Source organism: Streptomyces sp. NPDC088910 (assembly GCF_044749865.1).
GTDB lineage: Bacteria > Actinomycetota > Actinomycetes > Streptomycetales > Streptomycetaceae > Actinacidiphila.
In genome coordinates, this window is sequence record NZ_JBIVIV010000010.1 from 1 (window position 1) to 113348 (window position 113348).

Annotated in this window: 100 protein-coding genes (1 of these 100 running past the window's edge); 55 read left to right on the forward strand and 45 right to left on the reverse strand. The window is 72.5% G+C overall.

Annotated features, from left to right (window positions below; translation table 11 throughout):
• Nucleotides 1-183, forward strand: a 183-nt coding sequence (locus tag ACIP4Z_RS22475) for a substrate-binding domain-containing protein (protein ID WP_401310738.1), incomplete at its 5' end; no start/stop codon positions are given.
• Nucleotides 184-536: 353 nt separating this feature from the next.
• The gene (locus ACIP4Z_RS22480) at nucleotides 537-2021 is read left to right on the forward strand and encodes a GH1 family beta-glucosidase (RefSeq protein WP_401310741.1); all 1485 of its coding nucleotides are present in this window, start codon (nucleotides 537-539) and stop codon (nucleotides 2019-2021) included.
• A 25-nt stretch (nucleotides 2022-2046) separates the two neighbouring features.
• Here the strand turns inward: ACIP4Z_RS22480 and ACIP4Z_RS22485 are convergent, their stop codons facing one another.
• A complete protein-coding gene (locus ACIP4Z_RS22485; protein WP_401310744.1) occupies nucleotides 2047-2520 on the reverse strand; it encodes an Lrp/AsnC family transcriptional regulator in 474 nt (157 codons plus the stop codon).
• A 100-nt stretch (nucleotides 2521-2620) separates the two neighbouring features.
• Between ACIP4Z_RS22485 and ACIP4Z_RS22490 the strand changes: the two genes are divergently transcribed.
• Both ACIP4Z_RS22490 and ACIP4Z_RS22495 read left to right on the forward strand, forming a co-directional pair.
• Entirely contained in the window at nucleotides 2621-3061 is a 441-nt protein-coding gene (locus ACIP4Z_RS22490; RefSeq protein WP_355345927.1) for a DUF2000 domain-containing protein, read from the forward strand.
• Nucleotides 3062-3247: 186 nt separating this feature from the next.
• Complete coding sequence (locus ACIP4Z_RS22495; RefSeq protein WP_401310747.1) at nucleotides 3248-5332, forward strand: SpoIIE family protein phosphatase; 2085 nt, start codon at nucleotides 3248-3250, stop codon at nucleotides 5330-5332.
• A 39-nt stretch (nucleotides 5333-5371) separates the two neighbouring features.
• Here ACIP4Z_RS22495 and ACIP4Z_RS22500 read toward each other — a convergent pair whose 3' ends face one another.
• Nucleotides 5372-5983 carry a LysE/ArgO family amino acid transporter gene (locus ACIP4Z_RS22500; RefSeq protein WP_401310750.1) on the reverse strand — a complete coding sequence of 204 codons (612 nt, stop codon included), beginning with the start codon at nucleotides 5981-5983 and terminating at the stop codon, nucleotides 5372-5374.
• Between the two features lie 69 nt (nucleotides 5984-6052).
• On the opposite strand from ACIP4Z_RS22500, the gene ACIP4Z_RS22505 reads away from it, so the two are divergent.
• A complete protein-coding gene (locus ACIP4Z_RS22505; protein WP_401311276.1) occupies nucleotides 6053-7018 on the forward strand; it encodes a LysR family transcriptional regulator ArgP in 966 nt (321 codons plus the stop codon).
• An 82-nt stretch (nucleotides 7019-7100) separates the two neighbouring features.
• On the opposite strand, the gene ACIP4Z_RS22510 is transcribed toward ACIP4Z_RS22505, so the two are convergent.
• From ACIP4Z_RS22510 to ACIP4Z_RS22520, 3 genes are all read right to left on the reverse strand, one after another.
• Complete coding sequence (locus ACIP4Z_RS22510; protein ID WP_401310753.1) at nucleotides 7101-9947, reverse strand: glycoside hydrolase family 3 C-terminal domain-containing protein; 2847 nt, start codon at nucleotides 9945-9947, stop codon at nucleotides 7101-7103.
• A 335-nt stretch (nucleotides 9948-10282) separates the two neighbouring features.
• Complete coding sequence (locus ACIP4Z_RS22515) at nucleotides 10283-10978, reverse strand: excalibur calcium-binding domain-containing protein (protein ID WP_401310756.1); 696 nt, start codon at nucleotides 10976-10978, stop codon at nucleotides 10283-10285.
• Nucleotides 10979-11066: 88 nt separating this feature from the next.
• Entirely contained in the window at nucleotides 11067-11405 is a 339-nt protein-coding gene (locus ACIP4Z_RS22520; RefSeq protein WP_401310759.1) for a hypothetical protein, read from the reverse strand.
• A 118-nt stretch (nucleotides 11406-11523) separates the two neighbouring features.
• Between ACIP4Z_RS22520 and ykgO the strand changes: the two genes are divergently transcribed.
• Together ykgO and ACIP4Z_RS22530 are read left to right on the forward strand one after the other, a co-directional pair.
• Nucleotides 11524-11646, forward strand: coding sequence for a type B 50S ribosomal protein L36 (gene ykgO, locus ACIP4Z_RS22525; protein WP_188285404.1), 123 nt, complete (start codon nucleotides 11524-11526; stop codon nucleotides 11644-11646).
• A gap of 267 nt (nucleotides 11647-11913) precedes the next feature.
• Nucleotides 11914-12573, forward strand: a complete 660-nt coding sequence (locus ACIP4Z_RS22530) for a zinc ribbon domain-containing protein (RefSeq protein ID WP_355345949.1) — start codon at nucleotides 11914-11916, stop codon at nucleotides 12571-12573.
• An 81-nt stretch (nucleotides 12574-12654) separates the two neighbouring features.
• Here ACIP4Z_RS22530 and ACIP4Z_RS22535 read toward each other — a convergent pair whose 3' ends face one another.
• Together ACIP4Z_RS22535 and ACIP4Z_RS22540 are read right to left on the reverse strand one after the other, a co-directional pair.
• The gene (locus ACIP4Z_RS22535) at nucleotides 12655-13305 is read right to left on the reverse strand and encodes a TetR family transcriptional regulator (protein WP_391045581.1); all 651 of its coding nucleotides are present in this window, start codon (nucleotides 13303-13305) and stop codon (nucleotides 12655-12657) included.
• A 40-nt stretch (nucleotides 13306-13345) separates the two neighbouring features.
• On the reverse strand, nucleotides 13346-14818 hold the full coding sequence (locus tag ACIP4Z_RS22540) for an MFS transporter (protein WP_391045579.1): 1473 nt from the start codon (nucleotides 14816-14818) through the stop codon (nucleotides 13346-13348).
• A 258-nt stretch (nucleotides 14819-15076) separates the two neighbouring features.
• On the opposite strand from ACIP4Z_RS22540, the gene ACIP4Z_RS22545 reads away from it, so the two are divergent.
• On the forward strand, nucleotides 15077-15811 hold the full coding sequence (locus tag ACIP4Z_RS22545) for a class I SAM-dependent methyltransferase (RefSeq protein WP_401310764.1): 735 nt from the start codon (nucleotides 15077-15079) through the stop codon (nucleotides 15809-15811).
• Nucleotides 15812-15863: 52 nt separating this feature from the next.
• On the opposite strand, the gene ACIP4Z_RS22550 is transcribed toward ACIP4Z_RS22545, so the two are convergent.
• Nucleotides 15864-17369, reverse strand: coding sequence for a PHB depolymerase family esterase (locus ACIP4Z_RS22550; protein ID WP_401310767.1), 1506 nt, complete (start codon nucleotides 17367-17369; stop codon nucleotides 15864-15866).
• A gap of 368 nt (nucleotides 17370-17737) precedes the next feature.
• Here ACIP4Z_RS22550 and ACIP4Z_RS22555 point away from each other — a divergent pair, with 368 nt between their 5' ends.
• Complete coding sequence (locus ACIP4Z_RS22555) at nucleotides 17738-18565, forward strand: 3-hydroxybutyrate dehydrogenase (RefSeq protein WP_401310770.1); 828 nt, start codon at nucleotides 17738-17740, stop codon at nucleotides 18563-18565.
• Nucleotides 18566-18960: 395 nt separating this feature from the next.
• The gene (locus ACIP4Z_RS22560; protein ID WP_391045659.1) at nucleotides 18961-20874 is read left to right on the forward strand and encodes a GAF domain-containing protein; all 1914 of its coding nucleotides are present in this window, start codon (nucleotides 18961-18963) and stop codon (nucleotides 20872-20874) included.
• Between the two features lie 64 nt (nucleotides 20875-20938).
• Here ACIP4Z_RS22560 and ACIP4Z_RS22565 read toward each other — a convergent pair whose 3' ends face one another.
• From ACIP4Z_RS22565 to ACIP4Z_RS22585, 5 genes are read right to left on the reverse strand one after another with little or no spacing between them, the layout of a single operon-like run.
• A complete protein-coding gene (locus tag ACIP4Z_RS22565) occupies nucleotides 20939-22036 on the reverse strand; it encodes a branched-chain amino acid ABC transporter permease (RefSeq protein ID WP_401310773.1) in 1098 nt (365 codons plus the stop codon).
• Nucleotides 22033-22920 carry a branched-chain amino acid ABC transporter permease gene (locus ACIP4Z_RS22570; protein WP_355345971.1) on the reverse strand — a complete coding sequence of 296 codons (888 nt, stop codon included), beginning with the start codon at nucleotides 22918-22920 and terminating at the stop codon, nucleotides 22033-22035. Before ACIP4Z_RS22570 ends, ACIP4Z_RS22565 begins: the two co-directional genes overlap by 4 nt.
• A complete protein-coding gene (locus ACIP4Z_RS22575; RefSeq protein WP_401310777.1) occupies nucleotides 22920-23771 on the reverse strand; it encodes an ABC transporter ATP-binding protein in 852 nt (283 codons plus the stop codon). Before ACIP4Z_RS22575 ends, ACIP4Z_RS22570 begins: the two co-directional genes overlap by 1 nt.
• The gene (locus ACIP4Z_RS22580; RefSeq protein ID WP_391162146.1) at nucleotides 23768-24520 is read right to left on the reverse strand and encodes an ATP-binding cassette domain-containing protein; all 753 of its coding nucleotides are present in this window, start codon (nucleotides 24518-24520) and stop codon (nucleotides 23768-23770) included. Before ACIP4Z_RS22580 ends, ACIP4Z_RS22575 begins: the two co-directional genes overlap by 4 nt.
• Before the next feature lie 3 nt (nucleotides 24521-24523).
• Nucleotides 24524-25834 (reverse strand): substrate-binding domain-containing protein, encoded by a 1311-nt coding sequence (locus tag ACIP4Z_RS22585; RefSeq protein WP_401310780.1) that lies wholly within the window; start codon nucleotides 25832-25834, stop codon nucleotides 24524-24526.
• 248 nt (nucleotides 25835-26082) lie between these two features.
• Between ACIP4Z_RS22585 and ACIP4Z_RS22590 the strand changes: the two genes are divergently transcribed.
• Both ACIP4Z_RS22590 and ACIP4Z_RS22595 read left to right on the forward strand, forming a co-directional pair.
• A complete protein-coding gene (locus ACIP4Z_RS22590) occupies nucleotides 26083-26856 on the forward strand; it encodes a CoA transferase subunit A (RefSeq protein ID WP_401310783.1) in 774 nt (257 codons plus the stop codon).
• A gap of 2 nt (nucleotides 26857-26858) precedes the next feature.
• Nucleotides 26859-27509, forward strand: coding sequence for a 3-oxoacid CoA-transferase subunit B (locus ACIP4Z_RS22595; RefSeq protein WP_355345986.1), 651 nt, complete (start codon nucleotides 26859-26861; stop codon nucleotides 27507-27509).
• A 34-nt stretch (nucleotides 27510-27543) separates the two neighbouring features.
• On the opposite strand, the gene ACIP4Z_RS22600 is transcribed toward ACIP4Z_RS22595, so the two are convergent.
• The 4 genes from ACIP4Z_RS22600 to ACIP4Z_RS22615 form a co-directional block, all read right to left on the reverse strand.
• Nucleotides 27544-28446, reverse strand: a complete 903-nt coding sequence (locus ACIP4Z_RS22600; protein WP_401310786.1) for an alpha/beta fold hydrolase — start codon at nucleotides 28444-28446, stop codon at nucleotides 27544-27546.
• A 98-nt stretch (nucleotides 28447-28544) separates the two neighbouring features.
• Nucleotides 28545-29270 (reverse strand): FAD:protein FMN transferase, encoded by a 726-nt coding sequence (locus ACIP4Z_RS22605; RefSeq protein ID WP_391045656.1) that lies wholly within the window; start codon nucleotides 29268-29270, stop codon nucleotides 28545-28547.
• A gap of 44 nt (nucleotides 29271-29314) precedes the next feature.
• Nucleotides 29315-29863: an FMN-binding protein gene (locus tag ACIP4Z_RS22610; RefSeq protein WP_401310789.1), complete on the reverse strand. Its 549-nt coding sequence runs from the start codon at nucleotides 29861-29863 to the stop codon at nucleotides 29315-29317.
• Nucleotides 29864-29942: 79 nt separating this feature from the next.
• A complete protein-coding gene (locus ACIP4Z_RS22615) occupies nucleotides 29943-31310 on the reverse strand; it encodes a ferredoxin reductase family protein (RefSeq protein WP_355345995.1) in 1368 nt (455 codons plus the stop codon).
• A gap of 280 nt (nucleotides 31311-31590) precedes the next feature.
• Between ACIP4Z_RS22615 and ACIP4Z_RS22620 the strand changes: the two genes are divergently transcribed.
• Both ACIP4Z_RS22620 and ACIP4Z_RS22625 read left to right on the forward strand, forming a co-directional pair.
• The gene (locus ACIP4Z_RS22620) at nucleotides 31591-32334 is read left to right on the forward strand and encodes a response regulator (protein ID WP_391045547.1); all 744 of its coding nucleotides are present in this window, start codon (nucleotides 31591-31593) and stop codon (nucleotides 32332-32334) included.
• Between the two features lie 74 nt (nucleotides 32335-32408).
• The gene (locus tag ACIP4Z_RS22625) at nucleotides 32409-33875 is read left to right on the forward strand and encodes a sensor histidine kinase (protein ID WP_401311280.1); all 1467 of its coding nucleotides are present in this window, start codon (nucleotides 32409-32411) and stop codon (nucleotides 33873-33875) included.
• Nucleotides 33876-33944: 69 nt separating this feature from the next.
• On the opposite strand, the gene ACIP4Z_RS22630 is transcribed toward ACIP4Z_RS22625, so the two are convergent.
• Together ACIP4Z_RS22630 and ACIP4Z_RS22635 are read right to left on the reverse strand one after the other, a co-directional pair.
• Nucleotides 33945-35678: a glycoside hydrolase family 9 protein gene (locus ACIP4Z_RS22630; RefSeq protein ID WP_401310794.1), complete on the reverse strand. Its 1734-nt coding sequence runs from the start codon at nucleotides 35676-35678 to the stop codon at nucleotides 33945-33947.
• Between the two features lie 118 nt (nucleotides 35679-35796).
• Nucleotides 35797-37422: a purple acid phosphatase family protein gene (locus ACIP4Z_RS22635; protein WP_401310797.1), complete on the reverse strand. Its 1626-nt coding sequence runs from the start codon at nucleotides 37420-37422 to the stop codon at nucleotides 35797-35799.
• 294 nt (nucleotides 37423-37716) lie between these two features.
• Between ACIP4Z_RS22635 and ACIP4Z_RS22640 the strand changes: the two genes are divergently transcribed.
• Both ACIP4Z_RS22640 and ACIP4Z_RS22645 read left to right on the forward strand, forming a co-directional pair.
• Complete coding sequence (locus ACIP4Z_RS22640; protein WP_355346007.1) at nucleotides 37717-39774, forward strand: phosphocholine-specific phospholipase C; 2058 nt, start codon at nucleotides 37717-37719, stop codon at nucleotides 39772-39774.
• A 63-nt stretch (nucleotides 39775-39837) separates the two neighbouring features.
• Nucleotides 39838-40050 (forward strand): cupin domain-containing protein, encoded by a 213-nt coding sequence (locus tag ACIP4Z_RS22645; protein WP_401311283.1) that lies wholly within the window; start codon nucleotides 39838-39840, stop codon nucleotides 40048-40050.
• 16 nt (nucleotides 40051-40066) lie between these two features.
• Here ACIP4Z_RS22645 and ACIP4Z_RS22650 read toward each other — a convergent pair whose 3' ends face one another.
• Nucleotides 40067-40957, reverse strand: a complete 891-nt coding sequence (locus ACIP4Z_RS22650) for a LysR substrate-binding domain-containing protein (RefSeq protein WP_355346010.1) — start codon at nucleotides 40955-40957, stop codon at nucleotides 40067-40069.
• 96 nt (nucleotides 40958-41053) lie between these two features.
• Between ACIP4Z_RS22650 and ACIP4Z_RS22655 the strand changes: the two genes are divergently transcribed.
• The 3 genes from ACIP4Z_RS22655 to ACIP4Z_RS22665 are packed head-to-tail and all read left to right on the forward strand — an operon-like array spanning nucleotide 41054 to nucleotide 44549.
• Entirely contained in the window at nucleotides 41054-41758 is a 705-nt protein-coding gene (locus ACIP4Z_RS22655) for a succinate dehydrogenase cytochrome b subunit (protein ID WP_355346013.1), read from the forward strand.
• 5 nt (nucleotides 41759-41763) lie between these two features.
• Complete coding sequence (locus tag ACIP4Z_RS22660; RefSeq protein WP_401310802.1) at nucleotides 41764-43803, forward strand: fumarate reductase/succinate dehydrogenase flavoprotein subunit; 2040 nt, start codon at nucleotides 41764-41766, stop codon at nucleotides 43801-43803.
• Nucleotides 43800-44549 (forward strand): succinate dehydrogenase/fumarate reductase iron-sulfur subunit, encoded by a 750-nt coding sequence (locus ACIP4Z_RS22665; protein ID WP_355346019.1) that lies wholly within the window; start codon nucleotides 43800-43802, stop codon nucleotides 44547-44549. The genes ACIP4Z_RS22660 and ACIP4Z_RS22665 overlap by 4 nt, the downstream gene beginning before the upstream one ends.
• A gap of 31 nt (nucleotides 44550-44580) precedes the next feature.
• Here ACIP4Z_RS22665 and ACIP4Z_RS22670 read toward each other — a convergent pair whose 3' ends face one another.
• Complete coding sequence (locus ACIP4Z_RS22670; protein WP_188282053.1) at nucleotides 44581-44802, reverse strand: hypothetical protein; 222 nt, start codon at nucleotides 44800-44802, stop codon at nucleotides 44581-44583.
• Nucleotides 44803-44994: 192 nt separating this feature from the next.
• On the opposite strand from ACIP4Z_RS22670, the gene ACIP4Z_RS22675 reads away from it, so the two are divergent.
• Nucleotides 44995-45363: a DUF427 domain-containing protein gene (locus tag ACIP4Z_RS22675; RefSeq protein ID WP_401310805.1), complete on the forward strand. Its 369-nt coding sequence runs from the start codon at nucleotides 44995-44997 to the stop codon at nucleotides 45361-45363.
• Nucleotides 45364-45453: 90 nt separating this feature from the next.
• Here ACIP4Z_RS22675 and ACIP4Z_RS22680 read toward each other — a convergent pair whose 3' ends face one another.
• Nucleotides 45454-46305: a hypothetical protein gene (locus ACIP4Z_RS22680; protein WP_401310808.1), complete on the reverse strand. Its 852-nt coding sequence runs from the start codon at nucleotides 46303-46305 to the stop codon at nucleotides 45454-45456.
• The gene (locus ACIP4Z_RS22685) at nucleotides 46305-47585 is read right to left on the reverse strand and encodes a VWA domain-containing protein (RefSeq protein ID WP_401310811.1); all 1281 of its coding nucleotides are present in this window, start codon (nucleotides 47583-47585) and stop codon (nucleotides 46305-46307) included. The genes ACIP4Z_RS22680 and ACIP4Z_RS22685 overlap by 1 nt, the downstream gene beginning before the upstream one ends.
• A gap of 204 nt (nucleotides 47586-47789) precedes the next feature.
• Between ACIP4Z_RS22685 and ACIP4Z_RS22690 the strand changes: the two genes are divergently transcribed.
• Nucleotides 47790-48650 carry an SCO6745 family protein gene (locus ACIP4Z_RS22690; RefSeq protein ID WP_391045532.1) on the forward strand — a complete coding sequence of 287 codons (861 nt, stop codon included), beginning with the start codon at nucleotides 47790-47792 and terminating at the stop codon, nucleotides 48648-48650.
• Between the two features lie 57 nt (nucleotides 48651-48707).
• On the opposite strand, the gene ACIP4Z_RS22695 is transcribed toward ACIP4Z_RS22690, so the two are convergent.
• Nucleotides 48708-49730, reverse strand: coding sequence for a substrate-binding domain-containing protein (locus tag ACIP4Z_RS22695; protein WP_391045528.1), 1023 nt, complete (start codon nucleotides 49728-49730; stop codon nucleotides 48708-48710).
• A 173-nt stretch (nucleotides 49731-49903) separates the two neighbouring features.
• Between ACIP4Z_RS22695 and ACIP4Z_RS22700 the strand changes: the two genes are divergently transcribed.
• Complete coding sequence (locus ACIP4Z_RS22700) at nucleotides 49904-51874, forward strand: discoidin domain-containing protein (protein ID WP_401310814.1); 1971 nt, start codon at nucleotides 49904-49906, stop codon at nucleotides 51872-51874.
• Nucleotides 51875-51948: 74 nt separating this feature from the next.
• On the opposite strand, the gene ACIP4Z_RS22705 is transcribed toward ACIP4Z_RS22700, so the two are convergent.
• From ACIP4Z_RS22705 to ACIP4Z_RS22720, 4 genes are all read right to left on the reverse strand, one after another.
• A complete protein-coding gene (locus tag ACIP4Z_RS22705) occupies nucleotides 51949-53238 on the reverse strand; it encodes a benzoate/H(+) symporter BenE family transporter (RefSeq protein ID WP_401310817.1) in 1290 nt (429 codons plus the stop codon).
• The gene (locus ACIP4Z_RS22710; RefSeq protein WP_401310820.1) at nucleotides 53238-54842 is read right to left on the reverse strand and encodes an amino acid adenylation domain-containing protein; all 1605 of its coding nucleotides are present in this window, start codon (nucleotides 54840-54842) and stop codon (nucleotides 53238-53240) included. The genes ACIP4Z_RS22705 and ACIP4Z_RS22710 overlap by 1 nt, the downstream gene beginning before the upstream one ends.
• 236 nt (nucleotides 54843-55078) lie before the next feature.
• A complete protein-coding gene (locus ACIP4Z_RS22715) occupies nucleotides 55079-55582 on the reverse strand; it encodes a hypothetical protein (protein WP_401310823.1) in 504 nt (167 codons plus the stop codon).
• Entirely contained in the window at nucleotides 55579-57582 is a 2004-nt protein-coding gene (locus ACIP4Z_RS22720) for a DNRLRE domain-containing protein (RefSeq protein ID WP_391162123.1), read from the reverse strand. The genes ACIP4Z_RS22715 and ACIP4Z_RS22720 overlap by 4 nt, the downstream gene beginning before the upstream one ends.
• Nucleotides 57583-58032: 450 nt before the next feature.
• Here ACIP4Z_RS22720 and ACIP4Z_RS22725 point away from each other — a divergent pair, with 450 nt between their 5' ends.
• From ACIP4Z_RS22725 to ACIP4Z_RS22735, 3 genes are all read left to right on the forward strand, one after another.
• The gene (locus ACIP4Z_RS22725) at nucleotides 58033-58944 is read left to right on the forward strand and encodes an oxidoreductase (RefSeq protein ID WP_401310826.1); all 912 of its coding nucleotides are present in this window, start codon (nucleotides 58033-58035) and stop codon (nucleotides 58942-58944) included.
• A gap of 148 nt (nucleotides 58945-59092) precedes the next feature.
• Entirely contained in the window at nucleotides 59093-59617 is a 525-nt protein-coding gene (locus tag ACIP4Z_RS22730; protein WP_401310828.1) for a hypothetical protein, read from the forward strand.
• 92 nt (nucleotides 59618-59709) lie between these two features.
• Nucleotides 59710-62205 (forward strand): tetratricopeptide repeat protein, encoded by a 2496-nt coding sequence (locus ACIP4Z_RS22735; RefSeq protein WP_401310831.1) that lies wholly within the window; start codon nucleotides 59710-59712, stop codon nucleotides 62203-62205.
• Nucleotides 62206-62318: 113 nt separating this feature from the next.
• On the opposite strand, the gene ACIP4Z_RS22740 is transcribed toward ACIP4Z_RS22735, so the two are convergent.
• The gene (locus ACIP4Z_RS22740; protein WP_355346062.1) at nucleotides 62319-63077 is read right to left on the reverse strand and encodes a DeoR/GlpR family DNA-binding transcription regulator; all 759 of its coding nucleotides are present in this window, start codon (nucleotides 63075-63077) and stop codon (nucleotides 62319-62321) included.
• Nucleotides 63078-63311: 234 nt separating this feature from the next.
• Between ACIP4Z_RS22740 and ACIP4Z_RS22745 the strand changes: the two genes are divergently transcribed.
• From ACIP4Z_RS22745 to ACIP4Z_RS22770, 6 genes are all read left to right on the forward strand, one after another.
• Entirely contained in the window at nucleotides 63312-64133 is an 822-nt protein-coding gene (locus ACIP4Z_RS22745) for an endo alpha-1,4 polygalactosaminidase (protein ID WP_355346065.1), read from the forward strand.
• Between the two features lie 198 nt (nucleotides 64134-64331).
• Complete coding sequence (locus ACIP4Z_RS22750) at nucleotides 64332-65714, forward strand: ABC transporter substrate-binding protein (protein WP_401310835.1); 1383 nt, start codon at nucleotides 64332-64334, stop codon at nucleotides 65712-65714.
• A gap of 8 nt (nucleotides 65715-65722) precedes the next feature.
• Nucleotides 65723-66739: a sugar ABC transporter permease gene (locus ACIP4Z_RS22755; protein WP_355345765.1), complete on the forward strand. Its 1017-nt coding sequence runs from the start codon at nucleotides 65723-65725 to the stop codon at nucleotides 66737-66739.
• Complete coding sequence (locus ACIP4Z_RS22760; protein WP_355345762.1) at nucleotides 66736-67641, forward strand: carbohydrate ABC transporter permease; 906 nt, start codon at nucleotides 66736-66738, stop codon at nucleotides 67639-67641. The genes ACIP4Z_RS22755 and ACIP4Z_RS22760 overlap by 4 nt, the downstream gene beginning before the upstream one ends.
• Before the next feature lie 120 nt (nucleotides 67642-67761).
• A complete protein-coding gene (locus tag ACIP4Z_RS22765) occupies nucleotides 67762-68787 on the forward strand; it encodes a carbohydrate kinase family protein (RefSeq protein WP_401310839.1) in 1026 nt (341 codons plus the stop codon).
• The gene (locus ACIP4Z_RS22770; protein WP_401310842.1) at nucleotides 68784-70139 is read left to right on the forward strand and encodes an alpha-glucosidase/alpha-galactosidase; all 1356 of its coding nucleotides are present in this window, start codon (nucleotides 68784-68786) and stop codon (nucleotides 70137-70139) included. Before ACIP4Z_RS22765 ends, ACIP4Z_RS22770 begins: the two co-directional genes overlap by 4 nt.
• A gap of 116 nt (nucleotides 70140-70255) precedes the next feature.
• Here the strand turns inward: ACIP4Z_RS22770 and ACIP4Z_RS22775 are convergent, their stop codons facing one another.
• The gene (locus ACIP4Z_RS22775) at nucleotides 70256-71167 is read right to left on the reverse strand and encodes a hypothetical protein (RefSeq protein WP_401310845.1); all 912 of its coding nucleotides are present in this window, start codon (nucleotides 71165-71167) and stop codon (nucleotides 70256-70258) included.
• A 177-nt stretch (nucleotides 71168-71344) separates the two neighbouring features.
• Nucleotides 71345-71548 (reverse strand): hypothetical protein, encoded by a 204-nt coding sequence (locus ACIP4Z_RS22780; protein ID WP_401310848.1) that lies wholly within the window; start codon nucleotides 71546-71548, stop codon nucleotides 71345-71347.
• A gap of 471 nt (nucleotides 71549-72019) precedes the next feature.
• Between ACIP4Z_RS22780 and ACIP4Z_RS22785 the strand changes: the two genes are divergently transcribed.
• The 4 genes from ACIP4Z_RS22785 to ACIP4Z_RS22800 are packed head-to-tail and all read left to right on the forward strand — an operon-like array spanning nucleotide 72020 to nucleotide 78163.
• Nucleotides 72020-73222: an acetyl-CoA carboxylase biotin carboxylase subunit family protein gene (locus ACIP4Z_RS22785; protein ID WP_401310851.1), complete on the forward strand. Its 1203-nt coding sequence runs from the start codon at nucleotides 72020-72022 to the stop codon at nucleotides 73220-73222.
• A gap of 2 nt (nucleotides 73223-73224) precedes the next feature.
• Nucleotides 73225-75069 carry an IucA/IucC family protein gene (locus tag ACIP4Z_RS22790; protein ID WP_401311285.1) on the forward strand — a complete coding sequence of 615 codons (1845 nt, stop codon included), beginning with the start codon at nucleotides 73225-73227 and terminating at the stop codon, nucleotides 75067-75069.
• Nucleotides 75069-76892, forward strand: coding sequence for an IucA/IucC family protein (locus tag ACIP4Z_RS22795; protein ID WP_401310854.1), 1824 nt, complete (start codon nucleotides 75069-75071; stop codon nucleotides 76890-76892). The genes ACIP4Z_RS22790 and ACIP4Z_RS22795 overlap by 1 nt, the downstream gene beginning before the upstream one ends.
• On the forward strand, nucleotides 76889-78163 hold the full coding sequence (locus ACIP4Z_RS22800) for a type III PLP-dependent enzyme (protein ID WP_401310857.1): 1275 nt from the start codon (nucleotides 76889-76891) through the stop codon (nucleotides 78161-78163). The genes ACIP4Z_RS22795 and ACIP4Z_RS22800 overlap by 4 nt, the downstream gene beginning before the upstream one ends.
• A gap of 89 nt (nucleotides 78164-78252) precedes the next feature.
• Here the strand turns inward: ACIP4Z_RS22800 and ACIP4Z_RS22805 are convergent, their stop codons facing one another.
• Nucleotides 78253-80844 carry an alpha-L-rhamnosidase C-terminal domain-containing protein gene (locus tag ACIP4Z_RS22805; RefSeq protein ID WP_401310860.1) on the reverse strand — a complete coding sequence of 864 codons (2592 nt, stop codon included), beginning with the start codon at nucleotides 80842-80844 and terminating at the stop codon, nucleotides 78253-78255.
• 409 nt (nucleotides 80845-81253) lie between these two features.
• On the opposite strand from ACIP4Z_RS22805, the gene ACIP4Z_RS22810 reads away from it, so the two are divergent.
• The 9 genes from ACIP4Z_RS22810 (at nucleotide 81254) to ACIP4Z_RS22850 (ending at nucleotide 91048) form a co-directional block, all read left to right on the forward strand.
• Complete coding sequence (locus tag ACIP4Z_RS22810; RefSeq protein WP_355345733.1) at nucleotides 81254-82573, forward strand: extracellular solute-binding protein; 1320 nt, start codon at nucleotides 81254-81256, stop codon at nucleotides 82571-82573.
• Between the two features lie 19 nt (nucleotides 82574-82592).
• Nucleotides 82593-83534 carry a carbohydrate ABC transporter permease gene (locus tag ACIP4Z_RS22815; protein ID WP_401311287.1) on the forward strand — a complete coding sequence of 314 codons (942 nt, stop codon included), beginning with the start codon at nucleotides 82593-82595 and terminating at the stop codon, nucleotides 83532-83534.
• Nucleotides 83534-84367 carry an ABC transporter permease subunit gene (locus ACIP4Z_RS22820; RefSeq protein ID WP_391045476.1) on the forward strand — a complete coding sequence of 278 codons (834 nt, stop codon included), beginning with the start codon at nucleotides 83534-83536 and terminating at the stop codon, nucleotides 84365-84367. Before ACIP4Z_RS22815 ends, ACIP4Z_RS22820 begins: the two co-directional genes overlap by 1 nt.
• Nucleotides 84364-86823 (forward strand): beta-glucosidase, encoded by a 2460-nt coding sequence (locus ACIP4Z_RS22825; RefSeq protein ID WP_401310863.1) that lies wholly within the window; start codon nucleotides 84364-84366, stop codon nucleotides 86821-86823. Before ACIP4Z_RS22820 ends, ACIP4Z_RS22825 begins: the two co-directional genes overlap by 4 nt.
• 217 nt (nucleotides 86824-87040) lie before the next feature.
• Nucleotides 87041-87187, forward strand: coding sequence for a hypothetical protein (locus ACIP4Z_RS22830; RefSeq protein WP_401310866.1), 147 nt, complete (start codon nucleotides 87041-87043; stop codon nucleotides 87185-87187).
• Nucleotides 87188-87267: 80 nt separating this feature from the next.
• Nucleotides 87268-87570 carry a hypothetical protein gene (locus ACIP4Z_RS22835; protein WP_401310868.1) on the forward strand — a complete coding sequence of 101 codons (303 nt, stop codon included), beginning with the start codon at nucleotides 87268-87270 and terminating at the stop codon, nucleotides 87568-87570.
• Nucleotides 87571-87921: 351 nt separating this feature from the next.
• Nucleotides 87922-88362 carry a hypothetical protein gene (locus ACIP4Z_RS22840; RefSeq protein WP_188279498.1) on the forward strand — a complete coding sequence of 147 codons (441 nt, stop codon included), beginning with the start codon at nucleotides 87922-87924 and terminating at the stop codon, nucleotides 88360-88362.
• Between the two features lie 252 nt (nucleotides 88363-88614).
• Nucleotides 88615-89295 carry a class F sortase gene (locus ACIP4Z_RS22845; protein WP_401310872.1) on the forward strand — a complete coding sequence of 227 codons (681 nt, stop codon included), beginning with the start codon at nucleotides 88615-88617 and terminating at the stop codon, nucleotides 89293-89295.
• A gap of 181 nt (nucleotides 89296-89476) precedes the next feature.
• Nucleotides 89477-91048, forward strand: a complete 1572-nt coding sequence (locus ACIP4Z_RS22850) for an oleate hydratase (protein WP_401310874.1) — start codon at nucleotides 89477-89479, stop codon at nucleotides 91046-91048.
• Between the two features lie 224 nt (nucleotides 91049-91272).
• Here the strand turns inward: ACIP4Z_RS22850 and ACIP4Z_RS22855 are convergent, their stop codons facing one another.
• Nucleotides 91273-91725, reverse strand: coding sequence for an anthrone oxygenase family protein (locus ACIP4Z_RS22855; RefSeq protein ID WP_401310877.1), 453 nt, complete (start codon nucleotides 91723-91725; stop codon nucleotides 91273-91275).
• Between the two features lie 80 nt (nucleotides 91726-91805).
• Here ACIP4Z_RS22855 and ACIP4Z_RS22860 point away from each other — a divergent pair, with 80 nt between their 5' ends.
• The 6 genes from ACIP4Z_RS22860 to ACIP4Z_RS22885 all read left to right on the forward strand — a co-directional run bounded on the left by ACIP4Z_RS22860 (nucleotide 91806) and on the right by ACIP4Z_RS22885 (nucleotide 96556).
• Complete coding sequence (locus tag ACIP4Z_RS22860) at nucleotides 91806-92525, forward strand: TetR family transcriptional regulator (protein ID WP_355345715.1); 720 nt, start codon at nucleotides 91806-91808, stop codon at nucleotides 92523-92525.
• A 143-nt stretch (nucleotides 92526-92668) separates the two neighbouring features.
• Entirely contained in the window at nucleotides 92669-92800 is a 132-nt protein-coding gene (locus ACIP4Z_RS22865) for a putative leader peptide (protein ID WP_355345712.1), read from the forward strand.
• A gap of 227 nt (nucleotides 92801-93027) precedes the next feature.
• Nucleotides 93028-94071 (forward strand): amino acid ABC transporter permease, encoded by a 1044-nt coding sequence (locus tag ACIP4Z_RS22870; protein WP_355345709.1) that lies wholly within the window; start codon nucleotides 93028-93030, stop codon nucleotides 94069-94071.
• Nucleotides 94072-94088: 17 nt separating this feature from the next.
• Entirely contained in the window at nucleotides 94089-94841 is a 753-nt protein-coding gene (locus ACIP4Z_RS22875) for an amino acid ABC transporter ATP-binding protein (RefSeq protein ID WP_355345777.1), read from the forward strand.
• Between the two features lie 118 nt (nucleotides 94842-94959).
• Nucleotides 94960-95961: an ABC transporter substrate-binding protein gene (locus ACIP4Z_RS22880; protein WP_401310882.1), complete on the forward strand. Its 1002-nt coding sequence runs from the start codon at nucleotides 94960-94962 to the stop codon at nucleotides 95959-95961.
• Nucleotides 95962-96118: 157 nt separating this feature from the next.
• The gene (locus tag ACIP4Z_RS22885) at nucleotides 96119-96556 is read left to right on the forward strand and encodes an NUDIX domain-containing protein (protein WP_401310885.1); all 438 of its coding nucleotides are present in this window, start codon (nucleotides 96119-96121) and stop codon (nucleotides 96554-96556) included.
• A 23-nt stretch (nucleotides 96557-96579) separates the two neighbouring features.
• Here ACIP4Z_RS22885 and rpsN read toward each other — a convergent pair whose 3' ends face one another.
• The 5 genes from rpsN to ACIP4Z_RS22910 form a co-directional block, all read right to left on the reverse strand.
• On the reverse strand, nucleotides 96580-96885 hold the full coding sequence (rpsN, locus tag ACIP4Z_RS22890) for a 30S ribosomal protein S14 (protein WP_401310888.1): 306 nt from the start codon (nucleotides 96883-96885) through the stop codon (nucleotides 96580-96582).
• Nucleotides 96885-97121 (reverse strand): 50S ribosomal protein L28, encoded by a 237-nt coding sequence (gene rpmB / locus ACIP4Z_RS22895; RefSeq protein WP_401310890.1) that lies wholly within the window; start codon nucleotides 97119-97121, stop codon nucleotides 96885-96887. The genes rpsN and rpmB overlap by 1 nt, the downstream gene beginning before the upstream one ends.
• A gap of 268 nt (nucleotides 97122-97389) precedes the next feature.
• Nucleotides 97390-98205: an SAM-dependent methyltransferase gene (locus ACIP4Z_RS22900; RefSeq protein WP_401310893.1), complete on the reverse strand. Its 816-nt coding sequence runs from the start codon at nucleotides 98203-98205 to the stop codon at nucleotides 97390-97392.
• 56 nt (nucleotides 98206-98261) lie between these two features.
• Nucleotides 98262-98501, reverse strand: coding sequence for a DUF397 domain-containing protein (locus ACIP4Z_RS22905; protein ID WP_317452483.1), 240 nt, complete (start codon nucleotides 98499-98501; stop codon nucleotides 98262-98264).
• Nucleotide 98502: 1 nt separating this feature from the next.
• Nucleotides 98503-99384, reverse strand: a complete 882-nt coding sequence (locus ACIP4Z_RS22910; protein WP_401310896.1) for a helix-turn-helix domain-containing protein — start codon at nucleotides 99382-99384, stop codon at nucleotides 98503-98505.
• 322 nt (nucleotides 99385-99706) lie between these two features.
• On the opposite strand from ACIP4Z_RS22910, the gene ACIP4Z_RS22915 reads away from it, so the two are divergent.
• Nucleotides 99707-100192, forward strand: a complete 486-nt coding sequence (locus ACIP4Z_RS22915) for an ATP-binding protein (protein WP_401310899.1) — start codon at nucleotides 99707-99709, stop codon at nucleotides 100190-100192.
• A complete protein-coding gene (locus ACIP4Z_RS22920; RefSeq protein WP_391045438.1) occupies nucleotides 100189-100662 on the forward strand; it encodes a hypothetical protein in 474 nt (157 codons plus the stop codon). The genes ACIP4Z_RS22915 and ACIP4Z_RS22920 overlap by 4 nt, the downstream gene beginning before the upstream one ends.
• 83 nt (nucleotides 100663-100745) lie before the next feature.
• Here ACIP4Z_RS22920 and ACIP4Z_RS22925 read toward each other — a convergent pair whose 3' ends face one another.
• Both ACIP4Z_RS22925 and ACIP4Z_RS22930 read right to left on the reverse strand, forming a co-directional pair.
• On the reverse strand, nucleotides 100746-102743 hold the full coding sequence (locus tag ACIP4Z_RS22925) for a hypothetical protein (protein ID WP_401310902.1): 1998 nt from the start codon (nucleotides 102741-102743) through the stop codon (nucleotides 100746-100748).
• Nucleotides 102744-102987: 244 nt separating this feature from the next.
• The gene (locus ACIP4Z_RS22930; RefSeq protein ID WP_401310904.1) at nucleotides 102988-104610 is read right to left on the reverse strand and encodes a hypothetical protein; all 1623 of its coding nucleotides are present in this window, start codon (nucleotides 104608-104610) and stop codon (nucleotides 102988-102990) included.
• Nucleotides 104611-104947: 337 nt separating this feature from the next.
• Between ACIP4Z_RS22930 and ACIP4Z_RS22935 the strand changes: the two genes are divergently transcribed.
• Nucleotides 104948-105463, forward strand: a complete 516-nt coding sequence (locus tag ACIP4Z_RS22935) for a hypothetical protein (RefSeq protein WP_355345675.1) — start codon at nucleotides 104948-104950, stop codon at nucleotides 105461-105463.
• A gap of 105 nt (nucleotides 105464-105568) precedes the next feature.
• Here the strand turns inward: ACIP4Z_RS22935 and ACIP4Z_RS22940 are convergent, their stop codons facing one another.
• A complete protein-coding gene (locus tag ACIP4Z_RS22940; RefSeq protein WP_401310907.1) occupies nucleotides 105569-107005 on the reverse strand; it encodes an MFS transporter in 1437 nt (478 codons plus the stop codon).
• Between the two features lie 190 nt (nucleotides 107006-107195).
• Between ACIP4Z_RS22940 and ACIP4Z_RS22945 the strand changes: the two genes are divergently transcribed.
• Entirely contained in the window at nucleotides 107196-107885 is a 690-nt protein-coding gene (locus tag ACIP4Z_RS22945; RefSeq protein ID WP_401310910.1) for a TetR/AcrR family transcriptional regulator, read from the forward strand.
• A gap of 21 nt (nucleotides 107886-107906) precedes the next feature.
• On the opposite strand, the gene ACIP4Z_RS22950 is transcribed toward ACIP4Z_RS22945, so the two are convergent.
• Nucleotides 107907-108800, reverse strand: coding sequence for a MurR/RpiR family transcriptional regulator (locus ACIP4Z_RS22950; protein WP_355345666.1), 894 nt, complete (start codon nucleotides 108798-108800; stop codon nucleotides 107907-107909).
• 89 nt (nucleotides 108801-108889) lie between these two features.
• Complete coding sequence (locus ACIP4Z_RS22955; protein WP_401310914.1) at nucleotides 108890-110635, reverse strand: serine hydrolase; 1746 nt, start codon at nucleotides 110633-110635, stop codon at nucleotides 108890-108892.
• Nucleotides 110636-110840: 205 nt separating this feature from the next.
• On the opposite strand from ACIP4Z_RS22955, the gene ACIP4Z_RS22960 reads away from it, so the two are divergent.
• The gene (locus ACIP4Z_RS22960) at nucleotides 110841-112049 is read left to right on the forward strand and encodes a M20 family metallopeptidase (protein ID WP_401310917.1); all 1209 of its coding nucleotides are present in this window, start codon (nucleotides 110841-110843) and stop codon (nucleotides 112047-112049) included.
• A gap of 34 nt (nucleotides 112050-112083) precedes the next feature.
• Here ACIP4Z_RS22960 and ACIP4Z_RS22965 read toward each other — a convergent pair whose 3' ends face one another.
• Nucleotides 112084-112236 carry a hypothetical protein gene (locus ACIP4Z_RS22965; RefSeq protein WP_401310920.1) on the reverse strand — a complete coding sequence of 51 codons (153 nt, stop codon included), beginning with the start codon at nucleotides 112234-112236 and terminating at the stop codon, nucleotides 112084-112086.
• A 111-nt stretch (nucleotides 112237-112347) separates the two neighbouring features.
• Nucleotides 112348-113348, reverse strand: the end of a protein-coding gene (locus ACIP4Z_RS22970) for a discoidin domain-containing protein (protein WP_401310923.1). 2209 nt of this gene lie beyond the right edge of the window; 1001 of the gene's 3210 nt are visible here — the last part of the coding sequence; the start codon falls outside the window, past its right edge; it ends in the stop codon at nucleotides 112348-112350.

Here is a 113348-nt window from a genome sequence, read left to right on the forward strand (position 1 = left end):
GTCTCCGTCGCCGAATGGACCGACCCGCCCCTGACCACCGTCCGCCAGGACATCGAGGAAATGGGCCGCCTCATGGCCCGCCTCCTCCTGCGCGCCCTGGAGCCCGCGCTGGCCGCCGAGGCCGTTCCGGCGCTGTCGTCCATCGTCACCCCGACCCGGCTGATCGTCCGCGCCTCCGCCTGAGGCCGCCGGACCGGATCGGCCGGACCGGATCGGCCGGACCGGATCGGCCGGACCGGATCGGCCGGACCGGATCGGCCGGACCGGATCAGACGGGCCGGACCAGTCGGGCCCGCTCGGCCGGGCCGGACCCGACGGACCGTCACCACTCCACCGCGCGGGCCGAATTGCGGCACTCCTCCCGTATTCGTCGTGCGACGGCTCTTGACGAGGGGTCGCCGAAGCGGGCACGCTCCTTCTGGTGGCCTGAGAGCGCTCTCAGACGGAGCGGCCCCCCGACTCTCGGCGCACCGAACCCGCCCGTTCCGCCCGACCGTCGCGTATCCGCGACCCACCCGCCATGGGAGCGCTTCCAGATGACCGCTGTCGACGACCACGCCACTGCCGAGGAGCTGCGGTTCCCGGCCGGATTCCGGTGGGGGACGGCCACGGCCGCGTATCAGATCGAAGGAGGCGCGACGGAGGACGGGCGGACACCGTCGATCTGGGACACCTTCAGCAGCACGCCGGGGCGGGTGCGCAACGGGGACACCGGCGACATCGCCGCCGACCACCGGCACCGGATGCCCGAGGACGTCGAGCTGATGCGCGAACTCGGCGTCACGGACTACCGGTTCTCGGTGTCCTGGCCCCGCGTCCAGCCGACCGGCCGGGGCCCCGCGGTGCAGCGCGGCCTGGACTTCTACCGGCAGCTCACCGACCGGCTGCTGGAGGCGGGAATCCGGCCGGTGGTCACGCTCTACCACTGGGATCTGCCGCAGGAGCTGGAGGACGCGGGCGGCTGGCCCGAGCGCGACACGGCGGCGCGGTTCGCGGACTACGCGGAGCTCGTCGGCGAGGCGCTGGGGGACCGCATCCCGCTGTGGACGACCCTCAACGAGCCCTGGTGCAGCGCCTTTCTGGGCTACGGCTCCGGCGCGCACGCGCCCGGCAGGACCGACCCGGCCGCCGCGCTGCGCGCCGCGCACCACCTCAACCTCGGGCACGGCATGGCCGTCGGCGCCCTGCGCGCACTGCTCCCCGACACGGCCGCGGTCTCGCTGGTGCTCAACCTGGCGGCGGTGCGCGGCCGTTCCGACTCCGCGGCCGACCGGGACGCGGTGCGCAGGATCGAGGCGCTGGCCAACCGGATCTTCCTCGACCCGGTCTTCCACGCGCGCTACCCGCGCGACCTGATGGAGGACACGGCGGCGCTCACCGACTGGTCGTTCGTACGGGACGGCGACCTCGCCGAGATCTCCCGGCCGATCGACGTTCTCGGCCTCAACTACTACAGCCCCACCGTGGTCGCCGCCGCGGCGGCCTCGCCCTCCGCCGTGCCCGGCCGCCCCTCCCCGGCGGAGCCCTCGCCGTGGCCGGGCACCGACGGCGTCGTCCGCTTCCTGCTCGCGGAGGGCCCGCGCACCGCGATGGGCTGGCCGGTCGACGCCGAGGGCCTGACCGGACTGCTGCGCCGCCTGGGCAGGGAACTGCCCCGCGTGCCGCTGATGATCACCGAGAACGGCGCCGCGTACCACGACTACGCCGACCCGTCGGGCGCCGTCCACGACCCCGAGCGGATCGCCTACCTGGCCGGCCATCTGGCCGCCGTGCTGGAGGCGGTGCGCTCGGGCGTGGACGTCCGCGGCTACTTCCTCTGGTCGCTGCTCGACAACTTCGAGTGGTCCTACGGCTACAGCAAGCGCTTCGGCATCGTGCACGTCGACTTCGCCAGCCAGCGCCGCACCCTCAAGGACAGCGCCCGGTGGTACGCCGACCTGATCGCGGCCAACCGCGCCGCGCCCGGCGCGCCGGGACCGCGCCACCCGCACCGCCGCCGTGCCGGAGTCCGCGCGGTGTGAGGCGGCCGGTGCGCGCCGGGCCCGGTCAGCGCGCGGCGGGCCCGGCCGGGTCGACGCGGTGCCGCTGTACGTGCTCGTACGCCATCGTCGTCTGCACATCGGCGATCTCGCGGCGCTCGGTGAGCCGGTCGATGACGAAGGCGTAGACGCCGTTCACGTCGGGGACCGCGATGTGGATCAGGAAGTCGTGCGGGCCCGAGGTGACGAACAGGCCGATCACCTCGGGCAGCGTGGCGGCCCACTCGCGGAAGCCCTCGATGACCGGCCGGGCGGGCGGCCTGATCCGTACCGCGATCAGCGCCTGCACCGGGCGGCCGATCGCTTCGAGGTCCAGGGTCGCGTGGTAGCCGGTGATCACCCCGCGGTCGCGCAGCTGCTTGACGCGTTCGAGCGAGGTGGAGGGGGAGACGCCGGTCTTGGCGGCGAGATCGCGGTTGGTCTGCCGTGCGTCGTGCTGCAATTCCCCCAGCAGAGCCTGGTCCAGCGCATCAAATTCCACGAGAGTCCCTATCTGCCTGATGAAGTTCGGTAGCTCTGAGAGAAGACGGCACGTGTGCCTAGTCTAGGCGGCGGATTCCCGATCGGATGGAGGGCGCCGCATGGACGTGCGCACGGACCTGTCGACCCGGCAGGCGAAACTCAAATGGGTCATCGTCGTGGACGAGGAGCTGCCCGCCGGGCGGCTGGTGAACGCCGCCGCCTGCATGGCCGCCTCGGTCGGCAAGGAACTGCCCGACCTGGTGGGGCGCGGCGGCGAGGACGCCTCGGGCGCCGTGCACCCCGGCCTGCCCTGGGCGGGCTGCTCCGTCCTCGCCGCGGACGCCGGCACGCTGCGTGAGCTGCGCGGCAAGGCGGCGGCCAAGGACGGTGTCCTGGTGGTCGACATGCCCGAGGCGGCCCAGACCTCACGGGTCTACGACCAGTATCTGGACCAGCTCGCGGGCACCAAGGGCGAGGACGTGGCGTACAGCGCGATCAGCCTGGTGGGCCCGCGCAACGCGGTGGACCGGCTGGTCGGCAGGCTCCCGCTGCTGCGCTGAGCGCGAGTACGGGCCGCGGGCGCGTACGCACGGGCCGCCGCGTATCCGCCGGTAGGTGTCCGCGCGTGCGCCCCGTAGCCGCGGTGTGCGCCCCGTACCCGCCGCGTGCGTTCCGTACCCGCCGGTACGTACTCGTCCCGGCGCTCCCGACGCGCCCGTCGGCGCCAGTCGAGCGATGATCGAGGGATGAGGCGTACCGGTCGCGAGATGGGCGTCCCCGAGCTGGAGCCCGAGGTGTTCGACCGTGCCATCGTGTCCGTGGCCCTGACGTCGGGGCCCGAGCACCGGCTGGTGTACTACAACGACGCCTTCCACGACCTGTTCGGACCGCGCCCGCTCGGCGTCCCGGCGGGCGAGGTGTTCGACGAGCCGCACGAGTCGCCGTACCTCGACCTGCTCGACGTCGTCTACACCGACAAGGCGCCGCGCCAGGTGACCACCCCGCGCACCACGCGGGGCAGCACGCCCGGCGCGCCCGGGCGGCGGCATTTCGTCTACAGCCTCTCGCCCGTGGTGTCCCGGCACGGCCCCGGCGTGCTGACCGTCGCGATCGACACCACCGCGCACATCGAGGCCGCCGAGCGGGCCGAGGAGCTGTCGGAGGAGCGCCACCAGGCGTTGCAGCGCTACGAGGCGCTGATGTCGGCCGTCTCGCAGATCGTCTGGCTGATGCGGCCCGACGGCGCGATCACCGAGCTGGTCGGCGGCTTCGAGGAGTTCACGGGGCTGCCGTGGCGGTCCAGGATCGACGAGGTGTGGCTGGAGTCGGTGCACCCGCACGACCGCGCCGGGCTCCTCCAGACCTTCCAGGAGGCGGCGACCGGGCCGGCCACGATGTTCGTGTGCACCTTCCGGATGCGTACGGCGACCGGCGCGTACCGGCGCGTGCAGTCGCGGGCGGTGCCGGTCGTGCGCGACGGCGAGACCGTCGAGTGGATCGGCACCACCTCCGACGTCGAGGACCAGTGGCGCAACCGGCTGCGCGAGCGGCTGCTGGCCCGGGTCGCCACCGTCACCGCCGCGCAGGACGTGGCCCAGGCGTTCGCCGCGACGGCCTCGGCGGTCGTACCGGAGCTGACCGACGCCTGCGTGGTGTTCCTGCTGCCCGCCGTGGGGCTGCCTCCCGGTCCCGGCGGGGCGGTCACCGCCACCCGGATCGCCGAGACGGCCAGGGCGGGACTGCCCGACCTGCCGCCGCTGAACGACCAGCCGTACCAGGTCGGCCCGGTCGTCCAGCAGGTGATCGAGAGCCGCAGGCCCCGGCTGGTGACCTTCCCCAGCGGCGAACCGCCGCCCGGTATCGTCCCCGACGCGTCCACCGCCTGGCTGCGCAAGGTCAGGGCCACCAGCCTCACCATCGTGCCGATCGTCATCGACGCGGCCGTGGTCGCCTTCGCCGTCGCGGCGGCCTGCGCCGACAGCCCGCCGCCGGGCCCCGCCGACCTCGCGCTGCTCGGCGAGATCCTGCACGAGGTGCGCGACCCGCTGCGGCAGGCGCTGGAGCTCCAGCGCACCCGGCACACCGCCCTCACCCTCCAGCGGGCCCTGCTCACCCCCACCCCGCGCGTGCCGGGCGCCGAACTGGCCGCGCACTACCAGCCCGCCAGCAAGACCGCCGAGATCGGCGGCGACTGGTACGACGCGCTGCTGCTCCCCGACGGCTCCGTCGCCCTCACCATCGGCGACATCGCGGGCCACGACCTGGAGGCGGCCACGTCGATGAGCCAGCTGCGCAGCATGCTCCGCGTCATCGCCTACGACCAGGTCCACCCCGGCACGCCCGCCGACAGCCTCGCCCGGCTCGACCGCGTCGCCGACGGCCTGGGCATCGCGCCGCTGGTCACCGCCGTCCACGCACAGCTCACCCCGGGGCCGGGCGGCGGCTGGCACGCGGCCTGGTCCAACGCGGGCCACCCGCCGCCGTTGCTGCTCCCGGTCTCAGGGGCGCCGCGCTTCCTCCAGGGCGAAGGGCCCGACCTGCCGCTGTGCGTCGACCCGGCGCTGCCGCGCGCCACCTGGCACCACGAACTGCGCCTGGGCGACACGCTGTTGCTCTACACCGACGGGCTGATCGAGGTGCCGGGCACCGACCTCACCGAGGGCATGGCGCATCTGGCCGCGCACGCGGAGGAGGCGCAGTCCGACGGGGTGCCGCTGGCCGCGCTCTGCGCCAGGCTGCTGGCCGCCGCCGACTCGCGGCGCGACGACGCGGCCGTGATCGGCTTCCGGCCGACCGCGCAGGGGCGGGTGTGGGAGGGGATGTGGGGCTGAGGACGGGCCGGGGCATCGGCCGCGGTCACCGGCGGTTCCTCAGAGCCGCACCACCATCACCACGCCCAGCGTCACCATCGTGACGGCGATGACCCCGTCGAGGACCCGCCAGGAGCCGGGCCAGGAGAACGGCCGCCGCAGCAGCCGGGCGCCGAAGCCGAGCGCGCCGAACCACAGGACGCTGCCGGACGCGGCGCCGACGGCGAACGGCCAGCGGCCACCGCCGTACCCGTTGGCCACCGACCCCAGCAGGAGCACGGTGTCGAGGTACACATGCGGATTGAGCCAGGTCATGGCGAGGCAGGTGAGGACGGCCGCGCGCAGGGTGCCGCCGCTCGCGCCCCCCGGGTCGAGGTGTTCCGGGCGCAGCGCGCGGCGGGCGGCGAGCACGCCGTAGCCGACCAGGAAGGCGCCGCCGACCCAGGCCGCGACCGTGACGGCCGAGGGCCAGGCGTGCACCACGGCGCCGATCCCGCTCACGCCGAGGGTGATCAGTGCCGCGTCCGACAGCGCGCAGATCGCGACGACCGCGGCGACGTGCTCCCGGCGGATGCCCTGCCGGAGGACGAAGGCGTTCTGGGCGCCGATGGCGACGATGAGCGACAGGCCGGTACCGAGACCCGCCAGAGCCGCGAGAAGGGCTGCGTGCATGGAGACGAGGCTAGGAGAGCCACTGTCATCAATCCAGCTAATGATTCTTAGGTAGCATAAGGGATCGTGATGGTCGATCTCCCGCTGGACCAGGTCCGCACGCTGCTCGCCGCCGTCGACGAGGGCACCTTCGAGGCCGCGGCGCAGACCCTGCACGTCACGCCGTCCGCGGTCAGCCAGCGCGTCAAGGCGCTGGAACAGCGCACCGGACGCGTCCTGCTGCTGCGCACCAAGCCGGTACGGCTGACCGAGTCCGGCGAGATCGTCGTCCGTTTCGCACGCCAGCTGACCCGGCTGGAGCGGGACGCCAGCGCCGAACTGGGGCTGTCCGACGAGACCGCCGGTACGACGGCGCTGCCGATCGCGGTCAACGCCGACTCGCTCGCCACCTGGTTCCTGCCCGCCCTCGCCGAGGTCCCGGCGGGGCTGCCGGTCTGCTTCGACCTGCGCTGCGACGACCAGGACCACACCGCCGGGTGGCTGCGGCAGGGGCTGGTGATGGCGGCGGTCACCTCTTCGCCGGAGCCCGTGCAGGGCTGTACGGTCCGCGCGCTCGGCCGCATGCGGTACCGCGCCATGGCCGCGCCCGCCTTTTACACGCGGTGGCTGTCGGGGGCGCCGCTGCGGGAGGCGCTGCCGGACGCGCCGCTGGTGGACTTCGACCGCAAGGACGACCTCCAGGACCGCTTCCTGCGCGCCCTCGCGCCGCGCCGCGCCGCGAGCACCCCGGTCGCGGGCCGCGCAGCGAGCACCCCGGTCACCCGGCGCGCCCGGCACTACGTCCCCTCCTCCGACTCCTTCGTGACGGCCGTCGCGGCGGGGCTCGGCTGGGGCATGATCCCCGAGGTGCAGGCCGCGGGGCACCGCAGGGACGGGACGCTGGTCGACCTCGCCTTCGAACGGCCCGTCGACGTCCCCCTCTACTGGCAGCAGTGGAAGCTCGACTCCCCGGCGCTGGCCGCCGTCGCCGAGGCCGTGGTGCGGACGGCGGCGGTCGCGCTCAAGGACACCGACGGCGCGCGGGCGGCGGGCTGACGCGGACCGGCCGGGGCGTGTGTGCGCACGCCCCGGCCGGTCACCGCCGGATGTCCACCGGCGAGTCACTCGTACGCGTCGGCTACCCGTACGCGTTGAACTCCGCGATCGACCACCAGGACGTGGCGCTGCCGGTCTGGGTCACCCGGATGTAGCGGGCGGCCTGCGCGGGGAACGCCGCCGTGACCAGCGCGGCGGAACCCGTGCCGGTGGCCACCGGGGCGCTCCAGGTGGTGCCGTTGGCCGAGAGCGCGACCTGATAGCCGCGGGCGTAGTCGCTCGCGCTGCCCGCCGAGTCCATCGTGATCTGGTCGACGGTGTGCGACGCGCCCATGTCGACGGTCACCGTCTGGCCGTTGGCCATCGGCGTGCCGGTGCTCCAGCGCGTCGACGAGTCCCCGTCCAGCATCCGCGCGGCCACGTCACCGCCGCCGGTCGCCGAGGCGGACGCCGTCCACCCCGTACGCGACAGCAGGGAGTGACCGCCGCCGCCGTTGCCCGCGGGGATGGTGGTCTGGCCGGTGAGGCGGATGTCGCGGGAGGAGGAGCCGACGTAGACGGCGTTGGTGCCGGCCGCGTTGGTCCAGGCGTTCGTCCAGTACTGGAAGCCGCGCGCGTCCAGGGTGACCGAGACGTGCTGGCTCTGGCCGGGGTTGAGGCTGACCCGCTGGAAGCCCCGCAGACTCTTGGGCGGTTCACCCGTCGTGGCGGGCTGTCCGACGTAGACCTGGGCGACCTCGGCGCCCGCTCGCGTACCGGTGTTGGTGACGTCGAAGCCGACCGCCACATTGCCGTTCGCGTCAGGAGCGCCGACCGTCAGACCCGAGTAGCCGAAGGTCGTGTACGACAGGCCGAAGCCGAACGGATACGCGGGCGTCTTGTTCTGCGAGTCGTACCAGCGGTATCCGACGTTCACGCCCTCGCTGTACTGCACCGTGTTGTTCTGGCCGGGCCACTGCGCGGTGGTGTGCGCCGGGACGTCGGCGATCGAGGCGGGGAAGGTCACCGGCAGCTTCCCGGAGAAATTCGTGTCGCCGTACAGCAGCCGGGCGATGGCCGTGCCGTCCTCCTGGCCCGGATACCAGTTCTCGACGATGCCCCGCACCGCGTTGGCCCACGGCATCGTCACCGCCGAACCGCTGTTGACGACCACGACCGTGTTGGGGTTGGCCGCCGCGACATCGGTGACGAGCTGATTCTGCGCGGAGGACAGGTCGATGGACGACAGGTCGCCGCCCTCGGACTCGAAGTTGCTCACGAAGACCACCGCGAGGTCCGAGGAGCGCGCCGTCGCGACCGCCTGGTCGTGCAGCGACAGGCCCGGAATCTGCCAGCCGAGCGTGGCGTTGCTGCCGCCGCCCGCCTGGTAGTAGTCCACCTCGATGCTCACCGGCTGATTGGCCGTCAGACTGATCGTGCCCGTCCGGGTGGTCGGACCCTGGTCGAACCAGTTGTTGATGATCTGCTGGCCGTTGACGAACAGCCTGCTGCCGTCGTCGCTGTTGAGCGAGAAGGTGTACGTGCCGGTGGTCGGCGGGGTCAGCGTGCCGGTCCACTTCGCCGACCAGTTGGTGGTGTTGACCCCGGGGGCCGGGGACTGGCCGCCCCACACGTTGTCGACGGTCGAGTCCACCCGGCTCGCCACCACCGCGCCCGACAGGTCCTTGCTGTTGTGGTACTCGCCGTACAGGCCGCTGCCGGTGCCCTGCGACGGCTTGAGATACGTACTGCCGACAGGCGACAGCGAACCGTTCGCCGACGCGACGCCCTGCGCGTACGTCACCGTGGTGCCGCTGCCCGCACGGGACTTGAGGCCCTGGTACGGCGTGATCACATGCGGCGCGTTCACGCCCGCGCTGCCGCCGCCCTGCGTCATCGCGCCGGTGCCCGCGTCGTCACCGATCACGGCCATGGACTTGACCGACGAGGCGACCGGCAGCACCGAGGAGCCGTTCTTCAGCAGGACGCTGCCCTCCTCGGCGACCTGCTGCGAGATCGCCGCGTGCGCGGGGGAGGTCACGACCGCGTTCGTGGAGCCGTTGTTGGGGTTGTCGAACAGGCCCTGGCGGAACATCGACAGCAGGATGCGGCGCACATGGTCGTCGATCGTGGCCTGCGAGACCTGGCCGTTGTTCACCGCGTTGGTCAGCGCGGTGCCGTAGTAGTCCTTGCCCGGCATCTCCATGTCCAGGCCGTTGTTGGCCGAGGCGACCGTGGAGTGGGTGCCGCCCCAGTCGGAGGTGATGAAGCCGGTGAAGCCGAGGTCGCCCTTGAGCAGGCCGTTCTGCAACGGGCCGTTCTCGCAGGCGAAGGGGCCGTTGATCGCCGAGTAGGAGCACATCACCGAGTCGGCCTGGCCCTGCTTGACCGACGTCTCGAACGCCGGGGTGTAGATCTCGCGGATGGCGCGGTCGGAGACGATCGCGTTGTCCGAGGCGTTGTTGCGGTTGGTCTCCTGGTTGTAGACCACATAGTGCTTGACCTGGGCCATCGGGCCCTGGCTCTGGATGCCCTGGATGTCGGCGGCGCCCAACTGGCCCGCCAGATACGGGTCTTCGCCCATCGACTCGAAGGCGCGGCCCCAGCGCGGGTCGCGCACGATGTTGATCGTCGGCGCCAGCACCACATTGGTGCCCTTGCCCCACTGCTCCGAACCCAGCACCTTGCCGTAGTTCTGCATCAGCGCGGGGTCCCAGCTCGCCGCGCCCGCGACCGGGGCGGCCATCTGCGTCACGTCGTTGAAGCCGTCACCCGCACCGACCGGTCCGTCCTGAAGGTGCAGCGGCGGAATGCCCAGGCGCGTGTTCCCGTCCACGCACCCGACGTACCCGCACGACGCCCCGCCGTGCAGCATCGTCAGCTTCTCCGCCTGCGTCATCGCCGCCAGCAGCTCGTCGGCCCGCTGCGCGGGCGTCTGCGCCGTGTTCATCCACGGCTGCGTCGCGGCCTGCGCGGGACTTCGGCTCGCGGAGACAGCGCTTGCTCCGGTCACAAGTAAGAGCGCTGCCGCTATGGGCAGCGCCGTTCGTATCCAAGGACGTGTTCGACGCATGGGGGGACTCCTGTGTGCGGCTCGACAGCGCGTGGGAGAGCGACGGAACGCACAGCCCGCACGACGCGTGGGGGCGCCGACAGCGGACTGCGCAAGCGACGATCGTCCCCCGCAGACCCCGTGTCAAGACTGACAGAGAGCGCTCTCCCGCCGCCGGCGCGGGGGTTGCGTGACGAGCCGTGCGGGAAAGCGCGCCCGGCGGCCCGGCGAGGTCAGGGAGCGGCGCCCTCGGACGGCTCGCAGGCCAGGCCGTCGTGATCGCGGTCGAGCTTCGGCCGATAGCGCGGATCGCTGCTCGGAATGTCGCTCGCGCCGTGGTCGTGCGCGTCCGTGCAGTCCTTGTACGTGGTCGCGGGCGGACCGGTCGTCTCTGCTCCCGAGCCCGGCACCGCGTGGACACTGGCCCCGGTGATCCGCCCGCCGTCGACGGAGTACGTGCCCTCGAAGGACTTGACGGTGCCGTCGGTCTGGGTGGCGTCCAAGTGGACGGTGACAGTGGTGGGGGTGCTGGCGAGGACGGTCACGACGTCTTCGGAGGTGGACGAGAAGCCGTTGACGAAGGCCGAGTAGGAGGAGCTGACGTTCTTGCCGCCGAGAGCCCACGCCCGGCCGAAGTCGCGGGCGTTGATCGCGGCGAAGTAGTCGCTGACGACCGTCGTCGGGTCCGTGGCGGTGGCGGTGGCGGTGGCCGTCGCTGTGGTGGTCGTCGTCGGAGCGGTCGGGGTGGGCGTCGGTGTCGCAGGCGGCGGATTCGGCGTCGTCACGGTGGTCGTCACCGTCGCTCCGGGCGCGCTCGGAGCGACGGTGACGCCCGCCGACGAGTTGCCGTCCGTGCTGCCGCAGGCCGCGGCCGTGGCCGCCGTGACGGCGACCAGCAGCGTGGCGGGCAGGAGTCGTACACGGGCCATGGGACTCACCTCGCGGGTGGCTGTCCCCTTGTCCCAGAGTGCGCCGCCCCGGCCGGTACCGCTCGCCGATCAAGGACGGACGCGCGCCTCAGCGGGTGCGGTCCTCGTCGGGGGTCGGTGGGGTGTCGGGGGTGTCCTCGGCCATGGAGCCGGGGCTGGAGAAGTCGGGGCTGGAGAAGCCGTGGGGGGAGATGCCGACCTCCTGGGGGACGAGGTCGTCGGCGGAGTCGGCCTCGTAGTCGGGGCCCTCGAAGGGCGGGACGACGTAGTCGGGCGGGGTGTAGTCGTGGATCTCGGGCGCGTCGGGGCCCGTGAAGTCGGGACTGGAGAAGTCCGGACTGGAGAAACCGGGGCTGGAGAAGTCCGGCGCGTCCGCGTCCGTACCGCCCGCGTCGCCGCTTCCGCCGCCGTGCTGTTCGTCGCTCATCTCGGTCCCCTCACGGCGGTCCGCACCGCCTGTCCGCGGAACGGAATGAACCCGGCCGCATCACCGTTGCCATGCACACAACGAACAGTACGAGACTGTACGAGCAGGAAGGTGTCCCATGAAGGTCCGTAATTCGCTGCGCTCGCTCAAGAGCCGTCCGGGCGCCCAGATCGTCCGCCGGCGCGGCAAGGTCTATGTGATCAACCGCAAGGACCCCCGCTTCAAGGCCCGTCAGGGCTGACCCCCGCGACCGGGGCGGAATGCCGGGATCCGCCCCAACTCCCCTGTATCGGGCATGAGCCGGTTGAGCGTGTCGTGCACCGAACAGGGTGTGCGACAGTATCCCTTGCCCGGGATCGGGCGGCAGTACAGGGCGCGCCGAACAGGCCCGGTGAGAACCGGACGGCGCGTTCGGAAACCGGCGTGGGGTGCGGGGCGTCCGTGCTGGTGGGGGTACCGGCGGGTCAGGGGGCCCGACCGGAGGTGCGCGCGCGGTGGAGGCGTGGGAATGAGTTCCGAGATCTACTTCAGCAACAACTACCGGGATCTGTGCCAGGAGCACGGCACCGGAGCGGGCTTCCAGTTCGAGTTCTCGTGCCGGCGCTGCCAGGACACCTGGCGCTCGGCCTTCGAGCCGTACACCAGCGGCCGGGTCGCGGGCTGGCTCGGCAAGGGCGTCAGCGCGGCCTACGGCGTGCTCGGCCGTGGCGGCTACGGCATGTCCAGCGCCGCCGACGGCCTGGCGGGCGCGGGCTTCGGCAGCGCGCGCGACAAGTCCTTCCAGCGGGCGATCACCAACGCCGAGGGCCACTTCAACCGCTGCCCGCGCTGCACCGACTACGTCTGCAACCGCTGCTGGAACGCCGCTCAGGGCATCTGCCTGACCTGCGCCCCGGACACCGCCGCCGAGGCCCTCGCCGCCCAGCAGCGCGGCCTCAACGACATGGTCTCCGAGCGGGCCTACACCGTGGGCCAGCAGAGCGGCCAGGCGTTCGACGTGACCGCCGCGCGCCAGCTCGTCTGCCCGCAGTGCGGTACGGAGACGCGGGGCGCCGCCTTCTGCTCCGGCTGCGGCCACCGGCTCGCGCAGCCCGACAACTGCGCCTCGTGCAGCGCCCCGATCCCCGAGGGCGCCGCCTTCTGCCCGGGGTGCGGCACCCGCCGCTGACGACGCGCGCCGCCACCCCCTCGCGTCGGCCGACGCGTGAGGGGGAGCGGCGCCATCAGGGGAGGGCCGCGCCAGGGGCGCTTACGCGTCCCGCGCGCAGCTCGCGCGCCCCGCACCACTGCTGATGAGCGTCAACTGCTCGCGCGTGGCCGGGGCGTGGATCGCGGGCGTGCCGTGGGCGCGCAGCCCCGCGAGGTGGATGTCCAGATGCCGCTGCCACGCCTCCGGCGCGACCGGGCCCGCGGTCTCCACGATGCCGCGCAGCGCCCACGAGATCGCCATGATGTCGCCGAGCACGATGTCGGGACCGATCCGCCCGAACTCCTGCGCCTGGGCCAGGAGTTCGGTGATCAGGTCGCGCAACTGCTCGACGCAGGCCGCCTTGGAGTGGCCGACCGCCTTGACCGCGTAGCCCCGGTGGGTGCTCAGCGACTGGCCCATGGCCCGCAGATAGACCTCGAGCCCGGTGCCGTCGCCGAGCGCGAGCGCACGGCGCGCCTCGGCGACCAGCTCGCTGAGCATCTGCCCGACGATCTCCTCGACCAGCGCCTCCTTGTTGGGGAAGCGCCGGTAGACCGTACCGACGCCCACCCCCGCGCGCGAGGCGATCAGCTCCACGCTCGCCTCCGTGCCGAATTCGGAGACGACCTCACGCGCGGCCTCGATGACCAACTGCTGGTTGCGTACGGCATCGCGCCGCATCGGCCGGTCCTGCGTGTCGCGCGCTGTCATCCGTCACTCCCGGTGGGTGCGGCCGTTCGTACGCCGGAGCTCACTCCGGCTTGTCACCCACGACCGTACCGCCGGGTACCACCGCCAACTCCGGATGCGCGGGCTCGTCCGCGAAATCCACCAGCCTGGTCTGCTGCCGGGTGACCGGGATCAGCATCGCGGCGAAGGCCGCGATCAGCAGCGCGACACCGAGCATCGCGAAGCCGTTGGTGTACCCCGACTCGCGCGGCAGGCCGTCGGCGGCCGGGTTCGAGGTGACGATGCTGGCCATCAGCGCCGCGCCGATCGAGCCGCCGATGGTGCGGATGTTGGCGTTCATGCCGCTGGCCACGCCGGTCTGCTCCGGCGGCACCGCGGCGACGATCAGGCTCGACATGGCCGAGAAGGCCAGGCCGAAGCCGACGCCCATCACGCCGGTGGCGATGTACAGCTCCCAGGTCGCGCCGTGCGCGAAGGCGATCATCGCCAGCGAGACGGTGCCGATCAGCGAGCCGAGCAGGACGACGATCTTGCCGCCGATCCGCTGGGCGAGACGGCTCGCGCCCAGGCCGACGGCGAACATGGTCACCGACATCGGCAGCAGGATCAGGCCGGACTCGGTGATGCTCGATCCGAAGCCGTACCCGGTGGACTTCGGGGTCTGCACGAATTCGGTGAGGAAGGCGAAGGTCGCGTACATACCGACACCGAAGAGCAGCGCGACCAGGTTGTTGGTCCACACCGCGGGCAGCCGCATCATCTTCATGTCGATCAGCGGTACGGCGGAGCGCAGTTCGACCTGCACCCAGGCGACGGCCAGGACGACGGCGGCGATCAGCAGGCCGATCACCTTGCCTGAGGCCCAGCCCCACACCGACGCCTGGCTCAGCGCGACCAGCAGGGCGACCAGCCAGCCGGAGAGCAGCACGGCGGGCAGCCAACTGATGCGTCCCGGTGTGCGGATCGGGGACTCGGGGACGAAGAAGTGCGCGGCCACGGCCGCGAGGATCGTCATGATCATCGGCAGCCAGAACAGCCAGTGGTAGTCCAGCACGCTGACGATGGGTCCCGCGAGGACGATGCCGAGGCCGGAGCCGACCGCGATCAGCGAGGCGATGGCGCCGACCGCGCCGTTCAGCTTCTCGCGCGGGAACTCGTCGCGGATGATCCCGAAGGCCAGCGGCAGCACACCGCCGCCGATGCCCTGGATCACGCGGGCGATGATCATCACCTGCACGTTGGACGCGAGCGCGGCCAGCAGCGAGCCGACCGCGAGGGCGGACATCGTCGCCACGAAGACGCGTTCCTTGCCGATCATGTCGCCGACGCGGCCCATGATCGGGGTGAATATCGACGCCGACAGAAGGTAGGCGGTCAGCACCCAGGTGACGGTGTTCTGGTTGGTGTGCAGGCTCTCCTGGATCGTCGGCAGGACGGGGGTGACCAGGGACTGCAACAGCGCGTAGGCGGCGACACCCGCCGCCAGGACCGCGAACGTGACCTGGTGGTGCGGTCGCCGGGTCTCGGACGCCATGGAACTCCTCAAGCTTGAACCGGAACGAACATTCCGTTAAGCCAGCAGAATATCGCATCAGGAATGACGCTTCCGTTTCGTGGAGGTCAGGTGTAATGCACACCTCACTTCGCCCCCGCCGGGAATAAACGGCGGGAACGCCGCCCCGAGGGCCCGTCCACGCCGGCCTGCCGCCGCCTCCTCGATCCACCCGGGCGGCGGGCCGGGCGTTCGCCGCGACACGGCGTCGCACGGCTTCGCACGGCCTAAGGTGGCCGGATGTTCTCCGATCAGGGGCCGAGCCTCCGCGAGTTGGCGGTGCAGGCGCTCTCCTCCGTCGACCGCGGCTACGACCTGCTCGCGCCGAAGTTCGACCACACACCGTTCCGCACGCCCGATGCCTTCCTCGACGCGGTGGCGGGCGCTCTCGCGCCGCTCGGGCCCTTCGACGCGGGACTCGACGTCTGCTGCGGTACGGGCGCGGGCGTCGGGACGCTGCGGTCGCTGTGCGGGAAACGCGTCACCGGCGTGGACTTCAGCGCGGGGATGCTGGCCGCCGCGCGCGCCGCGTACACCGGCCGGGACACCGCCGAAGGACCGGAGCCCGAGTGGGTCCGCGCCGACGTCCGCGCGCTGCCCTTCGACGCGGAGTTCGACCTCGCCGTCAGCTTCGGCGCCTTCGGGCACTTCCTGCCCGCCGAACGCCCCCGGCTGTTCGCCGAGGTGCGCGGCGCGCTGCGCCCCGGCGGGCTCTTCGCCTTCCCGGTCACCGCGCCGCCGCCCGTCGACTCGGCCCTGTACTGGGCACTGTGGGGCTTCGACGCCGGAATGCGGGTGCGCAATCTGGTCTGGCGCCCGCAATTCGTCATGTACTACCGGACGTTCCCGCTGCGCGGGGTGCTCGACGACCTCGCGGGGGCCGGATTCACCGTGACCCACACGGCACTTGAGGAGTTCGGCCGCCGCCCGGACGGCAGCCCGCGCTGTCGGCTGGTGCTGGCCCGCAGCACCTGACCGGTACGGGGTCCGTACCCGGTCGGTGCCGCGGGCCGGGGCGCGGCCGGGGTCAGGCCGAGCAGCCGCTGTCGGCGATCACGTAGTAACCGGCCGCGGTCTCCTTCAAGGTGTGCGTGACGAAGACATTCCACAGCCCCATGTTCTGGTTGGAGCCGTTGGCGTACGCGTATCCGCCGCTCTGATGCGCGCGGCCCGCCGCCACCTGGGCGTAGTTCGTGGCGGTGAAGCACTGCCCGGAACCGCCGCCGCCCGACCCGGTGGTGGTCGCCGTGACCGCGCCGGACGCGGCGCCGACCGTCCCGGCAGAGTCGACCGCGGCGACGGTGTAGGCGTACGAAGTCCCCGCCGTCAGACCGCTGTCGGTGTACGCGGCCGAGGTGCTGGTGCCGACCTTGGTCCCGGCGCGGTAGACGGTGTACGAGGCGGCCCCGGTCACCGCCGCCCAACTCAGGCTCGCCGTCGTGTCGGTGGTGCCGGTGACCTTCAGCCCGGTGGGCGCGGGCAGCGCGCCCGTGCCGCCGCCGGAACCGGAGTCCAGGCCCCAGAAACGGGCGGTGTAGTAGCTGGAGCAGATCGTGTCGAGGTAGTACGCGCCGGTCGCGCCGCACTGCTCGGTGCCCGAGCCGGGGTCGACGGCCAGACCGTGCCCCATGCCGGCGATCGAGTACATCTGCACCGCGGGCTTGCCGGAAGCGTCGTTGTACGTGGTCAGCGTGGTGTTGCCGGGCAGGCTCTGGGTGCTCGACGGGGTCTGGCCGATGCCCCACACATTGGTCCACTGGTCGCGCAGCTCGGTGGCGTTGACCGGGTAGACCGTGTAGTCGGAGGCGCCCTGCCAGATCGCCACCCGCGGCCACGGCCCGGTGTAACCGGGGTAGGAGGCGCGGACCTTGTCGCCCCACTGCGCCGGGGTGAGATTGAGGCTGCCGTACTGGCAACCGGACGCCGCCGTCTGACTGGTGGCGCACTGCGCGGGCAGCCCCGAGTCCACCGCGCCGCCCGCGAAGACGTCCGGGTAGTCCGCCAGCAGGTCGGCGGTCATGCCGCCGCCCGCCGACAGGCCGGTGACGTACACGCGACGGCTGTCCGAGCCGTACTGCGTGACGGCGTGGCCGACCATCGACACGACGGACGCCGCCTCGCCCTTGCCGCGGGTGTCCTTCGCGGGGTCGAACCAACTGAAGCAGGACAGCGAGTTGTTGGCCGAGCTGGTCTGCGGCAGCACGAGCGCGAAGCCCCACAGGTCGGCGTACTTCTGCCAGCCGGAGCTGGCGAAGTAGTCGCTCGCGCTCTGTCCGCAGCCGTGCAGCGCGACCACGACGGGCGCGTTCGCGGGCAGACCGGCGGGTGCGTACTCGTACATCGCCAGATTGCCGGGGTTGGAGCCGAAGGACGAGACCTGGGTGAGACCGGCCGCGGCAGCCGGACCAGCGGTGACGACCGCGCCGAGGCAGGCGGTGAGCAGGGCGAGGACACCGAGGAGCGCGGTGGTCACGGCGCGGGCGGTACGGGGGAGGGGCGAACGGGCGCTGCCTGGCGGCGGGTTGGGGGGCATGCGGACTCCTCGGGACGGGGGGCGGCTCACGGTCGGCGGACACCGGCACGTCGGACGACAGCGGTAGGGGGCGTTCCTGATGTGACGGGGACCACGTGTCGGCTGGACGGTAGAACCGCCGCGGCGGCCCCAGACACGTGAAGGACCGCCACCCCTGCGCGGCGGAAGTGGGGGCCGCCGCCATTGCGTCCGCCGCGCCGCGGTGCGCCCGGCGGCGCGGCCGACCGGCCGCCGCCCGCGCCGCGCGGCCGTACCGGCATGGGTCCTGGAGCGCCCGCGCGACATGGCTGCGGACGCCACCTCGGGACGGGGAAGTATGGTCACCGGCCACGTGTGCGGGCCCCCGCATCGTTTCTAGCGTGGCGGCCATGGAGAGCACTCAGAGCCCCGGCGCCGAGGGGCCGCCCGCAGCGCCGCCCGCCGCGGCCACCCCCGACGACCCGCCCGGCGCGCGGTTCCTGGCCGGGCGGACCGCCCTGGTCACCGGAGCCGCCAGCGGTATCGGACGGGCCTGCGCGGTGGCCCTCGCCGAGGCGGGCGCCGCCGTCTACGTGGTGGACATCGCGGCGGACGCGGCCAAGGAAGTGGCGGCGGAGATCGGCGGCACCTGCTGCGTCACCGACCTCGCCGACCCCGCCGCCGTGGACGCGCTGCCCGACGACGCCGACATCGTCGTCAACAACGCGGGCCTTCAGCACATCGCGCCCGTCCACGAATTCCCCCCGGAGCGCTTCGCGTTGATCCAGCGGGTGATGGTCGAGGCGCCGTTCCGGATCCTGCGCCGCACCCTGCCGCACATGTACGCGGGCGGCTGGGGCCGGGTGGTCAACATCTCGTCGGTGCACGGCCTGCGCGCCAGCCCGTACAAGTCCGCGTACGTCGTCGCCAAGCACGCGCTCGAAGGGCTCAGCAAGACCGTCGCGCTCGAAGCCGCGCCGCACGGCGTGACCAGCAACTGCATCAACCCCGGCTATGTGCGCACCCCGCTCGTCGAGGACCAGATCGCCACCCAGGCCGTCGCGCACGGCATCCCCGAGGCGGACGTGGTGACCCGGGTGATGCTGGAGCGCACCGCGATCAAGCGGCTGATCGAGCCGGTGGAGGTCGCGGCGGCGGCCCTGTGGTTCTGCTCCCCGCACACCGGCTACATCACCGGGGCCTCGCTGCCGCTGGACGGCGGGTGGACCGCCCACTGACCCGCGCGCACCGAGCCGACCGTCGGGCCAGCCACGGGCCGACCACGAGCCAGCCACCGGGCGGCCCACTGATCCGGCCGTCGATCCGGCTACTGATCCGGCCACTGACCTCGCGTTTTACTGCGGCCGGTCGATAGGGTCGGCGTCTGCGGCGGCCGTCGTCCCGTCCCGGCGGGGCGGCGAGCCCCACCGCGCGTCCGTCGCACCAGCCGTGCGGCGCGACGGTCCCGACCGCCGCGCCGCACGGACCGTTCTTCGTCCCTCCGGCACGGTGACCCCTGATGTCCGCAGAATCCGCAGATCCCGCAGCCGTACCGGCGCCCGAGTCCGTAGCGGCACCGGCACCTGCACCCGCCCTCGGGCCCGCGGCCGCGCCCGCGCCCATCGCCCGCCATATGCGTCGGCTGCTCGAAATGGTCGCGGCCGACGCGCCCGCGGAGGACTTCGGGGCGGTCGCCGCGCAGGCGAGGATCAACGGGGCGGGCGCGTCCGACCTGTCGGAGCTGGAACAGGCCACCGGGATCGCGCTGCGGGTCCGCCGGGTGCTGCGGCAGCACCGCCGCCGCGAGACCGAACTCGCCGCGCTCTTCGACACCGCGAGCGACCTGGCCGCGCTCCGCGACCTCGACGCCGTTCTCCAGTCCATCGTGCGCAGGGCCAGGATGCTGCTCGGCACGGACACCGCGTATCTGACGCTGCGTGACGAGGAGGCGGGCGACACGTACATGCGGGTCACCGACGGCTCGGTCTCACCGCTCTTCCAGAACCTCCGGCTGTCGTACGGCGACGGTCTCGGCGGTCTGGTCGCGCTGACCGCCCGCCCGTACGCGACCCCCGACTACCGCACCGACGAGCGCTTCCGGCACACCGGCTCCATCGACGAGGGCGTGCTGGACGAGGGCCTGGTCGGCATCCTGGGGGTGCCGCTGCTGCTCGGGTCGCGCGGCGCGGGCGGTCACGCGGGCGGCGCCGTCGGCAGCGACGTGATCGGGGTGCTCTTCGCCGCCGACCGCACCCCCCGCCCGTTCTCGCCCGACGAGGTCGCGCTGCTGTGCTCGCTGGCCGCGCACGCCGCCATCGCCATCGACACCGCCAAGGCCATCACCGACCTCGCCGAGGCGGGCGCCGTGATCCGCGAGCACGCCGCCGCGATGCAGCGCGCCGAGGAGGCGCACGACCGGCTCACCGACCTGGTGCTGCGCGGCGGCGACCTGTCGGAAGTGGCCGCCGCCGTCGCGGGACTGCTGGACGGCGCCCTCACCATCCACGACCCGGAGGGCCGACGGCTGGCCGCCGTCGGGCGCGGCGGCGGCGACTTCGACGGTCTGCCCCCGCAGCCGGCGGCCCTGGTCAGGCACGCCGCCGACTCGCACGCAGCGGCCCGCGCGGTGTTCCGCGACGGCCGCTGGACCTGCGCCGTGCTCGCGGGACAGGAACTCCTCGGCAGCCTCGTGCTGTACGGGCGCGAACGGCTCGACGACTCCGACCGGCGGCTGTTCGAGCGCGCCGGGGTCGTCACCGCGCTCCTGCTGCTGCTCAGCCGCTCCGTCGCGGAGACCGAGAACCGGGTGCGCGGCGAGCTGATCACCGACCTGCTGACCGCGGCGGGGCGCGACCCGGCCGGTCTCGTCGTGCGCGGTCGCAGGCTCGGTGTCGACCTCGACCGGCCGTGCCTGCTGCTCGTCGCCGAGACCGTCACCGCCTGCCACGACAAACTGCCGGGCGCCGCCGTCCAGTACCTCTTCGGCGGCGACGGCATCAGCGCCGAGCAGTCCGGCACCGTCGTCCTGCTCCTCCCGTACGACGGCGCACCGCCCGGCGAGGCCGCCAGGGCCGCCGTCGCCCAGCTCGGCCACCTGGTGGGCGCGCCCGTCACGGTCGCCGCGGGCGGACCGGCCGCGGGACCGCGGGCCTTGGCCGACGCCCACGCCGAGGCGCTGCGCTGCCTGCGCGCCCTCCAGTCGCTCGGCCGCGTCGGCGACGGCGCGAGCGCCGACGAACTCGGCTTCCTCGGCGTGCTGTTGGGCAACGAACGGGACGTCGACTCCTACGTCACCGCGACGCTCGGCCCGCTCCTCGACTACGACGCGCGACGCGGCACGGAGCTGGTCCGTACCCTCGGCGCCTACTTCGCCTGCGGCGGCACCCTCACCCGTACCAAGGACGAACTCCACCTCCACGTCAACACCGTCGTCCAGCGCCTCGACCGCGTCCAGGCCCTGCTCGGCCCCGACTGGAACGCCCCCGACCGGGCGCTGGAACTTCAACTCGCCCTCCGTCTGCACCTGTTGTCCACACCTCGCGGCTAGGAGCGGCGCCCGGCTAGGAGCGGCGCCCGGCCGGGACCGCCTCCCGGCCGCGACCGCCTCCCGGTCAGCTCCTCTTCCGCGCCGCCGCGCGCAGCCGTTGCGGCAGACGGGCCACGCCGCCGGGCAGCACGTAGACGACCACGACGAACAACGTGCCGAGCAGGAACAGGGGCTGGGAGAGCGGGACCCGCAGGACCGAGGGCAGACCGGCGACCGAGCCGGAGCCCGCGAGGTCGCCGAGCCGGTGGTCGGCCCAGGTGTAGAGGACCCCGCCGATCAGCGGGCCCCAGCGCGAGCCGGAGCCGCCGAGGACGACCATCACCAGCAGCGACAAGGTGAAGTCGGAGGTGGTGGTCTGCGGGGTGGCGCCGCCGGTCAGCAGCAGATGGACGATGCCGCCGACCGCGGCCAGCGCGCCCGCCAGCACGAAGGCCGTCAGCTTGAAGCCGTACGGCCGCAGGCCCAGCACCTCCACCCGGCGCTCGTTCTCCTTGATGCCCTCCCAGACCCGCCCGGTGGGGGAGCGGACCGCCCAGTGCACGACGGCGACGGTCACCACGAGGTAGGCGAGCGCGATCCAGTAGAGATTGACGGTGTGCTCGATGCCGACGAGTGACGCGGGCAGCCTGTCCGCGGGCACCGCCCGGCCCTCCTCGCCGCCGGTCACCCCGCCCGGGTCGCGCTCCACCAGGATCGAACCGGCCTGCGCGAAGGCGAGTGTGACCATCGAGAAGGCGATCCCGCTCACCCGCAGCGACACCGAGCCCAGCAGCGCGGCCAGCGCGATCCCGAAGAGCAGCCCCAGCACGGCGGCGGCGCCGAACGGCAGCCCGGCCTCGATCATGATGACGTCGGTGGCGTACGAGCCCGCGGCGAAGTACAGCGCGTGGCCGAACGAGAGCAGGCCCGTACGGCCGAGCAGCAGGTCGTATCCGGTCGCGAGCGCGCCGAACACCAGGCACAGCGCGAGGAGTTGAAGGCTGCCCGCGCTGCCGATCGGCCCGTCGAGCAGGCCCGGCAGCGGCAGCGAGCTGTACGGGGCCGCGAGCAGCGCGGCCAGGGCGGCGGCGGGCCACCAGCGGGTGACCCGGCGCAGGTGTCCGGCCGGCGCGGGCGCCGCCTGGACGCGCGGCTCCTCGCGGGTCGGGGTGGCGGTGGTCATGCGAGCCTCCCGGTGGCGCCGTGCGGCCGGAGCAGCAGCAGCGCCGCGAGCAGGACGACGACCGCGAGATCGCCGAGCCCCGACGCGGTGTAGTAGTTGGCGAACTGCTGGACGAGGCCCACGCCGACGGCCGCGAGCGCGGCGCCCGACACCGACCCCATGCCGCCCATGACGACCACGACGAAGGCGAAGATCAGCAGCGAGGTGCCCTGGCCCGGGTCGACCGAGCCGTAGTACAGCCCGCCCAGCGCGCCGCCGAGCGCCGCCGCGGCCCCGCCGATCGCGAAGACCAGGGTGAAGGCGCGCCGGACGTCGATGCCGAGCGCGGTGACCATCGCCCGGTCCTCGACCCCGGCCCTGACGACGAGGCCGTGCCGGGTGCGGCCGAGGAACAGCCGCAGTGCCAGCAGGACGAGCACCGCGGCGCCGATCAGCACCAGCCGGTTGACGGGGACGCGCGCGCCGAACAGTCCGAAGGTGCCGGACAGGGCCGCGGGTCCGGGGAAGGTGCGCGCGTCGGCGCCCCAGATCGCCGACAGCAGCGCGGGCACCGCGAGCCCCACCCCGACGGTGGCGAGGACCTGCTCGCGCGGCCGTTCGTACAACGGGCGGATCAGGGCGAGTTCGAGCACCATCGCGGCGACGGTGCCCACAGCGGTGCCGAAGGCGACGGCGAGGACGAAGCCGAATCCGCCGGAGCCCGCGCCCGGCAGATGCCCGGAGGCGGCCCACCAGGTGCCGTACGCGCCGATCGACAGCAGCGCGCCGTGCGCGAAGTTCAGCACGTCCATCAGGCCGAAGATCAGGGAGAGGCCGGAGGCCACCAGGAAGTACAGGGCGCCGAGGCCGAGACCGGTGGCCGTGAGCAGCACGACGGTCGACATCAGGCGCCCGCCTCCCGTGCCGCGGACGGCGGTGGGTACGACCCGGCCGCGGCCTGGACGTGCGTCCCGGCGGCGTCGGTGGCGGATTCCCTGGCGGGATCGGATGACACGGCCTCTGCCTCTCTCACGTGCGCGTCCGCGCCCTTGCGTCCGACGCCCAGCAGCCTGCGGGTCGCCTCGGGATCGGCGAGCAGGTCGGCGGCGGGGCCGCGGTGCGCGGTCCTGCCGTCCGCCAGCACCACGCAGTGCTCGGCGAGCCGCCGTACCATCGCCAGATTCTGCTCGACCAGCAGCACCGGCACCGCCTGCGCGGCCCGCTCCAGCACCCGCGCCACCTCGGTGACGACCTTCGGCGCCAGGCCCTTGGTGGGCTCGTCGGCGATGATCAGCCGGTTGCCGTTGAGCAGGGTGCGGCCGATCGCGACCATCTGCTGCTGCCCGCCGGACAGCGTTCCCGCGCGCTGCGCCGCCCGCTGCCGCAGCTCGGGGAACAGCTCGTGCACCAGCGCGTAGGCGGGCTCGCCCGCGCCGCGCCGCTCGGCCAGCCGCAGATTCTCCGCGACGGTCAGTGCCGCGAAGACCCCGCGGTCCTCCGGCGCGTAGCCGATCCCTCGCCGCACCAGGGCGTGCGTGGCGAGCCGTACCGTCTCCTGACCGGCGAAGCGCACGCTGCCGGTGCGCGGCACCAGGCCGAGCACGCCGCGTACCGTCGTGGTCTTGCCCGCGCCGTTGCGGCCGAGCAGCGCGGTCACCCCGCTCGCGGCGACATCGAGGTTCACGCCGTGCAGGATGTGACGGCCGCCGATGACGACCTTCAAGTCCCGTACGGCCAACAGGGGTTCGACGGTCACAGCGCCTCCCCGAGATAGGCCCGCTGCACGGTGGCGTCGGCCGTGACGGCCTGCGGGGTGTCGAGGGCGAGCAGGGTGCCGTGGTGCATCACCGCGAGCCGGTCGGCCAGGCCGAGCAGCACGTCCATGTGGTGCTCGACCATCAGGACCGTGCGGCCCTCGTCGCGGTGCAGCGAGCGGATCAGCGCGGTCAGGGCCGGCACCTCCTCGGCGCTGACCCCGGCCATCGGCTCGTCGAGCAGCATCACGCGCGGCTCGCCGACCAGCAGCACCGCCAGCTCCAGCTTCCGTTTCTCGCCGTGCGACAGCGCGCTCGACAGCGCCTCGGCGCGGTGCCCGAGCCCCGTGCGCTCCAGCACCTGCCCGACCTGCCGCGCGTATCCCGCGGCGCGCCGCCAGATCCGGTACGAGCCGCCGCCCGCCGCCTGCGCGGCCAGCCGCACATGGTCGGCGACCGTCATACCGGGCCACAGACTGGACGTCTGGAACGTCCGTCCCAGCCCGCGCCGCGCCCTGGCCGGGACGCTCTCGGCGGTGATGTCCGCGCCGTCGAGCCCGATGGACCCCCGACTGGCCGGTACGAGACCGCTGATCAGGTTGAACAGGGACGTCTTTCCCGCGCCGTTGGGACCGATGAAGGCCAGGAACTCGCCCTCGCGCACCTCGAAGGACACCTCGTCCACGATGGTCGCGCCGCCGACCGACCAGCCCACGTCACGCAGCCGGAGTACCGGGGCCGTGCTCGTCACCGGTCAGCCCGCCATCTGCTTCGAGGGCGGGTTCACCGCGTCCTTGGGCAGCCTGCTGATCAGCTCCGGCTTCGCGGCGGCGCCCGTGCCGTTCAGCTTCGCCGTGAACATCGGCTGGAGCAGCGCGTGGTCCACCGCCCTGATCTGCTCGTCGCCCTTGGGGCCCTCGAACGACCAGCCCTCCAGCGCCTTCGCCATCGCGGTCGGGCTGTCCGCGCCGCCCGCCTCCACCGCGTGCACGATCATTTGCGCGGCGGTGAATCCGTCCGGGCTGAACAGGTCGGGCGTGCCGCCCGCCTTGGTGATGCCGTCGAGCATCGCCGTCTCCACCGCGTTGCGCGCGGCGCCGGGGAAGTAGTGCGCGAGGAAGGAGATCTTGGACCCGGCCGCGCCGAACAGCGGGTACGAGGCGGTGCCCGCCAGGCCCGTCACGACCTTGGTCGAGGTCACCACGCCCTGCTGGTCGAGCGCCGTCCACAGCGCGGGCGCGCTGGCGCCGGCCCAGGCGACGAAGACCAGATCCGGCTTCTTCGACTTGACCTGCTGCGCGAACGGCGTCAGATCGCCCGCGCTCGGCGGCGCCAGCACCGAGTCCACGGTCGCGCCCTGCCCGCCCAGCACCTCCTTCACGGCGGTGACATTCGCCTGCCCGAAGGCGGAGTTCTGGGTCAGCACGGTGACCCTCTTGCCCTTGGAGTCGCCCAGCAGCGACCCGGCGGTCAGGATGTCCTGGTACGACTGCCTGCCGGAGCGGAAGGTGTACGCGTTCACGCCGGTCAACGCGTCGGTGGCGGCGGGTCCCGCGATGTACAGCACCTTGTTCTGGGCGGCCAGCGGGGCCAGTTGGAGCGCCACGCCCGAGTCGGTGGTGCCCGCGATGATGTGCGTGCCCTTGCCGATCAGGGTCTTGGCCGCGGCGACGGCCTTCGCGGGGTCGCCCGCGTCGTCCTGCTCGACCACCTCGATCCGGTGGCCGCCCGCCGTGCCCTTGCCGTGAGTGGCGTACGCCAGACCGGCGTTGAAGCCGTCCAGATACTGCTTGCCGTAGGCGGCCAGCGGCCCGCTGCGCGAGTAGACCAGGCCCACCTTGACCGCCGAGTCGCTCGTGCCGTCGGAGGACTTGGCGCTGCCCGCCGTCCCCGCGGCGCTGCATCCGGCGAGCAGCACACCCGCGGTCAGCACGGCCAGCGCCGGTACGGTCCGCGTACGGAAGGCGCCAGGCCCGTTCGTCGGGCGCGGCCGACGGGACGCGGCCGGTTCGCTCGAACGGCTCGCTCGGCTCGATCTGTTGGTGCTCGATGTGCTGCGACGCATGGCGACCGGCTCCCGGGGAGGTGGATTGTTGCGCAAACCGTAGAAGCGCCCCGCCGAACCGGACATGTGGGCGGCACACGCTCCTTCCCCGCGAGCCATGTCGACAGGGACCATGGCGGCGCCGCGGCGCCGTCGCAAAGGTGACAGGGCGGGCGCCAGGGGCCGGATCACGCCCGGCACGGCGGCCCGGCGCACCCTCAACTCACGCTCGACACACCCTCGATGACCCCTGCGGGGAAGGCGGACGCATGGACAAGGTGGTGGCCTCGGCCGCCCGCGCGGTGGCGGACATCCCGGACGGCGCGACACTCGCCGTCGGCGGATTCGGCCTGTGCGGCATTCCGTCGGCGCTGATCGCGGCGCTCGCCGCGGCGGGCCCGACGGATCTGCGGGTCGTCTCCAACAACTGCGGAGTGGACGACTGGGGACTCGGCCTGCTGCTCGGACTCGGCCGGATCTCGCGGGCGACCTCCTCGTACGTCGGCGAGAACAAGGAGTTCGCCCGGCGCTATCTGACGGGCGAGCTGGAGGTGGAACTCACCCCGCAGGGCACCCTCGCGGAACGGCTGCGCGCTGGCGGCTGCGGCATCCCGGCCTTCTACACCCCGGCGGGCGCCGGCACCCAGGTCGAGGAGGGCGGCCTGCCCTGGCGGTACGCGGCGGACGGCACGGTCGCGGTCGCCTCGCCGCCCAAGGAGGTACGGGACTTCGGCGGCGTACGCCATCTGCTGGAGGAGGCCGTCACCGCCGACTTCGCGCTGGTCCGGGCGGCCGTCGCCGACCGGCACGGCAACTGCGCCTTCCACGCCGCCGCCCGCAACTTCAACCCGCTGTGCGCGATGGCCGGCCGGATCACCCTGGTGGAGGCCGAACGCATCGTGGAACCGGGCGAGTTGCCGCCGGACGCCATCCATCTGCCCGGTGTGTACGTCGACCGCGTCGTGGCCGCCGATCCGACCGACAAACGCGTCGAGCGACGCACCGTCCGTACCGCCCACGCCACCTCCGACCGGGAGAACTGACCGTGCCACTCGACCGCGACCGACTCGCCGCCCGCGCCGCCCGCGAACTGCGCGACGGCCAGTACGTGAACCTCGGCATCGGCCTGCCCACGCTCGTCCCCGGCCACCTGCCCGCCGGGACCCAGGTGGTGCTGCACTCGGAGAACGGCGTCCTGGGCGTCGGCCCCTACCCGTACGACGGCGACGAGCACCCCGACCTGATCAACGCGGGCAAGGAGACGGTCACCGTGGCACCCGGCGCCGCGTACTTCGACTCCGCCGCCTCCTTCGGCATGGTGCGCTCCGGCCGGATCGACGTGTCCGTGCTCGGCGCCATGCAGGTCTCCGCCCGCGGTGACCTGGCGAACTGGATGATCCCCGGCAAGATGGTCAAGGGCATGGGCGGGGCCATGGACCTCGTGCACGGCGCCCGCCGGATCGTGGTGGTCATGGAACACACCGCCAAGGACGGCTCCCCGAAGATCGTCGGGGAACTGACCCTGCCCGCCACCGGCCGCCGCGTCGTGCACCGCGTGATCACCGACCTCGCGGTCCTCGACGTCACCCCCGAAGGACTGCGGCTGGCCGAACTGGCCCCCGGCGTCGGCGTGGAGGAGGTACGGGCGGCGACCGGGGCGGACCTGCTGGTGCCGGACGCGGTGGCGCGGGGCTGACCGCCCCGCGCCGTACGGGCCGCGGCCCGGAGGATCAGCTCCGGGCCGCTGCCGCCGTGCGCCGTACCGCGTCCGTCAGGTGCCCGGCCACCAGGCGGGCGCCGGGCTCGCCGAGCAGCACCGAGTAGTGGTTGACGCCTGGGACGAAGTGCAGGGCGATCCCCTCCGCCACCAGGCCGCTCGCCGCGATCACCTCGGGCGCGTACAGCCCGGTCGGCTCGTCCGACAGCCCCCGCTCGGCCCACAACAGCCGCGTGGGGACGGTGATTTCGTGGATCGCGGCGAAGACGTCCGGGTTGCGCAGCTCGTCCGCCGCGTCCTCGCGGATCGCGTCCGCCCGGCAGGCCGACCTCAAGTGCGGTGCCTCGCCGGTGAGATCGCGGTCGAGATACGCGGCGAGCAGCGGCCCGCCGAGCGTGCTGAACGCCGGGTGCTCCGCCCAGAAGGCGTGGTAAGCGGCCCGGTCGGCGAACTCCATCTCCAGCTTGCGCATCGCGGGTCCGACCACGGCGTGCAGCACCGCGTCGATGTCCACGCCCGCGGGTACGGGGAAGCCCAAGCCGCCGTCGACCAGAACCAGTTCGCAATAGCGCCCCGGATCGCGGCGCGCGGCGACGCACGCCGCGTAGCCGCCCATGGAGTGCCCGGCCAGCACCGCCCGTTCGACGCCGAAGCGGTCGAGCACCGCGAGCATGTCGTCGGCGTGCCGGGCCATCGAACAGGCGCCCGCCACCTCCCGGCTGAGCCCGCGCCCGCGCAGGTCGGGCGCCAGGATCTCGACCCCGTCGAGCGCTTCGGCGACCTGCGCCCAGGCCAGGCCGTTGCTGGCGATCCCGTGCAGCGCCAGCACCACAGGGCCGCCCGCAGTGCCCGGCCAGCGCCGTACCGCCAGCCGTCCGCCCGGCACCTCGACGCCGACATCCTCGAATTCCCGCATGCGCGCTCCCGCGATCCGCTCGCGCCGTCCCGTACGGCCCGAGCAGGATAGGGGCCGATCCGGCGGCCGGGCATGGGCGCGGCCCACACAGCGGGGGTTCAGGGTGTGTGGGCGGCGGTGGTCACGCCGTAACCGGCGGTCTGCCATGTGGCGCCGTCCGCCGCGACCGCGAAGCCCTCGGTGTCGGGGAGGGATTCGAGCCAGCGGCGGGCGCGGGCGGGACCCATCGCGTAGCCGGCGGTGGCGCGGGCGTCCGCGTCGGTCAGGCCGCGGCAGACCACGGTGAGGGAGGCGAGCGCGGGGGCGGGCGGCTGATGGGTGAAGGGGTCCAGGATGTGGCAGCCGCGCTCGGCGGGACCCGAGGTGGCGACGGCCAGTTCGCCGTCGGTGTGCACCACGCGGACCAGCGCGCCCGGCCGCAGCGGGTCGGCGACACCGATCCGCCAGGGGCCGCCGTACACCTGTACGTCGCCCCCGCCGTTGAGGCACACCGCGTCGGCGCCCGCGGAGGCCAGCATGGCGACGGCCCGCTCCACCGCCCACCCCTTCACCAGCCCGGTCGGGTCGAAGCCGCCCGCGTACCCGGTACTGAACCAGCCGTGACTGAGCCGTCCGGCCGTCTCGCACAGCGCCAGCACCTCCCGCACGTCGGGGGAGCAGGCCGACAGCGTGAGCGTGCCGGCGGCGAGCCGGCTGATCTGGCTGTCGGGGCGGTAGGTGGAGAAGACCTCGTCGACATGGTGCAGCCAGGCCGCCGCCGCGTGCAGCGCCGCCGCCACGCGGTCGCCGCCGCCCCGCACGTCGAAGGAGAAGACCGTGCCCATCGTGTGTTCCACCCGGCGCGGCCGGGCCCGCGTGTCGGACACGGTCAGACCCCCGCCTTGTCCAACGCGCTCTGGAGCGACCGCACATACCCCTCGCTGGTGTACGTCGCCCCGGACACGGTGTCGATCTTCGCGCTCTGCGCGGCCAGCGTCTCCTGGGTGAGCTGCGGGATCGCGAAACCGGAGATCTCACCGTCCCTGGGGTTGTCGTTGGGCAACTGGACGGCCTTCACCGCGGTGATCCTGCCGCCGGTGAGGGTGAGCCGGAGCTGGACGGGACCGTAGCGGGTCTGCGCGGTGTCGCCGTCGACCGTCCTGGTGCCCGAAGTCCCCTTCGAGGACGAGCCGTTGGACGAGCCATTGGAGGAACCGCTGGACGAGCCGTTGGAGGAACCGCTGGACGGGCCGTTGGAGGAGCCGGACGTCCCCGACGTCGCGGACGGCGCCGGTGCGGGGGCCGCGGAGCCCGCGGCCACGTCACCCGCGCTCGCCGTCGTGTGCGGCTTGAGGGTCAGCAGCAGCACCACGCCGGCGACGGTGGCCAGGGTGCTCAACAGGACGCGCCGCAAAGGGCGGGCGGGAAAGGCGCTCATGGACGGCTCTCACCTCGGTTCACCATCTGGCTCACGGCACGGCTCACGGCATGGTTCACGACATGGCTCACGGCATGGCTCACAGTTCGAAGGACTCGTGATGGATGTGGCGGGCCGGGACACCCGCCGCGCGCAGCGCCTCGTACGACGCCCGCGCCATTCCGGGCGGCCCGCACAGGAACACGTCGTGCCGCGCGATGTCCGGCAGCGTGGCGCGCAGGGTGTCCGCGCTGAGGACGGGCCGCCGGCCGTCGGGCGCGTTGACCGCGAAGTGCAGACGGGCGCCGCGCACGGCGGCGATCCGCTCCAGTTCGCCGCGCAGCGCCAGATCGGCCTCGGTGCGCGCCCGGTAGACCAGCGTCAGGTCGCCGGGCCCCGCGGGCAGCGACTCGAACAGCGCCCGCAACGGGGTCACCCCGACCCCGCCCGCGAGCAGCAGCACCTTCTGCCGGGTCCTGCGCTCCGCGGTCAGCGCGCCGTACGGTCCCTCGGCCCAGATGCGGGTGCCGGGCCGCAGTCCGGCCAGCGCCGTACTGTGCTCGCCCACCGCCTTCACGGTGATCCGCAGCAGGTCGGGACGCGGCGCGGCGGACAGCGAGTACGGGCTGGCCGTCCACCACAGGCCGGGCGTCAGGAACCGCCAGCGCAGGAACTGCCCCGGCCGCGCCGCCAGTTCGGGCAGCCGCCGGCCGCGTATGAGCACCGACACCACCCCCGGCGCCTCCCGTACCACCGACGCCACCCGCAGCCGGTGCCGCAGATTCAGCCGCTGCGGCACCAGCACCCGGTACCAGAGCGCCGCCGCCGCGACACCGAGGTACAGCGCGTACCAGAGCCCGCGCGCGACCGTGCCGCCCGCGAAGTCCGCGCCGAGCGCGAGCTGGTGCCAGAAGGCCAGGAAGATCGCCAGATACGTCAGGAGGTGCAGGTAGTACCAGGTCTCGTAGCGGACCTTGCGGCGTACCGCGCGTACCGACACCGCGCCGACGACCAGCAGGAGCAGACCGCCGATCGTGCCCTTGAGCATGTCCGGATAGGTGAACACCACCGTCCATGTCTCGCCGAGCACCGAGGCGTGCGCCTGCGCCGCGTAACCCCACAGGATCAGCGTGATGTGCGCGATCAGCAGGCAGACGGTGTAACGCCCGGCCATCGCGTGCCAGCGCGCCACCCGGTCGCTGCCCACCCCCTGCTCAAGTGCGGGAATCCGGGCCATCAGGCCGACCAGCAGCGCGCAGCAGTAACCGGTCAGCAGCCCGGCGATCCGGCCCGCGCCGATCAGCCAGCCCGCGGGGCCGACGACCGACGACGTGTCCTGCCACCACAGCGCGATCACCGCCGCCGCGCCCGCCCAGCCCAGGGCCAGCACCACGACGGCCGGTGACCGCCTGCCGGGATACGTCACCGCGTGCCGCGCGGTGGTGCGGGGGCTGTGGGTGCCGCTCATGTTGTGCCGCTCACGGTGGTTCCCTTCCTGGTCGTACGCTTGCCACTGTGCGGGCGGAACCTCTGAGCCAGCTCTGAATCGGCGCCCCGGCCGCGGACTCACAGGTGATCCAGAGGCTCACGGCGGCCCGCGGGACCCGTGGTGACGGCGCCGGGCGGGCGGCTCGCTCACCGATCGGCGACAGGACTCATACGACCCCCACGACCCACAGGACTCACAGGGAACGCAGAGGCGCCCGCCCTCGCCGCGCGACCGCCCGCCGGGCGATGCTGGAAGGACCATGGACATCACAGACAGCGCGGCACCGCACCCCCTCGCCCACCCGGACGGCTCCCCGGTCCGGGTCCTCGTCGTGGACGACGAACCCGACCTCGCCGAAGTGCTGTCCGGTGTCCTCGCCTACGAGGGCTGGCAGGTGCGCACCGCCGGTGACGTCGCCTCCGCGGTCGCCGAGGCGCGGGCCTTCCGTCCCGACGCGGTCGTGCTCGACGTGATGCTTCCCGACGGCGACGGCCTGTCCGTACTGCGCCAACTCCGCGCGAGCCAGCCCGAGGTGTGCGTGCTGTTCCTCACCGCGCGCGACTCCGTCGAGGACCGCATCGCGGGCATCACGGCGGGCGGCGACGACTACGTCACCAAGCCGTTCAGCCTGGAGGAACTGCTGGCCAGGCTGCGCGGACTGCTGCGCCGGGCGGGCATGACCAGGGCGCGCGGCGACGCGGCCGTCCTCACCGTCGGCGATCTCGTCATGGACGAGGACGCGCGGGAGGTGACGCGCGGCGGGGCGGTCGTCGAGCTGTCCCCGACCGAGTTCGAGCTGCTGCGGTACCTGATGCGCAATCCGCGCCGGGTGCTGAGCAAGGCGCAGATCCTCGACCGCGTGTGGTCGTACGACTTCGGCGGCCAGGCGCATGTGGTCGAGCTGTACATCAGCTACCTGCGCCGCAAGATCGACAGCGGGCGCGAGCCGATGATCCACACGGTGCGCGGCGCGGGCTACCTGCTGAAGGCGCCGCCGTGGTGAGGCGGCCGTCGCCGCGCACCGGCCGTCGCTCCACGCCGCTCGCTCTCGCGTCGCGGGTCCTCGTACCGCGCACGCTGCGCGCCCGGCTCACCTGCGGCCTCGTGGTGCTGCTCGCGCTGAGCTGCGCCGCCGTGGGCATCGCGGCGGTCGTCGCACTGCGGTCCTTCCTCGGCGAACGGCTCGACCAGCAGCTCTCGGAGGCCGGGGGCGCGTTCCCCGCCAGCCTGGAACACGCGCACGGCGCGGGGGAGCCGGACGCGGACAACGTCCATGTGGACACCCGCCGCCAGGCGCGCGGCACTTTCGGGGCGCGGCTGCTCAAAGGCCGGGTCACGGCCGCCGCCGTGGTCCGCGCGGGCACGGACACCACGGTACGGCTGACCCCCGACGACCGGACCGCCCTCGCGGCGGTCCCCGTCGACGGCCACTGCCACCGGGTCGATCTGTCCTCGCTCGGCGACTACCAGGTCAAAGCGGTGGCGGGCGACGACGGGGACGTCCTGATCACCGGGCTGCCCCGGCAGGGCATCGAGGATGCCGAGACGCGGCTGATCGCGGTGGAGGCGGCCGTCTTCGGCGGCGCGCTGGTCGTGGCGGGGGCCGCGGGCGCCTTCTGGGTGCGCTGGTCGCTGCGACCGCTGCGCCGGGTGGCCGCGACCGCCGCCTCGGTGACCGCGCTGCCGCTGGACAGCGGAGAGGTGGCGCTGCCCGACCGGGTGCCCGACACCGACCCCGGGACCGAGGTCGGGCAGGTCGGCGCGGCCTTCAACCGCATGCTCGGACATGTCGAGGGCGCGCTGACCACCCGGCACGCCAGCGAGGAACGGCTGCGGCGCTTCGCCGCCGACGCCAGCCACGAACTGCGCACCCCGGTCGCCGCGATCCGCGGCCACGCGGAGCTGGCGCAGCGGCACCCCGGCCCGGTGCCGCCCGGTGTGACGCGGGCACTGGACCGGATCGCGGCGGAGTCCGCGCGGATGGGCGGCATGGTCGACGACCTGCTGCTGCTCGCCCGGCTCGACGCGGGCCGCCCGCTGGCCCGTGAGCCGGTCGACCTGACGCGCCTCGTCCTCGACGCGGTCGACGACGCCAGGGCCGCGGGCCCCGGCCACCGCTGGCTGCTGGACCTGCCCGCCGAACCGGTCACCGTCGCCGGCGACGCCGCCCGGCTCCAGCAGATCACCGGGAATCTGCTGACCAACGCCCGTGTGCACACCCGCGAGGGGACCCGCGTCACCGTACGGCTGCGCCACGACGGCGCCGCGACCGTCCTCACCGTCGCGGACAACGGCGGCGGTGTCCCGCCCGCCATCCAGCGCACCGTCTTCGAACGCTTCGCCCGCGCCGACCACCACCGCGCCGACGACCGGCGCGCCGACCCCGCCGCCGGCCACGGCGCCGGTCTGGGCCTGGCCATCGTCACGGCGGTCGCCGCGGCCCACGGCGGCACGGTCACCCTCACCAGCGAGCCGGGCGACACCTCTTTCACGGTGACGCTCCCGGACGCGCCGCCCGAGCGGCCGGGAGCGTCGGCGGTCTGACGCGGGGTTCCGCGAGGCTTCCCGCGAGGCCGCCGCGCCGGTCCGGACACCGCCGCCCCGGCCGTTTCCTCAGCGGGCCGACGCCACCGCCAGCAGGAACCAGCCGGTGTGCGGGATCCACTGCTCGGCCCAGCGCCAGACCTCGTCCTCGGGGGCGTCGGCGGGAAGGAAGGCGATGTCGTCCTCGTCGGTCCAGCCGGAGGTGATGCCGTTGACGATGCCGCCGGGGATGTTGGGGAAGTCCGACTCGTAGTCGACATTGTGACGGCCGCGGCCGTGCAGCATCGAGACGTCGAAGGGGTTGCGGCCGGTGATCCAGGCGAGCTGGTCGTCGGCGAAGCCGAGCAGCAGGTCGCGGTCGGCCTGCGCCGTGCCGGGCAGGTCGGCGCAGGTGTTCGCGGCGGCGGCCAGCGAGGCGATGGTGGCGTTCTCGCCCTGCCACCAGTAGCCGGTCTCGTTGTCGTGCGGGAAGAAGAAGGCGTCGCGCGGTGTGCCCCCCGCGGGCTGCACGCGCTGCCGGGGATAGCCGAAGGGATTAGGCACCGAACGGGTCCTGGCCACGGTGTCGAGCACGGCCTCCAGGGCGAGCGCGCTCGCGGCCCCGGCCTCGGGCGCGTCCGGCAGCACGGCGGCGAAGCGGGCGAGGGCGAGCGCGGGCAGCCCGGCCTCGGCGGCGTGGAAGAACGGTCGCCCCTCGGCGTCCGCTCCGAACCAGCCGGGGCCGTGCGCGGGCCGTACGTACCGCGCCAGCAGGGACCGTACGCGCAGCCGGGCCGCGTCCCGCGCCGCGGCCGGGACCGTACCGCCGCCCGCCGCGACCAGCTCGCAGGCGGCCAGCAGCGCCGTGTAGTCGTCGAGGACCGTCTCGGCCCCGCCGACGACGTATTCGGTGTTGTGCGCCTCGAGGTGCGTGAAGCCCTCGACGGCCGCCGCCAGGTACTCGGGTCCGGTGAAGTCGCCGTGGTCGTCCAGGGTCGAGGCGCGGGCGAGGGCCGCGATGGCCAGGCCGCCGCCGTGCCGGTACGCGGCCTGGTAGCGGTCGGTGCGCACGCACTCCGGGAGCGGCGCCGTCACCACGCGTTCTTCGAGCCGCTTGGTGAGCGCGTCGAAGATTCCGGTGTAGAAGTAGCCCTCGGGGGAGCGGAAGCGGACCAGGAAGTCGGCGCCCCACAGCGCCTCGTCGCGCAGCCGCGCGCTCAACGAGCGGACCAGCAGCGGGTGTCGCTCGGCGACCGCGTCCCGCGCGGCCATCATGGCCCACGCGCACAGCGGGATCTGCTGCGGACTCATGGTGCGGGTGTACGTGAGGTGGCTGAGGAATTTGCTGGTGTCGCCGCTCGCGTCGAGCCAGCCGCCGCGCGCGTCGACCTCCCGGCCGCTGTCGTCGCCCCACAGCGCGGCGCGCCGGTCCTTGCGGTCGATCTCGCCGCTGGAGCGCATCGCCTTGAAGTACGCCAGCACGTCGGACATCGTCTGCCGCTGGAGCCGGTCGGCGGCCACCTCGAAGTCGTCCGAGACACAGGTACGGCCGCGGCCGTCGACCAGGCGGACCGCGTACCGGCCGGGCGCGAGGCCGGTGGGCAGCGGCACCCGGGCGAAGGGACCGCCGTGCCAGCCGGGCACGGACTCCAGCGGGCCGGGTTCCAGCTCGTGCAGCGAGCCGCCGTCGGCGCCGAGCAACTGCACGCGCCGCGGGGCCCTTCCGTCGGGCAGGACCGCCACGACCGCGGGTGCGCCGCCGAGTCCGTAACCGAGGTGCGCTACGCGTACCGCCGAGGTCTCCAAGCCGGTTTCGATGGGCACCTGCGGGCACCGTCCCTTCTCTCGTGCCCGCAAAGGTATGCAGTGGACTGCTATTGGTCAACAGTGATCGTGGGGGCGGCCGGGCACGCGCCCGGCCGCCCGGGAACAGCGCGCGACCTCAGTGCCGGCCGCCGTCCGACCGCTTGCGGTGCAGCGTGAACGTCTCGAAGACCGACAGCTCGCCGTTCGGCTTGTTCACGTTGTAGTACGTGACGTGCATCCGCGTGGTGTCGCCCGCGTGACGGCCCGGATCGACGGTGAACGCCGCGAAGCCGTAGGGGTGGTCGACATCGCGCACGCCCGCCCAGACCGCCTGCTCCCGCACGTACGTGGCCGTCCGCTTGCCGTTGGAGCCGGGCGTCGAGGAGACCGCGGTGATGACCTTGCCGGTGCCGTCCTTGAAGAACGACTGGTTGGTCGTGCCCGAGACCCCGCCGCCGCCGAGCACCATGTGCACGGTGCCGAGACCGGTGTCGATGTCGTCGGTGGCGTGCGACACCGGGTTCGGCGTCAGCGTCTCGCTGCCGCCGACCACACCGCGAACGGCCAGCGACCGCTCGTAGTTGTGCTCGTGGCCGCAGACCACCAGGTCGACGCCGTAGCGGTCGAACAGCGGCCCGTACTTCTCGCGCAGGCCCAGGTCGGCGCCGTTGGCGTCCGTCGAGCTGACCATCACCTGGTGCATGGCGACGACCACCCAGTCGATCTCGCGGTCGGCGCGCGCCGTCCGCAACTCCTTCTCCAGGAAGGCGAGTTGACGGCCGCCGGAGTAGCCGTTGATGTAGACGTCGCCGCCGTCCTGGAGGCAGTTGTCGTCGTTCTGGAGCACGATCACCCGCACCGAGCCGGCGGTGAACGCGTACCAGAGGTTGGCCAGTTCGCGGTCGCTCTCGGTCGACGGGAGCTGGAAGTACGTCTGGTACGCGCCGAGGCCGAGCGGGCCGTTCGCGGACTCGATCTCGTGGTTGCCCGCGGCGGGCATCCACGGCCGGAAGCGCGCCGAACGGCTGTTGTTGGTGAAGAAGTTGTTCCAGGTGCGGACCCGGTCGACGTCCAGATTCGCGTAGCACAGGTCGCCGTTGAGCAGGTGGAACAGCGGCGCGACCTGCTCGATGCCGGTGACGATGTCCTTGGTGGCGGGCGTGGAGTTGGCGTCGAGGCCCACCGCGCCGGTGCTGGTCCAGGTGACCTGCGGCGCCGACTGGTCGCCGAAGCTGGTGAAGGTCAGCGGCTGACGGCCGCGCGGCGCGGTCCTGAAGGTGCCGCTGTCCGGCGCGGCGCCGTCGTGCGACACCAGGTACAGGTACTCGGTGCCGGGCGAGAGCCGGTCGATCGCGGCGTGGTGCACGTACACGACCCGGCCGGACTTGCCGTCGCTGTAGGAGCGGGTCCGCGCCGAGGCGACCGATCCCAGACCGTGGCTGATCGTGCCGTACCGCACCCGCGGGCGCTTGACCGGGCCGTCGGTCAGCCAGGACACCACCATCTGGCTGCCGGGGTCCTTGCCGAAGGTGAGGTGCAGCCCCTGCACCGGGGACGCGCCGCTCGCGTCGGGCGTGGGGTGGAAGGCGGGGGCGGCGCTCGCGGGTGTGCCGGACGGGGACGGCGCGGCGGCGGACGCGGGGCCCGCGGTCAGCAGCGGCGCCGCGACCGCGCCGACACCCGCGGTGCCGAGCAGGCCGACGGCCGTACGGCGGCTGAGGCGGTCTCCTGACGGACCCGGTGTCTCCATCTGTGCGACCATCGTTGCTCCTTGGTGCGGTGCGGGGTCTCGCGACACGAACCTCCGAAGGCTCCCGCCCGTCGGCGACGGCCAGTTGAACGCCGCCTGTCGCACACGCGGCGGAATCCTGTGACCCGCCGGGCGCGGCGAGAACCCGCCCCCCCCCGTCGAGCGAACGGCCGTGTGCGCCGGGCCTGTTCGTGACGCGTACCGCCCGCTGTCACGCGCCGGACACCGGCAGGTCGCCTGTGGTCGCTGCTGTGGGAGGACCCTGCACTGCGCGCATCCCCCTACCGCGAAGAGGTCCTCGGATCCATGTCTGAACTCAACCGGCGGCGGTTCCTCCAGATAGCCGGTGCCACCGCGGGCTTCACCGCCCTGTCCAGCAGCATCGCCCGCGCCGCCGCGATCCCGGCCAGCCGCAGGACCGGCACCCTCAAGGACATCGACCACATCGTCGTCCTGATGCAGGAGAACCGGTCCTTCGACCACTACTTCGGCGCGATGAAGGGGGTCCGCGGCTTCGGCGACCCGCGCCCGGTGTCCCTGCCCAACGGCAAGTCGGTGTTCCACCAGCCGGACGGCGACAAGGAGGTGCTGCCCTTCCACCCGGACGTGGACGACCTCGGCCTCCAGTTCATCGAGGGCCTCAACCACGAGTGGATCGGCAGCCACGCGGCCGTCAACGACGGCAAGTACGACCAGTGGATCCCCGCCAAGGGCACCGGCACGATGGCGCACCTGACGCGCGGCGACATCCCGTTCCACTACGCGCTCGCCGACGCCTTCACCGTCTGCGACGCGTACCACTGCTCGTTCACCGGCGGCACCGACCCCAACCGCTACTACATGTGGTCGGGATACACGGGCAACGACGGCAGGGGCAACGGCCCCGTGCTCGACAACTCCGAGGCCGGGTACGACTGGACGACCTACCCGGAGCGGCTGGAGAAGGCGAAGATCTCCTGGAAGGTCTACCAGGACATCGGCGACGGTTTGGACGGGGACCACTCCTGGGGCTGGATCCCGGACGCCTACCGCGGCAACTACGGGGACAACTCCCTGCTCTACTTCGACAATTACCGCAACGCCAAGCCCGGCGACGCGCTCTACGAGAAGGCCCGCACCGGAACCGACGCCAAGGCGGGCGACGGCTTCTTCGACGTGCTCAAGGCCGACGTCACGGCGGGCAGGCTGCCGCAGATCTCCTGGATCGCCGCGCCCGAGGCGTTCTCGGAGCACCCCAACTGGCCCGCGAACTACGGCGCCTGGTACATCTCGCAGGTTCTCGACGCGCTCACCTCCAACCCCGAGGTGTGGAGCAGGACCGCGCTGTTCATCACCTACGACGAGAACGACGGGTACTTCGACCACGTCGTCCCGCCCTTCGCCCCGCTCACCGCGGACGGCGGCGCCTCCACCGTCAGCACGCGGGGTGAGATCTTCCCGGGCAACGGCACCTACGCGGCCGGCGCGTACGGGCTCGGCCAGCGCGTCCCGATGCTGGTGGTCTCGCCCTGGAGCACCGGCGGCTACGTCTGCTCCGAGGTCTTCGACCACACCTCGATCATCCGCTTCATGGAGCGCCGCTTCGGCGTGCACGAGCCCAACATCTCGCCCTGGCGGCGTACCGTCTGCGGCGATCTGACCTCCGCCTTCGACTTCAAGCTCACGCGGGACCGGCCCCCGCACCTGCCCGGCACCGACGGCTACCGGCCGCCGGACGGCGACCGGCACGACAGCTACGTCCCGGTGCCGCCCGCCCGCCAGGCCGTGCCCACGCAGGAGCGCGGCGCCCGGCCGACCCGCCCGCTGCCGTACGCGCCGCTGGTCGACGCGGCCGTCACGCCGTCCACCGGCCTGGTCACCCTCACCTTCGGCGGCGGTGTCGCCGCAGGCGTCTGCTTCCACGTCACCGCCGCGGACCGCGCCGACGGCCCGTGGACGTACACCACCGAGGCGGGCAAGAAGCTCTCCGGCGCCTGGGAGACGGCCGCGACCGGCGGCGGCTACGACCTCACCGTGCACGGCCCCAACGGCTTCCTGCGCGCCTTCCGCGGCGCGGTCGCCACATCCGGCGCGGAGGTGACGGCCCGTCACGACGCCGCGAGCGAAAGGGTGGAGCTGACCATGAGCAACTCCGGCCGCCGCGACGTCCGGCTCACGGTCACCAACTCCTACGACGGCCGCCACCACACGTACGTGGTCCGCGCCGGGCGCCGCGAGACGCACTCGGTCGACGTCCGCGCGGGCAAGCGCTGGTACGACCTCACGGTGGTCGCCGACCACGACGCCGCGTTCCTGCGGCGCTTCGCGGGACACGTCGAGACGGGCCGCCCCGGCGTGAGCGACCCGGCGATCAGGACGCACTGACGGCGACCCGGGCAGCGGACCTGGGCAGCGGTTCCGACGGCCGTCCCCGAGGACACCGACGAGCTGTTCCTGGTCGTCAGCGGCCGTCTCACCCTCCAGCTCCGCGACGGCGACGTCGTCCTCGGCCCCGGTGAGCTGTACGTCGTCCCCGAGGGCGTCGAGCACTGCCCCCGCGCCGACGAGGAGACCGCCATCCTCCTGCTGGAGCCCGCGGGCACCCTCAACGCCGGCAGCGGGGGCGGCCCGCTGACCCTGGCGGCCGTCCCGCTGGACTGAGGTCTCCCGCGCGGCTTCAGGTCTCCCGGTGGGCCGCGGTCAGAAGGACTTCCTGGAGGACCCGGGCGGCCCGTGGCGGAGCCACGTCACTGCGGTGGGCCAGGGCGATGGTGCGGCGCAGCCCCGGCCGGGCCAGCGGTGTGACCCGCAGGTCGTGACCCGCGCGGGCGGCGACCATGCTGGGGACGACGCCCAGACCGAGCCCGGCCCGCACGAAGCCGAGCACGGCGTCCATCTCGCCGCCCTCGACAGTGAGGTAGGGCTCGAAGCCCGCGGAGCGGCAGGCGGCGAGGGTCAGGTCGCGCAGGTCGTAGCCGTGCCGGAACATCACCATCGGGCGGCCTTCGAGGTCGGCGATCCTGACCGGTGAGCGCGGCGGCTCGGCCGCGGCGGAGGAGATGACGACCAGATCCTCCTGGAAGAGCTCGACGGTGGTCAGGGCGGGCGACGGGTTCGGCAGCGGCAGCACCACCAGCGCCAGGTCGAGACCGCCGCGCGCCAGCTCCCGTACGAGATCGTGCGACCCGCTCTCCTCGATCAGCAGCCGCACCCCGGGGTGCCGGTCGTGGAAGACGCGCAGCACGTCGGGGAGCAGGCCGGTGCACAGGCTCGGGGTGGCGCCGAGCCGGACCCGGCCGCGCCGCAGCTGAGCCAGCTCCAGCACCTCGTGGCGGGCGGTTTCGGCGTCGGCGAGGATCCGCCGGGCCAGCGGCAGCAGCGCCTCCCCGGCGTCGGTGAGCGCGATGTTGCCGCGCGCCCGGCTGAACAGGGGCGCGCCCAGCTCCGTCTCCAGCGCGCGGATCTGCTGGGACAGCGACGGCTGCGAGACATGCACCCGCTCGGCGGCGCGGGTGAAGTGCCGGGCGTCGGCGACGGCCACGAAGTACGCGAGCTGCTGGAACTGCATGGGTCCCACGATAGCCCGGCGATAGGCTCAGGCTATGGACACGAGCCGGATCATGTCTTGGACCACTCGACTCCGGTGACCGTAACGTCTGTGGACATGGCACTGGCAACGCGGACGGACCGACGTCCGTCGATGGCGCGCACGGTCTGGGGCTCGACCGTCGGCAAGAAGACGATCATGGCGGTGAGCGGCCTGATCATGCTGCTGTACCTGGTCGTCCACATGTTCGGCAACCTCAAGATCTTCTTCGGGTCCGGCAGCTTCAACGAGTACGCGCACTGGCTGCGCACCATCGGCGAGCCGTTCCTGCACTACGAGTGGGCGCTGTGGATCATCCGCGTCGTGCTGGTCGCCGCCGTCGTGCTGCACGGCGTGTGCGCGTACCAGCTCAGCCGCCTCGACCGGCGCGCCCGGCCGGTCGCCTACGCCCATCCGCGACCGCGCGCCAGCTACGCCACCCGCACCATGCGCTGGGGCGGCGTGATCCTGCTGCTGTTCATCGTCTGGCACATCCTCGACCTGACCACCGGCACCGTGCAGCGCGGCTTCGTGCCCGGCCACCCGTACCAGAACGTCGTGGCCGCCTTCCACGACTGGTGGAACAACGTCATCTACATCGTGGCGATGCTCGCCCTCGGCCTGCACATCAGGCACGGCTTCTGGAGCGCCGCCCAGACCCTCGGCGCGGGCAGTGCCACCCGTGACCGGGTGCTCAAGGCCACCGCGAACGCACTCGCACTGGTGCTGACGGCCGGCTTCATCGCCGTACCCGTCGGCGTCATGACCGGAATCGTGAGCTGACTGACATGCCCGAGACGCCCGAGACTCCCGACAGCCCCGAGCTTTCCGCGACGACCGCCGCGACCGACGCCGCGCCCGCGCCGTCCGACTCCGCGCCGTCCGACTACGCGCGGTACGCGACCGGCGAGCCCCTCGCCGACACCAAGGCACCCGAAGGCCCGATCGAGGACCGCTGGGACACCCGCCGCTTCACCGCGAAGCTGGTCAACCCCGCCAACCGCCGCAAGCACACCGTGATCGTCGTCGGCACCGGGCTCGCGGGCGGCTCCGCGGGCGCCACGCTCGCCGAACAGGGCTACCACGTCGTGCAGTTCTGCTACCAGGACTCCCCGCGCCGCGCCCACTCGATCGCCGCGCAGGGCGGCATCAACGCCGCGAAGAACTACCGCAACGACGGCGACTCCGTCCACCGGCTCTTCTACGACACCGTCAAGGGCGGCGACTTCAGGGCCCGCGAGTCCAACGTCCGCCGCCTCGCCCAGATCTCGGTGGAGATCATCGACCAGTGCGTCGCGCAGGGCGTGCCCTTCGCCCGTGAGTACGGCGGCCTGCTCGACACCCGCTCCTTCGGCGGCGTCCAGGTCTCCCGCACCTTCTACGCCCGCGGCCAGACCGGCCAGCAACTGCTGCTCGGCGCCTACCAGGCGCTGTCCCGGCAGATCGCCGCGGGCAACGTCGAGATGCACCCGCGGACCGAAATGCTCGACCTGATCGTCATCGACGGCAGGGCCCGCGGCATCGTCGCCCGCGACCTGATCACCGGCGAGATCCGCAGCCACTTCGCGGACGCCGTGGTGCTGGCCTCCGGCGGCTACGGCAACGTCTTCTACCTGTCGACCAACGCCATGAACTCCAACGCGACCGCCGTCTGGCGGGCGCACCGGCGCGGCGCGTACTTCGCCAACCCCTGCTTCACCCAGATCCACCCCACCTGCATCCCGCGCACCGGCGACCACCAGTCCAAGCTCACGCTGATGAGCGAGTCGCTGCGCAACGACGGCCGGATCTGGGTGCCGCGCACCAAGGGCGACACCCGCCCGCCCGGCGAGATCCCCGAGGACGAGCGCGACTACTACCTGGAGCGGATCTACCCCTCCTTCGGCAACCTCGTACCGCGCGACATCGCCTCCCGCGCCGCGAAGAACGTCTGCGACGAGGGCCGCGGCGTCGGCCCCGGCGGCCAGGGCGTCTACCTGGACTTCGCCGACGCCATCGCGCGGATGGGCCGCAGGGCGGTCGAGGAGAAGTACGGCAACCTCTTCGAGATGTACGCGCGGATCACCGCCGAGGACCCGTACGAGGTCCCGATGCGGATCTACCCGGCCGTGCACTACACGATGGGCGGCCTGTGGGTGGACTACGACCTCCAGACCACCGTGCCCGGCCTCTTCGCGATCGGCGAGGCCAACTTCTCCGACCACGGCGCCAACCGGCTCGGCGCCTCCGCGCTGATGCAGGGCCTGGCCGACGGCTACTTCGTGCTGCCGGCCACCATCAACGACTACCTGGCCCGCCACCCGGGGCGTGAGGAGATCGGCGCCGAACACCCCGTCGTCCAGGAAGTCCTCGCGGAGACCGAGGACCGGCTCAATCTGCTCCTCGCCGTCGACGGCGACCGCACCGCCGACTCCTTCCACCGCGAGATCGGCGAGCTGATGTGGGAGTTCTGCGGGATGGCCAGGACGGAGGAGGGGCTGCGCAAGGCGCTGGACCGGATTCCGCAGATCCGGGACGAATTCTGGCGCCGGATCAAGGTGCCGGGCAGCGGCGCGGAGTTCAACCAGTCGCTGGAGCGCGCCAACCGCGTCGTGGACTACCTGGAGCTGGCCGAGCTGATGTGCCTCGACGCGCTGCACCGCGCCGAGTCCTGCGGCGGCCACTTCCGCGAGGAGTCCCAGACCCCGGACGGCGAGGCCGCCCGCCGGGACGAGGAGTTCTCCTACGCCGCCGCGTGGGAGTTCACCCGGACCGGCGGCGCGCCCGTCCTGCACAAGGAAGACCTCGTCTTCGACTACGTACACCCCACCCAGCGGAGCTACGCATGAAGCTCACCCTGCGCGTCTGGCGCCAGAAGAACACCGAAGCGCCCGGCGCCATGGCCACCTACCAGGTCGACGACGTCTCACCCGACATGTCGTTCCTGGAAATGCTCGACACGCTCAACGAACGGCTCACCGTCGAGGGCGAGGACCCGGTCGCCTTCGACCACGACTGCCGTGAGGGCATCTGCGGCGCGTGCAGCCTGGTGATCAACGGCGACGCGCACGGCCCGGAGCGCACCACGAGCTGCCAGCTCCACATGCGGTCCTTCCGGGACGGCGACACCATCGACGTCGAGCCGTGGCGGGCCGCCGCCTTCCCCGTCGTCCGCGACCTGGTCGTGGACCGCTCGTCGTTCGACCGGATCATCCAGTCCGGCGGCTACGTCAGCGTGCCCACCGGCGCGGCGCCCGAAGCACACGCCACGCCCGTACCCAAGGCCGCCGCCGACTCCGCGTTCGAACACGCCGAGTGCATCGGCTGCGGCGCCTGCGTCGCCGCCTGCCCCAACGGCTCCGCGATGCTCTTCACCTCCGCGAAGGTCAACCACCTCAACGTGCTGCCGCAGGGCGCGCCGGAGCGCGAGACCCGTGTCCTCGACATGGTCGCGCGGATGGACGAGGAGGGATTCGGCGGCTGCACGCTCACGGGGGAGTGCGCCACCGCCTGCCCCAAGGGCATCCCGCTGACCTCGATCACCGCGATGAACAAGGAGTGGCTGCGGGCGGCCCGCAAGGTCCCACGCCGTTAGGAACCTTCGGGGTCCCCACGCCGTTGGAACCTCAGAGGTTGGTGAGCTTGGTGTACGGGCTCATGATGCGCTTCTGGAGCGAGCCGAAGTCGACGATCACCGCGACGCCTTCCTCGACTCCGGTGACCCGGCCGAGGCCGTACACATCGTGGGTGACCCGATTGCCCACGGCGAACTCCTTCGGTGGCGGCGCCACCGGGGCTTTGAAGGGACTGGTGGGCAAAAAGCGCTTCGCTGCATCAGGCTTTGTCATTGTCACCAGTATGCGCCAGTCGGCGGTCCGATTGTCCCGTCGGACGACGCATCTGCGACTACCCGCCAGCCGTCCTTGACCCGTATAGACCTGTCTGTCTACCCTCGGTGGGTATCGCCCAGGACAGGCGGACCGCGGCAGATCCCCCCAGGTCACCTCGGGCCCCATCCAGGTTCTACTCATGGAGCCCCCATGGCACGCACGGTCAAGACACCCGGTCCCGACCACCCCATCACGGTCGAGCCGAACTCGGAGCGCATCGTGGTCAGGGCCGCAGGCAAGGTCATCGCCGACACCACCCACGCCCTGACCCTGCGCGAGGCCGACTACCCGCCGGTGCAGTACATCCCGCTCGCCGACGTCGAGGCCGACGCCCTGCGCCCGACCGAGTCCCAGACGTACTGCCCCTACAAGGGCGACGCCTCCTACTACTCCCTCGTGACCGCGGACGGCGAGATCACCGACGCGGTGTGGACGTACGAGAAGCCGTACGACGCGGTCGGCACGATCGCCGGACACGTCGCCTTCTACCCGCAGCACGTCGAGGTCGCCGCGCGGTAGCGCTCGCGTGGCAGTGGCCGCGTCGCAGCCGTCGCACGCGAGAAAGGAGGGCCCGTCCGGTCGGACGGGCCCTCCTCGCGTGCCGCTGCCTCAGTCCCGGTATCCCACGGGCTCGCGGGGCCGCTCAGGGGTGCGCGGGTCCCGCCGAGACCGGATCGGACCCCGGGCGAGTCGGTGCGCGCCCAGACCGGCCAGAGCGGCCAGCAGACCGCCGCCGCCGGTCCACAGCCAGCGCGGCGACCACCAGGTGCCCGCCCAGCCGTCGCCCGGCGCCACATGCGGCGCGTACGCCGACATCACGGGCGTCACCGAGCCGTCGACCGCCTGCTGCCCCGCCGTGCCCTCCGAGGTGGCCTTCACGGCCGCCTTGACCGGCTGGCCGAGGTCGGCCGCGGGCAGGTCGAGCACGGTCAGCCGCAGGAAGTAGCCGCCGCGCAGCGGATCGTTGGACCAGGTGTCGGCCCACGAGCGGATCGCCCGCAGGTGGCAGACCAGCTCGACCGAGCCCGCGTCGGCCGCCACGGACCTGCTCTGCGCGCCGTATCTGCACGGCTGGCGGCGCCGCAGCCCGTCGTACACATCGAGCTGCCAGGTGGACGCGCCGTGCCGGGTCGCGGTCTCGGGGAAGGTGACGGTGGCCTTCACCGTCACGTTCTGCCCGCTGTCGGCGGGGAACGTCCAGTACAGGTAGTCGCCCGCCGACGCGTCCGCGGTCGCCTCCTGCCCCTGCCGGACGACGGCGGCGGTACGGAAACTCGTCCCCGCCTCCGTCGGCGCGGTGTCGCCGTCGCCGGGAGCGGCCGTACCCGTGCTCGCGCTCGGGTCGGCCGACGGGTCGTCGGCGACCGCGCCGCCCGCGCTCAGGGCCAGCGCCGCGGCGGCCAGCAGCCCCGCCGCGGTGACCGTCAGCAGCCGTACGGCCTTACGTGGTGACGTACGCATCAGACGGTCCTCCCCGTGTTCAGACGCCAGCGGGACACCCAGCCCGACAGCAGGCCGAGGACCGCGCCGGCCACGGCCAGCGTGCCCAGCAGCCACCAGCCGCGCCCGAGGCCGAAGAAGGCCACGTCGGAGGGCTGGTCGGGGGAGTCCACCAGGTCGATGGAGAGCTCCACCGGCAGACCGGGGGTGGTCTTGACCGACGGCGCGGCCGAGAAGGAGTTGCCGACCTGGAGGCAGACCGTCTCCGGCGGGGTGTCGGAGTCCGCGTGCGGCTTGGGGTAGCGGATACCGGCGGACACGACGTCGGTACGGCCGGTGCCGCCCTCGTCGTCCCTGACGATCTCCCGGCCGTGCGTGGTCACGCCACGCAGCAGGACGCCGTAGTTCGCGTTCACCGCCCGGTCGGCCGAGACGCTCACCGAGGCGCGCAACTCCTGCCCCGGCGGCACGTCCACCCGGTACCAGCGGTTCTCCGAGAACAGCTCGCGGTCGGTGTAGATCCCCGCCTTGAGCTGCGGCGCGTCCGCGCACTGCGCGGCGCCCCGGGTGGCCACCGGGGCCACCACGGCGTCGGTGCTGCGGCCCACCAACTGCTTCACCTTGGTGGTGAGCTGCTGCCGGTGCTGGACGGCGGTGTACGTGCCGCCGGTCGCCTCCGCGATGCACGTCAACTGGTTACGGGTCGAGGAGTCCGGGATCAGGCCCAGCGTGTCGATGACCAGATGGATGCCCTTGGCGGCGATGTCCCGCGCGACGTCGCACGGATTGAGCGGCGCGCAGGTGTCCTCGCCGTCGGTGATCAGCACCAGGCGGCGGGTGCCGTCGCCGCCCTGGAGATCGTCGGCCGCCTTGAGCAGCGCGGGGCCGATCGGCGTCCAGCCGGTGGGCGCCAGCGTCGCCACCGCGGCCTTGGCCTCGGTGCGGTTCAGCGGGCCGACCGGGTAGAGCTGCCGGGTGTCCTTGCACCCGGTCTTGCGGTCGTTGCCCGGATAGTCGGCGCCGAGCGTCCTGATGCCCAGCTCCACGTTCTCCGGCACCGAGTCCAGCACGTCGTCGAACGCCTGCTTCGCGGCGGCCATCCGCGACTGCCCGTCGATGTCCTTCGCCCGCATGGAGCCGCTGACATCGAGCAGCAGTTCCACCTTCGGGGCGGCTTGCGCCGTCGGCGTCGCCGGTGTCGTGGGTTCGTCGGCGACCGCGCTCGCGGGCAGCAGACCGCAAGCCAGGACGACCAGCAGGCCGCAGCCAACTCCGGCCGTCAGTAACCTTCTTATGATCATCGCCGGATCGTAGTGAAGGTAGTGTCAAAACCTGAAGTCGGCCGGTCGGCGGCCGGTGCGGGACCGTGCCAAAGCGGACGGACGGGGACGGACCACGGGCGGGGACGACGCGCGCGCGCCGGGCCGGGGAGCCGCCGGGGCCGCGCGCCGGCAGGTGGTGCGCCGGGGGTGGACGTGCGCGGCGATCTCAGTAAAGTGGCGGATATGACGCTACTGGCCGGTAGGAAATGTTTCCGGGTGCTCGAACCGCTGCACTCGATGGTGTACTTCGCGCCCGAGACGCAGGCGGCGCTGGTCGCGGCCGGGCTGGAGAACAACCGCATGTGCTACTTCGCGGGCCGCGCCGCCGCCCTCGGCCCGGTCGGCCCCGCCGTGGTGACGAGCACCTTCTACAACTTCAGTCCCTCCCTGGTGGCCCGGCACATCCCGCTCGCCTGGACCCTGGCCGCCCCCGAGGACATCACCGCGGCGCGGCTGCGCGCGGTCGACGCCGTACAGCGCCGTCTGCTCGGCGACGCCGTCGACTCCCCGGAGATGGCCGAGGCCGCCGAACTCGCCCAGCGGGCCGCCGAGGCGTGCACCGGCGGCGACCGTATCCTCTACGCCGCCCACGCGGCCCTGCCGTCGCCGAAGGAGCCGCACCTGGCCTTCTGGCACGCCACCACGCTGCTGCGCGAGTACCGCGGCGACGGACACCTCGCCGTCCTGCTCTGCGCCGAACTCGACGGCCTGGAAGCCCTCGTCACCCACACCGCGACCGGCAAGGGCTTCCTGCCGGGCTTCGCCAGGACCCACCGCGGCTGGAGCGAGCAGGAGTGGGACGCGGCCGTCGCCCGGCTGCGCGACCGCGGCCTTCTCGACGCCGACGGCTCGCTCACCGACCAGGGTGTCGAACTGCGCCGCCACATCGAGTCCGAGACCGACCGTCTCGGCCGCGCCCCCTACGAGCACCTCGGCGAGGCCGGCACCGCCCGTCTGACCGAGATCGCCCAGGGCCTCACCATGCGCGCGCTGGCCGCGGGCGCCTTCCCCGAGGGCGTCTTCGCGACCGGCCCCAAGCGCTGACGCACCTGTCGCCGACTCCGGGCGGCCCACCGGCCCCGGACGTCCTCCCCCCCCGTGTCAGCGGGGAGGCGCCGGGGCCGGGCCCGTCGAGCCGCGGACCACCAGGTGGGTGGCCAGTTCGACGTGGAGGGTGTCGACCGTGTGGCGGTCCAGGAGCCGCATCAGCAGGGAGACCGCCATCCGGCCCATCTCTTCGAGCGGCTGGCGGACGGTGGTGAGGCGGGGCACGGTGCTGCGGCTGAGGTCGATGTCGTCGAAGCCGGTGATGGAGAGGTCCTCGGGGACGCGCAGGCCGCGTTCGTAGGCGGCGCGCAGCGCGCCGACGGCGGCCTTGTCGTTGAACGCGACGAGTGCGGTGGGGGGTTGGGGGAGGTCGAGGAGTTCGCAGGCGGCCCCGTAGCCCCAGTCGGCGGTCGGCTCGATGCTGCGCAGGAGTTCGGGGGAGGGCAGCACCCCGGCGTCGGCGAGGGCCGAAGTGTGGCCCGCGAGACGGGACTTGCTGGCGAGCCAGTCGCCCGGTCCGCCGATGACGCCGATCCGGCGGTGGCCGAACTCCACCAGGTGCGCGGTGACGCTGCGGGCCGCGGCGAGGTTGGCGGCCGAGACCGAGGCGATGTCGCGGGGGAGCGGGGTGCGCGGGTCGACGACCACGAAGGGGAAGTCCTGGGCCCGCAGGACCTCCAACTCCCTTTCCGGCTCGGGCGGGACGATGAGGATCGCGCCCGCGATGCCCGGGTCGCCCGGCAGCCCCGGCAGCACCTGGACCTCGCGCGCCGCGTCGCCCGCGCTGAGCACCACGCGCCTGCCGTGCAGGTCCAGTGTCTCGGCGATCGAGGAGACGATCACACCGAAGTAGTCGGTGAGGACATACGGGCAGCGCACGTAGATCGCGCCGTCCGCCGCGCCGCGCCGGACGGGGGCCGGGGCCCCCAGCCGTTCGACCGCCCGGCGGACCAGCGCCTGGGTGTCGGGGGCCACGTTGGCCTGTCCTGTCATGACCCGCGACACGGTGGCGATGGAGACGCCCGCCTCCGCCGCGATGGCGCGGACCGTCACGCGGGTGCCCGGTGACCTAGCCAACTGTTACACCCGTTCGTTTCATGTGCGCAGCTTAGCGCCCCGACCCATCAGGGTCACGGCAGGATCGGTACAAGGCATTGACAGCGCACGCCGCCGACCGCTTACCTGATTTTCGCCACGGTTCCAGAAAATGTTTCATTCCGTTTCAGAGTGAGTGCTGCCCGAGGAGAACGATGAGGAGACGCGCCGTAGGTGCCGCCGCTGCCACAGCCGCCGCACTCTGCCTGGCCTGCGTACCGGCCGCCCAGACGGCCGCCGTCACCCCGACGGCCGCCACCGCGGCCTCCACCTCCCGCCCGGCGCCGCCACCCCGCGCCCAGGTGTGGCTGACCACGGCCGACGGCGAGCAGGAACTACGGCAGCAGGCGCCGGTCGACTTCGGCCGGGGACCGTCCGACCTCACCACCATCACCGTCGACCCGAACCAGAGCTACCAGAGCGTGGACGGCTTCGGCGGCGCGCTCACCGACTCCTCGGCCGCCGTCCTGAGCCGACTGCCGCGCACGACGCGGGACTCCGCGATGCGGCAGCTCTTCGACCCCGCCCGCGGCATCGGCGTCAGCTTCCTGCGCCAGCCCATCGGCTCCTCCGACTTCACGGCCGCCGCCGCCCACTACACCTACGACGACATGCCCGCGGGGCAGACCGACTTCGCGCTGCGCCACTTCAGCATCGCGCACGACCAGCGGCAGATCCTGCCGCTGCTGCGCCAGGCGAAGCGGCTCAACCCCCGGCTCACCGTCATGGCCACGCCCTGGAGCCCGCCCGCGTGGATGAAGGACGGCGACGCGCTGGTCGGCGGCCACCTCAAGGACGACCCGAAGGTCTACGACGCCTACGCCCGCTACCTGGTGAAGTTCGTCCAGGCGTACGCGGCGGCGGGCGTGCCCGTCGACTACCTGACGGTGCAGAACGAGCCGCAGAACCGTAAGCCCTCCGCGTACCCCGGCACCGACCTGCCCGTGCAGGCGCAGGTCAAGGTGATCGAGGCGCTGGGACCGCTGCTGCACCGGGCCAGCCCGCGCACCAAGATCCTCGCGTACGACCACAACTGGACCACGCACCCCGACGACATCAAGACCGCCGAGCAGATGGGCGAGGACCCGCAGACCGACTACCCGTACGAGGTGCTGGACAGCCCGGCCGCCCGGTGGATCGCGGGCACCGCCTACCACTGCTACTCGGGCGACCCCAGCGCGCAGAGCGCGCTGCGCGACGCGCACCCCGACAAGGGCATCTGGTTCACGGAGTGCTCCGGCTCGCACGGCGCGACCGACACGCCCGCGCAGATCTTCCGCGGCACGCTGACCTGGCACGCGCGCACGATCACCGTCGGCACCACGCGCAACTGGGCGAAGTCCGTCGCCGACTGGAACCTCGCGCTGGACGCCGACGGCGGCCCGCACAACGGCGGCTGCGACACCTGCACCGCCCTGCTGACCGTCCAGCCGGACGGCACGGTCACCCCCAGCGCCGAGTTCTTCACCATCGGCCACCTGTCGAAGTTCGTCCGGCCGGGCGCGGTACGGATCGGCAGCACCAACTACGGCACGACCGGCTGGAACGGCCAGCTCACCGATGTCGCCTTCCGCAACCCCGACGGCTCCACCGCGCTCGTCGTGCACAACGAGAACGACGACCCGCGCTCCTTCGCCGTCGCCGTCGGCGACCGGACCTTCGCATACTCCCTGCCCGGCGGTGCGCTGGCGACCTTCACGTGGCCCCGGTCGGCTGATCTGACCAGCCGGTCGCACGCGGTGCCGCTGAACGGCGCGAGCGCCACCTCCCAGCCCGCCGGGCAGGGCGCCCCCGACCTCGCGATCGACGCCGACGGCTCGACCCGCTGGTCCAGCGGCGCGGCCCAGACCCCCGGTCAGTACGTGCAGATCGACCTCAAGAAGCGCACCGCGTTCTCCCGCGTCGCCGTCGACAGCGGCGACAACCTCGGCGACTACGCCCGCGGCTGGCAGATCTCGACCAGCGACGACGGCGTCGCCTGGCGGACGGCCGCCGCCGGTACGGGAACCGGGCAGCTCACCGTCGCCGACCTGCCCCGTAGGACCACGGCACGCTATGTGCGCGTCACATCGACGGGCACGGCGGCCAACTGGTGGAGCCTGGCCGATCTGCGGCTCTACCGCTGAGCCGAGGCGTTCCGACCCGACGCGTCACCCCGGGACAGCCGCGACCTCCAGGAGGTCGCGGCTGCCGCCGCGTGTCACGCGTCCGCCTCCGGTACGGGACGCGCCGCCACTTCCGGCCCGGCGTCCGCCGCTGCCGCCCGCTCCGTCCGGCGCGCCCGCCACTGCCGCGTCGCGTACAGCGCGCCGCCCGCGCCCAGGCCCCAGAAGGCGCCGCTGACGCCGAAGAAGGTCACGCCCGAGACGGTGACGACGAGCGTGACGACCGCCGACTCGCGGTTGTCGGCGTCGGCCATCGCGCCGGTCAGGGAATTGCCGAGGGCGCCGAGCAGCGCGAGTCCCGCGACGGCCTCGATGACATTGGGCGGTGAGGCGTTGACGAAGGCGACCGCCGCCGCCGCGCCCAGGCCCAGCAGGATGTACGCGCCGCCGGCGACGACCGCGGCCCGGTACCGCTTGCGCGGGTCGGGCCCCGCCTCCTCGCCCGCGCACAGCGCGGCGGTGATCGCCGCCAGGTTGACCGCGTGCCCGCCGAAGGGCGCCGACAGCAGGCTGAAGACGCCGGTCCAGCCGAACAGCGGCCCCGGCTCCGGGTGGTAGCCGTTGACATTGAGCACCGCGATGCCGGGGATGTTCTGCGACGCCATCGTCACCACGTACAGCGGCAGCGCGATGCCGATCACCGCGGAGGCGGTGAAGTGCGGGGTGACCAGCACCGGGTGCGGCCACAGCGGGCCGAGCGCGGCCGTGTCGATGTGCGTGGTGGCGGCGATCAGGACGACGGCCACGACCACCGCGGCGGGCACCGCGTACAGCTTCCGGACGCTGCCGACGACCGCCCAGGCGAGGATCACACCGAGGCCCACCGCCGGGTCGGACTTGACCGCGTGCGCCGGAGCCAGGCACAGCGGCAGCAGGATGCCCGCGAGCATCGCGTTCGCCAGCGGCTTCGGGATCGCCGAGACCCACCGGCCGAGGGGCTTCCACAGCCCGGAGATCACGACGAGCACCCCCGTGAGCAGGAACGCGCCCACGGCCGCCGCGAATCCGCCGTGCGTACCCGCGGAGCCCGCCAGCAGCGCCGCGCCCGGCGTCGACCAGGCGATGCTGATCGGCAGCCGGGAGCGCAGGCTCAGGTAGATCGCGCACAGGCCCATCGCCACGCACAGCGCCATCAGGCCCGACGCGGCCTCGGCGTGCGACGCGCCGACCTTGCTGAGCCCTTCGAGCACCACCGCGAAGGAGCTGGAGAAGCCGACGAAGGCGGCGATCAGGCCCGCCGTCGAGGCCCGGAGGAGGCCGGAGCGCGCGGAGTCACGGCCGGGCTCGTCCCGGACGGGCTCCGGGGCGGTGGTGCGGACGGGCATCAGGTCTCCTCCGGGGCCGGCCGGCGCGCGTGGGCGGCGAGCAGGGCCGTGCGGTCGATCTTGCCGCTGGCGGTCAACGGCAGGGTGTCACAGAGCTGGATGCGGGCCGGGACCATGAAGCCGGGCAGCAGCGCGCGCAGATGGGCGCGGAGCGCCTGTGGGGTGCAGGCCGGGTCGTCGGTGACGACGAACGCCCACACCGGCTTCTCGCCGCGGGCGCTCGCGGTGACGAAGCTGCGCCGGACGGCCGGGTGCCGGTCCAGATGGTGGGCGATCTCGCCCAGTTCGATGCGGTAGCCGTTCACCTTCACCTGGTCGTCCCTGCGGCCGTGGAACACCGCCGCGCCGTCCGCCCGCAGATGCCCGTAGTCGCCCGTCCGGTACAGCCGTTCGCGTACGCCGTCGACCTCGCGCTCCACGAACAGCCGGGCGGTCAGCTCCGGCATCCCCAGATATCCGGGCGACAGACCGTCCCCCGCCAGCCAGATCTCGCCCGCGCGCCCCGGCTCGCACAGCTCACCGCCGTCGTCGCCGTCCGTGTCGATCACGTACAGCCGGGTGTTCTGGATCGGCCGGCCGATCGGCAGTTCCGCCGCGTCGGCGGGGAGCGCGTCGACCCGGTGGTACGTGGCGAAGGTGGTCGACTCGGTCGGTCCGTAGACGTGCACCAGGCGGCCGGGGCCGTAGCGGCGTACGGCCTGCGCCAGCCGCGGCACCGAGGCGCGCTCGCCGCCGGTCAGCACGGTGGCCACCGTGTCGAGGGCTTCGGGCGCCTTGTCCAGCACGGAGTTGAACAGCGCCGTGGTCAGGAACAGCACATTGACCCGGCTCTCGCGCAGCACCCGCCCCAGCTTCGATAGGCTCAGCCGCGCGTCGGGGTAGAGCACGCAGGTGCCGCCGGTCAGCAGCGCGCCCCAGATCTCGAAGGTCGCCGCGTCGAAGGTCACCGGCGCCAGTTGCAGCAGCCTGCCGCCCTCGCCGAGCCGGGCGTAGCGGGCGCCGGACACCAGCCGGACCACACCGCGGTGCCGGACCGGCACCCCCTTGGGGCGGCCGGTCGAACCCGAGGTGAAGTTGACGTACGCGACGGCGTCGCCCGCGACCTCGACCTCCGGGCCGCGCTCGCTCTCCGCGACACCGCCCCGCGTCACCGGGACGGTCCGGCAGCCGTCGAGCCGGTCGGCCAGCTCCGCCGGCCGGTCGGTGAGCACCCACCGGCAGTCGGCGTCCGACAGCAGCGCGCGCAGCCGCTCGTCCGGCCAGGACGCGTCGAACGGCAGGTAGCAGCCGCCGCATTTGAGGACGGCGAGCAGCGCGACGACCAGTTCGGGAGAGCGGTCGAGGCACACGCCGACGGTCGCGCCCGGCGGGAGTCCGCGCGCCAGCAGGTCACGGGCGAGGCCGTTGGCGAGGCGGTCGAGCTGCCCGTAGCCGACCGTGCGCGCGCCCTGTTCGACCGCGGGCGCTTCGGGCCGCAGCCGCGCGCGCTCCTCGAAAAGCGCGGGCACACCGCTGTCGCGCGGATAGCCGACCGCCGTGGCGTTGATCTGCCGGTGCGCGGCCAGGGCCGCCTCGGACGCGGTCACCCGGCGCAGCGCCGACACCTCCGGACGGATACGGCGTGCCGTCGGCGGTGTGCTCGACGAACCATCACGTCCCGCGCTTTCCCAGGCTCGGCGTTTGCTTGACCACCGGGCCCGCGCGCCGTGGCAGGTGACAACGGCGAAGGGGACGGCTCGGGCATCGTAATCCGCGGCCCCGAAGGAGCGCGCGCCAATTCCGATACCCGGACCGTCCCCGGCGCCGACCGGCCCGCCGCGCGGGCGGGCCGGTCGATCCGCTACCGGAGCAGGCTCTTGTACTTCGGGCAGAGATACGTGATCGCGTCCTTCGCGTCCGCGATCTCGCCGTCCGCGATGGCCTCCTTCGCCAGCTTCGGACTCGCGTCCGCGGTGTTGGCGATCCGGTCGCAGGACTCCTGGCCGGTCTGGAGAACGGCGGCCGGGTCCATGCCCTTGGGCACCTTTCCGACCAGATAGCTCTTCTGCTGGTCGGTGAACGTGCCGGTGGCCGGGGTGAGCTGGGATTCGGGCAGGGTCGACTCCTTGGCGTCGGCGCCGTTCGCACCGCCGTCGCCGCCCGGACCGGTCGAGGCCGAGGCGGACGGCTCCGCGGTGCCGTCGGGGCCGATGGCGGGCGCGGAGGAGGCCGGGCGCTCGCTGGTGGGGGCGGCGCGGTCCCGCGCCGCGTCCGCGTGTCCGCCGCCGCCGCATCCGGCCAGGACGGCCGCGGCCGTCGTCACGATGACGACGGCCGCGGCGAACCGGCCTCTGGTCGCGGTCACGGCTTCGCGAAGGTCAGGACGAGCTGCGGATGTCCCGACGTGCCGGGCGCGTCCTTCGACCAGAACCAGGCCGAGTCCGTGCCGGTGGACGTCACCGCGAGATCGTACGGACCGCCGAGCCCCGGCGTCAGCGCCGCCGCGGTGAGCGTCGCGGTGTAGTCGGTCTGGAGCGCGGTCGGCGCGGGCACCGTGCCGAGCACCGTCGGGTCGAGCGTGGGACGGGTGTTCCAGGTCACCCCGGTCTCCGTCCAGCTCCCCGTCACACGCTGCACATTGAGCGTGTCGACCGAGTTCGCGATGGCGTCGGAGCTGGTGCGCAGGGTCAGTCGCGCGCTCGTGAGCACCATGCCGCCGGGCGCGGCGGGCAGGTCGAACCGCAGATACGTGTGGTAAGCGGACGTGCCGCGCACCGCGAGCTGCTGGTCCGGGCCGTAATTCGCCGAGGGCGCGCCCGCGTTGACGTAACTGTCCGCCGTCGCGTTGAGCGTCACCGTCGAGGACGTCGGCGCGCCCGGCGTCGTGACGGCCGCCGCGGCCGACTTGGCACTGGTGTTGCCGGGCGCGTCACCCGCCGTGACCTGGTACGCGTACGTGGTGCCGGGTGAGGCGGCGGTGTCGGTGAAAGTCAGCGTCGGGCGGATCCAGAACTTGGAGTCACCGGTGACCGTGCCGACCTGCGTGCCGTCGCGGTAGATCCTGTACGTCAGCGTCGAGTCGTCGAGGTCGAGGCTGGCCTGCCAGCTCACCCGTACCCCGCCGGACACGTTCGCCGCCGTCACCTGGAGCGGTACGGACGGCGCCCGCGTGTCGGGGCCGCTCGGGAAGCGGACCAGGCCCTGCTGGAGCCGGTTGCCGTTGCTGGCGATCCGGGTGAACTCGCCGCCCACCCACAGGTAGTCCGTGCCGCCGCTGGAGGCGGTGGTGAGGGCGCGCGGGCCGATCTTCTCGGTGCCCGCCGGGCCGTCGTCGGTGTCGGGGAACCAGCCCAGCAGCGGCCTCGGGTTGTCGACGGACTCCGCGAGCAGGTGCTGCCGGTCGTTGTTGAGCTGCGGGAACTGCTGCATGCTGGAGCAGTCGTGCGCGTGCGAGCCGCTGTACAGCACGCCCTTGTAGACGGTGACGGCCTGGGTCGCGCCCAGGCAGGTGTCGCGCCAGCGCTGGTTGAGGTCGCTGAAGTTGAGCGCGATGCGGCCGTCGAAGACACCGCCGCCCGTGCCCTCGTTGGCGGTGAAGAAGCCGGTGGCGTCCCTCGTGAGGTCCTGCACGGTGGAGGTCGCCGAGATGAAGCCCGGATAGGTCTTCACATTGGCGCCGGTCGTGGCGTTGACCACGGCCAGCGCGTGCGAATTGACCCCGTTGACGGTGTTGAAGTCGCCGCCGATGACGAGCCTGGTGCCGTCCGGGCTGAGCACCATGGCCTTGCCCGCCTTGTCGGCGTTGGCCGTGAACGGCTTGAGCGCGCCCGTGGTCGTCAGCGCGGCGAAGCGCTGCCGGGGCTGCCCGGCGACGGTGAGGAAATTGCCGCCGATGTACACCGTGTCGTTCGTCGCCACGATGCTGCGGACCTGCGCCGAGACCGACACCTTGAACGTGGTCCTCACGGTGCAGGTGGCGATGTCGATCGCCGCCAGGCTGCTCGACGGAACGCCGTTCACCGAACCGAAGGTGCCCCCCGCGTACAGCGTCGACTCGTCCGGTGAGACGGCCAGCGCCCGAATCGTCGCCGTGCCAGAGCCGACCGTGAAGGACAGCTTGCAGGACGTCGGCGCGCCCGTGGCGGCGTCGAACGCCTGGAAGTTGAGCGCCTGCTGCTCGCCGGTGCCCGCGGCGGCGCCCGGCGGCCGGACGGTGGAGAAGGTGCCGCCCGCGAAGACCACACCGTGCGCCTGGGCCAGCGCCCACACGACGCCGTTGGTCTGCCAGGTCGGCAGGTCGTCCGCGGTCATCGCGACCGGCGCGGTGAGCGCGGACGCGGACTGCGCGGCGGTGAATCCGATCATCGAAGCCGCCGCCAGTGAGAAGGCAGCGGTTATTGCCCCAGCTCTTCGCATGAGCCCCCCTGAGCTCTGTGCTGTTCCCCCAGCGGTCCCAAACGGCCGCAAGATGCGACAAGGTTAACGTTTGGTCCGCTTTGGGGTCAGCCTCCCCGTAACGACTGTTGCACTCCTGTAGCCCAGCGGCCGGGGAGGGGGACACGGCGGGCACGCAGCGGCGCCGCGCCGATTCCGCTTCGGCCGGATCCGGTCCCCGCCGGGCGGTCCCGAAATGTTTCGGTGCGGTGCCAAGAACGACTATGACCCGCCATGACCTGCGGGCACAAGGCCGAGCGGCCCGCGCGGTCCCGGTCGCGACGGTGATGCGCGACACTCCCGCTGGACTCCGGATGTGGCCTGAATGTCACCTCGACGTCCCTCGGGGGCGGCTGTGGGCCGCCGTGGGACAATCCTCCGATGACTTCTGAGACGACGATCACCGCGGACGCCGCGGGCACGTGGACGCTCGGCGATCTGACCGTCAACCGGATGGGCTTCGGAGCGATGCGGCTGCCGCAGGACGGCAGGGCGTTCGCGCCCGACAGCGGCTCCAGCGACCGCGAGCGCGCGATCGGCGTGCTGCGGCGCGCGGTCGAACTCGGTGTGAACCACATCGACACCGCCGCCTTCTACTTCTCCGCCCTGCGCTCGGCCAACGAGCTGATCAACCGGGCGCTGGCGCCGTACCCCGACGACCTCGTCATCACCACCAAGGTCGGCCCGGGGCGCGACCCTTCGGGCGCCTGGCTGCCCGCCGCCATGCCCGCGCAGTTGCGCGGACAGGTCGAGGAGAATCTGCGGCAGCTCGGCCGGGACCACCTCGACGTGGTCAACTACCGCAATCAGGGCGCGGACTCCATCGCCGAGCACTTCGGCGCGCTCGCCGAACTGCGCGAGCGCGGGCTGATCCGCCACCTCGGGATCTCCAACGTCGGGCCGCGCCACCTCGCCGAGGCCCGCGCCATCGCGCCGGTGGTGTGCGTACAGAACAAGTACGCGCTCGGACTGCCCGGCGAGGACGACGACTTCCTGGACCTGTGCGGTGAACAGGGCGTCGCCTTCGTGCCGTTCTTCGCCATCGCGGGCGCGGGCCGCGAGTCGGGGGCGGGCGCCGCGGAGAGCGAGCAGGTGCTGGCCGCGGCCCGCGCCCACGGTGTGACCGCCGCCCAGATCAGGACCGCCTGGACCCTCCAGCGCGGCCCGCACGTCCTGGCCATCCCCGGCACCGGCAACCCCGACCACCTGGTGGAGAACGTGGCCGCGGGCGCGCTGCGGTTCACCGCCGACGAACTGGCCGCCCTGGACGCGCTGCACCACGGGGGCGCCTGAGGAGCCGAGGTACCCCGGCCGGGGCCGGAGTTGACGCGTGTGCACCGTGGGTCGTCTGTGGAATCGTGTGCCCGCGGTGCCAATTCGCGACGGCTTGCCGAGATCGGATGCCGGGCCGCGCGCGGCTGGCTACCGTCGGTGGAGACGAGTGAGCGCATGGGGGTACGGGGTGACGGGTGTCGAGGCCGCGGTCGGCCATGTCTGCGTGTGGCTCACGTGGCGAGCGAGCGGTGCCGAGCAGCGGCGGCACGACCTGGACGAGGTCCAGGTCGGCGAACTCGACCGGCTGTACTCGCTGGTCCGCGTGCTGCTCGGCGAGGACCCCGCGCTGCGGCTGGCCACCGAGGAGTGCGCCGCCCCTGACGGCGCGGTCACCGCGCGGACCAGGCGCCGCCTGACCGACGCGCTGGACGAGGCCGTCGAGCGGGACGCGGCGCTGGCCACGGCGCTCCGGCAGGCGGTGGACCGGCTGCGGGACCGTCCCTACGGCGGCGGACCGCCGGGCGGCCCGCCCGCCGGGACGGCGGCGGCCACCGGTGACGGGATCGCGGTCGGCGGCGACGTCGACGTACGAGCCCGGGACGGGTCCGCGGCGTCGTTACGGATGGGGGACGTACGGATGGGGGACGTACGGATGGAAAACCCTCCTCTGCCGGGTCCGCCCCAGGGCTGAGCGCACCCGGAGCCGTCCCCGCCCCTTTGTCCGCGCCGCCGTACGCACCGCCCGCGCCGCCGTACGCACCCGCGCCGGTGGCGCCGCCGCGCTTGCCGGAGCCTTCGGACACCGTCCCGACGCTGCCGATGCTGCCCGCGGCCACCCCGTCGCGGGTCCGCGCCGAGGGCCGGAGCCGCACGGAGGCCGAGGCCCGGCCCCGTACCGACGCCGAGGCCCGGTCCCAGGCGGCCCCGGTCCCTGCCCCGGTCCCTGCCCCGGCCCCTTCCGCTGTCACCGCGGCCGGCGGCGGTGTCGCGGCGGGCGTCGCGGGCGACATCCACCAGCACCACCACTGGCATGTCGTGCCGCGCTCACCGGTCAACTGGCCGGTCAGGGTCGGCGTGGTGCCCCGGTCGGCCGACTGGTTCCAGCACCGGGACGTGATCCACGCCCTGGACACCGCGCTGACCGGCCCCGGCACCGCCGTGGTCTGCCAGGTGCTCACCGGCATGGGCGGCGTCGGCAAGACGCAGCTCGCCGCCCGGCGCGCCCACCACGCCTGGCGGGCGGGCGAGGTCGACCTGCTGATGTGGGTCACGGCCTCGACCCGGCAGGCCGTCATCGACGCGTACGCCGACGCCGCCGCGCGGGTGCTGCACATCGAGCGGGACGAACCGGCGCGCGCCGCGCAGGAGTTCCTGGCCTGGCTGGAGCCCGGCCCCGCCACGGCGGCCGGACACTGCCGCTGGCTGCTGGTCCTCGACAATGTGACGGACCCCGCCGACCTCACCGGCCTGTGGCCGCCCGACCACCCCCTCGGCCGTACGGTCGTCACCACCCGCAGCCGGGACGCCGCCCTGACCGGCGCGGGCCGCCGCATGGTGACCGTCGGCCTGTTCACCCCGCGGGAGGCGACCGGCTATCTGACGGAGGCGCTCGCCGCGCGCGGCCGGGTGGAGGCGCCCGAGGAGGTCGCGCTGCTCGCCGAGGACCTGGGCAGACTGCCGCTGGCCCTGTCCCAGGCCGCCGCGTATCTCATCGACGCCGACATCGGCTGCCACGACTACCGCGCGCTGCTGGCGAACCGGGCCCGGCTGGCCGACCTCAGGCCGCCGACCCTGCCTGACGACCAGACCGCGGGCGTGGCCGCCGTCTGGTCGCTGTCGGTGGACCGCGCCGACGCCCGCGGTCCCCGGGGTCTGGCCAGGTCCCTGCTGGAGCTGGCCGCGCTGCTCGACCCGAACGGCATCCCGCAGCCGGTGCTCACCAGCGGGCCGGTCCGCGACCACCTCACCCGCGTCGTGCGCCGGGCCGCCCCCGAGCAGTGCCCGGCGCGCGGGATCACCGAGCAGCAGACCGTACGGGCCCTGCGCGATCTGCACGGGCTCAATCTGATCGACCACACTCCGAAGACCGGGCACCGGGCGGTCCGTGTCCACCAGCTCATCCAGCGGGCCGTCCGGGACACGCTCGGCGAGGCGGACCACGACGCGCTGGCCCGTACCGCGGCCGACGCACTGACCGCGGTCTGGCCGGAGGTCGAGCGCGACACCGACCTCGCGCAGGCGCTGCGCGCCAACACCACGGCGCTGACCGGCAAGGCGGAGAGCGCCCTGCACCGCCCGCACGCGCACGCGCTGCTCTACCGGGTCGGCGAGAGCCTGGGCGTCGCGGGCCAGGTGGCCGCCGCGGCCGGGCACTTCAGGCTGCTGGCCAGGACCACCCACCAGCACCTGGGCCCCGACCACCCCGACACCCTCGCCGCCCGGCACGACCTGGCGTACTGGCGGGGCGCGGCGGGCGACGCGCAGGGCGCGATCAGCGCCTTCCGCGAACTGTTCGCGGACCGGCTGCGGGTGCTCGGCCCCGACCACCCGCACACGCTCACCACCCGCGGCAACATCGCCTACTGGAGCGGCGAGGCGGAGTACGCGCAGGACGCGGAGGACGCCGCCACCGCGCTGGAGGAGCTGCTGGCGGACCGGCTGCGGGTGCTGGGCCCCGATCATCCGGACACGCTCAGCACGCGGCACAACATGGCCCGGCTGCGCGGTCGCGCGGGGGAGACGGCCGAAGCGGCCGAGGGGCTACGGGAGTTGCTGGTCGACATGGTGCGGGTGCTGGGCCAGGACCACCCCGACACCCTGACCACCCGGCACGACCTGGCCTACTGGCAGGGGCGCGCGGGGGACGCCGAGGGCGCGGCGCGCGCCTTCGAGGAGCTGCTGGCCGACGCGGCGCGGGTGCTGGGCCCGGACCATCCGGACACGCTCACCACCCGGCACAACATCGCGCGGCTGCGCGGCCGGGCCGGGGACGTCAGCGGCGCGGCGCGCGCCTTCGAGGAACTGCTGGCGGACCGGCTCCGCGTGCTGGGCCCGGACCATCCGCACACGCTCACCACTCGGCACAATGTCGCGCGGCTGCGGGGGCGGGCGGGGGACGCGGCAGGCGCGGCGCGCGCCTTCGAGGAGCTGCTGGTCGACATGGAGCGGGTGCTCGGTCCCGAGCACGGCGACACGGTCATCACCCGGCACAACATCGCCTACTGGCGTGAGGAGTCGGAGGTGCTGACCCTGCGCGTCAGGCGCGCCCCGGCGCCGTGAACGACGGTCGTCGCGCCCGGCTCCCTGAACAGCGGTCGGCGCTTCCCGGCGCCGTGCACAGCGGTCGCAGCGCCCCCGCACAGCACGCGGCCGACCGTGGTGAGGGAAAGCGCTCAGCCGACCGTCACCCGTACGCCCGCGCCCGCGATACGGGCCAGCTCGGCGTCCGGCGCCGCCCCGTCGGTCACCAGGTCATGGATCTCGGCGAGCGGGCAGATCTTGGCGAGCGTGGCCCGGCCGATCTTCGTGTGGTCGGCGACCACGACCGTACGGTCGCTGTTGTCGGCGAAGGCGCGGTCGGTGCCGCCCTCCAACTGGTCGTGCGTGGTGCAGCCGTGGGCCGCGCTGATGCCGTCGACGCCGAGGAAGGCGATGTCGGTGTGGTAGCTGGCCAGGGTCTTCTCGGCGATCGGGCCCACCAGCTCATAACTGGCGTTCCTGGCGTTGCCGCCGATCACGACGAGCGTCACGTGCTTGTGCAGAACCAACTCGGCCGCGATGTTCACGGCGTTGGTGACGACGGTGAGCGGTCCGCGGGCGGCCAGCAGCCGGGCCACCTCCGTCACCGTACTGCCGCCGTTCATGCCGACCACCGCGCCGTCCGGCACCAGGGCCGCCGCCGCCCTCGCGATGGCCTGCTTCTCCGGTCGGCTGCGGCCCGCGCGGTGCTGGAGCGGGACCTCCAGGTCGACCGGGCCGACCGCCGCCCCGCCGTGGGTGCGGCGCAGCAGGTGGAGTTCGCTCAGGTGCTGGAGGTCGCGGCGGACGGTGGCCGTGGAGACGCCGAGCAGTCGGGACAGCTCGTGGACGTCGATGCCGCCCCTGGCGGAGACATGCTCAAGTATGCGCGCATGACGCTCAGTTCTCAGCATGCGTGCAGCATAATGCGCACTCCGATGCGTAAGTGAGCATGATTTGCGCAGAAGAGGGCGGTTGACATGACGAATTCTGCGCGGTTAACTCCTGGCGAACGTCGGAGTTGAGCACCGACCTCAGAGGTACGCCTAGCCGGTGGGCGGCCGTGCGCCGCAAGCCCGGACAAAGTCGCCAGGATCGCTGTCAGCGTCCGAGGCGGGGACGTACCCCCCATCATCAGGAGCTCGATGATGCGCATGAATCGTGTCCGGTCCCGTCGGAGTCTGGCCGCCCTCGCGGCCGTCGCCGCAGTCGTGGCTGTCCCCTCACTCGCTCCCGATTCCGCAGGGGCCGCGCCCCAGTCCGTCTCCCCGCCTCCGGCGCACGCCGGATTCGACTACCAGATCGGGGGCCCCTACACCCCGCCCGCCGGTGTCTCCGTGGTCAGCCGCGACTACACCGCTCCGGCCGCCGCCGGGGTCTACAACATCTGTTACGTCAACGCCTTCCAGGCCCAGGAGGGCGCCGAGGGCCAGTGGGACGCCGACCTGCTGCTGCGGGACTCCAAGGGCGCCGTCGTCAAGGACAAGGACTGGAACGAGGCGATCCTCGACATCCGCACCGCCGACAAGCGGCAGCGGATCGCCGCCAAGGTCAACGGCTGGGTCGACCAGTGCGCGGCCAAGGGCTTCCAGGGCGTCGAACCCGACAACTTCGACACCTACGACCGCTTCTCCGGCTACCTGACCAAGGCCGAGGCCGAGTCGTACATCAAGCTCCTCTCCGCCCACGCGCACTCCAAGAACATGGCGATCGCGCAGAAGAACACCCCGCAACTGTCCGGCGACCGGGTCGCCAACGGCCTGGACTTCGCCGTCGCCGAGGAATGCGCCACGTACAACGAGTGCGGCGACTACACCTCCGGCTTCGGCAACAACGTGATCGTCATCGAGTACACCGCCAAGGGCCTCCAGAAGGCGTGCTCGGGTTACGGCACGAAGCTCAGCGTCGTCCGCCGCGATGTGGACGTCGTACCGCTGGGCACCAGCGGATACGTCCGCCAGACCTGCTGACCCGCTGAACCCGCCGACCGGCTGTTCCGCCCGCCCGGCCGACCACGCCGGCCGTCGGGACCGCCGACCGGCCGCGGCCGGCCCGGTGCGCCGCCCCCGTCGGCGCACCGGGCCCCCGCCGCCCGGCACGGGCAACGGCCCTGCCCCCCAGCCGCCGCCCGGCACCCGCACTCGCACTTCCGCCTTCTGGAGGCACCGATGACCGCAGGCCCCGTCCTGCCCCGCAGCCCGCTCCCCGGCGACCCGCCGCCCGCCGGGCACCCGCGCCGGGACACCGGACTCTCCCGCCGTGACGTCCTGCGCCGCGGCACAGGACTGCTCTCCGGCGCCGCCGCGGGCGCGCTGCTCGCGGGCTGCGGCACCGGCGAGAGCGACGGCGTGGGCGCGGACGGCCGGGTCACCGTCGAGCTGTGGCACGGCCAGACCGACACCGGCCGCGCCGCGATCCAGCAACTGGTGGCCGAGTTCAACCGCACCCACCCGAAGATCAGGGTCGACCCCGGCGGCGGCGTCCTGTCCGACGCCATGCTCCAGAAGGTCACCGCCGCGCTCGCCTCCGGCTCGTACCCCGACATCGCCTACATCTTCGGCTCGGACCTGGCCAGCATCGCCCGCAGCCCCAAGGTCGTGGACCTCACGGCGACGATGGCCCACGGCCCCACCCCCTGGAACGACTTCTGGACCCCGGCCCGCGAGGCCGTCACCGTCAACAAGCGGGTACGCGCCGCGCCCGCGCTCATCGACTCGCTCGCCGTCGTCTGCAACAAGAAGCTCTTCGCCCGCGCCGGAGTGCCGCTGCCCGAGCCCGGCTGGACCTGGGACGAGTTCACGGCCACCGCGAAGAAGCTCACCAGCCACGCCGACGGCACCTTCGGCACCGGCTGGCCGGGCGTCGGCGACGAGGACACCGTCTGGCGGATCTGGCCGATGATCTGGGACCTCGGCGGCGAGGTCATCTCCGCCGACGGCCACGGCATCGGCTTCGAGGACACCGGCGTCCGCGCCCTGGAGACCATCGCCACCCTCGCCTCCGACAAGAGCGTCTACATCGACCCCAAGCCCGGCAGCGAGCAGATGTACCAGGTCTTCCTCTCCGGCCGGATGGGCATGGTCCCCACCGGCCCCTGGCAACTGCCCGACGTCATCCAGGCCAAGATCGACTACCACGTCGTCCCGCTGCCCAGCTACAGCGGGAAAGAGGTCACCATCTCCGGGCCCGACACCTGGACGGTCTTCGACAACGGCTCGGCGCGCGTCGCCGCCGCCCGCACCTTCGTCGAGTGGCTGATCCAGCCGCCGCAGGACGTGCGGTGGGACATCCAGGCCGGCAGCCTCCCGCTCAGCCGCAGCACCCAGGCGCTGCCCGCGTGGCAGGACCGCAGCTCCCGCACGGAGGGTCTGTCGGTCTTCACCAAGGCCCTGGAGACCGCGCGGGTACGCCCCGCCCACCCCGCCTACCCGCAGATCTCCGAGGCGCTCGGCCAGGCGATCACCGCGGTGCTGCTCGGCCGCAGCACCCCCGCCAAGGCACTGCGCGACTGTGCGCACGAAGCCAACGCCGCACTGCTCATCCCGCGTTGAGGAGACCCATGTCGAGAACCACGCCGCGGCTGCTGCCCCGGCACAGGCCGGGCCCCGCGCAGCGCCGCCCCGCCCCGCTCACCCTGTCCGACCAGGACCGCGACCGCGAGCACGCACAGCAACTGCGCGCCCGCCGCCGCAGGCTGCGCGGCGAGTCCGCGACCGCGTGGACCTTCATCGCGCCCTCGATCGTGGTCATCCTCGGCCTCAGCGTCGTCCCCGTGGTCTGGTCGCTGCTGCTGTCCTTCCGCGCGGACGACCTGGTCACCCCCAGCCGCTGGGTGGGCCTGGCCAACTACCGGGCCCTGTCCAAGGACCCGCACTTCAGCCAGGCGGTGCGCAACACCCTGGAGTACACCGCGCTCTACGTCCCGCTGAGCATGCTGCTGGGCCTGGCGCTCGCCCTCGCGCTCAACCGGCGCATCCGGCTCGTCGGCGTCTACCGCACCCTGATCTTCGTACCGTTCGTCATCTCGGCCACCGCCCAGGGCGTGCTGTTCTCCTTCATCCTCGACCCGCAGTTCGGCGCCGCCAACTCCGTACTGCACTCCATCGGCGTCTCCCCGCAGGGGTTCCTCACCGATCCGTCGCAGGCCCTCCTCGTCCTCGTCGCGATCTCCCTGTGGAGCGGCACCGGCTTCTGCGTCGTGGTCTACCTCGCCGCGCTCCAGGACGTGCCGCAGTCCCTCATCGAGGCCGCCAGACTCGACGGGGCGGGACGCCGCCAACTGCTGCGCCACGTCGTGCTGCCGACGCTCACCCCGGTCAACGTCTTCCTGCTGCTGTGGCAGACCATCAACTCCCTCCAGGTCTTCGACCTCGTCTACGTCACCACCAAGGGCGGACCGCTCGGCTCCACCACCGTGATCGTCTACTTCATCTGGGAGCAGGCGTTCAAGAACTTCACCGCCGGTTACGGGGCAGCCGCCGCCTACGTGCTCGCGCTCGCCCTGCTGGTGATCGCGGTCGGCACGCGGGCCCTGCGCCGCCGCGAGCCCGTACGCCTCGAAGGAGCCCCGCGATGACCGTCACCTCAGCCCTGCCCGACGCGGCGCCGCCCGGCGCCGGGAACGCCGACGCCCCGCGGCCGAGCGCGCCCCGCCCCCGGCGGTCGCGGCTGCCCTTCAGCGGCTGGCACCTGCTGCTCGCCCCGCTCGCCCTGCTCTTCGCGGTCCCGCTGATCTGGCTGCTGGTCAGCTCGGTGATGAGCAACGCCGAGATCAACCGCTTCCCGCCCGCGCTGTGGCCCTCCCACATCGACCTCGGCGGCTACCGCTACGTGCTCGGCAACGCGCTGTTCCCGCGCTGGTTCGCCAACTCGCTGATCGTCTCCGTCGTCGCGGTCGTCTCCAACCTCGTCTTCGGCGCGCTCGGCGGATACGCCTTCGCCCGGATGCGGTTCGCCGGCTCGCGCACCCTGCTGGTGCTGATGCTGGCCACCATGGCGATCCCGTTCCAGCTCACCATGATCCCCACCTTCCTGGTGATGAAGCGGCTCGGCCTGATCGACACCCTCGGCGCGCTCATCGTGCCGTCGCTGGTCACGCCCTTCGCGGTCTTCCTGCTGCGGCAGTTCTTCCTCTCGCTGCCCAGGGAGCTGGAGGAGGCCGCGTGGATCGACGGCTGCTCACGGCTGCGCGTGCTGCTGCTCATCGTGCTGCCGCTGTCGCGGCCCGCGCTGAGCACGGTCGCGGTGCTGACCTTCCTCAGCACCTGGAACGACCTGACCTGGCCGCTGATCGCCATCAACCACGACACGCAGTACACGCTGCAACTCGGCCTGACCACCTTCCAGGGCCTGCACCACACCCGCTGGTCCGCGGTGATGGCGGGCAACGTCCTGACCGTCCTGCCGGTGCTGCTCGCCTTCCTCGCGGCGCAGAAGCAGTTCATCCAGTCGATCACCTCCAGCGGCCTGAAGGGCTGACGGGACACCGCCCCGTCGCCCGAGGACGGACGGACCCGCTCCGTCGCCCGAAGGGACGACGGGACACCGCCCGGACTCCCGCCGCCGGACCTCCGCCCCACCACCACAGAAAGCCAGCTCATGCCGGACACGTTCGACCTGCTCGTCATCGGGGACGCCAATCCCGACATCGTCCTGGGGCCGCTGGACGCCCCGCTCGCCTTCGGCCAGCGCGAACAGCTCGTCCCCACCGGCCTGCTGACCCTCGGCGGCTCCGCCGCGATCATGGCGTGCGGCGCCGCCCGGCTCGGCCTGAAGGTCGCCATCGCCGGCCGGATCGGCGACGACGACACCGGCCGGTACGTCCGTACCGCCCTGGCCGAGCGCGGCGTCGACACCGCGGCGCTGCGGGTGGACCCGGACCTGCCGACGCCGCTGACCACCGTGCTCACCCGCGGCGACGACCGCGCCATCCTCACCGCGCCCGGCACCCTCACGGCCACCGTCGGCGCCGACGTGCCCCAGGCGCTGCTCGCGCACAGCCGCCATGTGCACGCCGCCTCGTACTTCCTGCTGCCGGGACTCGCGACCGCGCTGCCCGACCTCTTCCGCACCGCCCGCGCGCACGGCGCCACCACCTCGCTCGACACCAACGACGACCCGGCGGGCGACTGGGACCCGGCCGGAATCGCCGCGCTGCTCCCCGTCACCGACATCCTGCTGCCGAACGCCAGGGAGGCGTGCGCCCTGGCGGCCGGCGGGGAGACCGCGTCCGGTGACCCCGAGGCGCGCGGGAAGATCCCGGCGGGGGACCCCGAGCCCGCCGACGTCGAGCGGGCCGCGGCCCTGCTCGCCGCGCGCGGTCCGCTGGTGGTGGTGAAGAACGGCGCGGACGGCGCCCTGGCCCACGACGGCCGCGGCCCGCTGCGCGCCCCCGCCGTCCCCGTACGGCCGCTCGACACCGTCGGCGCGGGCGACAGCTTCGACGCCGGCTTCGTCGCCGCCACCCTGGCGGGCCTGCCCCTGGCAGCCGCCCTCGCCCTGGCCGCCGCCTGCGGCGCCCTGTCCACCCGAGCGCACGGCGGCACCACCGCCCAACCCACCTGGGACGAGGCGCTCGGCGCCTCCCGCGCCGCCACCACCCGCAACGGAAAGAACCCGTCATGAGCACAGCCAGCACCACACCCCGCACGACGACCAGCGGCGCCACCCGTACGACCAAGATCGCCTTCATCGGTGCCGGAAGCGTCGTCTTCACCCAGGGCCTGCTCGCCGACCTCTTCGCCTTCCCCGAGCTCAAGGACGTGCACATCGCGCTGCACGACATCGACGCCGAGCGGCTGGCCACCGCCGACGGGGCCGCACGGCACATCGCGGCCGAGCGCGGCGCGGCGCCGCTGATCACCGCGCACGCCGAGCGCCGCGCGGCCCTGGAAGGCGCCGACTTCGTCATCAACATCATCCAGGTCGGCATGGGCGAGGCGACCCGTACCGACTTCGACGTCCCCGCCCGCCACGGCCTGCGCCAGACCATCGGCGACACCCTCGGCGTCGGCGGCATCTTCCGCGCGCTGCGCACCTTCCCCGTCCTGCGGGAACTCGGCCGGGACATCGCGGAGGTCTGCCCCGACGCCTGGCTGCTCAACTACACCAACCCGATGGCGATGAACGTGCAGTACCTCGCCGAGGCCACCGGACTGACCCGGGTCGTCGGCCTGTGCCACTCGGTGTACTGGACGATGCACGACCTGGCGGAACTGCTGCGCATCCCGCTGGAAGAGGTCACCTACCACGCGGCGGGCGTCAACCACCAGGCGTGGGTGCTGCGCTTCGAGTACCAGGGCGAGGACATCTACCCGCGGCTCGACGCGCTCATCGCGCAGGACCCGCAACTGCGCCGCAGGGTCCGCGTCGACATGTACCGGCGGCTCGGCTACTACCCGACCGAGACCAGCGAGCACTCCTCCGAGTACGTGCCCTGGTACCTGCACCACGACAGCGAGATCGAGCGGCTGCGGCTGCCCGTCGGCGCGTACCTCGGCATCGTGGACGAGAACGTCGCCGCGTACGAGAAGACCCGCGCCGCGCTCGCCGCCGGACTCCCGCTGCCGGTCGAGGGCACGATGGAGTACGCGCCGCAGGTGATCCACAGCATCACCACCGGCACCCCGCGCACCATCTACGGCAATGTGCCCAACCACGGCCTCATCGACGACCTCCCGGCCGCCGGTACGGTCGAAGTGCCGTGCCTGGTCGACGCGTTGGGCGTCCAGCCCACCCGGATCGGCGCGCTGCCGCCGCAGTGCGCCGCGCTGAACCGCACCTACCTCAGCACCACCGACCTCGTCGTCCGCGCCGCGATCGAGGGCGACCCCCGCCACATCCGGCACGCCGCCATGACCGACCCGGCGACGGCCGCCTCGCTCCCCGTCGAACGGATCTGGGAGCTGTGCGACGACATGGTGCGCGCCCACGGTGACGCGCTCCAGCCGGAGTTGCGGGCCGTCCTGGGCACGTGAGGCGGCGGGCCGCGCGCCGGGCCGGTGGGCTGAGTCGGCCCGACGCGGCCCGGCTCCACTCGGCCCGGCTCCACTCGGCTCGGCTCGGCACTCGGTTCGGTTCGACAGGGCTCGGCTCAGTGCGCGAGGGCGCTCATCAGGCGGCGCATGGCCCGGATGAGCGCCGGGCGCAGCGCGATGGTGTCGGCGGGGGTCGCCTCGATGGGGGAGCCGTCGGCGTTCAGCGGGCGGGCGGCCACGCCGTTCCACTGCTTGATGCCGTCCACGCTGAGCGAGAAGACGGCGCCGCCGTGCCGGACGGTGACGGCCTGCCGCGCGGTGCCGTAGATCGTGAACGCCTGGTCGCCGAGGCCGCGCAGCGCCCTGGTGACCTCGGGCGAGTCGGTCATGAACAGGAAGTCGCCGGAACCCGCGGTCGTGGGGTCGGGGACGATCACATGCGAGAGGTCCGCGAATTCGGCGTGCACGTCGGACTTCTTGTGCAGGTCGACGGTGACGGTGACCGTGTACGTCGTCTCCCAGTCGCCGCTCCCGGTCACCGACGTGGTCAGGGTGCAGGCGGCGTGGTCGAGGGCGGGACCCTTGGTGATCACGGGGATGCCCTGGAGGAATTCGGTGCCGAAGGCGTCGGACAGCGGCTGGAGATTGTCGCTGGTGCACGGGTTGTCCGCGAGGTGATAGCCGTGCAGGTCCGGCCGCGGGCCGCCGTAACCGGTGAACTGGAGGACCGCGAGCCAGACCGCCGACGCCGTGACGACGCCGCCGAGCGCCCACAGCACGCGGCCCCGGCGTCCCTCGGGCCGTGGCCGCCAGGGCTTGAGGGTCGGCCCCCTGTCCTCGCCGCCGTGACCGCCGCCCGTGTCGCGGACGCGGTACGGGTCCGCGGGGGAGCGCGGCGGCGGGAGGCGGGTGCGCAGCCGGGAGAGCGCGGAGCGCAGCGACGGCGGCGCGTGACCCGCGCCGCTCAGGATGTCGGGGGCGGGGCGGTCGGGCTCCGGCTCCTCGACCATCTCCGGCTCGGTGATCATGCCGAATCCCCTCGTCGCGGTGTGCCGGACACTGTACGGCGGGGCGGACGCCGCATCGGGACCCCTGCTCCCAGGCTGCCCATGGGCGGCGGCGGATAACAGGCGGGTTCGCGCCAGGGGGGATCGGGGCCGGACGGGTGCGGTGCCGGGGAGTGCGGGCCGGGCGTCGGGCCGCGGTCAGCCGCCGGTCTCCGCGCCGCCGCCGTCCCCGTCCTCCGGGAGGTCCGCCTCGACCCCGTTCGCGCGGGCGATCCGGAGCGCGTCGTCCAACTCGTCGCAGGCCACGGCCAACGCGTACGCGTCCCCCGCCCGCCCCGCGGCGGCCACCGCCTCCCGAGCCACGCGCACCCGCTCCAGCACCGCCTCGGCGAAACCGTCCACCCGGACCTCCATCCGACGTCATCGGCCGCCCTCCGCCCTGGCCCCGATCGCACGGAGAGCCAGGGGAGATCGCGGATCTCCGGACATGCTAACGACGCCGCCGCGGCCCGGCGCCACCCGAACCCCCGTATGGCGTAGGGCGGTTCGGCCCGCTTCACCTGCTGTCCAAGGGCCGTCCACCGCCCGTCCGCGCTCAGGTCGGACGGTGGACGGACGACGTGCGAACCGGGGCGGCGGCGGACCTCCGGGCACGGCGGAAATCGGTGTCGCGCGCCGGTCGGTGGACATGATCGGATCAGCAGACAGCATGACAATCGCACCGACGCGCCGGTGCCCACGGGCGTCAACCGACGCCGCGCCGGGGCGAATTGACAGAGTTAGGCATACCTAACTTAGGCTCGTCGCGCCCCTGGTCACCGGTCGTCCCACGACCGTCGGCCCGAACGACTGCGCGCCCGGAAGTGGACCCTCATGCGGCTCTATGTGCTGGCTCTGAACCCGACCGACTCGGTCACCGAGGGATTCCTCCCGGCCGCCCGCCGCCTCGGCCTGGACGTCACGGTCCTCACCGACCAGCCCGCCGCGCACCGGGCCGCGTACGGCGACGATCCGGCGGTCGGCGTCCTGGAGTGCGACGTACGAGACTTCCGCGCCGTCATCACCCGCGTCTCCGCCTATCGGCCGCCGGACGCCGTCTTCACCAACAGCGACCACCTCCAGGTCCAAGCCGCCCTGGCCGCCGACTACTTCGGCCTGCCCGCCAAGAGCTGGCAGGCCGCGCTGCGCACCAAGGACAAGGCCGAGACGCGCCGCGTCCTGGCCGCCTCGGGCGTCGACACGGTGTGGTCGGCGCAGTTGCCCGCGGGCCAGGACCCGGCGGCCTGCCTCGCCGGACTCGACGTGCCGTACCCCTGCGTCGTCAAACCGCGCGAGGGCGTGGCGAGCGAGGACGTCGTACGCGCCGAGGACCCGGCGGACCTGGAGCGCCGCGTCCGGCGGATCCAGGCCGACCGGCCGGGCGCCGCACTGGTCGTGGAGGAGTTCCTGCCCGGCGAACTGCTCACCCTGGAAACCCTCGGCGACGGTACGACCCGCCATGTGCTGGGCGGCTTCCGCACCACGCTGTCCCCGCCGCCGTACTTCATCGAGGAGCGGCTGACCTTCGTCCCCGCGCACCCCGCGCCCGTCGTCGACCAGGTCCTCGCCCAACTCGACGCCCTCGGCGTCGGATTCGGCGCCTGCCACACCGAATTCGTGCTGCACGAAGGGCGCGCGCGCCTGATCGAGGTCAACTACCGCGCCATCGGCGACCAGTGCGACCTGCTGCTGGCCGAACTGCTCGACCTGCCGCTCTTCGAACACATCCTCCGCACCCATCTGGGCGAACCCCTCCCGGCCTACCTGCGTACCGCGACCGGCCGCGCCGCCCGGCTCGACTACCCCTACGCGCGGCAGGCGGGCACCCTCACCGCCGCCCCCGGCCCGGCCGACCTGACGGCCGACGGCGTGCGCCTGACCTACCGGCCGTTGCGGGCGGTCGGCGAACGGCATCCGCTGCACCGCACCAACCGCGACCTGCTGGGCGTCGTCCGGGCCATCGGACCCGACGAGGACGCCGTGGAGCAGGCCGTCACCGGCTTCCTCGCCGAGCACCGCTGGGAGATCACGCCGTGACGGTGACCGGCCGGGCCGCCGGAGACGAAGAACGCGCCCTGCTGATCGACGTGTTGAGCACGCTGCTGCGCGAGGACGTCGTGCGCCTGCGCACCGGCAGCGCCCTCGTACGCCGCCCCGACGGCGACTGGCTGCGACTGCCGGTCCCCGAGGCCGATGCGGACGTGTTGCCGCTGCCGCTGCCGCTGCCCGTGACCGACCCGGCAGGGGAGGAGTCGGCGCTCCTGGTGCCGGTCACGGCGGACGGCTTCCAGAGCGAGTACGCCGCCCGGCTTCCGCTGCTCCTCCAGGAACCCGGCGGGCGGGAGTTGACGACCGGCGAGGACGTCCTGGCGGCGCTGCGCGCTCTCGCGGCGCCCGAGGACCGCGCGGGCTTCACCGCCTTCGCGACCGAGTACCGGGACGCGCTGACCGCCCTGCGGCTGCGGACCGCGACCCGCGCCGACACCGTGGCCCGGCTCACCGCACGCCACGGCGGTGACCCCGCCGGGTGGACCGGACTCACCGGCGCCCTCGCGTACGACACCCTGGCCGCCCGGTACGGCCACCCGGTGCACCCGACCTCCGCCGCCCGCAGCGGACTGACGGAACAGCAACTCATCGCCCACGCGCCCGAATTCGCGCCACGCTTCGCCCTGCGCTGGCTCGCCCTGCCCAGGGAGGCCGTCACCGTGCAGGGCGCGGACGGCGATCGGGCACCCGACGGCCTCGGCCTCGGCGACCTGCGGCCGTCCGCCCTCACCCTCGGCCTGCCGCAGGAGCTGGACGGCACCCATGTCGCCTTCCCCGTCCACCCCCTCACGGCGGACGGCCCGCTACGGGACGCGCTGCGCGCCACCGGCCTCGACGGCAGGTCCGTACTGGCCGACCGTACGTACCTGGAGGTGGCGCCCACACTGTCGACCCGCACCGTCGCGGTCCTCGCCGACCCCGGCACCCACCTCAAACTGCCCCTGGCCACCTCGACGTTGGGGCTGCTCAACCGGCGCACGATCAAACCGGGCAGCCTGATCGACGGCGCGGCCGGGCAGCGGCTGCTGGAGGCGGTGACCGCGCGCGAACCGCGCTTCCGCGACAGCGTGCTGCACGCCGACGAGACCCGGTTCGCGCACGCGGGCCACGAACTCCTCGCCGTGCTTGTCCGCCGCCACCCGCCCGGCCTCGACGGCTGCGCCGTCCTGCCCATGGCCGCGCTGCTCGCCGAGGCTCCCGACGGCCGGCCGGTCATCGACCACCTCGCCGACCGCTACTACGGCGGTGACCCGCTCGCCCTGCTCGACGCGGTCCTCACCCTGCTCCTCGACTGGCAGACCACGCTCTTCGGATACGGCATCGCCCTGGAGTCCCACCAGCAGAACATCTCGCTGCTGCTGGACGACCCCGAAGGCCGCACCCGGCTGCGCCTGCTCCTCAAGGACGACGACGGCCTGCGCGTCAACCGCGTGCGGCTGCGCGCGGCCCTCGGCCCCGACGCGCCGGAGCGCGCCGCCTTCGACGACCCGCGCATCCTGGTGGACGACGACGGCCCGGTGGCCGATCTGTTCACCACCATCACCGTCCATCTGTGCGCGGGCGCCTACGCGTTCGCTCTCGCGCGGCTCGGCCGCGCCCCGCTGGAAGACCTGCTCGGCCGCGTACGCGACCTGCTCGACCGGGCCGCGCGGCGGCTCGGCACCGGGCCGGGCGAAGCGGGCGAGACCCTGCGCGCGCGTGTGCTCGACGCACCGCGCCTGCCCGTCAAAGCGATGGTGAGCGCGGGCACGCTGCTCACCAAGGACCGCTCAGGAGCCACCGACATCAACAAGCACTACACCACCGGACCCAACTACCTTCTGCGGAGCCGTTGATGACGCTGCCCACCATCACCGGACCCGCCGACTGCGCCCGGCACGCGGGACTGCCCGACGCGGACCGGGCCGTGGCCCACACCCTGCTGAACTGCCTGCTCCGCGAGGTGTCGGGGCCCGAGCACCAGACCGCCGTCATCGACGGCCGCCTGCTGGTACGGCTGCCCCGCACCGGAGTACGGTTGCGGGTCGCGCTGCGCCGCACCTCACTGCTCGGCGCGCACCGCTTCGCGGGACCGGTCACGGAACAGACCGGCCACGACGACTGGACCGAGATCGACTGGCGACGGCTGGCCGAACACACCCACGCCGAGCTGACCTCGCTCACCGGCGTGCCCAACGACGAATTCCTCGACCAGGTGGAGTCCAGCCACCACGGAGTCGCCACCGCGCTGTGCGCCCCGCGCCCCGTCGCGGCCGGGCTCCCGCTCGCCGGATACCTCGCCTCGGAACAGTCGCTCGTCTATGGCCACCGCTTCCACCCGGCCCCCAAGTCCCGTGGCGGCGACCCCGGTTCATGGGCCGCCTACGCACCGGAGACCTCGGCGTCCTTCCCGCTGCGGCTGCTCGCCGTGCGCGAGGATCTGACCGTCCAGGAGTGCGCCGAGCCCGGCGCCACCGACCCGCTGGACCGGCTCGCGGCCGTGCCCACGGGTTACCGGCTGCTGCCCGCCCACCCCTGGCAGTACGACCTGCTGCGCCGCCACCCCGCGCTGCGCGCCGCCCTGGACCGCCGCGACGTGCTGGACCTGGGCCCCGGCAGGACCCGCTTCGCCGCCACCGCCTCCGTCCGCACCCTCTACGACGGCGACACCTTCCTCAAATTCAGCCTCAATGTGCGGATCACCAACTGCCTGCGCAAGAACGCCAGTTACGAACTGGCCGGGGCCGTCGCCCTGACCCGGATGCTGCGGCCCGCCTTCGCCGACCTCGCCGCCCGCTTCCCCGGCGCCGACGTCCTGCGCGAGCCCGCCTACCGCAGCCTGGCCCTGCCCGGCCGCGACGGCCGCCCCGACCAGTCGCTGCTCGAAGGCTTCGGCGTGATCGTCAGGGAAGGGCTCGACCGGCGGCTCGGCCCCGGCGGCACCGCGCTGCTGGCCGCCGCCGTCGCCGACGAGTACCCGACAGGACCGGGGCACATCTCCCGGCTGGTCGCGGACGGCGGCCCGGCGGCGGCCCTGCGCTGGTGGCGCGCCTACCTGCGGCTGCTCGTACCCCCGGTGCTTGCCGCCTACTTCGACCACGGCGTGGTGCTCGAACCCCACCTCCAGAACGTGCTGGTCTGCGTCGACACCGACGGAGACCCCGTCCAGGTGCTCTTCCGCGACCTGGAGGGCACCAAACTGGTCCCCGAACTGCTCTCGGGCCCCTGCGCCGACGCCCTCGCCGCGCTGCCGCCCGAGGTCGCGGAGCCCCTGCGCTACGACGCCGACCGGGGCTGGGACCGGGTGGTCTACTGCCTGCTGGTCAACCACGTCGCCGAGATGCTGGCCGCCCTCGCCGACCTCCACCCGGACACCGAACCCGCCCTGTGGGCCGAGGTCCGCCGCGCCATCCGCGACCACGCGGACGAGCACGGCCATCACCCCCGGCTCGACGCCCTGCTCGCCGGAGCACCGCTGCCCGCCAAGGCCAATCTCCTCACCCGCTGGGAACGCGCGGCCGACCGGTTCGCGGGGTACGTACGCCTGCCGTCGCCGCTCGCCGAGGACGTCCTGCCGGCACCGCTCGCCGAGCACGTCCTGCCGGTACCGGACGGCGGACCCGGACACCCCGTGCGCGGCGCCGACCGCGATCCCGACGACGCGAGGACGCAGTCATGACCGCACCCGCACCTGCACCCGCACCTGTCGCTGTCCCCGACTCCGTACGGACCACGGCTCTCGCCCTTCCGACCTCCCAACTGCCCGCCTACCTCTACGACCTGGCGGCGCTGCGCGCGCACGCGGCGGCCGTGCGGGCGGCGCTGCCCGAGCGGGCGGAGCTGTACTACGCGGCGAAGGCCAACCCGGAGCCGGAGATCCTGGCGGCGCTCGGCCCGTACGTGACCGGCTACGAGGTCTCGTCCGGCGGCGAGGCCGCCCATGTGGGGGCGGCGGTGCCCGGCCGCCCGTTGGCCTTCGGCGGACCGGGGAAGACCCCCGCCGAGATCACGGCCGCGCTCGACCTCGGCGTGGACCGCTTCCACGTGGAAAGCGCGTACGAACTGCGCGTGCTCGCGCATCTCGTGGCCGCGCGCGGGACCCGCGTCGGCGTGCTGCTGCGCTTCAACCTCGCTGTCGCACCGGGGGAGTTGGCGACGGGAGTGCTGGCCATGGGCGGCGGACCCTCGCCCTTCGGCCTCGATCCGGCGCAGGCCGACGCGGCCGTCCGCGCGCTCACCGACGGCAGCCATCCGCACCTCGAACTGCGCGGTGTGCACGCCCATTTGGCCAGCGGCCTCCCGGCGCCGCGATTGCTCGCCGTCGCCGAAGCCGTGGTCGCTTGGGCGAGTGACCTCACGGCGCGGCACGGCGTCCCGCTCCGGGAGGTCAACGTCGGCGGCGGCATGGCCGTCGACTACACCCGCCCGGCGGACCGCTTCGACTGGGCCGCGTACGGCGAGGGGCTCGCCCGGCTGCTCGACGCCCACCCCGGACCGCTGCTGCGCATCGAACCGGGCCGCGCCCTGACCGCGTACTGCGGCTGGTACGCCACCGACGTGCTGGACGTGAAGCCCAGCCACGGCGAGGAGTTCGCGGTGCTGCGCGGCGGCACCCACCATCTGCGGACCCCGGCGGCCAAGGGCCACGACCAGCCCTGCGCGCTGCTGCCGGTCGACGACTGGCCGCACCCGTGGCCGCGCTCGGCGGCCGACGGCGAACTGGTCACGCTGGCAGGCCAGTTGTGCACACCCAAGGACGTGCTCGCCCGGCGGGTCCCGGCGGCGGGACTCCGCGCGGGCGACCGGGTGCTGTTCGCGCTCGCCGGGGCCTACGCCTGGAACATCTCGCACCACGACTTCCTGATGCACCCCCGGCCGACCGTCCACTACGTCGGTTCCACGGATGTCCCGGATTCCACGGCTCTCCCGGAATCCACGGCCCGTTCCTGAGACCGGCCGCTCCCGGACCGCTCCTGAGACCGGCCTCTCCCGGACCGGCCGAGGCGCCGGTCCGGGAGAGGGCGTGTGCGGCGGACGGTTCAGGACGCCTTGCCGGTCACCGTGATCGTGTGGCTGCCCGCCGGGATGCCGCGCAGCGTCACCCGGCCGTCCTTGAGCGTGGCCTGGAAGGCGTGCGCCCCCGAGCCGTCCCAGGCGACCCGGCCGTCGACCTTGACGGTGACGCGCGTGCCCGTCGCGGGCAGGTCGGCGACACCGGACGTCCCCTTGGGCGCCGTCAGGTCGAGCGTGAACTGCCGGTCACCGCCGCCGCGCTTCCAGTCGACGGTCAACGGACCGTGCGGCGTGGGAAGTTGACCGCGCGCCCAGGTGACGGAGCCCGGATGCGGTGCGACGCTCCAAGTGGCGAAGCCGGGAGTGACGGGCGTCGCGCCGAGCAGGTCGTTGGTCAGTGCCGGGACCACCCCGGTCGACCAGCCGTGCGCGGCCGAGGTGAAGCCGCCCTCGTACATCGAACCGCCCGGGCCGATGCCCTCCCAGTCGGTGATGCGGGGCCCGTGCCCGGCCATCCAGCCGTACAGCCGCTTGATCTCGTCGATGGCGGAGTCGGCCTTGCCCGCCAGGAAGCGGGCCTGGATCTCGGGGTACGAGGTGAAGGCGTAGACCCGCTGGGAGCCGTCCGGGACCAGGGTGTTGTTGTCCATGAAGGCGTTGCCGTACGGCTGGGCGGTGGTCCGGGACAGGTGGTCGAGCGCCGAGGCGGCGCGCGTCGGGTCGGCGACCCCGGCGACCACGGCCAGGCCGTTGCCGTCCTGCCCGTGCCGTACCGCGCCGGTCGCCGAGTCGAGGTAGGCGCCCGCGGCGCTGTCCCACAGACGGGTGTTGATCGCCGTGCTCACGGTGGCGGCGCGCTTCTGCCAGCGGTCGGCGTCCGCGCCGTGGCCGAGTGACGTCGCCAGCGCCGCAGCGTCCTTGAGCGCCTGGACGTAGAGGGTGTTGTAGTAGGTGACCTCGCCGCTGCGGGGCAGGAAGGCGTAGTCGCCGTAACCGCCGGTGCCGTTCAGGCCCTTGGACAGCAGGCCGTTGGCGTCGGTGACGCTCGGGTACCAACTGTCCAGCGTCTTGACCAGGTTGGCGTAGTAGTCGCGGGCGTAGGCCGTGTCGCCGGTGTACAGCACGTAGTCCCAGCTACTGGTCACCCACCACAGCGGGTAGTCGAACAGCGGGAGCGTGTAGGTGTTGATCGAGGCGGGCGGTATCCAGCCGTCGCCGCGCTGGTGGTCGGCGAGGTCGGCCAGCACGTTCTTGGCGGCGACCGCCGCGTCATGGGTCAGATACGTGGTGCGGCCGGAGACCGCGACATCGCCCACATACGGGTCGCGGTCGCGCTTGGCGCCGTCGTGCAGCACGAGCTTGCCGTCCAGCGTCGGGCTGTCGGCGTTGCGCGGGTCGACGTCGTCCGACCGGAAGGTGTCGGTGACCAGTTCGTTGGTGTACGAGGCGTCGTACCAGTACTGGTTCAGCTCGGCGTCCGAGGACTCGAACCAGCCGGTGTAGGAGTCCGGGGTGCCGAGGAACGGGGTGAAGTCGAGCGAGACACCGTCGATCCGCACGGTGCCCGACGGCTGCGCGAGCGGCGCGTCGGAGGGGAGCGCGTCCAGGCTGATCCTCATGTAGCGGAAGCCGTGCAGACCGTCGGCGCACACCTTCGTACCGCTCAGGCAGCTCTTGTGGTCGGTCCAGATCCCGCCCTGCCGGGGGACCGCGTACTGATCGGTGCCGGGGCCGCCGGAGACGTCGGAGCGCGTGTAGTCGGAGCGGTCGGTGAGGTAGTCGAGCGTCTCGGAGAAGGCCACCCGCACGCCGGGGCTGTTGTCCGAGGCGCCCGCGAAGCTGATCCGGGGGTAGCCGGAGACGACCTTGCCGAAGTCGAGCGTGACGCTGGGCACCGGCTCGGCGGCGACCAGCCCCGGCCACACCTCGTTGATCCTGGTGTACTCGCCCTTGCCCGAGGACTGGTCCTTGGTCACGGTGATCCGCACCCGCGCGGTGGTCACGGACGAGGAGAAGGCGACCGCGCGCCGCACGTCGGAGTTGCCGGTGACGGTGGCGCGGGTGGTCCAGGCAGAGCCGTCCCAGGTCTCGACGGTGAAGTCCTGCGGGACGCCGTCGCTGTTGGACAGCACCGTGATGCCGGGGAGCGTGACCGGGGTCGGGCTGGTGATCTCCAGCCAGGCGGGATACGTGGCCGCGTTCGCGTCGTTCCAGAACGTGTCGGTGTCGCCGTCGACCGCGTTGCCCGGCACGTAGGTACGGGGCTTGCCGTCGTTGCCGTTGTTGCCGTCGTGGTACGAGGAGGCGGTGGCCGTGGTGTCGGCCGGCCACGTCGGCTCGGGCTTGGGGGCGGGCCTGTTGAGGGTGGCGGTGCCCTTGCCGAGGACGCCCTGAGGGTGGGCGACGTCGCCGGTGGTGGCCGTCACGGCGACCGGCCGCACCTCGCGGCTCGACGGTGCCCGTACGTACTTCCGCCAGGAGGCGGAGTGGGGGGAGTTGGCGGAGGCCGGCCCCGACAGGGCCATGGTCGCGGTGAGCGCGCCGACGACGGCGACGGCCTGCGCGATGCGGACCGACCGTCGGGAGAGCGTGCCACGGAGGGGATGCGCAGAGGACAAGAGGGCTCCAGGTGTTCCACGAGCCGCGTCCCGCAGCCCGCACCACTAAGAACGATTCAATTCGGCGCCGCTGAACCTATGGCGCGATTGAGCTGGGGGTCAATACATCCTTCGGCCAAGGCTTCGCATTGTCGCGGCGCGGAATTGAAACGTCATTGAAACGGTAAGGCAGGGCCGCCCCCGCGTCCGGCCCGCCGTCGGCCCCGCTCGCCGGTCTCGTCCCGTGTTCCGACATCTTTCTCGAAACTGTCGAAGCCGACACCGCGTCAGTTCGGTGGCCCGATCGGGTGTTGGGTCACGCTTTGGTAACCCGTGACGCGAGCCTTGACCCCCTCTCCGGGCGCACTTTACCGTCACAGCGCGCAGCAAATTTCGGCGATGATGCCGAATCTTTCGAAAGGCTGGACCGATGAAGAAGCGCGCATTGCTCTCCCGCGCCGCGACCGCCAGAGCCCTGGCCGGCGGCGTGGCGCTCGTGCTCGGAATGTCCCTGGCCGCCTGTGGCGGCAGCAGCGGCGGCGACTCGGGCGGCGCCGGCTCGTTCCACGTGCTGGTCTACGGGGACGCGACCAACAAGGTCGAGAAGCAGATCGTCGCGACGTTCAACAAGACGTCCAAGGTCAAGGCGGTCCTCGACACCATCCCCGGCGCGGACTACCAGCAGAAGCTGCAGACGCTCATCAGCACCAAGCAGGCGCCCGACGTCTTCTTCAACTGGGGTGGCGGCAGCATCGCCCCCTTCGTCAAGAAGGGGCTTCTGCTGCCGCTGGACGAGATGATCGCCAAGGACCCGGGGCTCAAGAACAACTTCCTGACGTCGGTGTTCGACAGCGCCAAGGTGGACGGCAAGCCCTACGGCATCCCGATGCGCGGCACCCAGCCCGTCCTGCTCTTCAACAACAAGAAGGTGCTGGCCGACGCGGGCCTGACCGAGCCCAAGACGTGGGACGACCTGCTCAACGCGGTCAAGGTCCTGAAGTCCAAGCACATCACCCCGATCGCGCTCGGCGGCGGCGACCAGTGGCCGACCCTGATGTGGTACGAGTACGTCTACGACCGCGTCGCGGGCCCCGGCCTGTTCGAGAAGGCGCTCGCGGGCGACAAGAGCGCCTGGGCCAGCGCCGACAGCAAGAAGGCGCTGTCGATGCTCAAGGAGCTGGTCGACGCCGGTGCCTTCGGCACCAACTACGACTCGGTGAAGTTCACCGACAACGGCTCCGCGGCCCTGGTCGCCACCGGCAAGGCCGGGTTCGAGCTGATGGGCTCCTGGTACTACTCCACCCAGCAGGACGCCAACGCCGACTTCGCCAAGAACGACCTCGGCTTCAGCACCTTCCCGACCGTGACCGGCGGCGTCGGCGACCCGACCGACGTGGTGGGCAACACCAACAACTTCTACTCGGTGCTGAAGAAGACCAAGTACCCGGACGCGATAGCCGAATTCCTCAAGCTCCAGTACAGCGACGAATTCGTGCAGGCACAGCTCGGCATCGGCAATCTGCCGACGACGAGGAACACCGAGAAGTTCCTCGACACCTCGGCCGATCCCGCCTACTCCAAGTACCAGTACAACCTGGTCAAGGACGCGAAGTCCTTCCAGCTCTCCTGGGACCAGGCGTACCCGCAGTCGGCGAGCACCGCGATGCACACGGCGGTCCAGCAGTTCTTCGACGGCAAGCTCGACGCCGACGGGTTCATCAAGGCCATGCAGGCCCTGCCGTCGTCCTGACCAGGGAACCCTCCACATGATCACCACATCGCCCCCTGCGGCACGGAGCGGCACGGCCCACCGGGCCGGGATGGGCCGCCGCTCCGGCTCCGCGGTGACCCGCCCAGGTCTGGCCTGGGCGGTTCCCGCCACCTTGTTCTTCGTCTGCTTCGCCGTCGTTCCGCTGCTGCTGGTCGCCGTGCTGTCCTTCACGAGCTGGGACGGCCTCGGCTCACCCCGGTGGGCGGGCGTGGCCAACTGGAAGGCGCTGATCCACGACCACACCATGATCCAGAGCCTGTGGCTCAGCGCGCTGATCACGGTGCTCGGCGTCGTGATCCAGACACCGCTGAGCCTGCTGCTCGGCGTCTGGGCCGCGGGCCACCAGCGCAACCGCGCGATCCTCTCGGCGGTCTACTTCATCCCGCTGCTGCTGTCGGCCACCGCGATCTCGGTCCTGTGGCGGGCGATGCTCGACCCCAACTTCGGTGTGCCCGCACAGGCCAGATGGCTCTTCGGGGACGGAAATCTGCTCGGCATGCGGTCCGGCGCCATCGGCGTGCTCGTCTTCGTCGGCGCCTGGCAGTACACCCCGTTCCACACCCTGATCTACCAGGGCGCCGCGCGCGCCGTCCCGCCCGTGCTCTACCAGGCGGCGGCCATCGACGGCGCGGGAACCATCCGGCAGTTCTGGCACATCACCCTGCCGCAACTGCGCAACACCATGATCACCTCGATGATCCTGATGGTCGTCGGCGGCCTCACCACCTTCGACACCGTGCTGATCCTCACCCAGGGCGGCCCCGGCACCGACACCACCATCAGCGCCTACTACATGTACCAAAAGGCGTTCAAGAGCTTCGACTTCGGCGGCGGTTCCGCCATCGCCCTGGTCCTCGTCGTGATCGCCACGATCGTCTCGCTGATCGTCGTCAAGGTCTCCGGATACGACAAGATGCGCAGCTCGGCGGAGGGCCTGTGATGACACGCCGAACCAACCGCCACCGCCCCAACTACCTGGCCGGGCTCGGCTCCCTGGTCTGGCTCTTCCTCGTGGGCCTGCCGCTGTACGTGATGCTCGCCGCGACCCTCCAGAGCCGCAGCGACTACTTCAAGAGCGGCCCGCTGGGCTTCCCCCGGCACTTCACGCTGAAGAACTACACGCAGGACTTCCACAACGGCTTCGGCCAGTACTTCCTCAACACGGTGCTGGTCACCCTCGCCGTCGTCGCCATCGTGCTGCTGCTCGTGCCGCCGCTGGCGTACGCGATCGTCCGCGGCCGTGGGCGCCTCACCACCGGCGTCTTCCGGGTCTTCCTGCTGGGCCTGGCCATCCCCGCGCAGGCCGTGATCGTGCCGATGTTCTACGTCATCACCAAGGCCGGTCTCTACGACAACCTCATCGGCGTCATCCTGCCGACCGCCGCGTTCTCCATGCCGGTGTGCGCGCTGATCCTGTCCGGCGTCATGCGCGACATCACCCCCGACCTCTACGAGGCCATGGCGATGGACGGCGCCGCGCCCTGGCGGGTCTTCTTCCAGCTCGTGCTGCCGCTGTCCAAGGGCGGCCTGTCCACCATCGTGGTCTTCTCCGCGCTCCAGTCCTGGAACGGCTTCCTGTTCCCGCTGGTCCTGACGCAGTCCGACTCGTCCAAGGTCATCACCCTCGGCCTCTACAACTTCCAGACAGAGCACGGCATCGACGTCCCCGGCCTGCTGGCCGCGGTGGTGCTGTCGATGCTGCCCATCTTCATCGTCTACCTGTTCGCCCGGCGCGCCCTGGTCCAGGGCCTCATGGGCGTCGGAGGAAAGTGACCGACACCGTGGTCGAAGAGACAGAACCCGTCACCGAACCCTGGCGCGACCCCGACCTGGCCCCCGAACTGCGGGCCGACGCGCTGATCTCCGCGATGACCTTGCGGGAGAAGGCCGCGCAACTCGTCGGCGTCTGGGTCGGAGCGTCCGACGACGGCGGCGAAGTCGCCCCGTTCCAGCACGAGATGGAAGCACCGGTCGACCTGGAGGCGCTGCTGCCGCAAGGACTCGGGCAGCTCACCCGGTCGTTCGGGACCGCGCCGGTCGACCCCGCGCTCGGCGCGCTGTCGCTGCTGCGCACCCAGCGCGCCATCGCCGGGGCCAACCGCTTCGGCATCCCCGCGCTCGCCCACGAGGAGTGCCTGGCCGGTTTCGCCGCCTGGGGCGCCACCGCCTACCCCGTACCGCTGGCCTGGGGCGCCACCTTCGACCGCGCGCTGATCCGCCGCATGGCCCGCGCCATCGGCGACGACATGCGCTCGGTCGGCGTGCACCAGGGCCTGGCCCCGGTCCTCGACGTGGTGCGCGACGCCCGCTGGGGCCGCGTCGAGGAGACGATCGGAGAGGACCCGTACCTCGTCGGGACCCTCGGCACCGCCTACGTCCAGGGCCTGGAGTCCGCCGGAGTCGTCGCCACCCTCAAACACTTCGCTGGCTACTCCGCCTCCACCGCGGGCCGCAATCTCGCCCCGGTCGGCATGGGCGTACGGGAGCGCGCCGACGTGATCCTGCCGCCGTTCGAGATGGCGATCCGGGAGAGCGGGGTGCGCTCGGTCATGCACGCCTACACCGACACCGACGGCGTCCCCTCCGCCGCCGACGAACACCTGCTGACCGGACTCCTGCGGGACACCTGGGGGTTCACCGGCACCGTGGTCGCCGACTACTTCGGCATCGCCTTCCTCCAGACGCTGCACGGCGTGGCGGGCACCCTCGGCGAAGCGGCGGCCGCCGCCCTCGCGGCTGGCGTGGACGTCGAACTGCCCACCGTGAAGGCGTACGGCGAACCCCTGCTCAAGGCCGTCGCCGACGGGAAGGTGCCCGAAGCCCTCGTCGACCGCGCGGTACGCCGGGTGCTGATCCAGAAGGCACAGCTCGGACTCCTCGACGCCGACTGGGACCCGACTCCCGCCGCCCTCAAGGGCCTTGGCACGGCCTCCGCCGACGGTACGGCCCCCGCAGACGGCACGGCCGACCTCACCGACGCCGGGATCGACACCGAGGCGCTGCGCGGCCGGGTCGACCTCGACCCGCCCGCCAACCGCGCCATCGCCCGGCAGGTCGCCGAGCAGAGCGTCGTCCTGCTGCGCAACGACGGCGACACCCTGCCGCTGGACCGCCCCGCGACCATCGCCGTCATCGGCCCCAACGCCCACACCCCCACCGCCGTGCTGGGCTGCTACGCCTTCCCCGTACACGTCGGCGGACAGCACCCCGACACCCCGCTCGGCATCGAACTGCCCACCCTGCGCGAGGCGTTGGTCGCCGAATTCCCCGGCGCGCGGATCGTCTCGGCGCTCGGCGCGAGCATCGACGGCGCCGACACCGACGGCTTCGCCGAGGCGGTCCGGGTGGCACGCGGCGCGGACGCCGTCGTCCTCGCCCTCGGCGACCGGGCGGGCCTGTTCGGACGCGGCACCAGCGGAGAGGGCTGCGACGCGGAGTCGCTGACGCTGCCCGGCGTGCAGCAGCAGCTCCTCGACACCCTGCTGGACACGCTCGCGGGCACCGGCACCCCGCTGATCGTCACCCTGCTGGCCGGGCGGCCCTACGCGCTCGGCCGCGCCGCCACCGAGGCCGCCGCCGTCGTGCAGTCCTTCTTCCCCGGCGAGGAGGGCACCGCCGCCGTCGCCGGAATCCTCAGCGGCCGGGTCGAGCCCTCCGGCCGACTGCCCGTCAGCGTTCCGCGCCGCCCCGGCGTCCAGCCGTCCACGTATCTGGCGGCGCGCCTCGGCAAGGCCAGCGAGGTCTCCAGCATCGACCCTACGGCGGCCTTCGCCTTCGGTCACGGGCTGACGTACACCCGATTCCAGTGGACGGACCTGGACGTGCCGCGCCTGCACACCGGGACGGACGGGGAGATCGCGCTCGCCTTCACCGTGCGCAACACCGGTCGTCGGGACGGCACCGAGGTCGTCCAGCTCTACCTCCACGACCCGGTCGCCTCGGTCGTGCAGCCCGTGCAGCGGCTGGTCGGCTACCACCGGGTCGCCCTCGCGCCCGGCGAGTCGGCTCGCGTCGAGGTCACCGTGCCCGCCGACCTGGCCGCGTTCACCGGCCGCGACGGCCGACGCGTCGTGGAACCGGGGGAGTTGGAGCTGCGGCTTGGCGCCTCCTCCACCGATCTGCGGCTCACCGTCGTCTGCGCCCTGACCGGCCCGGCCCGCACGGTGGACCACTCTCGCAGGCTGCACGCCGACTTCAGGACGGATCGCGAACGGGGCTCCGTGTCCTGAACATTCTGAACGCCACTTCTGTAGCGGTGACCTGACGGGCCGACAGCCGTGCCCCGCCCTGTGCGGAGGCGCGGCTGTCGGCGTTACGGAACCGGCGCCGACGGGGGAGCGGCGGGTCCCTCCCGTAGCGCCCGCGCCTCCAGGTGCCGCCACATCGCCGACGCGTTGAACCCCGCTCCCCGGCCTGCGGCTGGACGCCCTGCACGCGCTGAGCGACGTGCTGGACCTTGGCCACGCCCTCTTCGCCCCCGCCGGGCTGCCGCGGGACCGCCTCGCGGCCCTGCGCGACGCCTTCCGCGCCTCGACGCCCGCCGCCTTGGTGAGCGTGACGCCGAGGTCGTCGGAGGAGAAGACGCCGCCGTAGCCGCCGCGCCGGATCCGGCCGCGCCGGTTCGGATCGGCCACGACGGCGCGGTAGACGTCGTCCTTGCGCAGCCCCTTCCAGTGCCCGCCGCCGTCGGTGGTGGTCCAGCCGCCGACGGAGTCCAGCCGCTGGCAGCTGATCACTGGCAGCTGTGCTGGCAGCAGGCCGCCCCGCTGAACGCCCCGGCCGAGGACCCGCCGGCCGGGGAGGACCGGCTGATGCTGTCGCTGCTGGTCGGCGGCCTGAAGGACGAGGCCATCGCTCGTCAGCTCGGCTGGTCCATCCGTACGATGCGCCGCCGGATGAGCGGCCTCCACGGGTGTCTCGGGGTCACCAACCGCCTCCAGGCCGGGGTGGTCGCGACCCGGCGCGGCTGGATCTGACCGGCGGTCGCATGCGCCGGGAGCGGAGGCGGGGCTCGCGGCCGGGAGCGGACGCCGGGCTCACGGTCGGGTACGGGGTCGGATGCCGCCTGGATACGGGGCCGGACGCGTGCCCGCGCGGACTCACCCATTCGGCGATCCGAGTGACGGAGCGTCGGGCGGAGCCGCGATACCACGCTGACCTGTGGAATTGCCGCATGTCGAGCGCGACACGCTGCCGGATGCCGCCAGAAGTGACGGGTTGTCAGCAGGCGCGGTGCCCGGCCGCCGGGTTGCCTCGGAAGCGCGAGCACGGATTTCCCCCGTCGCGGTGCACCGGCATCCGCGTCCGGACTCGCTGGAGGATCACTCATGCGTTCGATCAACACGCTTCTGGGCACCGCCGTTCTCGGTGCGAGCATCGCGCTGGCCGCTCCGGCCGCTCACGCCGCCGCCGCGCTGCCGCAGACCACGGCCGAGTGCACCAAGGCGGTGGCCGCCGCCGACAAGGCGCAGGCCGACTACGACGCCGCGCTGGCGGACTACAAGAAGCAGGTCGCGGCGGGCGGCCACCCCGGCACCGCCGAGCAGGACAACCTCTCCGCGCTGGAGAACCAGGTCAACGTCACGGCCTCCGACGCCTCGCGCGTCTGCCCGGACGCCAAGGTCCCGTCCGGCACCGTGCACACCGGCATCGGCAGCACGAGCGAGGGCGGCAACACCACCGAGATCGCGCTCGGCGCCGGTCTGCTCGGTGTCGTCGGCGCGGGCACCCTCGTACTGCGCCGCCGCCGCGCCGGTGGCCAGGTCTGACGAAGGTCCGACGCGAGGTCGCCGACGCGGGGCGCGCAGCCCTGACGCGGTCCTGGTCACCGGCCGTCACGGCCTCACCGCCCCGCCGCGGTCGCACCCGTGCCCCGTACCCCGTGGTCGTACCGCGCGGTGCGGGGCCGCGCCCCGGCGCCTTCTCGCCGCGTCATCCGATTGGCCGTGTCCCCCGGGAGGCCGCGTCTTTCGGCAGCCCGAGCCGCCTCCCCCCTACGTGACGTCAGACAGGCAGACCCCGTGGACCACAACGCCCCCGCAGGCAGCGGCCTGCTCCGCCGTATCGCGCTGACCGTGCTGACGACGGTCGCGGTGTCCGTCGGGATCACCCTGATCAGCAACGGTGCCCAGTCGCAGACGCCCCCGCCGCAGCCGGGCGCCGCCCAGGCGTTCGCGGCGCAGGACGACACGCCGAACCCCACGCCGACGCGGCCCGGCGTCCCGGCGATCACGGTGCTGCCGCCCTCGGTGCCGACCGAGGTCCGGATTCCCTCCATCCGCCTCGACGCCCCGGTGACCGGCCTCGACCTGCGACAGGACGGCCACCTCGACGCGCCGCCGGACGACGAGCGGAATCTGGCGGGCTGGTACCGGGGCGGTACGGCGCCCGGAGCCGTCGGCACCGCGATCCTCGCCGGTCACGTCGACACCCGGCAGGGCTCCGCCGTCTTCTACAACCTCGGCGCGCTCAAGAAGGGCGCCGCCGTCGAGGTGGACCGCCAGGACGGCCGTACCGCCCTGTTCACGATCGACGCCATCGAGGTCTACGCGGCCAAGGACTTCCCGAACAACAAGGTCTACGGCCCCGCCTCCCGGCCGGAGCTGCGCCTGATCACCTGCGGCGGCGGATTCGACAAGAAGCGGCAGCAGTACCTGGGCAATGTCGTCGTCTACGCCCACCTGACCGGGGCCCGCCTCTGAGGCCGTGACGTGCCCGGCGTACCTGCTCCGACGTACCGGCCGACACCGACGTACCTGCTCCGACGTACCTGCGCGACGCACTGACCGACACCGACGCACCTGCTCCGACGTACCTGCGCGACGCACCGACCGACACCGACGCACCGAACGTTCCGACGTACCGAACGACACCGATCGAGGAGTGGCTGTGGCCAAGGCATATCTGGTGGGAAGCGGAATCGCGTCGCTCTCGGCGGCGGCGTTCCTGATCCGCGAGGGCGGATTCACGGGCTCCGACATCGTGATCCTGGAGGAGCAGGACCGCGAGGGCGGCAGCCTGGACGCGGCGGGCACGCCCGAGAGCGGCTACACCATGCGCGGCGGCCGGATGTTCGAGGTGCACTTCGACTGCACCTACGACCTGCTGTCCTCCGTCCCCTCCCTCGACGACCCCACCAAGTCCGTCACCGAGGACACCTTCGCCTTCCACGAGGACTTCGCCTGGAACGACCACGCCCGGCTGGTGGACGCGGAAGGGAAGGTGATCGACGCGCACTCGATGACCTTCTCCGAGCGCGATCGTCTGGAGTTGGTGGCGTGCGTGGCGACCCCGGAGAAGCTGCTGGACGGCAAGCGCATCGCGGACTGCTTCCACGAGGAGTTCTTCCACACCAACTTCTGGGCGATGTGGTGCACCACCTTCGCCTTCGAGCCCTGGCACAGCGCGATCGAGTTCCGCCGCTATCTGAACCGCTTCGTGCATCTGTTCAAGACCTTCGACAGCATGTCGGGGATCTACCGCACGCGGTTCAACCAGTTCGACTCGATCGTGCGTCCGTTGATGAAGTGGCTCGCCGACCAGGGCGTCGTCGTGCAGTTGGGCACCCGCGTCACCGATTTGCGGCTCGCGCCGGGCGACGAGCTCACCGTGGAGGCCATCACCTGGGTGCGCGGCGGCGCGACCGAGGAGACGGCGGTCGGCCCCGACGACCTGGTGATGGTCACCAACGGTTCGATGACCGCGAACTCCACCCTCGGCGGCACCGACACCGTGCCCGTCCTGGACACCACGAGCACCGCCGGGTCCTGGGCGCTGTGGGAGACGCTGGCCGCCAAGCGCCGCGGGCTCGGCGACCCGAAGGTGTTCGACTCCTCCGTCAAGGACTCCACCTGGGAGTCGTTCACGGTCACGACCAAGGACCCGCTCTTCTTCAAGCTGATGGAGGAGTTCAGCGGCAGCGAGGCGGGCAAGGGCGGCCTGATCACGTTCAAGGACTCCAAGTGGCTGCTGACCATCGTCCTCAACCACCAGCCGCACTTCCGTGAGCAGCCCGAGGATACGTACGTCTGGTGGGGTTACGCGCTCTTCCCCGACCGGGAGGGCGACTTCGTCGGCAAGCCGATGGCGCGGTGCACCGGCCGCGAGATCCTGGACGAGGTCCTTCAGCACCTGCGGTTCGCCGAGCGCCCGCGCATCCTGGACGACTCGATCGTGATCCCGGCGATGATGCCGTACATCACCAGCCAGTTCCTGGTCCGCTCCGCGGGCGACCGCCCCCAGGTGGTCCCCGAGGGTTCCACCAACCTGGCCTTCATCGGGCAGTACGCGGAAGTGCCCGACGACGTCGTCTTCACCGTGGAGTACTCGGTGCGCACCGCGTGGACCGCCGTGGCGGGACTGCTCGGTCTCGAGCGGCAGCCCCCGCCCGTCCACAAGGGCGGCCACGACCCGAAGGTGCTGATGGAGGCGGTGCAGACGCTCCACCGCCGCTGACGCCGCTGACGCCGCTGACGCCGCTGACGCCGCTGACGCCGGTCAGGCGGGGCCGGGCTCGCGCTGCGCGTCGTCCAGGGCGCGGAGGCGTTCGAGCGCGGGGACGGCGGCGGCCAGCGCCGCCGCCTCGTCGGGGGGCAGCCGGTCGATGAGCCGGGCGAAGACTTCGACACTCGACCGGCGGCGCTCGGCCAGAACCGGCGCGCTGTACCGAGAACGAGCGCTCAGTAGACCGCGGCGACCAGTACGAGAGCGACCCCGGTCACCGACGCGCCTATGCGTACGAGGTGGAAGCGGCCCCAGCGGTCCCGGAGCTCCTGCCAGTCGTCGGGAAGGGTGTCGACCGTCCAGCTCCCGATGCGCGTGACGATCGGGACCTCGACGGCTGCCGTCACCACCAGGGCGACGACGAACAGCGCGAGTGCCGCCGATGTGAGGAAGAACGTGCGGCGGTGCCCGTCGTAGGACAGCACCAGGACGGGAACCGCGGACAGCAGCGCCGCGGGCATGAGCACGGTCATCACCTGGGCCATGTTCCGGCTCAGCCTCCGCACGAGCGGCAGCATGAAGTCCGGCTCGAAGCGCGGCATGGACCGGGTGAGGGCGAGCCAGGGACCCCAGAACATCCCCGAGACCGCGGCCGACAGAAGGATGTTGACCAGTTGCCAGGTCTTCATGGTGATGCGCCTCCCTTAGTTACCGTCACTGTAAATTTACAGTAGCAGAATAAATTATGCTCCCGCACTATGCTGTGCACATGAGCAGGGGCACGGTGAACTGGACGGTGCTGCGCGCGCCCGCCGCGGGGGAGCCCGAGGGTGAGGGGCTGCGCGAGCGCAAGAAGCGCCTGATGCGGCAGCAGCTTTCCGACGCGGCGACGCGGATGTTCGTGGAGCGCGGCTTCGACGCCGTACGGGTCGCCGAAATCGCCGAGGCGTGCGGGGTGTCGGAGAAGACGGTCTTCAACTACTTCCCGACCAAGGAATCGCTGATCCTGGACCTGCCGCAGGCGACCGCGGCCTCGCTGGAAGTGGCGCTCTCCGACCCCGCGCCCGGCTTCTCACCGGTCGCGGCGGCGCTGCGGGTCCTGGCCGACGAGTTGGCGAGCGTCACCTCCTGGCTCGCCGCCCAGGACGACCGGGCCGGCGCCGCCGCGGACTTCCGTCGCTTCGGCGCGCTCATCCACTCGACCCCCTCGCTGCGCGCCCAGCAACGGGAGATCCGCGACGAACTCGTCGCCGTCACCGCAGGACTGCTCGCCCGCAGGACCGGCGCGGAGCCCGGCGACCCGGAGCCGCAGATCACGGCCACCGCACTGCTCGGGCTGTGGCCCGTGCAGTTCCGCAGCCTCGGCCGCCACCTCGACGGGACCCGCACGCCCGGCCAGGTGCGGGACGCGGTCACCGTCGACGTGCACCGTGCCGCGAACCTCATCGACGCCGGACTGCGGACGTTCGGGGCGCCGGACGCCGGATAACGCCGGGTCGGCCGTACGGGACGGCGCTTCATGCGTGTCCCGCGTGCGATCTCCGTCACTCGCGCGGGCATTGTCCCCACGGCACGGGCCGGTTACCGTGATTGCTGTTTTCCGGCAGGACCGACGCGAGTGAGGGGACGGGCATGCGCGGCGCACACGACAGCGGCGGCACACCCCGCCCCGGCGGGTCCTTCCAGCTCCACGTCGCCAGGCGCCACGTCGACCTGCTGCGCGTGAGCAGCGCCCTGTGTCCGGAAACCCTCCCGGCCCGCTGACCGTCCAGGAGCCCGCAGGTCCGCACGTCCCGTCGGGACGTCGACCCCGCTTCCCGCACGGCGGCGCGTAGCCGTTCGCCGACGCGCGCCCGCACACCCCCCCCGCACACCCCCGCGCGCTCGCCCCCCCCGCCGCCGTTTCCCGACGTCAACCCGCCCGCCGCACGCGGCCGTTGACGCCGTACGCGCGCTGCCGCGACCGCACATCCAGACGGGAAGCACCGATCATGGAGCACCAGGACACCTTCCAGCGCCTACGCGCTGTGCCCGAAGATCCTCCACCACCGGCCGAACCGGGGAAGACCCGCGCGCCGCGCGCCCTCGACCGCCGCCCCACGGACGACGAATTGCTCGCCGCCAGGCTCGTACCACTGCGCAGGCCGGGCCAATGGGTCTCCGCGCTGGTCCTGTTGGTGCTGTTCGCCATGCTGGTGCACACCCTGCTGACCAACAAGCGGTTCCAATGGGGCACCGTCGGCGACTACTTCCTGCGCGGATCGATCCTGCACGGCCTGGAACTCACGCTGTGGCTCACGGGCGCCGTCATGGCCAGCGGCTACCTCCTCGGCATCGGCATCGCCGCGATGCGCCTGTCCCGCAACCCCGTCCTGCGCGCCCTGAGCTTCGGCTACGTCTGGCTGCTGCGCTCCGTGCCGCCGCTGGTACAACTCCTCTTCTGGTACGAACTCGCCTCGCTGTACCCGCGGATATCGCTCGGCATCCCCTTCGGCCACGAATTCGTCACCGTCAAGACCGCCCACCTGTTCAGCGGCATCCTCGCCGCCTACGTCGGCCTCACCCTCGACGTGGCCGCCTTCTCCTCCGAGATCGTCAGGGGCGGCATCCTGTCCGTCGACCCGGGACAGAGCGAGGCCGCGCAGGCGCTCGGCCTCGGCAACGGCCGGATCTTCCGCAAGATCGTGCTCCCGCAGGCCATGCCCGCGATCATCCCCGCCTCCGGCAACCTGCTGATCGGCATGCTCAAGGCGACCTCCATCGTGAGCGTCATCGCCGTCCAGGACCTGCTGTATTCGGCCCAGTTGATCTACAACCAGAACTTCCTCATCATGCCGCTGCTGCTGGTGGCCACCGTCTGGTACGTCATCCTCACCACGCTGCTGTCGATCGGCCAGTTCTACGTCGAGCGGTACTACGCGCGCGGCAGCGGTCGCGGTGGCGGCGGTGGTCCCAAGCGCGGCTTCTGGGAGGTCACCCGCGCCAACATCCCGGTGTTCGGCCGGACCAGGACCGACCTGGCGGGTCTGTCATGACCGGCGATGGACGCCCGCTGGTCAGGATCCGCGGCCTGCGCAAGAGCTTCGGCACGCAACTCGTCCTCGACAGCGTCGACATGGATGTCCATGAGGGCGAGGTGACCGTGCTGCTCGGCCCCTCCGGCTCCGGGAAATCCACGCTGCTGCGCTGCGTCAACCACCTGGAGCGGCCCGACGCGGGCTTCGTCGAGGTCGGCGGCGACATCGTCGGCTACCGGCCGGGCCGCGGCCGACTGCACGAACTGCGCGCCCGCTCGATCACCCGGCAGCGCGCCCATGTCGGCATGGTCTTCCAGCAGTTCAACCTCTTTCCGCACATGACGGTGCTGGAGAACATCACCGAGGCGCCGGTCGCGGTGCGCGGCGTGCCGCGCAAACAGGCGGCGGTCCGGGCGCGCGCCCTGCTGGAACAGGTGGGGCTCGGCGGACGCGAGGACTCCTACCCCCGGCAGATGTCCGGCGGTCAGCAGCAACGCGTCGCCATCGCCCGGGCGCTCGCGATGGAGCCGAGACTGCTGCTCTTCGACGAGCCCACCAGCGCCCTCGACCCCGAACTCGTCGGCGACGTCCTGGCCGTGATGAAGGACCTCGCGGTGAGCGGGATGACGATGATCGTCGTCACCCACGAAATCGGCTTCGCCCGCGAGGTCGCCGACACCGTCGCCTTCCTCGACGGCGGCCGGATCATCGAGTCGGGGCCGCCCGCCGACGTCCTCGCCGACCCCCGCCACCCCAGGGCGCGGTCCTTCCTCGCGGCCGTCCTGTAGCGCCGGTCCCGCATCGCCCCCGCACTCCTCCAATTGACGCTCGCCGTCGAGCGGTTCACGCCAGGCCGCGCACACACCTGCCCGCACTCGTCTCGACCCCGCTGCGAAAGGCACCCCCGTGACCACCGAAAGACGCCCCGCCCGCCGTCTCCCGCGGCCGGCCGCCGCCACGCTCACCGCCGTCATCGGCCTCGCCCTGCTGACCGCCTGCGGTGACTCGTCCGACGACTCGGGCACGCCGAAGTCCCGGGCAGCCGGCGCCACCTCGTCGTCGTCCGCGTCGGCCGGATCGACCGCCATCCCGACCGAGGACGTCGTCTCGGGCATCGCGGCCGACCCCGCGCTGACGGCGGAGCTGCCCGCCGCGGCGAAGAGCAGCGGCACGCTCACCCTGGGCACCACCCGCGCGCCGGGCGTCACCGGCCTCCCGCACGGCGGCGAGAGCGAGGACGGCACGCCCATCGGCCTCGACGTCGACCTGCGCAACGCCGTCGGCAAGGTGCTCGGCATCACGTGGAAGGTGCAGTACGGCACCTTTCCGACCGTCATCCCCGGTGTGCAGAACGGCCGGTACGACGTCGGCCAGGACAACTTCGGTGTCACCAAGGCCCGCGTGGAGGTCGTGGACTTCGCGACCTACCTCAACGACGGCCAGTCCTTCCTCGGCGCCGAGGACGTGCCCGTCGACTCGGTCACCCAGCTCACCGACCTCTGCGGGCTGACCGTGGCGACCAGCCCCGGCTCCACCTTCCAGCAGATCCTCACCGACGGCGCCTCGAAGTGCTCGGGCGCCGGGAAGAAGCCGTACAAGGTGCAGTACTTCACCGACTCCGCCCCCATCTTCCTGGGGCTGGCGAACGGCAAGGTGGACATCTACTTCGGCCCGACGCTGGCGCTGAAGTACGACGCCACGCATGTGCCCCACACGAAGTACCTCGGCCAGATCAGCACCACGCCGGTCGGATTCGTGACGGCGAAGGGCTCACCGATCGGCAAGGCGCTCAGCGACGCCGTGAACAAGCTGATCGCCGACGGCACCTACGCGAAGATCTTCGCGAAGTGGGACGTGCCCGGCACGGGCATCACCAAGTCCGAGGTCAACCCGGCGGCCACTTTCTGAGACCCGCCGCCCTCCGACCGCGCCCGCCTCCGGCGGCGCCCGGACCCCGTGCCGCTCGGGCACGCGGTCCGGGCCGCGCGGCCCCGCACGACGATCACACCGGCCGACCTCCGCGTGCTACGGTCCCGCGAAGTCCCTTCGCCCCATGAGGATTTCCATGCCGTATCAGCCGCCTGTGTGGCCGGTGTCCGTCAAGGCCGTGGTGCTCGACGCGCGTGGCCGTGTCCTGCTGTCGAGGAACGACCGCGAGGAGTGGGAACTCCCCGGCGGGCAACTGGAGTCGGGCGCCGAGCAGACCGGACGACGGCCCGACGACAGCCCCGAATCCGCCGTCGAACGCCAGGTGCTGGAGAGGACCGGCTGGTTGGTCGAGGCCGACGGCCTCATCGACGACGGGGTGTGGATCCACGAGACCGCGCCCGGCCGTCGCGTCCTGGTCGTCACGTACGGCTGTTCGCTGCTGCCGCCCGACCAGCCGCCGCCGACGGCAGAGGAGCACAAGGAATCCGCGCTCTTCCCGCTCGACAGCATCCCCGAGCTGAACATGCCCAGCTCCTACAAGCGCGCCATCTACGCCTGGACACACCGAAGTTGAGCTGAGGCGCGAGGGAGGGACAGCTACCAGCTCGATTTGCGCACGCCCGGCAGGAACCCCGCGTGCGCCTGCTCGCGCAGCCGGACCCGTGAGATGCCGAAGGTGCGGAAGTAGCCGCGCGGGCGGCCGTCCACCGCGTCCCGGTTGCGGACCCGGGTGGCGCTGGCGTCGCGCGGCTGTCGGCCCAACTCGGCCCGTGCGGAGGCCCGTTCGCCGGGCGTGGTGGCGGGGGAGGCGATGATCCGCTTCAACTCGGCCCGGCGTGCCGCGTATCGGGCGACGACCGCCTGACGCTGCTCGTTCTTCGCGATCTTGCTCTTCTTGGCCATCAGACCTTCTCCCCGCGGGCGCGCAGCCGGGCGACGGCCGCCTCGACGCCGATCCGGTCGACGGTCTTGATGCCCTTCGCGCTGAGCGTCAGCCGGACGAAGCGGCCCTTGGAGGCCAGCCAGTAGCGCTTGCGCTGGATATTGGGGTCGAAGCGGCGCGGTGTGCGCCGATGGGAGTGGGAGATGGCGTTGCCGAAACCGGGCTTGCGCCCGGTGAGCTGGCAGTGGGCGGACACGGTGCCTCCAGGGCGGTTGCGGACTCGCGAGGGCCCGCGACGGCCCGGACGACCGCCGCCGATGCCCCGGCGACCGGCCCCACCGTACCTTAATGGAAACGAATGTCATTACGCCGGGCTACCGGCTACCGGCTACCGGCGGCCGGACTGCCGCACTCCCGGACTGCGGCACTACCCCTGTCCGGGACGCGGCAGCGCCCCCCTGAAACGCGTCGCGGCCCGGCCTCCGGCGTCACCGGAGACCAGGCCACAGGGGAACGGGAGACGATCAGGGCTTACGGGCGACCGCTCCGTACATCGCGATCTGCTCGTCCCGCACCGCGGGGTCGACGGAGTCGTCCGGCCGCCAGCGGTGCACCTGCGTGATGCCCGGCTCCACCAGCTCCAGGCCCTCGAAGTACGCCTGCGCCTCGCTGAGATTCCGCAGCCGCATCGGCATGCCGCGCGCGGTGTACTCGGCGTTCACGCGCCCGACCTCCTCCGGCGCGAAGTCGTCCGTGCCGATCGACATCGCGAGGTAGCTGCCGGACGGCAGCGGGTCCAGCAGGCGGTGGACGATGCCGAGCGGGTCGTCCTCGTCCATGATCAGGTGGACGATCGCGATGAACGTCAGGCCCACCGGCTTGCCGAGGTCGATGGTCTCGCGGAACTGCGGCGAGCCGAGGATCGCGGCGGGGTCCCGCATGTCCGCCTCGATGTACTCGGTCCGCCCCTCGGGAGTGCTGGAGGACAGGCCCGCCGAGAGCGTGAGCACGATCGGGTCGTTGTCCACGTACACCACCCGCGACTCGGGGGCGATGGACTGCGCGACCTCGTGCACGTTCGGCCGGGTCGGTATGCCGGTGCCGATGTCGACGAACTGCCGGATGCCCGTCTCCTGCGCCAGGTAGCGCGTGGCGCGGTGCATGAACTTCCGGTTCTCCAGCATGTGCGGCACGATCGACGGCCACACCTCCACCATGGCGTCGCCCGCCTCGCGGTCGGGAGGATAGTAGTCCTTGCCGCCGAGGATGTAGTCGTACACCCGTGCCGGGTGCGGGTTCTTGGTGTCGATACGGTCGGCCGGCCAGCCGTTCTCGGGCACGCGGTCCTCCGGATTTCCTTGTCGATGTGCGATGGTGCCGCTCGCGCGGCCTGGCGTCACTGCTGGAGCAGGAAGTCGGCGTCGCCCGCCTTGGTGCCCCGGATGAAACTCTCGATCTCCCGGCGGTTGTAGATCAGCGCGGGGCCGCCCGGATCGGTGGACTGGCGCAGCGCCACCCGGCCGTCGGGCAGCTTCATCGCCTCGACGCACGCTCCGCCGGCATCGTCGCTCCACGGCTTGTGCCAGCCGTGGGGCCCGAGGTCGGCGGCACTCATGCCGTTGCGAATGTGATCCACGTCAGAGCTCCTTGCGTAGGGCACCCAGCAGTGCCTTGGTCTTCTTCTCCTGCGGCGCCTGGGCGGCGAGCCGGTCCATGGCCTCGCGGTACGCGGCGACCTCGTCCTGCTTGTCGAGGTAGGTCGACCCGATCAGGCCGCCGAGATAGACGACATCGGGCAGTTCCGCGGCCTCGAACCGGAAGAGCTGGAAGGCCCCCGCGCGGGTCGCCGGGTGCGGCCCGTTGGTGAAGGGCATCATCTGAAGGCGTACGTGCGGCAGTTCGCCGATCTCCAGCAGATGGTCGATCTGAGCGCGCATCACCTTCGGTCCGCCGACCGGCCAGTGCAGCACCGTCTCGTCCATCACCGCCCATAGCAGCGGGGGTTGGGCACGGGTCAGGATCTGCTGCCGGGTCAGCCGCAGGGCGACCCTGCGGTCGATGTCCTCGGCCGACGCCTGCGGGTCGCCCGCGGTGAGCAGCGCGTGCGCGTACTCCTCGGTCTGGAGCAGGCCGGGGATGAACTGCGCCTCGTACGCGCGGATGTGGACCGCCGCCTGCTCCAGGCTGAGATAGGCGCCGAACCAGTCGGGCATCACGTCGCGGTAGGTGTGCCACCAGCCGTGCTTGTTGGCCTCGCGGGCGAGTTCGAGGAAGGTCTCGATTTCGGCCGTTTCCGTGATGCCGTAGGTGCGCAGCAGCTTCTCGACGTCGGACAGCCGCAGCCGTGCCACCTTGGCCTGTTCCATCCGGCGGATCGTCGAATGGCTCACCCCGATGACCTCGCCGGCCTGCTCGAATGAGACGCCGGCGCGGGATCTGAGCTCCTCCAACTGGCGTCCCAGTATCATCCGCAGCACCGTAGGAGGGCCGCCGCCCCACCCATTGTCGGTGGCCGCCATTGCTACCTCCCCGTGCGAATGTTCAGTGCTCGCCGCAGTGTGCCATGTTGCCCCGCAGTCTCCCGCCGCCCTGGCTCATTCTGCGAATTGCACTTTGTGGCTTGCGAGTTGAGGGTAGCAGCACCATAGTTGGAGTCGACGGCGTAGCCGATCACCATGATGACTACGTTGTCAGGAACCGCCACGCGCCCGGTCGTCCTCAGCCGTCGTCATCGCGGAAGCACCGACACAGGCAGTGACGCCGATGGTCGAGCCCGGCAGTGATGCCGCCGAGCGCGCAACCGCGACCCCACATACGCGGCCCCCACGAGAGGTGACGGCCATGGCAGCATTAACGGGTCTCCGAACCCCACCGATCACGTCATCGCGCCCGAGCGGCGATGTGTACGCCGTCTTCCGTCTCGCCGCCCGCCGGACCTCCGTGAGCGTCGCCCGCCACGAGGCCCGCGCGGAACTCGACCGCTGGGGCCTGCCCGAGGGCGTCCGCGACGACATCGTGCTGGTCGTCTCCGAGCTGGTCACCAACGCGATCGTGCACAGCCTCAGCGACAGCGTGACCTGCCATCTGCGCGGCGGCGGTCCCGAGGTCTACGTCGAGGTCGGCTCCGAGGGGCGCAGCGCGTCGCGGCACGACGCCCGGCTGCCGGACGAGGGGGGCCGCGGGCTGGTCGTCGTGGAGGCCCTGAGTACGACCTGGGGGATCAACGTCTCCTCGCCCGGAGCCGGTTGGACGGCCTGGGCCACCTTCACCGTGCCCGCCGCCCCGGCCGACGACGCGTCGGCCACGTACTCGGAGGACCCCCGATGAAGCGTGTCCCCCCGGCCGGCCGTCGCTCCGCCCTGCCGCCCCGGGGCACCCGCCTCGACTGGCTCGCCCCCCGCGTGGACGGGCCTTCGGCCGCCAGGGAACGGATCCATGTCCCGACCACCGCAGACTTCCCGCCGGGACTGGCCTGCGACGTGGTCGAGACGTCCGCGGAGCACGGCATGCGGATCCTCGGCTGCCTGCCCAGCTCCGGCTGCGTCCTCACCAACGGACGGCAGTGGTCGTGGATCGTGCCGACCGGCTCCGACATCGACGTGGAGTGGCCGTCCTCCACCCGCTACCTGGTCGACGCGGCCGTGCTGGTGCCCGCGTACGAGACGCTGCCCGACGTGTCCGGCGGCCACGACGTCATCCACCCGCCGGACCAGGCCGTGCCGTACACGCACCCGATCCTGCTGTACTTCGCGGCCTGCTGCATCGCCGGGGTGCAGCCCGCCATGACCGTCGAGTAGCGGCCCCGACTGGCGGCCCGGAACGGCACGGGGCCTGCCCGGAGCCGCCGCGCGGGCGGTCCGGGCAGGCCGTGGGTGACAACTCAGCGGACCGTGAAGGGGAGTTGGACGGTCTTGCCGTTCACCAGCACTTCGGCGGCCATGATGCCGACGGTCTTCGGGTCGCGCACGGTGAAGTCGAGCGCGAAGGTACCGTCGAGACCGATGACGCGCAGCACCGAGGAGTCGGAGCTCTGGGCGCCGTTGGCGCGGCGCCCGGACACGACGACCGTGGCGACGGGCGCGAAGTTCCGCCCGCTGACCAGTACGGAGGTGCCGACCGGTCCCGCGGCCGGACTGAGCGAGTAGGCGGGAGCGGGCGGGGCCGTGCTGCCGTTGACGGCGAAGGCGGCGGTCGCGGTGTGCCCGTTGATCAGCCACTCGTGCGCGTAGAGCGCCACCGTGGCCGGGTCGTTGACCGTGAAGGTCTGCGACCAGGTGCCGTCCAGGCCGATGATCTTGGTGGCGTAGCTGTCGGAGGTACGGGAACCGTCCGCCTTCAGCCCGTCGATCTCCACCGTGGCGACCGGCGCCCAGCCCTGGCCGACGACCGTGACCTTGGTGTGCGCGGGACCGGAGGCGGGGCTGAGCGTGATGAACGTCGTGGCGACGGACAGCGGCGCGAGGACGTGGATCGAGCCCGCGGTGACCTGCACCTGGTAGGAGCCCTTGGCGACGGATTTCGCCACGGTGACCGAGCCGGAGAGCTTTCCGTCGGAGGCGATGCTCAGGCTGCTCGACGAGACGGACGCGGTCGAGCACGCGGTGCCGTCCGCGGCGCAGAGCGCGGCGGTCGGGGTGGTGCCCGCGGGCCAGCCCGATCCGGTGAGCGTCGCCGCGTGGCCGGGAAGGACGGTCGGGGTGGTGGCGCTGAGCGTCACGGCGGTGGTGGTGACGGTGAACGGTACGGTGACGCTGGTCCCGGCCGTGCCGCTCTCGTCGGCGTAGACGGCCACCAGGTCGGCGCTGTCGATGGTGAAGTCGGTGCTGAACGTGCCGTCGGGCAGGCTCTGTACGTAGACCGCGTCGTCGAGGGCGTTCCCGGCGGCGTCGAGTCCCCAAATGTTGATCCACTGGTCCTGGCGGAAGTTGTGACCCACGACGGTGATCACCGTGCCGACCACGCCGTTGTTCTGGGACAGCGTCATCGTTCTCGGACCGGTGGGCGCGAACGCCTTGACCGTCAGTGGCGCGTTCGCGTGGGTCGTGCCGTCGTCGACCTGGATCTGATACGAGCCGTCGGCCACGGTGTTGGCGTCGGCGAGCGTCGCGGTGCCGGTGAGGATGCCCGAACTGTCGATGGCGAGGGTGTCGGACGTGAAGTCGGCCGGGTTGCAGCCCGCGCCGTTGGCGTCGCACAGCGACACCGTCGGAGTGCCGCCGGCCGTCCAGCCGCCGCCCGCGAGGTCGATCGCGGTGTGCGGCCGGACCACTCCGGTGGGCCCGGATAGCGAGGCGCCGCTGCCCGCTCCCTGCGCGGTGACCGTGCCGACCGGTCCGCCGCCCGCGGTGACCACGCAGGGCGTCTGGTACGTACCCCCGAGGACCACGGTGCTGGTGAGGGTACGGGTCGGCGTGAAGGTGATGGCCCCCGAGGCGTTGGCGGGCAGATAGATGTCACCCTCGTACGGGGGAACGACGACGGGCTGCCCCGAGGGGTAGTTCATGTTCACCGTGGGGCCGGTGACCGTCACGGTGCCGGTGGCGCCGCCGGACATCGCCAGGTCCATGGAGGGCGTGGTGGGCACATTGGACAGCGAGGTGCCGGGGATGGCGGGGCTGGCGCCGAGGGTGACGGTGACGTGCACCTTGCCGCCGGGGGTGACGACGGCCGGGGTGAGGGTCACCGTCATCGACTGCGGCCCGGTGGCGTCGCCCTGACCCGCCGGGAGCGTGCAGTGCACGGTCGGGTTGATGGTCGCGGCCTGGGCCGTCGTCGCGGAGGTCAGACCCGCGCCGATGAGGGCGAGCACCGCGACGGCGCCCGTGGCGATTCTCGCCCGCCAGCCCCGTCCGGGCCTGCGGTGGAAGGGTGGGAACATCTGCTGCGCCGCCTTTCGGGCATGGCAGACCCCTCCCTGAGCCTGGGCACGGGAGGGGTCCGGGAAGAGGGAGAAGGTCCGCGGGGTGGGGTCCCGGGGAATGAGTCCGCGGGGGATGAGCCCCGGGGGAGAAGGAGCGGGGGTCGGGTCCGGGCCGTTCCGCCCCCGGGAGATGGGCCCGGGGGAGGAACGGATCAGGAGGAGGGACGTCGGAGTCGGTTGGTGCGGAACGGGGACGTGGCGCTCAGGTGAGGGTGAGTGTGAGGATCGCGCTGTAGTCGCCGGGCGCCGTCACCGCGGGGAGCCGCAGGTCCATGTCGGCGTTGACCTTCACGGTGCCGCCGACGACCTTCTCGCCGCCGGCCGCGGTGAGTTGGCACAGTGTCGCCGCGGTGCTGCCCAGCGGGCCCGGCGTGCCCGGCGCGGGCGTGCCGACGCTCTGCGAGCTTCGGACGCAGTCGGGTGTCCAACGGACGGCCGAGGCGGGGATGGTGTTCTGACCCGAGGTCAGGTCGGTGAGCGTGCCGGTCAGGGACCAGCCGAGGTCGACGCCGCGGGAGTCCACGACGGTGACGGTGTTGAGCGCGCTGGTGGCGGTCTGGGACCGTCCGGTCAGGGGGATGGTGCCGAAGTCGACGGTGTCCCCGGACTGGGTCATCTGGAGATTGCCCGCGGTGACGGTGGCGCTGATCTTCTGGGTGGCCGTCGCGCCGCCGCTGTCGCCCACGGTGAACTTCGCGTTCACGTCGGAGCCTTCCGCACCGCTCTCGTCGGTGTGGATCGCGGTGGTGGCGGGGTCGTTGACGGTGAACTCGGCGGTGAAGGTGCCGTCGGGTGTGCTGACCGGGTACACGGCGTCGTCGGCGGTCTGGTTGCCGTCGGCGTCCACCCCCCAGACGTTGATGTACTGGTCCTGGTGGAAGTTGCGGCCGCTGACGGTCACCACGGTGCCGAGCGGGCCGTGGTCGGGCGAGAGCGTGACGCTGCGGGCGCCCGTGGGCACGAACGCCTTGACGGTGAGGTCGGCGGTGGCGTGCTTGGCGCCGTCGCTGACCTGGACCTGGTAGGTGCCGTCGGCGATCACGGACGACGCGGCCAGCGTCGCGCTCCCCGAGAGGGCGCCGGACGAGTCGATCGCGAGGGTGTCGGCGGTGAAGCGGGACGGGTCGCAGCCCAGTCCCTGCGCGTCGCACAGCGAGACCACGGGGGTGCCCCCCGCGGTGAATCCGCTGCCGCTCAGCGCGACCGAGGTGCTGGGACGTACGGCCGAGGCCGGGGCGGTGAGCGTGGTGGCCCCACCGCCGCCGCCCTGCACGGTGACCGTGCCGATGCCGCCGCTGCCCGAGACGATGTCACAGGGCGTCTGGAAGGTGCTGCCGAGCACCACCGTCTGCGTGTTCATCTTCAACGGCGTGAACGTCACCGGTCCCGACGCGTCCGAGGGGACGAAGAAGTCCCCTCCGTAGGGCGGGATGACGATCGGCGCGGGCGCCGCCGGGATGTCCACGGGAACGGTCGGGCCGGTCACCGAGACCGTCCCGGTCGCCCCGCCCGACATGGTGAAGTAGATGCTCGGCGTGGTCGGTACGGCGGACAGTGCGAGCGGGCTGGTCGCGGGCGAGGGTCCGAGGGTGACCTCGGCGTGCACTTTGCCGCCCGGCGCGACCGTGGCCGGGGTGAGGGTCACCGAGACGGACTGCGGCCCGGTGTTCTCACCCTGTCCGGCGGGCAGCACGCAGTGCACGGTCGGGGTGACCGTGTCCGCGTGCGCCGCGGGGGCGGCCAGCGTGCAGGCCGCGGCCAGGGCCAGAGCCGGCACCGCCGCCCGCGCGAGGCGCCGTAGAGAGAACTGCCCTGCATGATGCAACGCGTGCCTCCTGACTCCGGGACGCATACGTGTATATGACGGTGCGTCAGGTGCTGGTTCCAGGGCATTGCGACAGCGCGGGACGCAGAAGTCAATGCGAACCCGCCGGTAACCTCGCGGTGTGGGGCCGCCGTTCGCACCGGGCGACGCCGGCCGCGGGTCAAGCCGCGGGTCACGTCGTCCCGTGGCGCTTGACTCTTCAAGGTCATGGGGCTTCACTCCCGACCAGCGCGCCGGGCCGGACAGCGGGTAGTCACTCGACAACGGGATGTCAAGGGTGCCTGTGCGAGGTCGTCCCCCGGCGCACCCTCACCCTGCTTGATTGGAGTGCTTTGCCATGTCCAGATCCAAGCGCATGGGGACGATCGCCGTCCTCAGCGGCGGCGCACTGTTCGCCGGTCTGACCCTCGCCCCGCACGCGGTCGCCGTCACCCCGGCCACCGCCACCGCCAGCTACAACTGCGGCACCTGGGGCAGCGGGACGGCCACGCTGACCGCCACCGACTCCGGCGGCGTCAAGAAACTGAAACTGAGCTCCTCCACGATCACGGTCCCGGCCGGCACCACGGTGCCGCCGAACAGCATCACCACGACCATCAAGGTCAAGAAGAACGGCTCGACCGAGGTCGACTTCTCCGGCACCGTGAACCCCGCGATGACCGGCGCCGTCACCCTCGGCCCGCTCCCGCAGTCCACCGGCACGCTCGCCGCCGGTGACAAGACCGACTCCTGGGTGCTGTCCGGCACGCCGAGCGCCACCAACTGGTCGGTCAAGATCGTCACCACGTCGCCCTCGGTGACCACCGTCTACTGCATCGCCACCAGCGCCCAGTCCACCGCGTTCACCTGGTAGCGGTTCACCTCGTCGTACGGGATTCGCCCGGCGCGACCCGGTACGCGGCACGCACGGCGGGACCCCGCCCCCCAGGGAGCGGGGTCCTCGCGGCGGCCTGACCCGCTAGTGGCCGGTCTCCTCGGGGGCGCGCTTGGGCATCAGCGCGACCGCGGGCAGGCACAGCAGGCTGAGCCCCAGGACGACGGCGAGGCTGATCTTCATGGCGTGGCCGAGGCCGCCGCCCGCGGTCTGGAAGAAGACCGAGGTCACCGCGGCCGAACCGATACCGGCGGCGAGCTGCTGGATCGCCGAGAGCGAGCCGCTGGCGCTGCCCGCCTCGTCGGGGCTGATGTCGCCGAGCGCGATGTCGAAGATCGTGCCGTAACAGGCGCCCATGCCGAGCCCGGTGACGAAGATCGGCGCGGCCAGCGTCCACAGGCCCACGCCGGTGCCCGAGTGGGCGACCAGCGCGAGCAGCCAGCCGCCGCCCGCCAGCAGGATCGCGATGCCGACGAAGATCAGCGTGCGGCCGAGCTTCTTGATCAGCGCCATGCACGCGCCCGCGGCCACGATGATGCCGAGCGTCATCGGCAGCAGGGCGAGTGAAGCGGTGCGCGGCGAGGCGTGCAGGCCCTCCTGGATGAACAGGGACAGTACGTAGATCAGCCCGCTGGTGGTCGCGAAGACCACGAGCCCGACGACCAGTCCCGAGCTGAAGCCGCGGTTGCGCAGCAACGACGCCTTCAGCAGCGGGTCGGCCGCCGTGCTCTGGCGGCGGGCGAAGGCCGCGAAGGCCGCCACGCCCACGACGAGGGAGAGGACGGGAGTGGCCGTCCAGCCGTTGGTCGAGCCCTCGACCAGGCCGAAGAGCAGGCCGAACATGGTGACGGCGAGCAGACCCGAGCCGATCCCGTCCACGACGACCGCACGGTCCCCGTCGTCGTGCGGGAGCAGCCGGACCGCCAGGACCAGGCCGACCGCGCCGAGGACGAGGTTGATCAGGAAGATCGGCCGCCAGGACAGGCCGAAGAGGTCGGCGTCGATGATGAATCCGGCCAGGATCGGACCGCCGACCGAGGCCAGGCCGAGCAGCGGCCCGAAGAACGCGAACGCCTTGCCGAGCATGTCGCGCGAGAAGGTCTTGGTCATGATCGCCATGCCCTGCGGGATCATCAGGGCGCCGAAGGCCCCCTGCACCACACGGGCGGCGATCAGCAGTCCGGGATCGGGGGAGAGCCCGGCCACGGCGGAGGCGACGGTGAAGCCGCCCATGCCGATCAGGAACATCCGGCGCTGGCCGAATTTGTCGCCGAGCCGCCCGCCGATGACGAGCAGGACGCCCATGGCCAGCATGTAGGAGGAGCCCAGCCACTTGATCAGGCCCTGGCCGCCGTGCAGCTCGGCGCTGATGGTGGGCGCGGCGATGTTGGTGACGGTCGAGTCGATCATGTCCAGGGCGTCGGCGAGCAGCACCAGCCCCAGGATCGCCCACATCAGCCGGGCCGATGTGCTGGTGCCCGCGGGACGGGGCGCGGTCGAAGTCGTGGTCGCGGTGGTCATGGCGGGACCTCCTTCCCGGGTGACGTCGGGTGACGTCCGCTGTGACATTGCGTGATCGGACCGGTCTGTCCGACCACATCCACCACCGTACACGAACATGTTCGTTGCGAACGCGTTCAGGGCGAACATGTTCGTTCCAGGAGGCGTGATCACGCCATGGCCGGGCGAACGTGTTCGTTATGCTGAGGCGATGACGCCTGGGAAAGCCGCCCCCATCAGCCGCCGCGACCGGCCCGCCAAACCCGCGCTCTCCCGCGAGGGGATCGTCGGCACGGCGCTGGAGATCATGCGCGCCGAAGGGCTCGACCGCGTCACGATGCGCCGCCTCGCCCAGGAGCTGGACACCGGCCCGGCCTCGCTCTACGTCTACGTGAGCAACACCGCCGAGCTGCGCGCGTACATGCTCGACGACCTGCTCGCCGGACTCGACCTCGGCCCGGTGACCGCGCCCGGGGACTGGCGCGAGCGGCTGTTCACGCTCCTGTGGTCGTACGGCAGGGCCCTGATGGAGTACCCGGGGCTCGCCCAGTCCGCGCTGGTGACCAGGCCCGCGGGCCCCGGTTACCTACGGCTGGTCGACGGCCTGCTCGCGCTGCTGGCCGAAGGCGTCCCCGCGGAGCGGACCGCGTGGGCGGTGGACCTGCTGCTGCACTTCGCGACCTCCACCGCCACCGAACAGGGCACCCGCAGCGTGGCCGACGGCGCGGAGCAGGAGGAGAGCGACGCCGCGAACGCGATCCTCTCCGCCACGCCCGACACCTACCCCCACATCGCCGCCCTCGGCATGGACCTGCTGAGCGGCACCGGCACCGGCCGTCTGACCTGGGGATTCGACGTGCTGCTCAACGGCATCATCCACACGCCCCGGCCGTCGGCGTAGCAGGCGGCCTCACCCGCCCGGTCACGGCTCCGGCAGCCGATGGTCGCCGACCGCGTCGTACGTCTCCTTGAGCGCCTTGCGGGCGCTGTCCAGATGGTGCTGGGCGACGCCGATGAACAGGCAGTCGATCACGGTGAGCTGGGCGATACGGCTGGCGGTCGCGCCCGAGCGGAAGGTGGTCTCGGGGGCCACGGTCGTCAGGAGGTGATCGCTCACCGCGTGGATCGGCGAGCGCGGGAAGCTGGTCAGGGCGACGGTCGTCGCGCCGTGCTCGCGCGCCACCCGCAGCGCCTCGACGGTGTCGGCGGTCGCCCCGGTGTGGGAGAGGCCGATGGCCACGTCACCGGGGCTGAGCACCGCCGCCGAGGTGAGCATGATGTGGGTGTCGCTCCACGCGAAGCTCACCCGCCCGATCCGGTGCAGCTTCTGCTGGAGGTCGGCGGCGACCAGGGCGTTGGCGCCGACGCCGTAGATGTCGACGCGGCCCGCCGCCGCGACCGCCGCCACGACGCGGCGCAGCGTGTCGACGTCGAGCTGCCGCGCGGTCTCCTCGACGGCGCGCGCGTCGGCGAAGGCGACCTTGCCGACGACTTCCGACAGGTCGTCGGTCGGCGTGATGTCGCTGCCGAGGTGCCGGTCGTCGCGGGTCTCGGCGCGCGCGGCGTCCGCGGCCAGCGCGATCCGCAACTCCGGGTAGCCGCGCAGGCCCACGGAACGGCAGAAGCGGATGACCGTGGTCTCGCTCGTCGTCGCCGCCTCGGCCAGTTCGGTGATGCTGCTGCGCGCGGCGAGCGCCGGATTGGCCAGCACGGCCGCCGCCACGCGCCGCTCGGCCGGAGCGAGGTCCGGCAGCAGCGACCGGACGCGCGCCAAGGGACTCGCCTCGGGGGATTCGTTGTCGGAACCGGCTGACACGGGGGAAACGTATCCACCGTGATCGTCGGGGTCAACGTGGCCTCGGGCGAGCCCCGGCGCGGGTGAGCGCTCCGCGGCCGGCGGACGGATCAGTGCACGGTCCGCCAGGCGCCGGCCGGGGTGAGTCCCGCGGCCCGCAGGAGGTCGTGGTGGCCCGAGGTGACCGACAGCCCCGCGAGGTCGACGCCGCGGCCCTCGTAGACCGGGTCGGTGGCGTACGTCCAGCGGATCAGCGCACCGGCCGCGCCCCGGGGAAGCTCGGCGCGCACCCGCCACCAGGCGCGGACGTCCTGCCCCGACAGCGAGGTCGGGGCGCCGGACGGCGCGCCCTTGCCGGTCACCCGCAGCGGCAGCGGCTGCCAGGTCGTGCCGCCGTCCGTGGAGGACTCGACGGTGAGCAGGTCGGTGGACTCGGTGTTGACGAACGCCGAGAAGTCGATGTCGACCGGTGCCTTCGCGGTGATCGGTCCCGTGGTGAGGGTGCTGGTGGTGCCGCCGCCCTGCCCCGAGTACCACAACGGGCCGCCGCCGGGGGCCCGGACCGCGATCGCCTGCGCGAGCGCGGTGGCGATGGCCCGGCGCGGCGGATTGGTCGAGGGCGTGTTCCGCGTCGGGTGCACCCGGTTGCTGAGCAGGACGGCGAACGAACGCGACTGCGGGTCGATCACCAGCGAGGTGCCGGTGAAACCGGTGTGCCCGAGGGTGCGCGGACCCGACAGGCCGCCCATGTACCAGATCTGGTCCAGCTCGAAGCCCAGGCCGTGCGAGTCACCGGGGAACGCCTGGTTGAAGTTCTGCTCCATCAGCGTGACGCTGTTCCGGCTGAGGATCCGACGGCCCTTGTACGTACCGCCGTTGAGGATCGTCTGCGCCAGGACGGCCAGATCGTCCACGGTGGAGAAGACGCCCGCGTGGCCCGCGACGCCGCCCATGGCCCACGCGTTCTCGTCGTGCACCTGGCCGCGCACCATGCCGCGCGCGGGGCTGGTCTCGTACTCGGTCGCCGCGATCCTCGGCAGCTTCGCGGCCGACGGGTTGTAGCCGGTGTCGGTCAGCCGCAGCGGTTCCGTGATGCCGTCGCGCACCAGCGTGTCGAGCGGCTTGCCCGTCACCTTCTGCAACACCAGTTGCAGGCTCAGCATGTTCAGATCCGAGTACAGATACGTCGTCCCCGGCGCGTTGATCGGCTTCGCGTCGAGAATCGCCTTCTCGCGGGACGGCAGATCCGGGTAGCCCTGCCACAGGGAGGGGACCGGATCGGCGTCGAACCCCGAGGTGTGGGTGAGCAGTTGCTCGACGGTGACGGCGCCCTTGCCGTTGGTGGCGAACTCCGGCAGGTAGTGCGCCACCGGTGTGTCGAGGTCGATCCGGCCCGCTTCGAGCTGCTGCATGGCCACGATCGAGGTGAACAGCTTCGACAGCGAGGCCAGGTCGTAGATGGTGTCGGTACGCGCCGGGACCCGCTGGTCGGCCGGCAACTCGTGGGTGGCGTCGGCGTATTCGACCGCGTAACCGCCCGCGTCACGCTCCACCACCACGCCGTCGTGGGCCATCAGCGTGGTCGCGCCGGGGAAGAGGTGATTCGCACCCGAGGCGGGGTCCTCCCAGCCCGCCATCTGCCGCTCGAAGGCGTCGATCGGCGCCGCGTCCAGCCCGGCCGACCGCGGGGTGCCCCGGTGCAGGACGGTGTCCGCCGGGGCGAATCCGGAGTACGGCCGGTCGAATTGGCCGCTCCCGCCGTGCTGCGGGGCCGGGGTCGCGTCGGCGCTCCCGGCGAGTACGAGGGAGAGGGAGGCGAGCAGCGCCGCGGCTGCCGTCAGTGCAGGGGTCCGCATGGAAACCTCGTCTGTAGAGGCCGGCTGGATCGGGAGCAGTGGTCGGGAGCGGCAGGGAAGGGACGCCGGGGGAGTGGAAGGATTCCTACCGCATGGCAGCTGGCGTCGGTAAGTTACTCACGCCGCACGCGCGGGTCAACCATTCGACCGGTCAAGGCTGTCGGGCGCGACGAACCCCGCGCCGCCGTCCGGTACCCTCCCACGCATGCCATCAGCACTGGACAGCCAGGAGATCGGCAATATCGCGCAAGAGTTCGACAACGACCTGGTGCTGCTGCGCCGCGACATCCACCGCCACCCCGAGCCCGCGGGCGCCGAGGAACGTACGGCGGCGCTGGTCGCCGAACGGCTGCGGGCCGCGGGCCTCACGGTGACCACCGGCGTCGGCGGCCACGGCGTGGTCGCGGTGCTCGACGGCGCGGGACCGGGACCCACCCTCGCCTACCGCGCCGACATGGACGCGGTGGACGACGACGAGCTGGACGAGCTGTTCGAGAGCGACTTCGCCTCCCTCGTCCCCGGCACCGCGCACCTGTGCGGCCACGATCTGCACACGGCCGTCGGGGTCGGCGTCGCCCAGGTACTCGCCCGGCTGCGCGAGCGCTGGCACGGCCGGATCGTCTTCCTCTTCCAGCCTGCCGAGGAGACGCTGGCCGGAGCGCGGGCCATGATCGAGGACGGCGCCCTGGAACACACACCCCCGCGCGAGGTCTACGCGCTGCACTGCGGGCCGTTCCCGGTCGGCACCTTCGCGGTCATGCCCGGTCACGGACTGCCGGGACAGGACCATTTCCAGGTCGAGTTGACCGGCCCGGACGCCGCGTCCGACGCGCGCCGGATTCTCGACCTGGTGGACGGCCTGTCCACCGTCCGCCTCCCGCGCAACCCCGTGGAGTACGACCGCCTGCTGGCCGACCTCCGCGACCCCGACGGGCCGCTGGCGCGATTCGTCGTCACCTGGCCCGAGTTGACCGCGCTCGACGACGGCAGCCCGCTCGTCCGCGTCTCGCTGCGCGCCTGGCCCGACGGCCGCTACGCCGAGATCCGCGACACCGTACGCGCCGCGGTGGAACCGCTGCCGGGCGCCACGGCCGTCTTCGCGGACGAGCCGTTCCCCGCGATGGTCTGCTCGCCGGAACTGAGCGAGGCCGCGGCGCGGTACCTGCGCGGCGCGCTCGGTCCGGACGCGGTGGAGGTGCTGCACGCCTCCTTCCCCTTCAACGGCGAGGACTTCGCGCTCTTCCTGAACGGTGTGCCGGGCGCGATGTTCTACCTCGGCGTCGCCAATCCGGAGGCCGGGATGAACGGCGCCCCGCACGCACCGGACTTCGCGGCCGACGAGCGGGCGCTGGGGTTCGGCGTCCGCGGCATGGCCGGGTTCCTGCTCAGCCGCCTCGCGGCCGACGTGGCCTGAAGGCCCGCCCTACCCTCGGCGGGAGCGGGCCTCCTCATCGGCCGGACGCGGACGGCGTCCTGCCGGTGGCCGTCGCCGCGGGGCCGACACCGGTCCCGGTGACGGCCGCGACGCTCACGGTGCACGAGGTGCCCGGTGTGAGGGCGCCGACGACCACGGCTCCCGCCTGCTGCGCGTCGTCGTGCACTGAGCCTGACCTGATGTGACGTCAGCGGCCCCCGCGGCACTGCCGGTTCGGGGTGGCAGACCGGCCTGACCCGGTCTGCCGCCCCGAACCGGGGCTCTTGTCCGGCCGTGGTCAGGCCGGGACGACCTCCAGGCTCACCAGCCGCGCGTCCGTGTCGCGACCGCCGGACACGGCGAGCGCCACATAGCGTGCCGTCGTACGCGCCGCGAGCGTCGCCGCACGGCCGCGCCGCCGCAGCTCGCCCGCCGAGGTGTACGTCAGCCCGTCCGCGCTGAACTCGATGGCGGCGGACGGCACATGGCCGCCGGTCCAGGCGGTACGGATCTCCCGCACATCGACCGCCGCGCCGAGATCGACCACCATGCGGCCGCGCGCGGAGCCGGGCCGCCAGGACGTCGCCGGGTCGCCGTCCACGGCCGCGGCCGGATCCGACATGCCCGCGGGCAGCGGACCGGTCGGGAAGGTGTCGCAGCCGACCGCCACGTCCTCCAGGGGGTACGGCTTCGCGCCGCGCACGGTGACCTGCGCGGTCCTGCCCGGCTGGACATCGACCTGGGCGCGGGCGCCCGACGGCGCCGTGACCAGCAGACGGGCGCGCGGACCGCTCACCCGTACGGTCGCGGCGTCCACGACCTCCACCCGCAGACCGGTGGGCACCGAACCGCCCGCACGCGACGTCAGGGTGAAGCGGGCCGGGACGACCGCCGCGCTCGCGGCCGTCAACTCGGCGGCGACATCGGTGCCGTCCGCGGTGACGTGCTGCGTTCCCGCGTAGAGCGTGAGACGGGACCGGCTCTGCGGCACCGACACCGTGGTGGCGACGGAGCCGGCGGAGAGGTTGAACAGGCTCAAGTGCCCGCCCGCCGTACTGGCCTTGACCGCCGCGTCGCGCGCCCGGGGCGCGGGCCGCGCGGCGGCGGCCTTCACCGCGCGCGGGTCGCCCGACGGCAGCCCCTCCACCAGCAACGGCTCGGCGGGACCGTCGGAGAGCACCACCAGATCGCCGTACACCGACAGCGGGTTGGCGGCGCCGCGCACCACCAGCCCCGCCCGGCCGTCCACCGACAGCCAGCCGCCGCGGCTGGACAGGTCCGCGCTCGGGAAGCGGAGCA

Bases quoted from the DNA above. Each gene is read 5' to 3' on its own strand.
- ACIP4Z_RS22480 (WP_401310741.1), top strand. From the start codon at position 537: ATGACCGCTGTCGACGACCACGCCACTGCCGAGGAGCTGCGGTTCCCG.
- ACIP4Z_RS22490 (WP_355345927.1), top strand. From the start codon at position 2,621: ATGGACGTGCGCACGGACCTGTCGACCCGGCAGGCGAAACTCAAATGG.
- ACIP4Z_RS22495 (WP_401310747.1), top strand. From the start codon at position 3,248: ATGAGGCGTACCGGTCGCGAGATGGGCGTCCCCGAGCTGGAGCCCGAG.
- ACIP4Z_RS22500 (WP_401310750.1), bottom strand. From the start codon at position 5,983: ATGCACGCAGCCCTTCTCGCGGCTCTGGCGGGTCTCGGTACCGGCCTG.
- ACIP4Z_RS22505 (WP_401311276.1), top strand. From the start codon at position 6,053: ATGGTCGATCTCCCGCTGGACCAGGTCCGCACGCTGCTCGCCGCCGTC.
- ACIP4Z_RS22510 (WP_401310753.1), bottom strand. From the start codon at position 9,947: ATGAACACGGCGCAGACGCCCGCGCAGCGGGCCGACGAGCTGCTGGCG.
- ACIP4Z_RS22515 (WP_401310756.1), bottom strand. From the start codon at position 10,978: ATGGCCCGTGTACGACTCCTGCCCGCCACGCTGCTGGTCGCCGTCACG.
- ACIP4Z_RS22520 (WP_401310759.1), bottom strand. From the start codon at position 11,405: ATGAGCGACGAACAGCACGGCGGCGGAAGCGGCGACGCGGGCGGTACG.
- ykgO (WP_188285404.1), top strand. From the start codon at position 11,524: ATGAAGGTCCGTAATTCGCTGCGCTCGCTCAAGAGCCGTCCGGGCGCC.
- ACIP4Z_RS22530 (WP_355345949.1), top strand. From the start codon at position 11,914: ATGAGTTCCGAGATCTACTTCAGCAACAACTACCGGGATCTGTGCCAG.
- ACIP4Z_RS22535 (WP_391045581.1), bottom strand. From the start codon at position 13,305: ATGACAGCGCGCGACACGCAGGACCGGCCGATGCGGCGCGATGCCGTA.
- ACIP4Z_RS22540 (WP_391045579.1), bottom strand. From the start codon at position 14,818: ATGGCGTCCGAGACCCGGCGACCGCACCACCAGGTCACGTTCGCGGTC.
- ACIP4Z_RS22545 (WP_401310764.1), top strand. From the start codon at position 15,077: ATGTTCTCCGATCAGGGGCCGAGCCTCCGCGAGTTGGCGGTGCAGGCG.
- ACIP4Z_RS22550 (WP_401310767.1), bottom strand. From the start codon at position 17,369: ATGCCCCCCAACCCGCCGCCAGGCAGCGCCCGTTCGCCCCTCCCCCGT.
- ACIP4Z_RS22555 (WP_401310770.1), top strand. From the start codon at position 17,738: ATGGAGAGCACTCAGAGCCCCGGCGCCGAGGGGCCGCCCGCAGCGCCG.
- ACIP4Z_RS22560 (WP_391045659.1), top strand. From the start codon at position 18,961: ATGCGTCGGCTGCTCGAAATGGTCGCGGCCGACGCGCCCGCGGAGGAC.
- ACIP4Z_RS22565 (WP_401310773.1), bottom strand. From the start codon at position 22,036: ATGACCACCGCCACCCCGACCCGCGAGGAGCCGCGCGTCCAGGCGGCG.
- ACIP4Z_RS22570 (WP_355345971.1), bottom strand. From the start codon at position 22,920: ATGTCGACCGTCGTGCTGCTCACGGCCACCGGTCTCGGCCTCGGCGCC.
- ACIP4Z_RS22585 (WP_401310780.1), bottom strand. From the start codon at position 25,834: ATGCGTCGCAGCACATCGAGCACCAACAGATCGAGCCGAGCGAGCCGT.
- ACIP4Z_RS22590 (WP_401310783.1), top strand. From the start codon at position 26,083: ATGGACAAGGTGGTGGCCTCGGCCGCCCGCGCGGTGGCGGACATCCCG.
- ACIP4Z_RS22600 (WP_401310786.1), bottom strand. From the start codon at position 28,446: ATGCGGGAATTCGAGGATGTCGGCGTCGAGGTGCCGGGCGGACGGCTG.
- ACIP4Z_RS22605 (WP_391045656.1), bottom strand. From the start codon at position 29,270: ATGGGCACGGTCTTCTCCTTCGACGTGCGGGGCGGCGGCGACCGCGTG.
- ACIP4Z_RS22610 (WP_401310789.1), bottom strand. From the start codon at position 29,863: ATGAGCGCCTTTCCCGCCCGCCCTTTGCGGCGCGTCCTGTTGAGCACC.
- ACIP4Z_RS22615 (WP_355345995.1), bottom strand. From the start codon at position 31,310: ATGAGCGGCACCCACAGCCCCCGCACCACCGCGCGGCACGCGGTGACG.
- ACIP4Z_RS22620 (WP_391045547.1), top strand. From the start codon at position 31,591: ATGGACATCACAGACAGCGCGGCACCGCACCCCCTCGCCCACCCGGAC.
- ACIP4Z_RS22635 (WP_401310797.1), bottom strand. From the start codon at position 37,422: ATGGTCGCACAGATGGAGACACCGGGTCCGTCAGGAGACCGCCTCAGC.
- ACIP4Z_RS22640 (WP_355346007.1), top strand. From the start codon at position 37,717: ATGTCTGAACTCAACCGGCGGCGGTTCCTCCAGATAGCCGGTGCCACC.
- ACIP4Z_RS22650 (WP_355346010.1), bottom strand. From the start codon at position 40,957: ATGCAGTTCCAGCAGCTCGCGTACTTCGTGGCCGTCGCCGACGCCCGG.
- ACIP4Z_RS22655 (WP_355346013.1), top strand. From the start codon at position 41,054: ATGGCACTGGCAACGCGGACGGACCGACGTCCGTCGATGGCGCGCACG.
- ACIP4Z_RS22660 (WP_401310802.1), top strand. From the start codon at position 41,764: ATGCCCGAGACGCCCGAGACTCCCGACAGCCCCGAGCTTTCCGCGACG.
- ACIP4Z_RS22665 (WP_355346019.1), top strand. From the start codon at position 43,800: ATGAAGCTCACCCTGCGCGTCTGGCGCCAGAAGAACACCGAAGCGCCC.
- ACIP4Z_RS22670 (WP_188282053.1), bottom strand. From the start codon at position 44,802: ATGACAAAGCCTGATGCAGCGAAGCGCTTTTTGCCCACCAGTCCCTTC.
- ACIP4Z_RS22675 (WP_401310805.1), top strand. From the start codon at position 44,995: ATGGCACGCACGGTCAAGACACCCGGTCCCGACCACCCCATCACGGTC.
- ACIP4Z_RS22680 (WP_401310808.1), bottom strand. From the start codon at position 46,305: ATGCGTACGTCACCACGTAAGGCCGTACGGCTGCTGACGGTCACCGCG.
- ACIP4Z_RS22685 (WP_401310811.1), bottom strand. From the start codon at position 47,585: ATGATCATAAGAAGGTTACTGACGGCCGGAGTTGGCTGCGGCCTGCTG.
- ACIP4Z_RS22690 (WP_391045532.1), top strand. From the start codon at position 47,790: ATGACGCTACTGGCCGGTAGGAAATGTTTCCGGGTGCTCGAACCGCTG.
- ACIP4Z_RS22700 (WP_401310814.1), top strand. From the start codon at position 49,904: ATGAGGAGACGCGCCGTAGGTGCCGCCGCTGCCACAGCCGCCGCACTC.
- ACIP4Z_RS22705 (WP_401310817.1), bottom strand. From the start codon at position 53,238: ATGCCCGTCCGCACCACCGCCCCGGAGCCCGTCCGGGACGAGCCCGGC.
- ACIP4Z_RS22720 (WP_391162123.1), bottom strand. From the start codon at position 57,582: ATGATCGGATTCACCGCCGCGCAGTCCGCGTCCGCGCTCACCGCGCCG.
- ACIP4Z_RS22725 (WP_401310826.1), top strand. From the start codon at position 58,033: ATGACTTCTGAGACGACGATCACCGCGGACGCCGCGGGCACGTGGACG.
- ACIP4Z_RS22740 (WP_355346062.1), bottom strand. From the start codon at position 63,077: ATGCTGAGAACTGAGCGTCATGCGCGCATACTTGAGCATGTCTCCGCC.
- ACIP4Z_RS22745 (WP_355346065.1), top strand. From the start codon at position 63,312: ATGCGCATGAATCGTGTCCGGTCCCGTCGGAGTCTGGCCGCCCTCGCG.
- ACIP4Z_RS22750 (WP_401310835.1), top strand. From the start codon at position 64,332: ATGACCGCAGGCCCCGTCCTGCCCCGCAGCCCGCTCCCCGGCGACCCG.
- ACIP4Z_RS22755 (WP_355345765.1), top strand. From the start codon at position 65,723: ATGTCGAGAACCACGCCGCGGCTGCTGCCCCGGCACAGGCCGGGCCCC.
- ACIP4Z_RS22760 (WP_355345762.1), top strand. From the start codon at position 66,736: ATGACCGTCACCTCAGCCCTGCCCGACGCGGCGCCGCCCGGCGCCGGG.
- ACIP4Z_RS22765 (WP_401310839.1), top strand. From the start codon at position 67,762: ATGCCGGACACGTTCGACCTGCTCGTCATCGGGGACGCCAATCCCGAC.
- ACIP4Z_RS22770 (WP_401310842.1), top strand. From the start codon at position 68,784: ATGAGCACAGCCAGCACCACACCCCGCACGACGACCAGCGGCGCCACC.
- ACIP4Z_RS22775 (WP_401310845.1), bottom strand. From the start codon at position 71,167: ATGATCACCGAGCCGGAGATGGTCGAGGAGCCGGAGCCCGACCGCCCC.
- ACIP4Z_RS22785 (WP_401310851.1), top strand. From the start codon at position 72,020: ATGCGGCTCTATGTGCTGGCTCTGAACCCGACCGACTCGGTCACCGAG.
- ACIP4Z_RS22795 (WP_401310854.1), top strand. From the start codon at position 75,069: ATGACGCTGCCCACCATCACCGGACCCGCCGACTGCGCCCGGCACGCG.
- ACIP4Z_RS22800 (WP_401310857.1), top strand. From the start codon at position 76,889: ATGACCGCACCCGCACCTGCACCCGCACCTGTCGCTGTCCCCGACTCC.
- ACIP4Z_RS22810 (WP_355345733.1), top strand. From the start codon at position 81,254: ATGAAGAAGCGCGCATTGCTCTCCCGCGCCGCGACCGCCAGAGCCCTG.
- ACIP4Z_RS22820 (WP_391045476.1), top strand. From the start codon at position 83,534: ATGACACGCCGAACCAACCGCCACCGCCCCAACTACCTGGCCGGGCTC.
- ACIP4Z_RS22840 (WP_188279498.1), top strand. From the start codon at position 87,922: ATGCGTTCGATCAACACGCTTCTGGGCACCGCCGTTCTCGGTGCGAGC.
- ACIP4Z_RS22855 (WP_401310877.1), bottom strand. From the start codon at position 91,725: ATGAAGACCTGGCAACTGGTCAACATCCTTCTGTCGGCCGCGGTCTCG.
- ACIP4Z_RS22860 (WP_355345715.1), top strand. From the start codon at position 91,806: ATGAGCAGGGGCACGGTGAACTGGACGGTGCTGCGCGCGCCCGCCGCG.
- ACIP4Z_RS22865 (WP_355345712.1), top strand. From the start codon at position 92,669: ATGCGCGGCGCACACGACAGCGGCGGCACACCCCGCCCCGGCGGGTCC.
- ACIP4Z_RS22870 (WP_355345709.1), top strand. From the start codon at position 93,028: ATGGAGCACCAGGACACCTTCCAGCGCCTACGCGCTGTGCCCGAAGAT.
- ACIP4Z_RS22885 (WP_401310885.1), top strand. From the start codon at position 96,119: ATGCCGTATCAGCCGCCTGTGTGGCCGGTGTCCGTCAAGGCCGTGGTG.
- rpsN (WP_401310888.1), bottom strand. From the start codon at position 96,885: ATGGCCAAGAAGAGCAAGATCGCGAAGAACGAGCAGCGTCAGGCGGTC.
- ACIP4Z_RS22910 (WP_401310896.1), bottom strand. From the start codon at position 99,384: ATGGCGGCCACCGACAATGGGTGGGGCGGCGGCCCTCCTACGGTGCTG.
- ACIP4Z_RS22915 (WP_401310899.1), top strand. From the start codon at position 99,707: ATGGCAGCATTAACGGGTCTCCGAACCCCACCGATCACGTCATCGCGC.
- ACIP4Z_RS22920 (WP_391045438.1), top strand. From the start codon at position 100,189: ATGAAGCGTGTCCCCCCGGCCGGCCGTCGCTCCGCCCTGCCGCCCCGG.
- ACIP4Z_RS22925 (WP_401310902.1), bottom strand. From the start codon at position 102,743: ATGTTCCCACCCTTCCACCGCAGGCCCGGACGGGGCTGGCGGGCGAGA.
- ACIP4Z_RS22935 (WP_355345675.1), top strand. From the start codon at position 104,948: ATGTCCAGATCCAAGCGCATGGGGACGATCGCCGTCCTCAGCGGCGGC.
- ACIP4Z_RS22940 (WP_401310907.1), bottom strand. From the start codon at position 107,005: ATGACCACCGCGACCACGACTTCGACCGCGCCCCGTCCCGCGGGCACC.
- ACIP4Z_RS22945 (WP_401310910.1), top strand. From the start codon at position 107,196: ATGACGCCTGGGAAAGCCGCCCCCATCAGCCGCCGCGACCGGCCCGCC.
- ACIP4Z_RS22955 (WP_401310914.1), bottom strand. From the start codon at position 110,635: ATGCGGACCCCTGCACTGACGGCAGCCGCGGCGCTGCTCGCCTCCCTC.
- ACIP4Z_RS22960 (WP_401310917.1), top strand. From the start codon at position 110,841: ATGCCATCAGCACTGGACAGCCAGGAGATCGGCAATATCGCGCAAGAG.